The following is a 112,143-nucleotide window of genomic DNA, read 5'->3' as shown; positions in this document are numbered from 1 at the left end:
GCGCAGGTGCCGATTGGCGCCGGCTTGGGCTTTGCGCACAAGTATCTGGGCGATGGTGGCCTGAACGCCTGCTACATGGGCGACGGCGCCATCAATCAGGGCCAAGTGTACGAGACGTTCAATATGGCCGCACTATGGAAGCTGCCGACCTTGTTCGTCATCGAGAATAACAAGTACGCCATGGGTACCGCCCAGGCCCGTGCGTCCGCCGGCGAGCTGTTTGAGCGCGGCAGCGCCTATGGCATTCCGGGATATCAGGTCAACGGCATGGACGTGCTGGAGGTGAAGGCGGCGGCTGACAAGGCCATCGCCCATATTCGCGCCGGCAACGGCCCGGTGATCCTGGAAATGAAGACCTACCGCTATCGCGGCCATTCCATGTCCGATCCGGCTAAGTACCGGACGAAGGAAGAGGTCAACAAGATGCGGTCGGAAAGCGATCCGATCGACAATCTGAAGAAGCTGCTGCTGGACCAGGGCATCACCGACGAGGAAGCCTTAAAGGTGATCGACCGCGAGGTGAAAGATATCGTCACCGACGCGGCCGAATTCGCCACCACCAGCCCCGAGCCCGATCCGTCCGAATTGTGGACGGACGTTCTGGTCGAAGCCTGATCAGGCCGCAGCGGAGGATTTGAGAGATGGTACAGGTTCTGATGCCGGCTCTGTCGCCGACCATGACGGAAGGCAAGCTGGCCAAGTGGCTGAAGAAGGTTGGCGACACCGTGAAGAGCGGTGAAGTGCTGGCCGAGATTGAAACCGACAAGGCCACCATGGAAGTGGAAGCCGTCGATGAGGGTACGCTGACCGAGATCCTGGTGCCCGAGGGTACCGAGAATGTCGCCGTGAACACCCCCATCGCCAGCATCCGTGGCGAGGATGAGGCGGCGGCCCCGGCGGCTGCACCCGCGCCCGTCGCCGCTGCACCGGCTCCGGCCCCCGTGGCCGCCGCCCCGGTTGCGGCTGCGCCGGCCCCGAAGGCGGCCCCTGCCGCGTCGGACGAGGATCACTGGTACAAGTCGACGCAGACCATGACGGTCCGCGAGGCCCTGCGTGAGGGCATGGCTGCCGAAATGCGCCGCGACGAGACCGTGTTGCTGATGGGTGAAGAGGTCGCCGAGTATCAGGGCGCCTACAAGATCTCCCAGGGCCTTTTGCAGGAGTTTGGCGAGAAGCGCATTATCGACACGCCAATCACCGAACATGGCTTTGCCGGTCTGGCCGTGGGTGCAGCCTTCGGCGGTCTGAAGCCCATCGTTGAGTTCATGACCATGAACTTCTCGATGCAGGCCATCGACCACATCATCAATTCCGCTGCCAAGACGCTGTATATGTCCGGCGGTCAGATGGGCTGCCCCATCGTGTTCCGTGGCCCCAACGGTGCCGCCGCCCGCGTGGCTGCCCAGCATAGCCAGTGCTACGCCTCCTGGTACGCGCATGTGCCGGGTCTGAAGGTTCTGGCCCCGTACAGTGCTGCGGATGCCAAGGGCCTGATGCGCGCCGCCATCCGTGACCCGAACCCGGTCGTGTTCCTGGAGAATGAGATTCTCTATGGTCACAGCTTTGAGGTTCCGACCGATCCCGACTTCATCCTGCCCATCGGCAAGGCGAAGATCGAACGGGCGGGCACCGACGTGACCATCGTCGCCTATTCCATCTGCGTCGGCCATGCCCTGGCGGCGGCGGAAAAGCTGGCGGCGGAAGGGATCAGTGCCGAGGTCATCAACCTGCGCTCCATCCGTCCGCTGGACGTCGATACCATCGTGGAGAGCGTGAAGAAGACCAACCGTCTGGTTTCGGTCGAGGAAAGCTGGCCGTTCGCGGGCATCGGTTCCGAAATGGCCGCGGTGATGATGGAACACGCCTTCGACTATCTGGATGCGCCGGTGGTCCGCGTCTGCGCCAAGGATGTGCCGCTGCCCTACGCGGCCAACCTGGAAAAGCTGGCCCTGCCGCAGCCCGACGATGTCGTGGCCGCCGTCAAGTCCGTCACCTACCGCAAATAAGGCAAAGGGAGGCTCTTAAGATGCCCGTTGATATCCTGATGCCCGCGCTGTCGCCGACTATGACGGAAGGCAAGCTGGCGAAGTGGGTGAAAAAGGAAGGCGACAAGGTCAAGTCTGGCGACGTGCTGGCCGAGATCGAAACCGACAAGGCCACCATGGAAGTGGAGGCCGTTGACGAAGGTACGCTGGGCAAGATCCTGGTGGCCGAAGGGACCGAGGGCGTCGCGGTGAATACCCGCATCGCCATCATCCTGGAGGAGGGGGAGGATGCTTCGGCTCTCTCCGCCGCTCCGAAGGCTGCTGCGACCCCAGCACCCGCCGCTGCCCCGGCTGCGGCTGCCGCTCCGGCGGTTGCAACGGCCCCGGTCGCGGCTCCCGCTGCCGCTTCCCATGGTGACCGCGTGTTCGCCAGCCCGCTGGCCCGCCGCATGGCGGCGCAAAGCGGTCTCGACCTGTCCGGCATTGCCGGTACCGGCCCGCATGGCCGCGTGGTGAAGGCCGATGTGGAAGCGGCTCTGAAGGGTAGCGCGCCGAAGGCCGCCGCTCCGGTCGCTACCGCTTCTGCGCCGGTCGCTGCGGCCCCCGCGGCCGCTCCGGCCCCGGTTGCTGCTGCCGCACCGAAGGGTGTGGACGCCAAGGCCTTGGCCGACAAGCTGGGCATGAAGTACAAGGTCCTGCCCAACAGCGGCATGCGCAAGACCATCGCCAAGCGCCTGACCGAAGCCTGGCAGACCATCCCGCACTTTGGTCTGGCTGTTGATTGCGAGATCGACAACCTGCTGAAGCTGCGGGCCGAACTGAACGCGAAGTCGGGGGAGAAGATCTCCGTCAATGATTTCGTGGTCAAGGCGGTGGCGATTGCCCTGGCCAAGTACCCGGCGGCCAACGTGTCCTGGCACGAGGATGGCATTCTTCAGTATGAGAATGTCGATGTGTCCGTCGCCGTCTCCACCGATGGCGGTCTGATCACCCCCATCGTGAAGAATGCCGACCGCAAGGGCCTCGCCACCATTTCGGCCGAGGTCAAGGAACTGGCGAAGAAGGCCAAGGAAGGCAAGCTGAAGCCGGAAGAGTTCCAGGGCGGCACCTTCTCTGTGTCCAACCTGGGCATGTTCGGCATCAAGAGCTTCACCTCCATCATCAACCCGCCGCAGAGCTGCATTCTGTCGGTCGGTGCGGGTGAAAAGCGCCCCGTGGTCAAGGGTGACGCGCTGGCCATCGCCACCGTGATGTCCCTGACCCTGACCGTCGATCACCGTTCGGTGGACGGCGCGGTGGGTGCGGAGTTCCTGAAGCTGCTTAAGGGCCTGATCGAAGATCCGATCACCCTGATGCTCTAACGTCACCAGAACATTGCCGCAGGCCGTCTTCAGATCGGTCTGCGGCAGTTTCACCGTGGATGCAGTGGTGGCCGGGACATGAAGGCTGTTCTCAACTACCTTCACTATATCCAGATACCGCTGGCGTGCCTGTTGTTCCTTGTGCTCGGCTCCATCGCCCTGATGCTGTTGTTTGACACGGTCCAGTTGGCCCTTCCGTTGACCGTGACCTTTGTGGGTGTAGGCCATTTTTGTCTTTGGATGATTATGGATATGCTCGTGCCGGTGGTCATGAACGCTGTTCGTGATGCTTGGCGGGGCGGCGGCTGGACGGCCCCATTTCGTGTCTGGGACGCATTTATGGGTGATAACGGGCTGAAAATATCATTAATCGTGGCTTTCTGTGCGCTGTTCGGTCTCGCCCTGCTTTTTGGCCTGACGATCGAGAATGTGAGTAGCGCAGATGGTTTTCCCTATCGTTACCTATTCTTCATTCTACTGCTGATGGTTGGCATTCTGTTGACCCATGAGGGGCTGCATGTCCTGCGGTACAAGGCGGCTAAGCAGTCCGTGGAGAATGGGTAGCCATGAAGGCCTTGATCCGTGATGCAACGCCAGCCGACCTATCGACCATATTCCGCTTCGTCCGGGAACTGGCCGAGTACGAGAAGCTGGCTGATCAGGTAGTGGCGACTGAGGCCGATTTTGCCAAGGCGTTGTTCGGACTGAATCCCCGGGCTTTAGCCTTGATCATGGAAGTGGACGGGGACCCCGCAGGCTTTGCCCTCTGGTTCTACAATTTCTCCACCTTCTTGGGCAGGCACGGCATCTGGATCGAGGATGTCTACGTTGCTCCGGAATTCCGGGGCCATGGTTTGGGCGGCATGGTGTTTCGCCATCTGGCCCAACGGGCCGTTGCCGAAGGGCTGGGCCGTCTGGAATGGTGGGTACTGGATTGGAACAAGCCGGCCATCGATTTCTATCAGGGAATCGGGGCTGTGCCGATGGATGAATGGACGGTGCAGCGGGTAACGGGCGAAGCCTTGCTTCGTCTGGCCGAGCAGGCACCACAGACAAAGGAAAGCTGACAAACATGGCCGAGAATTTCGACCTCATCGTCATCGGTGCCGGCCCCGGCGGTTACGTGGCTGCCATCCGCGCGGCCCAGCTGGGCATGAAGACCGCCGTGGTGGAGCGGGAGCATCTGGGCGGCATCTGCCTGAACTGGGGCTGCATCCCGACCAAGGCACTGCTGCGCTCCGCCGAGATCGCGCATTACATCCAGCATTCCCAGGCTTACGGCATCAAGGTCGAGGGCAAGGTGACGCTGGATGTGGAAGCCATCGTCAAGCGCTCGCGCGGTGTCGCCAACCAGCTCTCCGCCGGCGTCAAGGGCCTGCTGAAGAAGAACAAGGTCACCATCCTGGACGGGTCGGCCAAGCTGCTGGGCGGCGGTAAGGTCGCCATCACCGCCAAGGATGGCAAGGTCACCGATGCGGCGGCCAAGCACATCATCATCGCTACCGGTGCCCGTGCCCGCGTGCTGCCGGGTCTGGAGCCCGATGGCAAGCTGGTCTGGACCTATAAGGAAGCCATGGTGCCGACGGCCACGCCGAAGAGCATGCTGGTCATCGGCACCGGCGCCATTGGCGTGGAATTTGCCTGCTTCTACAAGGCGATGGGCGTGGACGTGACCCTGGTGGAGGTCGTGGACCGCATCCTGCCGGTGGAAGACGAGGAAATCAGCGCCTTTGCCGCCAAGGCCTTCACCAAGCAGGGCATCAAGATCAAGACCGGCGCCAAGGTCGTGAAGCTGGATCGCCATGCCGACAGCGTGACGGCCCATATTGATGTGGGCGGCAAGGTCGAGACGATCACCGTAGACCGCATCATCTCTGCTGTCGGCATCGTCGCCAATACCGAGGGGCTGGGCCTGGAGAATACCAAGGTCAAGCTGGACCGGGGCCACATCGTCAATGACGGCTATGGCCGCACGGACGAACCCGGCGTCTATGCCATCGGTGACGTGGCCGGTGCCCCCTGGCTGGCGCACAAGGCCAGCCATGAAGGCATCATCTGCGTGGAGAAGATCGCAGGCCTGCCGCATGTCCACACCATGGACAAGTCGAACATCCCCGGCTGCACCTACTCCTTCCCGCAGGTGGCCAGCGTCGGCCTGACGGAAGCCAAGGCCAAGGCCGCAGGCTATGAAGTCAAAGTCGGCCGCTTCCCCTTCATCGGCAATGGCAAGGCCATCGCCTTGGGCGAGCCGGAAGGTCTGGTCAAGACTGTGTTCGACGCCAAGACCGGCGAGCTGCTGGGGGCCCACATGATCGGTGCGGAAGTCACCGAGCTGATCCAGGGTTACACCATCGGCAAGACGGCGGAACTGACCGAGGCGGAGTTCATGCATACGGTCTTCCCGCACCCGACCCTGTCGGAAATGATGCATGAGGCCGTGCTGGCTGCCTATGGCCGTGCTATCCACTATTGATCATGTGGCATTGCTGAAAAGCACAAAAGCCCCGCCGGCGATCCGGCGGGGCTTTTGCTTTCCCGGCTTGAGGGGTGGGGCTTATTAACCCCAGAAGCCGGTATCGATGGCCCCGGTGGACGGCGGAATGGCCGAATCCAGACCGTGGGAGGTAACGGAAGCGAAGGCATCGACGAGGTTGAAGGTGCCCTCGCTGGTGGTAGAAAGAGTTACGGCATTGCCGGGCAGGACGTTCAGCACGCTGTCCACCTGACCGTCGCCATCCAGGTCGATCTCCACATTGGTGCCGAAATTGTTGCCGGACACGCGGCCGTCATCCTGGGTCAGGGTGATGTTCTCCCCACCGCTGACCACGGTTACCACCCAGTTGACGGTCTGGAAGGAAAGGCGGTCGCCGCCTGCAACGGTGAAGTCCAGAATCTGGTTGCTTAGATTGATGCTGTTGCCCAACTGGACCGACGCCACCCAATTGGTGATGACGCTGTCCGTCATGACGAAATTATCGGCACCGGGACCGCCGATGGCGATGTCGTCTGCATCGATGATCAGGGTGTCGTCACCGGCACCACCCACCAGCGTGTCATGACCGGCGCCGCCGATCAGGGTGTCATTGCCGGCCCCGCCATCCAGCCGGTCATCGCCATCGCCACCCAGCAGCAGATCGTGGCCGTTGCCACCCTGAAGAACATCGTCGTCATCACCGCCAATTAAGGTCTGTGCCTGTTCTGGTCCGGTGAGTGTGACGGGGGCCGGGATGGTGATTTCAACGGACCGATGGGAAGACAGCACGGTCAGGGTTACCGGCTCGACGGGCTTGATGTCGCCGCGCGGGTTGCTATCCTCCGGTCCGGGAAGACGGAATGCCAGCGGTATCGCCGCCGCATGCGACCGGTCATTCTCACCATCGGTTGGCATCGCATGACTTTCCGGCGTACCGCTGCCGATCTCCGGCAAGAGGGCCAGCGCGGGCAGGGCAGTCAGCACTGAATCGCTATCAGGCGCGGGTTCGGCGGCACTTGCATCGGTGGAAAGGTAGAAATCGACGACAAGCGCCAAGGCCGCCAGAATGACGACATTCTGCGCTTGACCATACATTTCCTCCCCCCGACCGGTGGCGCGGTTCAGAAGACGGCGCAGGTCATCGCCTTCGACCAGCATATCGCTCGACATTTCATGCACGACGAACTTGCCGGCGATGCGCGCCACATGCACCAGCACATCGCCGGTGACCGCGTGATAGATCACAAACCATGGGTCACCGGCATCGCTGACGCCGGATGCGGTTTCGATCTCCACATTCTCTGCGGACAACGCGTCAGTCAGGCGAAACAGTTCCGCCTTTTCCTGGTTCGTCCACTGGCCGGTCCGCACCACAGCGCGGATGAAATTCAGCACATCCCCCAAGGGTTCCTCCCCAACAGGCCCTTTTGCTCGTTCCTCAGGCTTCGGCGGTCAATTCGCCGGGAAACAGTAGGCGGAAAACGTCCGGCTCATAGAATCGCAGCAGCATCTTGGCGAACTCGTGATGCGGGATGCCGATGCAGTCCGCCCATTGCTGAAAATGCTCCGACGGCACGCGACCATGGCCACCCTCTACCTGACTGACGAACGTGTAGTAGCGGTAGCCCACCTGCTCGGCCAATTGCGCCTGGGTGATGCCCGCCGCTTCACGGCGTCCGGACAGCCACTTGCCGGCCTGCTTGCGCATCTCTTTGGTCAGCTTGGCTTTTGGATTGTCCGCCGCGCGGGTTTTGGTCCGCTGCTCCGGTTCCGTGATCATCACCGCCTCCACACTCTGATGCCGGCAACGCTGGCACAGGCTCGCCATATGCGCAAGATTGAATTTCATATGGCATAGTTTCAAAAATGCTTGACTGTAAAATCAAGTTTCAAGATTACTGTACATCGCAACGGCCGCCGACGGGGATGTCCCGTGTCAGACGGTCCGTCGCATTCCTCAGGAGAAATAAGAGATGTTTGTATCTGATGGTGCGGGCTTGCCGCCCGCTGGTGAACTGACTATCACCTCTCTGCCGGTCATCGGTGGTGAGATCAAGATCCTCCCGACAACCGGCGTTGGGGATGAAGGTTTGATCACCTTCCTGCCGATCGATGGTGAAGTGTCGATCCTGCCGTTCCCGCTGCCCACGGATGACGGTGTCTTCACGATCCTGCCGTTCCCGATGCCGGGCGATGGCCCCATCAACTTCCTGCCGGTTGATTTCGACTTCAGTGCGGTGAGCTCCATCGCCCTGGAGGAATTCAACTTCGGCGCCCTGGACTGGAACGCCCTGCTGCCCGAAGAACTGGTGCAGGTCGCCAGCTTCGGCTTCAAGTCCTTCACTGTTCAGGATGGGCTCATCAGCTTGACGCTGCTGGACGGCACGGTGTTTGAAGTGTCGCTGGGCGCCTCGGAGCCGGTGTCCATCGACGTGGGCCGCCTGATGGTCGATCCCTCGACCCTCACCGGTTCCCTGCTCGACGGGTTCAATGCCGGTTGGATCTGATCCTATGGTGCGGGTGATTCTGTGCCCCGCGCCATGGAAAGAGTCCGGCCGTCACGACGTCTGATCCACGGATGACGGCCGGGCGGCGGGCCAGGTATCAACGACCCATTGGTCAGAATGGGACGAACCCGGCTCGCCGCAACCGGTTGTCACCTTCACATCGGCTCCCCGCCCGGTATCAGCCCCAGAAGCCCGTATCCGCGGGCGCGGGCGTAATCCCGGTCAAAGACAGCGCATCATCAACCGCAGCATCCGCGCGCTGTGTCGGCTCCGTATTTGGATAGACGGTCAGGATCATATCGATGACGCCATCGCCGTCAGTATCCAGTTCGATCTGCGTTCCGCCGCCGCCGATGCCGCCGGGCACCAATCCGGTCGTCGGCGGAAGCAGGCTTGTATGCCCCTCATCACCGCCCGACGAAATCCCGAAATCGCCGCCGCCGTCATCCTTGCCGTCATCATCGGTCTTGCCGGTCAGACCCGTATCGATCATGCGGTCGCCGTCACCGCCATCCTGATCGCCACCATTGCTCTTGTCGGCACCATTTCCCCTGTCTTCCGGGGTCGGCGTGGTGATGGTGGGCGGCGTGGGAGGGGTAGGGCGGGGCATCACAATCTGCACCGACACCTGCCAGTTGCCATTGGCAAAGTTCAAGCTGTCACCATCGGCCAGCTTGAAATCCTGGATGCTGGACGTGAAAGCTACAGCCTGACCTGTCTGCTTCAACGCGACCCATTGACCGAGAAGGCTGTCGGTGATCACAAACTGATCGGCACCGGCACCACCTTCCGCGACATCCTGATCATCGACAGACAGTGTATCATCGCCATCGCCGCCGCGCAGGGTGTCATGGCCGGCACCGCCGACCAGCGTGTCATTGCCGGGGCCACCCAGCAGAAGATCATCGCCACGACCGCCGAACAGCAGATCGTTGCCAGCCCCACCGGAAATCGTGTCGTTTCCGGCCCCGCCCGTCAGCATTTCATCGGCTGCCGTGCCGTTCAGCAGCAACGTCGTGGTGCTGGGCGATGGAAACGGGGTGGACAGGATCGTCGGCCCGCTGCCACCGCCACTGGGTGCGGCTGCAAGGGCGGCAGGTGCGGGGGTCGGCAAATGCCGCTCCACCACATTGCCGATCATGCTTTCGCCAACGACGGGCAGGGCAGACCATTGGCCCTGGCTGTGCGAGCGGTCGCCGCTGGCCTTCTCGCCCGATACCGTGTCAGGCGGCGGCAGATCGCCATCGGCATGCAGAATAGTCGTGACGGCGGCAAAGGCCAGCGGCAGGTCGGCTTCTTCCGCCGGTGCGGCCTGCGCCTTCTCCGTATTCAGGAAGAAATCGACGACCAGCGCCAGGGCGGCCAGCACGACGACATTGTTATAGTTGCCATTGGCAATCTCGGCGGCGTCGGTGCCCGACGCGCGGCTCACCAGCCGGCGCAGGTCGTCCCCTTCGATCAGAAGGTCGCCCGACATGTCATGCACGACGAATTTGCCGCCAATGCGGGCGACATGCACGAGAACGTCACCGGTCGCCGCCTCATAGACGATGAACCACGGGTCGCCATTATCGCTGATACCGGAAGCCGTTTCGATTCCCGAACCCTGAGCAGCGGTCTCCTCCGCCAGACGGAAAAGCTCCGCCTTCTCCTGATTGGTCCAGTAGCCGGATTGCGTCACGGCCCGTATGAACCGCAGCACGTCGCCCAAATGTGCCCCCCTTGATCAAGGATGCCGCCCCATATTCCGGCACCCGCCTCAAGCTCTTAACGGTTACTCATTCAACGCCCGGAAACAGCAGGCGATAGATTTCAGGTTCGTAGAAACCCAGCAGCTTTTTTGCAAAGGCCTGCGGGTCAACACGGATTGCCTGTGCCCACAGCTCGAAATGTTCGGACGGCACACGGCCATGACCGCCTTCGACCTGACTGACGAAGGTGTAATAGCGATAGCCGACATGATCGGCAACCTGCGCCTGGGTCACCCCTGCCTTCTCGCGCTGTGCGCTGAGCCAGCGACCGGCGTCCCGGCGCATCTGCCGGGTGAGTTTGGTCTTTTCACTTTCTTCGCCACGCGGTTTGGCGCGCGGGGTCGCAGCGGCGGCCATAAACAGACACTCCAGACTATCTTACAAGAAAGGTCGCATTTCCGGGCTGAACGGGCAAGCGACAAAATTTCAAACTCGCTCATTACAAAATCGCTTGACATAAACTCGCTGTTTCAGGATTACTGGACTTGTTCGTGGCCGGAGCGTCGCCCCTGTCTTCGGTCCCGGACAAAGCACCCAGGGGGCGGCGCCCTGCCGCCCCCTGGGTCCTGCTGAACCCGATACCGTTGATGCAGTGCCCCATCCAGCATCGACGGCTAAGGCGCCAGCGGTCCGGCTGCCCCAAAAACCGGATACGCTGGGTGACGGGCCGGCCGGGAGACCTATCGCCCCTTGGTCTCCTTGCCGACCCGTCACATTGCCTTTCCCGGTGTTCCCGCGCCCCCCTCTCTGTCGATATATCTGCCGGCCTATCAGTGGTCCGCATGGGGATATGCAATCCGGGCATGACAGGTTTCATTTTTGTTTCCGGACTGGCAAAATCCGAAAAGCTCGTTCTGCAGGGCAAAATACCCATTGTTTCAATTGTAACCGCCACCCGGTGCGGCATTTTCTGCTGAAATGCCCATTGTTTGGGCATTTGTAATTTTCGTACCGCAACGCCGTAAGATAACTTCTTTGCTATCTCAAAGGCTTAGGTTTCCGTAAGGGAAGGGCACGTTAATTGCTTTTTGTCATGCGGAATGTTAGCGCACGACAAGGGCAGACCCCATGGATAACAGCCTGATCGACCTCACCCGCAATGTGCTGGACGTGGCGAGCCAGAAGGTTTCCGCAATTGAGGATATTAACCGCACCACCAAGATGCTGGCCTTTAATGCCCTGATCGAGGCGGGGCGTGCGGGCGACGCCGGCCGGGGATTCGCGGTTGTTGCCAATGAAGTAAACTCCATCTCCCGTCAGGTCAGCGTGGTTGCCAGCGAACTGCGCACAGAAATTGGGCAGTTGGTCGATCGTATGGCGACAGTGGGAGAGGATCTGATGGTCCGCTTCCGCGGGCAGCGTCTGGCCGATCTCGCCCTGAACATGATCGAGATCATCGACCGCAATCTTTATGAACGATCCTGCGATGTGCGCTGGTGGGCCACCGACAGGGCTGTGGTCGATTGTCTGGCGACACCGTCGGCGGATGCGACGGCCTTTGCTTCATCCCGCCTGGGCGTTATTCTTGACAGCTATACGGTCTATCTTGATCTGTGGGTGGCGGATCGCAATGGGCGGGTCATCGCCACGGGCCGCCCCCGTCGCTTCCCACAGGCCATCGGGACCAATGTCGCCAACGAGCCCTGGTTCCGTCAGGCGTTGAATACCCGTGACGGGTCGGATTTCGCCGTGGTGGATGTCACGACCAACAGCGCGTTGGATGGCCGCACAGTTGCCACCTATTCCACCGCTGTGCGCCGTGATGGGGCCGTCGACGGTGAGGTGATCGGTGCCATGGGCATTTTCTTTGATTGGGAGCCGCAGGCCCGCGCCGTGACGACCGGCGTTCGCCTGGACCGGGGGGAAGAGGCGACCACCCGCTGCCTTCTGGTCGATGCAGCGGGCCGCATCATCGCTTCCTCCGATGGTCGTGGGCAACTGACGGAGAGCTTCCCGCTGGAAACGCAGGGACGCCCCATGGGCCATTATGTGGACAGGTTTGGGCGGCTGGTCGGGTTTGCCCTGACGCCGGGGTACGAAACCTATCGTGGCCTGGGTTGGTACGGCGTCATCGTCCAGACCAGCGGTGAGACCGCGCATTGATGAAGCGGAGAATCGGTTGAGGTAGGGGCGTCGGCCATTGGCCGGCGCCCTTTCACTTTCTGCGTCTGACACTGAATGGAACGGACAACCGGCTGTATGTATCGGTGTTACAAGTCGTTCTAATAGGCAACCAATTCCGTTGCCCGCATGGCGTTCAATCGGTCCAAAAAATGGGCCAATCGTGCCTTTTTAATCTGAATAGCGGTTCGTGTTGCGATGCAGCAGGATTCGACTTTGGTAGGGTGCCCGGTAAGCCCCTGTTTCCCTTGGTCGCGCTAGAACCTGTCCGCATGGCCCTTGTCTGATTTTGCACTTGCACAATGGATTTGAGGCGCGCATAGTCTGTCTTGCGACACGGCCCTATGCCCTCTGTCGTAACGCACTTCTTGGGCGTTTCCTCCCTAAACTCAGGCCGTGGCAATGCCACGGCCTTTTTTTCTGTCCAGAAGGTAGTGAAATTACCTGTATGGTAGACTGAAATGGAAGCCGCCTAACATGTGTTGGCGGCTTTACCGGATCAGGCGCTGGCCTTCGCGTATTTCACCCCACAGCCATAGGCGCGCGTCGTGGCATTGCTGACGGGCTTGCCCGCCGCAATCTCGGCCAGGGCGGTGCGCACATAATTCTTCGAACCGGGGATGTCGGCCTTTTCCGCCGTCGGCTTGTCATCAATGGCACCGTCGTAGAGCAAGGTGCCATCGGTGCCGATGATGAACATGTGCGGCGTGGTCTTGGCGGCATAGGCGCGACCGATGGTGCCGCTGGGGTCCAGGATGGTCGTGCTGGCGGCCCATTTCTCCGATGCGGCGCGGGCCTTGGCGTCAGCGGGGCTGACATGGCCCTGTTCGCCGGGGGCGGAGCTGATGATGGTCAACCACACGGCACCGGCCTTGGTGGCCTCAGCCTGGATGGCCTGCATATTGCCCGAATCATAATGTTTGCGGACGAAGGGGCAGCCATGGTTGGTCCATTCCAGGATCACCAGCTTGCCCTTGTAATCGGCCAGGGAGACGGTCTTGCCATCGACATCGGTGCCCGTGAAGCCGGGTGCGGCCTGCCCCACGGAGGGGGCGGCAAAGGCCGGCAGCGACAGAAGCGGGGCGACGATTCCGGCCCCTGCCAATGCGGCGGTGCTGTTCAGGATTGTGCGGCGGGTAAGATGAAGCGACATGGCAGACCTCCCGTTCATGCAGGTCGCTTTGATCTGGTGTCGCACCAGGAAAAGATCAAACCCCATTCGCCCGGAAATCGCATGATTTTCCGGGCGAATGGAGGTTTCCTCAAATCACCTTGCGCAGGGCTGTCAGGAAATCGCCCATGGCCTGGCCCAGCTGTTCGGACCGGTGCGCCAGACGTTCTGCCGAACCCAGCACCTGGGTGGAGGCGGCACCGGTTTCAGAGGCGGCGCGTGTCACCTGTGCGATGCGTTCCGATACTGACCGCGTGCCCACCGCCGCCTGTTCCACGTTGCGGGCGATCTCCGCCGTCGCCGCTCCCTGTTCATCGACGGCACCGGCGATGTTCACCGTCGTGCCGTTCACATCGGCGATGACCTGGGTGATCTCGTTGATGCTGTCCACGGCGGATTGGGTGGCGGCCTGGATATCGGCGACCTGAGTCTGAATATCCTCGGTCGCGCGGGCCGTTTGTCCGGCCAGGTTCTTCACCTCCGATGCCACGACGGCAAAGCCCTTGCCGGCCTCTCCCGCCCTTGCCGCCTCAATTGTGGCGTTAAGGGCCAGCAGATTGGTCTGCGCTGCAATCTCCTGGATCAGCCCTACCACCTCACCAATACGGATGGCAGCGGCGGACAGGGTGGCGACGCGGTCATTGGCGGCGCGCGCCCGTCCCACGGCGGCATTGGTGATATCGCGCGAACGGTCCACCTGTTCGGTGATGGACCTTATGGCCGCCGTCAGCTCCTCGGCGGCGGCGGCGACGGTCTGCACATTCGAACTGGCCTGTTCGGCGGCGCTGGCCACCGCCATGCTTTCATGGTTGGTGCCTTCTGCTGCATGGGTCATGGTGTTGGCCGCACCCTGCATTTCATGGGCCGAGGCTGACAGATCGTCGGCGACGGATTTCACGGTATTTTCAAATGCATCGGCGATGCGGCGGAAACCCGTGACCTTTTCGGTCATGGCGTTGTTGGCCTGATTGATGGCGCGGCTACCCACCAGGAACGTGCCCAGCATCCCCTTCTCGACCACGCGGCGGTGATAGTTCTGGTTGGTGATGGCCTGAAGGGAGGCCGTGGCCTCCCGCACAAAGGCGTCGGCCCGGTCGGTGACATCATTGATCCGATGCAGCAGCTCGCCCAGTGGCCCCCCCTCCTTGATGCCGATGACCCGTGCTTCGTAATCGCCTTGTGCCAGCCGGTCCAGCACCCGGCCCGCGCCGTCCAGCACCCGGTCCACGCGGGCCAGATAGTAAAAGCTGGCCAGGGCCGCAAGCAGGGTGATGACCCCGCCGCCCATGGCGATAATGTGCCAGCCCAGCGCATTGCCAGCCAGATCGATGACTGACCCGACCAGAACCGCGACACCCGTCAGCCGGGCCTTAAAGAGAGAAGATGAGTTGCTCATAGCTCACACCCCGGTCGCGCAGAAGACCCGTCAACATTGCTTCACTGGCCGCCATGCCTTCCCGGACGCGGCCATGCTTGGCCTCTTCGGCCAGAAGCTGTTTGTAGAGGGGGCTGATAATGTCGTTGACGATGCGCTTGTCGGCGGTCCGGCGGCTGGAATGAAAGCCGATGATGTTGCCGCCGGTATCGCGCGACGGGGTGACATGGGCGAAGACCCAGTAATGGTCGCCATTCACCGCGCGGTTCAGTACATAGGCGAAGATCTCGTTCCCCGCGCCCAGCGTATCCCACAGCAGCTTGAACACGACGCGCGGCATGTCGGGATGGCGGATCAGGTTGTGGGGCTTGCCCAGGGCCTGATCCTCCGTCAGGGCCGCAACGCGCAGGAAGGTGCGGTTGGCATAGGTAATGCGCCCGCCCTTATCGGTCTTGGTGACGATGATTTCGTCATCCTGGAACGGGCGTTCAATGCCCGTCAGGGGCGGGCGGGTGCGTCCCGGGCCTGTGTCGGCGTCTATCATAGCGTTTCCATCCCTTTCCATGCGACGGAATGCGTTTCCTGGCCCTTACATGCCTGAATGGTTGGTTGGCCGCATTGATCCAGATCAGGTCTCGTATCCCATATAGACAATCGGAAGGTCAGCTTGACCCGTTCGTGGAACAGGCGAACATGGATGTCATGGACATCATGTCCGGGCGGGGTGCCGGCCAATGCGCAAATTCATGGCGTCAATCTTCAAGGGTCTGTTTGGCAGCGGTGGTCAAGACGCCGCCGGTGTCGCTGGCATGGCGCCATATCCGCGCCCGCGTTATAATCGCCCGCGCCCTTCCATGCCCCTTACGCCGCCGGTCCCGGCAGAGGAGAGCCTACCCCCGCCGCCACCAGACATGGCCGATGGCCATGATCCCGACCTGTCGGCCAAGCTGCGCCGTATTTTTGACCGTCGTGACCCGACGCAGGCCGGCAGCATCCATCTGCTGGGCCTGGGCGGGCTGCATGAACAGCTGGGGTCCCGGTGGCCGGCAGTGGCGGCGCGGGTGTATCAGTTGACGGCCAAGCTCCTTGATCAGCATCTGACGCCGCACGATGTCTGGTTCCGGCATGGGGAGGAGGCCTATGTCGTCGTCTTCGCCCAACTGGGTGCCGAACAGGCCCGCCTGATCTGTGCCAAGGTGATGGAGGAATTGCAGGTCGTCCTGCTGGGCCATGCCGATACGGAAAGCATCCGTGTCCACACCGCCACGCGGGAGATCGGGTCGGATGTGCTGCTGGTGCCAACCAGCCTGAAGGACATGCTGTCCGCAGTGCGGACCCAGGCCGCCGCCGACGTGGCGCTGGCCGGTCCTATCACGGTGCGGCCAGAGGGGTTCCGGGCCCCCCTGATGGCGCGGGCAGGCCCGCCACAGGTGCGCTACCGCCCAGTATGGGACGTGCAGAAGCAGGTCTTGTCGCTCTACATGGCGCGCTGTTGCCGGGAACGGGCGGGGCGCGCGCCGATCTGGGGTTACGACTGCCTGGATGATACGGAGGATATGGCCGGCATCCTGGCGCTGGACCTGCATGTGGCGCGGGAGGCGATTGAGACGGCCCTGGAACTGTATGAGAACCGTTTCCGCTTCTTCCTGTCCTTGCCCCTGCATTTCGAAAGTCTTGCTGTCACGTCCCGCCGGCAGGAGGTAATGGCGGTCCTGCGCAGCATCCCCCGTAACCTGCTGCCCTTCATGACCTATCATCTGTGGGCGGTGCCCGATGGGGTGCCGACGGGCCGGCTGTCGGAGCTGGTTTCCGCGCTGAAGCCTTTCGGTCGCACCGTGATGATGGAGGTGGCCAGCCCCACGGCGGACCTGTCGGCGGCAGAGGCCGCAGGTATCCGTGTCGTCAACCTGACCCTGCCGCCCGGCGCGTCAGTAGACCGCTGGGCACCGGAGGTTCTGCGCTTCGCAACCCAGGCCCTGCGGCATCGCCTGATGCCGGCGGTGGAGGGCGTGGACAGCCTTGCCATGGAAGACCAGTGCGAGGCAGCGGGCGTGCGGTTCCTGTCAGGGGACCTGATCGGCGGCTGGGTGGATGTGCCCGAACATGTCGTTCGCCGCTCCCGCACCGATTTCGTGCGCCAGGGGGTCAATCTGCGTGGTGGTTCGCCCGACTGAAAAGTTTGCTCTATAACCCTTTGCGTTTCCCGCTGGCAACAAGCCGGGTGTAGGATCAGCAAATCCTCACATACGGAAAGGCGGCTCCCCATGCTCAGGCTGGTCGGGAGGGTGTTGGCTTCTATTCGTGGCGAAGGCGCTGAACGCGCCCCGGCCCGTACCAATGGGTCCGCGCGCAAGGTTTCCTCTTGTAAACAACAGGAAGATGCCGGACCTCCCCTGGCCGACGCGAACGCCGCCGATGCGCTGCGCCGCATTTTCTCACGCCGCGACCCGGCCCAGGCAGGCAGCATCCATCTGATGGGGCTGGAAAGCCTGCGCGATCGTCTGGGTGGGCGCTGGGCGCCTGTGGCTGATCGGGTGCATGTGGTCACGTCGAAACTACTGGACCAGTATCTGTCCCCCCATGACACTTGGTTCCGCCATGGCGGGGAAGCCTATGTTGTGGTCTTTGCCCAACTGGGTCCCGAACAGGCCCGCCTGATCTGCGCCAAGGTCGTGGAGGAGTTGCAGATATTGCTGCTGGGGGAGGCGGATACTGCTTCCATCACGGTGCGCACCGCCGTGCATGAGATCGGGTCGGATGTGATGTTGGTGCCGGCCAGCCTTAAAGAAATGCTGGAAGATGCCGCCGGACAGCTGGCGCAGGCCGATATTCTCGGCAATGCTGCCTATGACCGGGTTGCTGGCGCTCTGCCATCTCAGAAGGAAAAGCTGGGGCCGCTGGAGGTACGCTACCGTCCCGTCTGGGACGTTAAGCAGCAGGTCGTCTCCACCTTCATCGCGCGCACCTGCCGTTCCCGTCCGGGCCGCAGCCCCCTCTGGGCCTATGATTGCCTGGAAGACCCGGAGGATCCGCAACAGATTCTGGCCCTGGACCTGCATCTGATCCAGGAAGCAGTGGGCACCGCCCTGGAACTCTATGAGAACCGTTTCCGCTTCTTCCTGTCCGTGCCCATCCATTTCGAAAGCTTGGCGGTGCTGGGCCGCCGGCGGGAAGTAGTGGCGGTGCTGCAGTCCATTCCCGCCCATATGCGGCCTTTCATGACCTATCATCTCTACGGCGTCCCGGCGGGCGTTCCCACCGGGCGGCTGTCGGAATTGGTAGGGGCTGTGCGTCCCTATGGCCGCACAACCATGGTTGTTGTTGAAACGGTCAGCAACGACCTGCCAACCCTGGCTGCCGCCGGTGCCCGCGTGGCGGCAGCTTACCTGCCGTCCGGTCTTTCCGTGGACCGTGCCCGCACCGACCTTCTGCGCTTCGGTGCCGTCGCCGCCAAGAACCGGCTATCGACCTCGGTGGAGGGTGTGGATAGTCTCGCCATGGAACGGCTGTGCGAGGAGGCGGGGATCAATTTCCTGTCTGGCGACCTGATCGGCGACTGGGTGGAAGTACCCGAACATGCCGCCCGCCGTTCGCTGGCCGATTTCCGGCGCTAAGGGCCTATACCCCGGCCTCGGCTGCGGTCAACTGTTCGGCCATCTGCCTTCCCCTGGCAATCGCCGCCGAACAGAGGGCGGGCAGCGTGGCGGTCAGACGCGTGACCTCGGCCTTATCGCCCGCATCGGCGGCAATCATCAAGGCGCGGCAATGCAGTGACAGCGGCATGAAGCCCAGATTGCCAGCAGCGGATACCAGCGAATGCGCTTCACGCTCGATCCGGTGCAGATCGTCACCTGCCGCCATGATCATGTCCACCCGCGCGCAGAAGGATGTCAGCGCATCGTTCAGAAGCTGCGCCCCGATCTCCTCCCCCACCACCAGCAGCAGGTTATCCAGGATATCCTGATCCAGTGGCGGTGCCGTCTCCTCCGGCGCTGTCACCGGTTCGGTCTGGTGGGCGGTTTCCATGGCTGTCGGGCGGAAGCCGGCAATGTCGGCAATGGCCTGGTTAAGGGCCTGCGGCGTCACCGGCTTGGCGATATGGCCATTCATTCCGGCGTCCAGACAGGCGTCACGCTCCTCACGCAGGACATTGGCGGTCAGCGCCAGGATGGGCAGGGTGTGCCCCGCTTGCCGGATGCGGCGCGTCGCTTCCATCCCGTCCAGGATCGGCATCTGCACATCCATCAGCACCAGATCGTAAACGGTATCTCCGCGCGTGACGTCCTGCACCGCCTCCGCCCCGTTCTCCACCACCGTTACCCGGTGTCCGGCCTTCTCCAGGATGGCGCGGACCAGCATCTGGTTGGCGAACACATCCTCGGCCAGCAGGATCGACAAGGGCCGGTAGGAGGGCAGGGCGGCGATTACCGCCGCTGGCTCCGGCTCCAGGGGGGGGGCGGCGGCGATGGCCAGCGGCAGGGTGACCTCGAACCGGCTGCCGATATCGGGCTGGCTTTGCACATCGATGCGGCCTTCCATGGCCTCCACCAGACGCTTGGTGATCGCCAGACCCAGGCCCGTGCCGCCGAAGCGGCGTGTCACCGACGCGTCCAGTTGTGTGAAGGGCATGAACAGATGCTTCAACCGATCAGCGGGAATGCCCATGCCGGTATCGGTGACCGTGAATCGCATCTGCACACCGGTTCGGGTGACGGATAGGACCACCTCTCCGTCCGACGTGAACTTCACAGCGTTGGATAGCAGGTTCAGCAGCACTTGCCGCAACCGAGCGGCATCACCCAGCACCCATTTCGGCAGATCGTCGGAAATCTCCGCCCGGATCGACAGGCCCTTGTCAGCGGCGCGCGGGCTCAGCAGGGCCACGCAGCTTTCGGCCAGCCCCGCGGGGGCAAGCGGCCCCATCTCCAGCTCCAGCCGCCCCGCCTCGATTTTCGACAGGTCCAGGATGTCATCGACAATGGCGACCAGGGCGCGCGACGCCTCCATCTGCAGGGAAAGCCATTTCTCCCGCTCCGCCACCGGTGCCCGTTCGTCGCGCAACAGATCGGCGAACCCGATGATGGCATTCAAGGGCGTGCGGATTTCATGGCTCATATTGGCCAGAAAGGCGCTTTTGGCACGTTCGGCGACTTCGGCCTGTACCTTGGCGACGGACAGCGCCTCCACCTTGCCGGCAATGTCGGCGTAAAGGGTCTGCAGCTGTTCGGCCATATGGTTGACGCCTGACGACAGCACCGCGAACTCGTCCTTGCCCGTCACATCCAGACGGTGGTCAAGTCGTCCCTGGCCGATGGTGGCCATGCCGTCGGCGATGCGGTTCAGGCCCCTGATCACGCGCTGGCTGGCGGCCATGGCGGCGGCGACCGTGATGGCCAGCAGCAGCAGCGGCAGCACCTGCAACACCAGCAGCAGGCGACCGCGTGCATACACCCGCTCATTGGCCTGCGCCGCCAGACGGTCTGCATCCGACGCCATCACGTTATAGCGCAGTTGCAACGTATCCTGAGCGATGCGGGCCGCATCCGGGTTCAGTCGCGCCTGCGCCAGCCGTGTCATGCCGTCTTGCATCAGCAGATTATCGGCCGACAGTCGGCGCAGCAGCGCCTGATCGGCCGGATCGGTCAATTCGACTTGCAACCGTGCCAGCTCGGCGGTCAGGCGGTCATGCTGGCGGTGCCATTGGAACAGGGCGCGCTCGCTACCCTTGTCTCCAAAATCGTGGACCAGCAGGCTCAATTCGAAGACGCTGCGCACCACCGACTGCGCCTCGGTCACCCGCGCCGTGTAGATGCCCATCCATTTCCACGACCAGATGGCCGACGCCGTGGAAACGCTGACGGCCAGCGCCGCGAAGACCAGGGTCGTGGTGATCCGCCGCCGGATGCTCATCCTGTCAGTCCAGCACCGTGACCCGCGTGGGGTCCACCGCCCTCAGGATGTCGCTTTGCAGATGTCCCAGCATTTCCGGTCCCGGATTGCCGCCGGCCCGGCGGACATGGCCTTCGATGGACAGCAGTAATGCCTGATCCAGCCGTAAGGTGAAACCATAGCTTTCCCAATGCCGCCGGACCAGCGTCTCATCAATGCCGGTGGCGGCGGCCACGATGGGTATCGCCTTCTCCCGGTCGCGCAGGATGGACCATTCTGCCGCCAGCAGGGCGCGCACGAACCGCACCAGCGCATCATGCTTGGCATCCACCACATCCTTGCGCGCCGAAAGGACCCAGCTGCCGGTATAGAGGCCCGGTGCCGTCAGCACGTCGATCCCTTGCGGAAACAGGGCAGCGGCCCCGACACGCACAGTGGTCCAGACCGAGGCGGCATCGATATCGCCCCGGGCCATGGCCGCCATGATTTCCCCGCTTTCAAACGGCAGCAGCGTGACCTCGTCCCGCAGGCCGGCCTGGAGCAGCATCAGGTCCAGGAAATATTGGGAATTGGTGTCGGGCGTGTAACCGATTCGCTTGCCTGCTAGCGCTTCCGGTCGGGTCAGCCCGCTGCCCGACGGCGACGCGATAACGACGTCGCGATCCGACGTCTGGACCGTGGAGATGATGCGGATCGGCTTCCCGGCGATCATGGCGTTGGAAGCGGGGACATCGGAAGACAGGGACAGATCTGTCTTGCCCCCCAGCAGCGTTTCCATCGCCACCTTGCCATTGGCGACGGGGACCAGTTCTACTGTCAGGCCTTCATCGGCGAAATAGCCCTCCGCCTCTGCCACAAAGATCAGGGCCGACATCATCTGCCGGCTTTCCGCCACGCTGAGATGCTGGCGCGGCGCGGTTCCACGGAACTGGACCCACAGGCCGGCGGTCAGCCCGATGGCCAGTGCCGCCAGCACCCAACGTAGCCATGTACGTTTGTCACCCATGCCGCACAGGTTCCCCTTCGTGCCGGTCGCCATTGCGCCGGTCCTCGCCGGAATACAACCTATCAGGCATGCGGGCGTGTGACCGCCATCGTCGACCTATCCTTTTGGTCAGAACAGAAACGGGGATCGGGAAACCGGCGCGTTACAGCGGAAGTGGCAATCCCGGATGGTCATTGGGGCCCGGCGGCGGTGCATCCGGGTCGCCCAGCGGGCGCACCATCATGACCCAATCCAGCCAGCGCCCGTGCTTCACGCCCAGGCCGGGAATGCTGCCGGCCTGCTCGAAGCCCAGCGCCCGGTGCAGCCCGACCGATCCTTCATTGCTGCCATCGCCGATCACGGCCACCATGCGGCGATATCCGGCGCGTGTGCATTGATCAATCAGCGCCTTCAGCAGGGCGCGGCCCACCCCGGCCCCCTGCGCTTCCGGTGCCACATAGATGGAATTCTCCACCGTGAAGCGATAGCCGGGTCGGGATCGGAACGGGCTGCCATAGGCATAGCCAAGAATCTGACCGGTCCGCTCAGCCACCAGATAGGGGAAGCCCTGGGCCTGGATTGCTGCCATGCGCATCGCCATCTCGCCCGCGTCCGGCGGTACACTTTCATAACTGGCCGTGCCCTCACTGACGTGCGGGGCATAGATGGCGGCGATGGCAGCGGCGTCGGCCGCCGTGGCGGTGCGGATATTCATCCCTGTCACTCCCCGTTCAGATCACCGCGCGCGGGGGCGAAGCTTGTCGGCGGGAACGGTCGCCAGACGGGCCACCAGCTGGCGCATATGATCCGCCAGGGTCGGGAGATAAAAACGGCGTGCCAAGGCGACCTCATCCATGTAGAGGGAGCGGTTCAATTCGATCTGCAGCGCATGCACCCCGTCGCCGGGCCGGCCATAATGGCGCGTCGTATACCCGCCCGCATAGGGCGCGTTGCGGCCAACAATATAGCCAAGGTCGGTCAACGCATCCTCCGCCGCCCCCGTCACAGCGGCATGGCAGGCGCTGCCAAAACAATCGCCCAGCACCATGTCCAGCGACCCGCTGGCCGCAGCTTCCGGCGGCAACCCGATGGAGGGCATGGAATGGCAATCGATCAGGATGCAATAGCCAAACGCGGCCCGTGTCTGATCGATCAAACCGCGCAGGGCGGCGTGATAGGGGTAGTAGCAGCGGTCGACCCGGTCCACCGCTTCTGCGAATCGCAGCCGCCGGTCATAAATCTCCTCGCCGCTGGCGACCACGCGCGGAATGGTGCCCAACCCCGCCGCTACGCGCGGGCTGCGGCTGTTCACATAAGAGGGTAGGGCACCCTCGAACATGGTGGGGTCGAATTCGAACGGTTCCCGATTGGGGTCCAGATAGGCACGCGGAAACAGCGCCAGCAGCAATGGCACGCCCAGATCGACGGCGGGTGCAAAAATCTCGTCGACGAAGCAATCCTCCGACCGGCGCAGCGTCGTGCCGTCCAGGCGGGAATGCGCCACGAAGCTTTCGGGATAATCGCGGCCGCTGTGCGGAGAGGCCAGCACGATGGGCAGTTCCACCCGTGCCGGCCGCCGCACACAGAACACATTACCCCCGATTCCGGCATCCAGGGGGCGACCGGCCGGCTTCATGCTGCTCAGGGAGGGGGTGGTGCTGCTCATGACTGAAAGATGTATCGAATTGTGAGATGCCCCGCCACCCGAACAGGCCGGGATCGAAAAAAAACGGCATTTTTCTGAAAAGAGGGTGTTGCAATGCCCGGATCAGGTGGTTATAAGCACGCCCACCCCGACGGCGCTGCCGACGACGGCGACGGAAACGAAGCCGAAGACGACGCAAAGAAAGGGTAAGGACGGATGGGCGCGTAGCTCAGCGGGAGAGCACTACCTTGACATGGTAGGGGTCACAGGTTCAATCCCTGTCGCGCCCACCATCCGTTCCAAACCAAAAGGGCCGGCACCCATCAGGGGCCGGCCCTTTGGCTTTTCCGGTTTCGTTCATCGCAACGCCAGCCGTTCGCGGACGCGCGCGGCCAGACGGGCGGTGTCGTCCAGCGGCTCGTATGTCCAGCTTTCAAGGTGGCCCTGGAAGGGCCGCGTGATGCCGTCGGCCTGCAAGGCATCATGGAATTGGGTGAATTTCGGCGCATTGCCAGGCAGGTCGATAACATGCACGGGCGTGCCCGTGCTGGCCGCCTCCGATACCATCGCCACACTGTCAGATGTGACGATCAATGCGTCGGCCAGGGCCAGCATCCCAAAATAGGGATTGGGGCCACTCCCGTCCCACAGGAAGACCGGCAGGCCCGCCAGTGATTGTTTGAGAATCGCTTCATTCTCCGCCCCTGTGCGGCGCGATGTGGTGATCAGCATCCCCACCCCCTGGTCCCGCACCAGCGCCGCCAGCTGTGCTGCCACGCCCGCCATCATCTGCGGCGTCAATTGGCAGAAGCGGTTGGAACCGCCGATCATCACGCTGACCAGCGGACGGGCCCGTCCTTCCGCCAGATGGCCCCATTCAAGAGCGGCAGCCGACAGCTTCGCCGCCGTCACGCGATGGATGGCGCCGATACTTTCCACCAGATTATCGCCTCTCTTGCCGTCATGACGGGGCAGGGACACCAGATCGAAGCGATCAAACGGCACGCCCGGATTCTGGATATGCACTCGCACCGTGCCCGGCGACCGCCGGCCCACCACCATGGACAGGGCCACCGCCTGCCGCCCCGAACTGATCAGAAGGTCGGGCCAGGGCGGGTCCAGCCGGTCTGATGCCGGGGCCAGCGGCAGGTTGAGGCCGGGCAGGGGCAGATAGGGTGTGGTTTGCCGCCACGGGTTACGCAGCCGGACCCGCTTCACGACAGGGGTGAGGTTCAGTGCCTCCGCCAGACCTAGACAGGGGTTCTCGATTCCGGCCCGCCCGTCTGAAACGACCCAGCAGGTTGGGGTTTGGTTGTTCGCATACGTATGCGAAGACTTGTCCCCAGGAAATTTTGTGTCGCAAATCGGGTCGCCCTTGCAGGTTGAGCCGTCCCGTGTAATATCCTTGCTCAAATCAAGAACTCCTGGAGTTAAAAAATCACCATGCGGCGGGTCAAACTCGACCGAATTGATCGGCGCATCCTGCGCGACCTGCAGGCGGACGGCCGGATGACCAATGTGGAATTGGCCCGGCGTGCTGGCATTTCGGCTCCCCCCTGCCTGCGGCGCGTGCGCGCGCTGGAAGAGGCAGGCTATATCCGGGGCTACCATGCCGACATCAATCCGGAATCCATGGGCTTCCATGTCACGGTTTTCGCACAGGTCGGCCTGTCGTCCCAGGCGGAAAGCGATCTGAAGCGCTTCGAATCGCTGGTCAATTCCTGGCCTGAGGTGCGGGAGTGCAACATGCTGGCCGGTGAGACAGACTTCCTGTTGAAGGTGGTCGCCGTCGATTGGGACAGCTATCAGCGCTTCCTGACCACAAAGCTGACGGCGGCGCCCAATGTCAGCCACGTGAAATCGGCCCTGGCCATCCGCCAGTCCAAATACGCCCCTGGCGTGCCGATTGATGTGGATGTCGGGCCGGAGTCGAAGGACGACGACGAAGATTTCGAGGACTGATCCTCGGCACGAAAGGGCGCCCGTCGGGTGCCCTTTTTGTTTCAGCTGACAGCCATCCGCAGCAACCCGAACGCCGCTCCCGCCAACACCAACCAATGCACCGCCAGCTTGAAGCGCAGCATGGCGACCAGGGCGATGGTGGCGACCAGCAGGGCAACCCAATCCAGCCGGCCTGAGGGCAGCAGCACCGTCTCCCCCAGAACCACGCCCAGGTTCAGGATGACGCCGACCACCGCCGCCGTGATGGCGGCCAGCGCCCCGGCTGCCGCCCGGTTGTGGATCAACGCCTCCACATAGGGCGCGCCAGCGAAGATGAAAAAGAAGCAGGGCAGGAACGTGACATAGGTGGTCAGGGCGGCACCCGTGATGCCCGCCGCCAGCGGTGATAGTCCACCCGGATGGTTCCAGCCGGCGAAGAAGCCCACATATTGCGTGACCAGGATCAGCGGCCCCGGTGTGCTTTCCGCCAGTGCCAGGCCGTTCACCATGTCGGCAGGCGTCAGCCACTGGTAATTCTCCACCGCGCGTTCGGCGATGAAGGGCAGCACCGCATAGGCCCCGCCAAAGGTGACAAAGGCTGCCGTTGTGAACAGGTCGGCAATGTCGGCCCAGGGATTGGTGCCCAGCAGCAGCACGGTGGCGACCACAGGTACCAGCAGCAGGCCCGCGAAAAGGACAGCCATACGGAGAAGACGGTTCGCACTCCGATCCATTGGCTGATCGTCGGGGACGAAATCGTCACCCATCCCATGGCCTGCCGGCGCGAAATATGTGCGTCCCGCCTTGGCTGACAGGTATCCGGTCAGCGCCGCCACCGCAATCACCGCCGGGAATGGCACTTGCCCCAGATAGAGGCCCAGAAAGGCGGCGAGCGCCAGCAGCAGCGGTGCCGGTCCCTTCAATGTCCGTCGTCCCAGCCGCCAGACGGACGCGGCGATGATGGCGATGACCACGGGCTTTACCCCGTTGAACAGGGCCGCTACCCAGGCCAGATCCCCATGGTCCGCCGCCAGCCAGGACAGGCCAAGCAGCACCAGGGCACCGGGCAGCACGAACAGCCCCCCGGCCATCAGTCCGCCCCACACCCCATGCAGACGCCAGCCGATATAAGTAGCCAACTGCTGCGCCTCCGGCCCTGGCAACAGCATGGCGAAGTTAAGCCCGTGCAGGAACCGCGTACTGTCGATCCAGCGCCGCTTATCCACCAATTCCTGCTGCATCAGCGCGATCTGCCCCGCCGGCCCGCCAAAGCTGACACAGCCCAACCAGAACCAGAACCGCAATGCCTCCCCGAAACCGGGCATCCTCATCTCCCTGTACGTATGTCGATGAATGCTGCGGGTGCGGCGGCCCGGATGCAACCTTGTCCTTGTGACAAGACAATGAATGCGCGCGATCGGCACTTGCGTCAGGAAAAGGGGGTAGAGAACCGTGGATAGGCCCGATGTACACGCCTGCGCATTTCAAAATGGAAGAGAGCGATACGCTCGACCTGCTGGAAACCCTGTCCTTCGCCACGCTGGTCAGCCTCGGCGAGGGCGGATTGCTGTCCACCCCGCTGCCCCTGCTGCTGGATCGTTCGAACGGGGGCATCCGCCTGATCGGCCATGTTGCCCGCGCCAACCCGCATTGGAAGCGGTTTGATCCCGCCGTTCCGTCACTGGCCATCTTCCAAGGCGGTGACGCCTATGTCACGCCGTCCTGGTATGTGGAGAAACAGAAGACGGGCAAGGTTGTGCCCACCTGGAACTATGTCAGCATCCATGTTCATGGACGGCTGGAAGCGGTGGAAGACCCGGTTGCCCTGCTGGAGATCGTCACCCGCCTGACCAACCGGCATGAGGCGGGACGGGAGCGGCCCTGGCAGGTCAGTGATGCGCCCGCCGACTATATCGCCGCCATGCTGCGCGGCATTGTCGGCGTCGTCCTGCATGTGGAGAAGCTGGAGGGTAAGGCCAAGCTGTCCCAGAACAAAGCCGCGGAAGACCGCGCCGCCATCCGCGCCGGGATGGCGGGGGTCCTGACCATTCCCTAAACCCGGCTCATCAATCCCAACCGGACGGCCAGCCCCAGGAACACGGTGCCGGACAGCCAGTTCAGCACCTTTGCCGCCACCGGGTTGCGGGCCAGATGCCGGCCCAGGCCGCCCGCACCCGCACCCACGGCGGCATTCACGATGGTGCCGGAAATATTCATCATCGTGCCCAGGACCAGAGCCTGTACCACGACGCTGCCGCGCGCGGGGTCGATGAATTGCGGCAGGAAGGCCAGGAAGAAGATGGCCACCTTGGGGTTCAGCATATTGGTAACGGCCCCGCGCAGAAAGATACGACTGATATCCCGCTGCGTGACCTTCGTACCATCGGCGACCGGCGGTGCGGCGCGGAACGTGTTCCAGGCCAGCCAGACCAGATAGGCGGCCCCTGTCCAGCGCACGATCTCAAACAGCAGGGGAGAGGCCATCAGCAGTCCGGCCAGTCCGAAGGCCGCCGCTGCTGTATGGACCATGGCCCCGCAGGCTACGCCCAGCGAGGCGGCAATGCCTGCCTTCGGCCCGCGATGCGCCCCGCTGCCCAGGCAGAACAGCATGTCAGGACCCGGCGTCAGGTTCAGCGCCAGGGCGGCGGCCATGAACAGCAGCAATGTTTCGAGGGGGAAGGCAGGCATGGGCGGGGCACTCCATCCAGGAAATCTCCGCCGCCCATGCTGCCGCCGGCGTCGGCCTTACGCCACCACGATTTCTTCAGCCCTGTATCCCTGAATATAGAGAAGGGCGGTCAGGTCGCCATGGTCGATACGCGCGCGCGCCTGGGCCGCTACGCTGGGCTTGGCGTGATAGGCCACACCCATGCCGGCGGCCATCAGCATAGGCAGGTCATTGGCACCGTCGCCAACGGTGATGCTGGCCGCCACGGGCACGCGGTGGGCCGAGGTGATGCGGATCAGGGCCTGGTGCTTGGCATCCTTGTCCAGGATCGGCTCAAACACCGTTCCGGCCAGCCTGCCCCCCTCGACAATCAGGTCATTGGCCTGATCCTCGTCAAAGCCCAGGGTTTCGCGCACATGTGCGGTGAAGGTCTTGAACCCGCCCGATACCAGAGCGCAATAGACCCCGTGCTTCTTCAAGGTGGCGATCAGGGTGGCGGCCCCTGGCATATAGGTAATGCGACCGATCATGTCCGTCAGCACGCCGGCATCCAAGCCGGCCAGCAGCGCCACACGTTCGCGCAGTGCGCCCTTGAAATCGATCTCGCCGTTCATGGCGCGGTGGGTGATGGCGGCAATGCGGTCACGGGCACCGACCAGATCCCCCAACTCATCCAGCATTTCCTGCTGAATGATGGTCGATTCCATATCGGCGACCAGCACGGATTTGCGCCGACCCTCCACGGGCTGGGCCACGATATCCACCGGCTTGCCCGCCAGCGCCTTGGCCACCGCGGCCTGTGCCTGGTCATCGTTCAGACCGTTGAAACCGATATCGCAGGCAATGCCCGGCACCAGCCAGTCCGCCGGTGCCGTCTCCGCCCCCAGATCGGACAGCGCGGCGCGCGCATTCTTGGCGACGGCATCATCCAGCGTGAAGACAGCCGGATCGGCGATCAGGGTCAAGACTTGGCGCAGCATCGGATATCCCGTCCAATTGGGGTGGTCGATTGCGGCCCTTATCGCCGCTGCGGGGCGGGAGCGCAATGGGGCGCGGCGGGAGGCGGGGATGCTTGAACAGGCAGCGCCGCTCTGCGTGCTGCTGGTATTGTCTCACTTGTCATGATCCCGATTGGGCATTACCACCTCAACCTATGAAAACCGACTCCCACCTACCGACGGGTAGGGCGCCAGCACGCCCCGTCCTCGTGATCGGCGGCCCCACTGCCTCGGGCAAGTCCGGATTGGCGCTGGCCTGGGCGAAGCGTGCCGGTGGCGTGGTGATCAATGCTGATAGCATGCAGGTCTATGCCGATCTGCGCGTCGTCACCGCCCGCCCGTCGGCGGTGGACGAGGTGGAGGCACCGCACACACTATATGGTGTCGTGCCGGCGTCGGTGCGGATGAGTGCGGCGCGTTGGCGCGAACTGGCGCTGGCGGAGGTCGACAGAGCGCATGCCGGCGGGCACCTGCCCATCGTGGTGGGCGGCACCGGGCTTTATCTGCGCTCCCTGATGCAGGGACTGTCCGACATTCCCGACATTCCCGCCGATGTCCGTCAGGCCGCCATGGATTTGCAGGCGGAGGTCGGCAGCCCCGCCCTGCATGCCCGGCTGGCAGCGTTGGACCCCGCCACCGCCGCGCGCCTGCACCCGACCGACAGCCAGCGCCTGATACGCGCATGGGAGGTGATCCAGGCGACAGGTCGTTCAATTAGCGACTGGCAGGCCGCCCCGCCCACCGATGTCCCCACGCACCTGTCCTTCACCACGCTGGTCGTGGAACCGCCGCGTCCGCGTCTTTACGCACAATGTGACCAGCGGTTCCTGACCATGCTGGCGCAGGGGGCGGAAGCGGAGGTGGCGGCCCTGATGGCTCAGGGTCTGGATCCGGCGCTTCCTGCCATGAAGGCGCTGGGCGTGCCCGAAATCGCTGCCATCCTGTCCGGTGCCCTGGACCGGGAAACTGCGATTGCCAAGGCACAGCAACTGACGCGAAATTATGCCAAGCGGCAATTAACATGGTTTCGGAACCAAATGCCTGCCGCAGTGCGATTGGATTCGACGGAACTTGCATCCGAAGGCGCGTTCGCGAAATTTTATGACCAGATCATGACAGGCATGACTAAGATCATTGCCAAAACCGGTTGACCATCTTTCCGGTTCCGTCTAGGGTGCCGCCACGTCGCCTTTCGCCCCTGCGAGATGCGGCGTTTTTCAACCCTGTTGGAACTGTTTGAAAGCGTCTGCCATGTCTTCGGGAACCATCCTCTCCGGCGCGGAAATCGTCATCAAGGCCCTTCGGGACCAAGGTGTAGATACGATCTTCGGGTATCCGGGCGGGGCGGTACTACCCATCTATGATGCGCTGTTCAAACAGAACCAGATCAAGCACATCCTGGTTCGCCACGAACAGGCCGCCGTCCACGCCGCAGAGGGCTATGCTCGTTCGTCCGGCAAGGTCGGCGTCGTGCTGGTCACGTCCGGCCCTGGTGCCACCAATGCCGTCACCGGTCTGGTTGATGCGTTGATGGACAGCATTCCCATCGTCTGCCTGACGGGTCAGGTGCCGACGCATCTGATCGGCAATGACGCATTCCAGGAATGCGACACGACCGGCATCACGCGGCCCGCGACCAAGCACAATTATCTGGTCAAGGACGTGAACAATCTGGCCCGCACGCTGCACGAAGCGTTTTATGTGGCTAAGAATGGCCGTCCCGGCCCCGTCGTCATCGACATCCCTAAGGATGTGCAGTTCGCCGACGGCACCTATCGTACCCCCGGCGAAAGCCAGCCCAAGAGCTACCGCCCGCAGGTGAAGCCCGACCTGAACAAGGTTGAGGAAGCGGTGGAGATGCTGGCCAACGCCAAGCGTCCCATCTTCTATGTCGGCGGCGGTGTCATCAATGCTGGCCCCGTGGCCAGCCAATTGCTGACGCAGCTGGTGCGCATGACTGGCTATCCCTGCACCACCACCCTGATGGGGCTGGGCGCCTATCCCGCCCATGATCAGCAGTGGCTGGGCATGCTGGGCATGCACGGCACCTACGAGGCCAATCTGGCCATGCATGGCTGTGACCTGATGGTCTGCGTCGGCGCCCGTTTCGATGACCGTGTCACCGGCAAGGTCAGCGAATTCAGCCCGAATTCCAAGAAGATCCATATCGATATCGACCCGTCGAACATCAACAAGAATGTCCGGGTCGATCTGCCCATCGTCGGTGACGCGGCCTATGTCCTGGAAGACATGATCCGCATCTGGAAGGCGCGCAACAAGCGCGCTGATCAGGCGGCGCTGAAGGCTTGGTGGGACCAGATTGCGGTCTGGCGGTCTAAGGACTGCCTGAAGTACGACAAGACCGACAGGGTCATCAAGCCGCAGTACGCGCTGGAACGCCTGCGCGCCGCTATCCAGGGCCGCGACGATGTGTTCATCTCCACCGAGGTGGGCCAGCATCAGATGTGGGCGGCGCAGTTCCTGCCCTTCAACAAGCCCAACCGCTGGCTGACCTCGGGCGGCCTTGGCACCATGGGTTATGGCCTGCCGGCCGCCATCGGGGCCCAGATTGCCAATCCTGGCGCGCTGTGTATCGATGTCGCCGGTGAGGCGTCGATCCAGATGAATATCCAGGAAATGTCGACGGCCCTGCAATACCGCCTGCCGGTCAAGGTCTTCATCCTGAACAATCAGTGGATGGGCATGGTCCGGCAGTGGCAGGAATTGCTGCACGGCTCCCGCTATTCCGAAAGCTATTCCGAAGCGCTGCCCGACTTCGTGAAGCTGGCAGATGCCTTCGGCGGCGTGGGCCTGCGCGCCACCAAAGTATCGGAAGTGGACGATGTCATCGCGGAGATGATCGCCATCCCGCGCCCGGTCATCGTCGATATGTGCGTGGATCAGAAGGAAAACTGCTTCCCCATGATCCCCGGCGGCAAGGCCCACAACGAGATGTTGCTGGGCCCCGCGGACAAGGTGTCCGAGGCCACGCCGGAGGAGGGGATGGTGCTGGTGTAAACCAGCCGCCCCAACCCCTTCGCCCGATAAAGACCAGTTTTCCCGGAGCCTCGCCCCGTGACCCAAGATACCAGCATTCGTCGCCACACCATCTCCGTGCTCGTCGATAACGAGCCGGGCGTGCTGGCCCGCGTTATCGGCCTGTTTTCCGGCCGTGGCTATAATATCGAAAGCCTGACCGTGGCCGAGATCGATGCCGGCGACAGCCTGTCGCGCATCACCATCGTCACCTCCGGCACGCCGATGATCATCGAACAGATCAAGGTGCAGCTGGACCGTCTGGTGCCTGTCCACAAGGTCAAGGACCTGACCCTGGAAGGCCCGTTCATCGAGCGGGAGATGGCCCTGGTCAAGGTCGTGGCCAATGGCGAAAAGCGGGTGGAGAGCCTGCGCATCGCCGATGTGTTCAAGGCCCGCGTCGTGGACGCCACCATTTCCAGCTTTGTGTTCGAAATCACCGGCACCGCCGAGGATCTGAACCGCTTCATCGACCTGATGCAGCAGCTGGGTGAGGTCGATATCAGCCGGACGGGTGCTGCCGCCCTGTCGCGCGGCACCGCGACCTTCTAAGATCACCCCTTTCCCCCAATGCCGGGACCCCGCGCCGGGGACCGGACCTGACCACAGCAGAGCAGAACGAAGGAACATTCCCATGCGCGTCTATTACGATCGCGACGCCGACGTCAACCTGGTCAAGGGCAAGAAGGTGGCCATTGTCGGCTATGGCAGCCAGGGCCATGCCCACGCCCAGAATCTGCGCGACAGCGGCGTAACCGACGTGATCATCGCGCTGAAGGCCAATTCGCCGACCCGCGCCAAGGCCGAAGCCGCCGGCTTCAAGTGCGTCACCCCGGCGGAGGCTGCGGCCACCGCCGACGTGATCATGATCCTGACGCCGGACGAGCATCAGGCCGAGCTGTATAACAACGAGATCGGCCCGAACCTGAAGCAGGGTTCCGCCATTGCGTTCGCCCACGGCCTGAACGTCCACTTCCGCCTGATCGAGCCACGCCCCGACACGGACGTGTTCATGATCGCCCCGAAGGGCCCCGGCCACACCGTGCGCGGTGAATATAAGAAGGGCGGCGGCGTTCCCTGCCTGGTCGCCGTTCACCAGAACGCCTCGGGCAATGCCTTCGACGTCGCCCTGTCTTATGCCTCCGCCGTCGGTGGTGGCCGTTCGGGCATCATCGAGACCACCTTCAAGGAAGAGTGCGAAACCGACCTGTTCGGTGAGCAGGCTGTCCTGTGCGGTGGCCTGACCAAGCTGATCCAGGCTGGTTTCGAGACCCTGGTCGAAGCCGGCTACGCCCCGGAAATGGCCTATTTCGAGTGCCTGCACGAAGTGAAGCTGATCGTGGACCTGATCTACGAAGGTGGCATCGCCAACATGCGCTACTCGATCTCCAACACGGCCGAATATGGTGACTATGTCACCGGTCCGCGCATCGTGACGGATGAAACCAAGGCCGAGATGAAGCGTGTGCTGACGGACATCCAGTCCGGCCGTTTCGTGCGCGACTGGATGCTTGAAAACAAGGCCGGCACCCCGTCCTTCAAGGCTACCCGCCGCATTGAGGCCGAGCATCCGATCGAGGAAGTGGGTGCCAAGCTGCGCGCCATGATGCCCTGGATCTCCGCCAACAAGCTGGTGGACAAGTCCAAGAACTAAGCCGTTTCAGGAGCTTAGTGATGCTGATGCCGCCCGGTGGGGAAACCTGCCGGGCGGTTTCCGTTTTGGCACATATCACTAAAGATACAATTTTACTGACTTGCCCGTATCGCGCGAGTGCCTTACCTTTTAGGTGGATCAAAATGATCGCCTTTGGGGGAGCCCATGATCTCGCTAAACGCGAGTCCGCTCTTCAGCGCCACGAATTCTCTGGCGATGAAGTCGGCTATCGACCGCCATGTCGATAAGGCGGTCGAGGAACGATTCAAGAAGACCGACGCCCAGCAATATCAGGGCCGGTCCCAGCAAGACATCTATAAGCGCCTGATGGAAATCGGCGTCACCGGTGGCGGGTTCGAGGAAGCCGCCAAAAGCGCTGCGCGCGTCGAGGAACTGGGCAAATATATGGATCAGGCCCGGTCAGAGATCGACCGCAAGGCCGCCAATGAGAAACTGACCCAGTCCAAGCGCCGTATGGGCGAGCTGGAACAGGAGGCGCGTCAGGCTGCCGCGCGGGGCGATGCCCGCAAGCTGGCGCAGATCGCCCGTGAAGCCAGCGGCATGACCCGCAAGCTGGCCGATGAAGCCAAAGGCTTGGTGGAGGGACGCAATGTCGATCCCGCCGAACGCGCCGCCGCCATCGCGCGCGGCGAACCCGATCCTGCCAAGCCTGTGGAGCCGCAGCCCGGTATGACCGCCGGCGGCGTTCCGGTCTCCTATGCCCGTGCCTATGTGCAGGAGGTCCGCGATTTTGCGGGTCGCGCCCGTACCTTGCTGACCCAGGCCGAAGCCAACAAGGGCAACACCCTGTGGATGAGCGAGGAGGAAAAGCAGAAGTTCGAGGAAACCCTGAAAGCCTCGCGCGATGATCTGGCGGCGGCGGGTGAAACCCTGGAACGGCTGAATGGCACCCTGGAAACCATTGATCCCGGCGGGGCGGCGGATGCAGCCAGCACCACCGCCGGAACGGTGATGGATATGACCTACACCAGCACCTATACCGAGACGCTGACCATCGCGGTGCAGACCACGGAATCCTTCGTATCCATCACGGCCTGATCAGCCGTTGATATAAATCCGGTGATAGCGTGACCCGAGGCGTGTCAACACCTCATACCCGATGGTGCCGGCCTCCCGTGCCACCTGATCGACGTCGCGATGCGGGCCGATAATGTCGGCCCAGTCACCGACCTGAAGCAGATGGTCGGGCACGCCCGTGACATCGGCGGTCAGCAGGTCCATCGATACCCGTCCGATCAGGGGGGCGGCATGGCCTGCGACCATGGCAACACCCTTGCCGGCCAGCGACCAGGGGTAGCCATCGGCATAGCCCATACCCAGGGCCGCCACCTTGCCCGGTGCCGCCACGCGATGCGTCGCGTCATACCCGACCGTGTCGGGCGGGGCAACATCGCGGATTTGCAGGATGCGGGCCAGCAGCTTGGTGACGGGCCGCATCGGGTTGGACGCCCAAGGGGCGGGGTTGGGGCCGTAAAGCCCGATGCCCGGCCGCACCAGATCGAAATGGTAATCCGTCCCGTGGAAGATACCGGCGGAGTTGGACAGGCTGACCGGCGCTTTGGGCAGCCGCGCCAGTGCCGCGCGCACCCGCCGCAACTGTTCCGCCGTAAACGGATTGACCGGATCATCGGCGCAGGCCAAATGGCTCATCCAGGCCTGGAGATCGATGCTATCCAGCATGGATGCTGGATTATTGCATAACCGATCCAATTCAGTGGGCGGCAGTCCCAACCGATTCATTCCGGTATCGAGGTGAATAAAGCCGGGTAGTTTCCGCCCCAACTTGCGGGCATGGGCGCCCCAGCGTTCAATCTCGCACAGGCTGCTCAACACCGGCACCAGACCGCGCGCTGACAGCTCTGCCTCTGTCCCTGCGGGTACGCCATGCAGGACCAGGGTACGGGATTGGGGCAGGGCGGTCTTCACCCGCACCCCAGCCTCGATATCGGCCACGAAGAAGCTGCGCGCACCCGCCTGCCACAGGGCCGTTGCGACGGCGACGTCACCCAACCCATAGCCATTGGCCTTGACCACGGCGGCACATTCCGCCCCCGGCGCGCGGGCCGCCATATCGCGCCAATTCGCAACCAGGGCCGCCAGATCAATGACCAGCACGGCGCCAACGCGCGCCGCCTCGGGGCTGTTCAGCAACCCCGCCAGATCACTCGTCATACGATCCGCCACCATGCTGCGTGTCGAGATCGCCGAAGCGGGTATAATTGCCGTCGAAATACAGGCGCACGGTACCGACCGGGCCGTGACGCTGCTTGCCGATGATCACATCCGCGGTGTTATGGACCTGGGCCAGCCGGTCCTGCCACTGCGCGTAACGGTCGTTGTACTTGTCTTCCGACTCGTCGGGGCGGCGACCCGGCTCCGCGCGTTCCAGATAGTATTGTTCACGGAACACGAACATGACGACGTCGGCGTCCTGCTCAATGGAGCCGGATTCGCGCAGGTCCGACAGCTGCGGCCGCTTATCCTCACGGTTTTCCACCGAACGCGACAGCTGTGACAGGGCGATCACGGGCAGGTCCAGTTCCTTGGCGATCGCCTTCAGGCCGCGCGTGATCTCGGAAATTTCCTGCACACGGTTCTGTTCGCCCCGGTTCGATCCGCCGCCACGCAGCAGCTGCAAATAGTCGACGACGATCAGGCCCAGCCCATGGGTGCGCTTCAACCGGCGCGCGCGGGTACGCACGGCGGTGATGGTCAGGGCCGGCGTGTCGTCCACGAAGAAGGGCACGCGGGCCAGATACTGGCTGGCCTCCACGAACTTCGGAAAATCGGTAGCCGTGATCTCGCCACGGCGGATCTTATCGCCCGACACTTCCGCCTGATCGGCCAGGATACGCAGGGCCAGCTGTTCGGCCGACATTTCCAGCGAGAAGAAACCGACGGGTGCCCCCTCCTTGCCGCCCGACAGCATATAGGCCTTGGCGGCATTGAAGGCGATATTGGTGGCCAGCGCCGTCTTACCCATGGAGGGGCGTCCCGCCAGGATCAACAGATCGCTGGGATGCAGGCCGCCCAGTTTAGCATCCAGATCGCGCAGGCCCGAGGTGACGCCTGTCACATGACTGGACCGGCGGAACGCGGCCTCGGCACTGGCGATGGCGGCGGTAAGCGCCCGATCAAAGGGGATGAAATCGCCCTTGATGTCGCCCGTCGCCGCCAGTTCGAACAGCTTCTTTTCGGCATCCTCGATCTGGTCATTGGCCGCGACATCAATGTCGTGCTTGTAGGCCTGATTGACCATATCCTCGCCGACTTCGATCAACTGCCGGCGCAGATAGGCGTCGTGGATAACCCGCCCGTAATCTTCCAGATTATGGACCGTGACGATGGCGGCGGCCAGCCGTGCCAGATATTCCGGCCCGCCAATTTCCGACAGGTCGCGGTCCTGTTCGAAATAGGCTTTCAGGGTGATGGGGTTCGCCACCTGGCCCCGGTCGATCATCTTCAGGACAGCCTGATAGATCTTCTGGTTGGCCGGGTCGAAGAAATGCTCCGGCCGCAGGAATTCGCCAACCTTTTCAAAGGCCTTGTTATTCACAAGGATGGCGCCCAGCACCGTCTGCTCCGCCTCCTCATTGTGGGGCGGGGTGCGGTATGAAACGGGGGCGGCACCGGCAAAGCCGGACGGGTCGATCAGCTTGGTATCCATGGCGGCGGCATTCTAGCGACCCGCCCCCGTGGCGTCACGCCATCACAAGGGCAGGGGGGTAGAAACGGTGTGGATGAAAGCTGGGGATAAGCTGTGGATAATCCTTCACGCCGCCCGTATTTGCTGCTGCTCCAGCCGCCGTTCATCGCCCAGCATGTAATCGCGGGCCAGCGGCACCGCGTTCACGTCGCGCGCCATCTGTATCTGGAACACCATATGGCCCTGATGGCGGAAGGCACACTCCGCCCCCGCCAGATAGAATTCCCACATCCGGCAGAAACGTTCATCATAGAGCGCCTTTGCCTGTTCCCGCCGCGCCAGGAACCGTTCACGCCAATGGCGCAACGTTTCGGCATAATGCAGGCGCCAGATTTCCATATCGGTCAGCCACAGTCCGGCGCCCTCGATGGCCGGCGTCACCTCCGACAGGGCGGGGGAATAGCCGCCGGGGAAGATATATTTGCGAATCCAGGGATTGGTGGTTCCCGGCCCCTCCGCCCGTCCAATGGCATGCAGCAAGGCCACTCCGTCATCGGCCAACAGGTCGTGCACCCTCGTGAAGAAGGTCGGATATTGCGGCACGCCGACATGTTCGAACATGCCGACACTGACAATCCGGTCGAACCGCCCCGGCAATTCCCGGTAATCACATAGCTCGAACTGCGCCCGGTCCGACAGGCCCGCCGCTTCCGCCCGTTCCCGCGCCACTGCCAGCTGTTCCTTGGAGAGGGTTATGCCGGTAACCTGCACATCGGCCAGCTTCGCCAGCGTCAGGGCCATGCCGCCCCAGCCGCAGCCGATGTCCAGGACGCGAAGGCCGGGTTTCAGCAGAAGCTTGGCCGCGATATGTCGCTTCTTTGCCTCCTGCGCCTGATCCAGGCTCATACCCGGTCGGGGGAAGTAGGCGCAGGAATATTGGCGGTCGGCATCCAGGAACAGATCGTAGAATTGCCGCGACAGATCGTAATGATGGGCCACATTGCGCCGGGACCGATCCAGCGGGTTGCGCTGCTGGATGAAGCGCTGCACACCCACCCCGATCCGTTGCACAAGGGCACCCGCGGGACCCAGATGGCTGAACCCAGCATTGCGAGTCACCAAATCGATGAAGTCATAAAGACTGCCATCAACCATCTGCAGCGTGCCGTCCATGTAGGCCTCGCCGGCATAAAGACCGGGATGCAGGCCCAGCTTCCATTCCAGGGCCGGGTCGGTCAGGCGTATCGTGACGGACCTGACACCGTCTGTTTCTGAACCAAAACGATGGGGCTGGCCGCGTGCGTCGATGACGGTCAGGCTGCCCTGGCGGATAATGGAGCGAAGAAAACGGAACAACAGCATGTCGGTACACCCTCAAGCCGCTGATACGTCTTGAAAAGGTAGTCACGCCGCAGACCGCCGCAAAGATGCCCGAAAGAAAAAGGGCGGCCCCCCGAAAGGAACCGCCCTCTATCGCTACCTGGGTGCCAGATGTTTCCATCCGGCGTCCGTGGCCTTGATCAGGCCTCGGTCTCCTCGGTGGCTTCGGTCTCTTCGACCGTCTCGTCTTCGTCCTCGTCCTGGTCGTTACCGACGACCATGCCACCACGGGCGGCCTGGACAGCGGCTTCTTCGACCGAACGGGCCACGTTCACGGTGACGCTCACGGCCACTTCCGGATGCAGGACGACCTTGACCTTGAACAGGCCCAGGGTCTTGATCGGATCGGCAATGGCGACCTGAGCACGGGCGATCGTGGTGCCGGTGGCGGTCACGGCCTCGGCGATATCGCGCGAGGTGACCGAACCGTACAGCACGCCGGACTCGGCGGCCTGACGAACGACGACGACGGAAACGCCATCGACCTTCTTGGCGACAACCTCGGCTTCCTTCTTCAGTTCCAGATTGCGCGCTTCGATCTGCGCCTTCTGGCCTTCGAAATAGGCGAGGTTTTCCTTGGTTGCACGAAGGGCCTTCTTCTTCGGCAGCAGGAAGTTACGGGCATAGCCCGGCTTCACCTTGACCACCTGACCGAGCTGACCCAGCTTTTCGACGCGTTCCAGCAGAATGACGTCCATTGTCTTTGCTCCTGGTTCGCTTACTTGACGACGTAAGGCAGAAGAGCCAGGAAGCGGGCGCGCTTGATCGCACGGGCCAGCTCACGCTGCTTCTTCGCCGAAACGGCGGTGATACGGGACGGGACGATCTTGCCGCGTTCGGAGATGAACCGGGACAGCAGCTTGATGTCCTTGTAATCGATCGCCGGCGCGTTCGGGCCGGAGAACGGGCAGGTCTTCCGGCGACGGAAGAACGGACGACGGCCACCGCCAGAGCGGGGAGCGCCACCCGTGGGAGCGCCCTGGGGACGTTCGGTGGTCATGCGCGATCTCCTTCACCTTCAACGGCGGCGTCACGACGCGGACCACGGCTGAAGCCGCCCTCGCGCGGACCACGGTCGCCGAATTCACGACGCGGGCCACGGTCGCCGAAGCCACCGCGGGGGCCACGCTCCGCGCGCTCGCCCTTGTTGGCGAGCATGGCGGTCTGGCCTTCTTCGATCTTCTCGACCTTGACGGTCATGACGCGCAGCACGTCTTCGTTGATCGACAGGTTACGCTCCATTTCGGCAACGGCCGCCGCAGAGGCGTCCAGGCCGAGATAGACGTAATGACCCTTGCGGTTCTTCTTGATCCGGTAGGTCAGGGTCTTCAGACCCCACTGCTCGGTCTTGACGACGGAGCCGCCCTGTTCCTTCAGGATGTTGCTGAAGGTCTCGGTCAGGGTTTCAACCTGAGTCGAGGAGATGTCCTGACGGAAAATCAGGATGGTTTCATACAGTGCCATATAACTCCCCATGGCTATTGATGGTCCGCCGCTGTGCCCGGAACAGGTTCCGGATCAGCCGCACGGTCCTAGCCGGCGCCTTGGCAAAGCACCGGCGGGGTTTCGGAAGGCGCGCACTATACAGAATAGGCAGGTACACGCAAGGTCCGGTGCGGCCCTGGCCCGGCATGGGCGGGGTGACCCTGCCGCATGGGCACCTTAAAGGCTGGGTGCCATGCTGGGCAAAAGGTTGCTCAACGCCTCACGGTGAAGCTGCTGCGACGCGCGCGTCTTCAATATGTCGGCGATGCGGGTCACCACCGGTTTCGGCATAGCCTGCGAACAGGCGAACCAGAAACCCAGTTCCGGCAGCTCCGCCACGATGCGCAGGGGCAGTGCCCTGATTTCCGGCGTGTTCATCGATCCACCGATCAACAGGCCGAAGCGCAAGCTGCCATCGGCCACCATATGGGCCAGCCGCCGCTGGTCATCCACGGCGATGTGCCGGATGCTGCGGCTCTCCAGAACGGAGCGATAAATGCCGCTGGGTGCCCCCAGCTTGCCATTGGCCAGTCGCAGGAAGTCCGACAGGTTGCCGCCGAACGGATCATCCTGCCGCCCCACGAACACCATCCGGTCGCGCTTCACCTCCATCAGCCAATGCACTTCCTTTTCACGGGCGGGCAGGCGGGCATAGCCCAGCGAGCATCCGTCGGGCTGCCGCATCACCTCGTCCAGCCGCTGATCATTGGTCAGCGGGCGCAGCGTCATGCGAATGTGCGACTTTTCGGCAATATAGGCCAGCCATCTTCCCAGGGCGGCTCGTGGTGCACCGGAGGCATCCACAGTGGTGGGCGCGATGGAGATCATCAGGGAAACCGGGGGATCATCGGGCGCACCATAAACGGCGATTTCACCCGCCCCTGCACGCAGACAGCCGATCAGCAACAGAATGCCGATGGATAAACGCTGGATCAGGTCGCGAAGGGTCGCCATGCAGCATCCCGATGAACGATATGGCCTTAATATACGTCACCTGCGGTTGCTGGCAAAGGCAGCATGTCGCCGGGGACATGGTTACTGCGTGGGGGGCTCATCATTGTTTAGGGCGGCATCCGGGGGTGGCTGCGCCGCCTCACCCAACGCCACACGGCGCAACGCCTCCGCATCCTTCCCGCGCAGGACAGCGGCCAGACGCAGCGATAGGCTGGGGGGCAATTCACGGCTGCAGGTGAACCAATATTCCAGCGGCTCCATCTCCGCCACCGCGCGCAAGCCCAATGGCTGAATATCGGCTGCCTCCAGCGTACCGGCCAGCACGATGCCGAAACGGATTCGGCCCAACGCCACCATCCGTGCCAGGGCGCGCTGATCATCAATGGGATAATAGCGCACGCCCTGCCGGTCCAGGATGGGGCGGTAAATGCCCGACGGTGCTGCGATCTGGTTATCCGCTTCACGCAGCAGGTTCGCCATACCGCCGGTGAACGGGTCATCGCCCCGTGCGATGAAGATCACCCGGTCGCGGCGGATCACGCTCAACCAGTTTGTCAGCTTCTCCCGCTCCGGCAGGCGGGCCATCCCCAGAATGCAGCTGTTGGGATAACGGGTGGTCTCGGCCAGCCGCCGGTCGAAACTGCCCGGCTGCATCCGAAAACCGATACCGCTTTGTTCGGCGACATACGCCAGCCAGCGGCGCACGGGCGGCAGCAATACCTGATGTTGATCAACCAGCAACGGGGTCAGTGGCACCATCAGCGTGATGCGTGGCATCCCCTCCGGCCCGATTTCCTCTTCCGCGGCTTTCGCGGGCGTCGAGAAACACACCAGGGCCAATGACAGCACCAGCAGGGGCAGCAACAGGACCGGGCGGCGACGCGGGCTTGCCATGGGCGGGCCCCGACTTGTGGTTGGGGAGTAGTATAAACCCGTTGGTCGTTCCCGCAAAGGACGCTTACGGAGTCGAGCGGTACTGCGCCTAAGCGCTGTTCCTCTCCGGTAAGGGGCCGTTGGCGCAGACGGGCAGGGGCTGTGGATGAAGTCCCACGCCATCAGTATTTCCATCGGCTTAGCGTCACCTTCCGTAATCGTCACGAGGTTTTGCCGCTGTTCTGCGGGGCCGGACGGCTTGACAGGGCCATTTGCCGCTGTATCAAGGCCGCACGTGATTTATTGCAGGACCTATCAATGACCCGCGCTTTCGTCTTTCCCGGTCAGGGCAGCCAGGCCGTCGGCATGGGCCGTGAGCTGGCCGAGCGGTTCGCGATCGCCCGCGATACCTTCGCCGAAGTGGATGAGGCTCTGGGCCAGAAACTGTCGGCCCTGATGTTCGACGGCCCCGGTGATGATCTGACCCTGACGGAAAATGCCCAGCCGGCCCTGATGGCCGTGTCGGTCGCCGTGACCCGCGTCCTTCAGGCCGAAAAGGGCCTGGACCTGTCCAAGGCGGCCTTCGTGGCGGGGCACAGCCTGGGTGAATATTCTGCATTGTGCGCCGCCGGCTCCATCAGTCTGGGTGACACGGCCCGCCTGCTGAAATTGCGTGGCCGGTCGATGCAGAAGGCCGTGCCCGTGGGCGTCGGGGCCATGGCCGCCATCCTAGGGGCCGATCTGGACGCTGCCCGTGAAATCGCGGCGGAGGCTGCACAGGGTCAGGTCTGCACCGCCGCCAATGACAATGCCCCCGGTCAGGTGGTCGTGTCGGGCCATAAGGAGGCTGTGGAGCGCGCGATCAAGATCGCGGCAGAACGTGGGTTCAAGCGCGCCATGCTGCTGCCCGTATCCGCCCCCTTCCATTGCCCCCTGATGCAGCCCGCCGCCGATGCCATGGCAGAGGCGCTGGCGGGCACCACCATCGTGTCGCCGGTCGCCCCGCTGGTCGCCAATGTCACCGCGTCGGCCATTACCGACCCGGAGATGATCCGCCGCCTGCTGGTAGAACAGGTCACGGGTGCCGTGCGCTGGCGCGAAAGCGTCCTGTTCATGAAGGAACAGGGCGTCACGGAACTGGTTGAGCTGGGTGCGGGCAAGGTGCTGGCCGGTCTGGTGAAGCGCATCGACAAGGAGTTGGTCGCCAGCTCCGTCGGACTGCCCGCCGATATCGACGCCTTCTCCCTGGCCTGATCCGCTTTTCATCTCTGGAGGTTTTCCATGTTCGACCTGAGCGGCAAGACGGCCCTGGTCACGGGCGCTTCGGGTGGCATTGGTGCTGCCATTGCCCGCACCCTGCATGCCAAGGGCGCCAAGGTCGCCCTGCACGGCACCAAGGTGGAGGCGCTGGAAGCGCTGGCCGCCGAGTTGGGGGGGAATGCTGTTGTGGTGCCCGCCAACCTGTCCGATCCGGCACAGGTGGAGGAGCTGTTTAAGAAGGCCGAGGCCGCATTGGGCGGGACCGTTGATATCCTGGTCAATAATGCCGGCCTGACCCGCGATGGTCTGATCCTGCGCATGAAGGATGAGGACTGGGACAGCGTCATCAATGTGAACCTGACCGCCGGCTTCCGCCTGTCGCGCGCCGCCGTGAAGGGCATGATGAAGCGCCGCTGGGGCCGCATCATCGGCATCACCTCGGTCGTCGGCGTCACCGGCAATCCGGGTCAGGTGAACTATGCCGCCTCCAAGGCTGGCATGATCGGTATGTCCAAGGCGCTTGCCCAGGAGGTCGCGACGCGCGGCATCACGGTCAATACCGTTGCCCCCGGCATGATCGCCACCGCCATGACCGATGTCCTGAACGATGCCCAGAAGGAAGCGATGAACAGCCGTATTCCGGCTGGCCGCCTGGGCACGCCTGACGATATCGCCGCCGCCGTGCTGTATCTGGCCTCCAACGAGGCGGCCTATGTCACCGGCCAGACGCTGCATGTGAATGGCGGCATGGCGATGATCTGATGCAGTATGGTGCCGTGGGGGCTTTCGCAAGGCCTCTGCCGGTACCACCTGCTGCGAATGCTGGTCAGGGGCCGCCGTTCATGATAAGTGACGGCACTTTCCTGACCGGCGTCGCGGGCCGGGCAAGGAATATGCTTGTTCGTCTCCCGCGATGACCCTCACAACCGGCTCCGGCCGGTCCCACCGGAAGATCCTGAAAGGTCAAATAAATGAGCGATGTTGCTGAACGCGTGAAGAAGATCGTTGTCGAGCACCTGGGCGTGGATGAGGCCAAGGTCACCGACGAAGCCAGCTTCATCGACGATCTGGGCGCCGACAGCCTGGACACGGTCGAACTGGTCATGGCCTTCGAGGAAGAGTTCGGCATCGAGATTCCGGACGACGCCGCGGAGAAGATTCTGACGGTCAAGAACGCCATCGAGTTCATCAGCTCCAAGCAGGGCTGATCCCGAACGGTGGGACGGACGGGGCTGGCTTTTATGCTGGCCCCGGTCCTGGCAATCCCGCCCGGGCGTGACTATGTGTTTTCCGGGTCTGTCCTGACGGTCTGGACCCGCTTTCGTCTTCACTTATTAAGGTCGGATACATGCGCCGCGTCGTCATCACCGGTATGGGTCTCGTGACTCCGCTCGGGGTCGGGGTGCAAACCAACTGGGATCGGCTGATCAAGGGTCAGTCGGGCATTCGCACCATCCAGGGCTTTGATGTCTCCGATCTACCCTGTCGCATCGCGGGCCAGGTGCCGCGCGGTGACGGCAGCGACGGCACCCTGAACCTCGATCTCTTCATTCCGCCCAAGGAACAGAAGAAGATGGATGACTTCATCATGTTCGCCATCGCGGCGGCAGAGGAAGCCATCAAGGACAGCGGTTGGAAGCCGTCGAACGATGAGGAATTTGAACGCACGGGCGTGTCCGTGGGCTCCGGCATCGGTGGCCTGCCCGGCATTTACGAGACGTCGCTGGTGCTGGCCGAAAAGGGGCCGCGCCGCGTATCGCCCTTCTTCATCCCATCCTGCCTGATCAATCTGGCCTCGGGCCATATCTCGATCAACCATGGCTACAAGGGACCGAACCACGCGGTGGTGACGGCCTGTTCCACGGGCGCCCATTCCATCGGTGATGCTGCGCGCATGATCGCGCTGGATGATGCCGATGTCATGGTGGCCGGCGGGGCGGAAGGTGCCTGTTCGCGTTTGGGCATTGCCGGCTTTGCCGCCGCCCGCGCGCTGTCCACGGGCTTCAACGACACGCCTGAACGCGGCAGCCGCCCCTATGACAAGGACCGTGACGGTTTCGTCATGGGCGAGGGGGCTGGCGTGGTGGTTCTGGAAGAACTGGAGCATGCCAAGGCGCGTGGGGCCAAGATTTACGCCGAAGTGGTGGGTTATGGCCTGTCGGGCGACGCCTATCACATCACCTCGCCGTCGGAAGATGGCAATGGCGGCTTCCGGTCCATGCGCATGGCCATGAAGCGCGCCGGTCTGAACCCCGGCGATATCGATTATATCAACGCGCACGGCACCTCCACGCCGCTGGGCGACATGATCGAACTGGGGGCTGTCAAGCGCCTGTTCGGTAATGATCTGGCCGGTGCTTCCATGTCCTCGACCAAGTCCGCCATCGGTCACCTGCTGGGTGCCGCCGGCGCGGTCGAGGCCATCTATTCCGTCCTGTCCATCCGCGATCAGATCGTTCCGCCGACCCTTAACCTGGAAAACCCGGACGAGGGGACGGAGGGTGCCGATCTGGTGCCGAAGGTAGCGAAGGAGCGCAAAGTCCGCGCTGCCCTGTCCAACAGCTTCGGCTTTGGCGGCACCAACGCCTCGCTCGTGTTCAAGGCCGTGTCCTGATCACCAGCGTGAGCGGGACAGCGGAAAAGCAGACGAAACCGCGCCGCCGTTGGCTTCTGCCTACGGCGGCGTCGCTTTTTGTCTTGGGCACAGTCGCTGCCGGTGGTGCCTGGGTCGGCTGGCAGCGCTATGTCGGGCCGGGGCCGCTCGCCGCCGACACAGCGCTGGTCATACCGCGCGGCGCTGGCGTGCAGGGGATTGCCCAGCGTCTGGTGGATGCCGGCGTGGTCGGCCATCCTCTTGAACTCGTCATCGCCTCACGCCTGCGGGGCGATGGGGCGAAGCTGCGGGCCGGGGAATATCTGTTCCCTGCGGGTATCAGCGTGAAGGGCGCGCTGGACCTGATCATCTTCGGCAAGGTCATCGTCCACCGCGTGACGGTGCCGGAGGGGCTGACCAGCTGGCAGATCGTGGAGCGGCTGCGCACGGAGCAGGCCCTGTCCGGCGATGTCGCCGACATTCCTGCTGACGGCACCCTGCTACCTGAGACCTATCAATATCTGCGCGATGATGCCCGCGCCGATATCCTGTCGCGCATGTCCGCCGACATGGAAAAGGCGCTGGACCGGCTCTGGGTTGACCGTGCCCCCAACCTGCCCCTTAAATCCAAGCAGGAGGCCGTCATCCTGGCCTCCATCGTGGAGAAGGAGACGGGCGTGGCGTCGGAACGGCCGCGTGTGGCCGGCGTGTTTGTGAACCGCCTGCGCATCGGGATGCGCCTGCAATCCGACCCGACAATCATCTACGCCCTGTCGGATCGGCGCGGACAGATCGACCGTGACCTGACCCGCGCCGACTGGAAGCTGGAAAGCCCCTACAACACTTATATTTTCGCGGGCCTTCCCCCCGGTCCCATCGCCAATCCCGGCCTGCTGTCGCTACAGGCTGTGCTGAAGCCAGAAGCCCACAAGTATCTCTACTTCGTGGCCGATGGCACCGGCGGTCATGCCTTTGCCGAGACGCTGGAGGAGCATAACCGCAACGTCGTGAACTGGCGGCGGGTGCGGGACGGCGAGTGATCAGGCGGCCTGCCGGACCTGATCCCACCACCAGGCATGGTCAGGATAGAACCGCGCCGCCATGCGTTGTACATAGGGCATGAAGGCACCGTGCGCTTCGACCGCGCTGCGCAGTCGCGTGTCGAACAGCGGTGCCAGGGCGCCGGCCAGCACGGCGAAGGCAAATGCATCCACGCCCGTGGGCCGGTCACCCATCAGGAAGGGTTTGTCGCCCAGCAGGGCCGCCAGCGCCGACAATGACCGGCTGGCCAGTTCCAGCCGTTCGGCATCGCTGTGCCGGCCAATGCCATGGGCGTACATGTTGGTGGCCACCCGTGCCCGCACATCCTTGATGATGGCGTCCCGCAGATGCTCGGGGGCGGCTTGGAAGAACTGCGCCGGACCCTTCTGGAAATTGCTGTCATCCATCCAGCGCTCATGCACCAGCGCCCAGCAGAAATGATCCTCCAGCATGCGCTCAATGGCCCAGGCCTCCGCCCGCTGCCGCACCGTCAGACCATCATCCAGGTCAATGCCGCGCGTGCGCTCAATATGGGCGCGGATGAAGGTGCTGTCGGCCACGATCACGCCCTCATCCTCGATGATGGGCAGCTTGTGCTTTGGCGTCTTCTCCAGATCGCCTTTCACCTTTTCAAAGGCCAGCCCCGCCATGCGCAGATGCACCTCCGTCTTGGTGACATAGGGGCTGGGCTCGGGAAGGCCGAAGGCGGGGCCGAAAGCGTGCAGCTTGATCATCGGGTGCGCTCCATCATCGTGTTGCTTGCTGTGATGGGGATGGTTTACTGCACCCCTGCTGCCACCCTACTGTCAGCATCATCATAAACGAGGTGAGGGAGGGGGCACATGCGGCGGGCCGACCGGCTTTTTCAGATCATCCAGATCCTGCGCCGGGACCCGCGTCCGATCACGGCGGATGCCATAGCGGCGGAGTTGGAAACCTCCAAGCGCTCCATCTATCGCGACATCGCCACCCTGATTGGGCAGCGTGTGCCGATCAGGGGAGAGGCCGGCGTCGGCTATATGCTTGAGGGCGGATTCGATATGCCGCCCCTGATGTTGACACCGGACGAGATTGAGGTGGCGATGCTGGGGGCGCAATGGGTGTCGCGTCATGGCGATCCTGTTCTGGCCCGCGCCGCCGCCGATCTGATGGCTAAGATTGAGGCGGCGGTGCCTGAGGATCTGCGCCCGGTGGTGCAGCGCCCGGCCAGCGTCGCCCCGCCGCGCCCCCGCGCCGTGGCGGACAGTATCGACATGGTGGCCTTGCGCGCCGCCATCCATGCTGGGCACCGCGTTCATGTGACCTATCGCGATGAACAGGGGCAGGAGACGCAGCGTGCCGTCTGGCCCGTGCTGATCGCCTATTTCGACAATGCCCGCACACTGGCCGCCTGGTGCGAGATGCGGGGCGATTTCCGACATTTCCGCACCGACCGCGTGGTGCGTGCGGAGTTCAAGGGCGAACGCTATCCAGAGCGCCCCGCCGCCCTGCGGGCACGCTGGCGCAAAAGCTTGCAACGCGATGAAAGGTGCTGATCCCGCTTACGGGAACAGGTCGTCCACGGCCGATTGGGACAGGGCAGGGCCATTGGCTGCCGGCTCTTCCTCCACCACCTTCGCGACCGGTTTGGCGGCAGGGGGAGGCGGTGGCGGGGGCGGTGCTACGGGGGCGGACACCGGTTGCGGTGCCAGCGGATCAGCGCCTGCGGCACGGGCCGCGGCAGCACCTGTCAGCAGCATATCGACCGCATCCTGATTGATGGCACCCTTCAGCGGCGGGCCATTCATCAGATGCGCGTCGGGACGTGTATCCTTGGGTTCATCGGCCAGGGCCGCCGCCATTTCGTCGGCGTCCAGATTCTCCAGACCCCAGATCTGGATCATGGCATGCACGCGCCGCTCGATATAGCGTAGCGTGTTCACCACCTTGGTCATGCGCTGGCCCGTAATGTCCTGGAAGGAACAGGCCGTCATGATCTCCGTGACTTCATTGTCCAATGTCTGGGCAAGGTCAGGGCGATCCTTGCGCAACCGGTCGGCAACCGACTGGATACGCTCCGATCCATTCAGGATCTCGGTCGTCGCATGCTCTGTCGATTGCAGAATGGCGTCCAACTCCTCCGTCGCGCGCATGATGCGGTCGGCGGACGGGTCGTCGGGCTTCAAGGCGGCGATTTCGCGCCGCGTCTCCGCAATATGCGAAGAAAGGTCCTGCAGCTCGCGCCGCAGAACCTTGATATGCGACTTGGGATCGACTTCGGGATGGTCACGCTGATCGCGGATCAGGCGGCGGACATCGTCCACCGCCACCACCCGGTTACGCCGGTCACGGGCGCGCAAAAAAGCGCGACCGCGCGGACTCGACATCAACGCGTCCTCGATCTCGTCATAATCCTGATCGGACAGATCAAAGATCGGTTCGGACACGGCCGATCAGCCCAGAGCGCCCAGGACGCTTTCGATCTTTTTCTTCAGCGTATCGGCGTTGAAGGGCTTCACAATGTAATTGTTCACGCCGGCTTCCTTGGCCGCGATGACGTTTTCCGTCTTCGATTCGGCGGTCACCATGATGAAGGGCGTAGCCTTCAGACGCACGTCGGCGCGCACTTCCTTCAGAAGCTGCAGGCCGGTCATCGGCTCCATGTTCCAGTCGGAAATCACCAGACCGAAGGGCGCGGAACGCAGCTTGGACAGAGCTTCGGCCCCGTCGGCGGCCTCATCGATCTTCGTGAACCCGATCTGGGTGAGCAGGTTCCTGATGATACGCCGCATCGTCGCGTAATCGTCGACAACCAGCACCTGAATGTTCAAGGACACTGCGGAACCCCCACCTGAACGTGTTGCACCAAAGGAAATCTACCGAATATTTGCCCGGCGTCCATAACGGCCGCCGACTACCCTTTCAGGTTAACCGATCCGGCCGGACAAGCCAATCAAGTTCACCCCGTTCCGGGTCACGAGCGCGCACTTTGGTAGGCAGTCCTTGGCTTGTCAAGCCATCACCCCCGCCAATCTATGCTTATGAACCACGAACCAGCGACAGAAGACCGCTAGTGATGGGATAACGGCGGTCGCGGCCGAAGCTGCGCGAGGTGATTTTGACACCCGGCGGGGCCTGACGGCGCTTATATTCGGCTCGGTCCAGCATACGCCAGACTCGGTTTACCGTCTCCGCGTCGTGCCCGCGTGCCACGATATCGTGCAACGAAAGGTCGCGCTCCACCAGGCATTCCAGAATATCGTCCAGCACCGGATATTCGGGCAGCGTGTCCTGGTCCTTCTGATCGGGCTTCAGTTCGGCCGTGGGCGCCTTGGTGATGATCCGTTCGGGAATCACCCGGCCTGTGGGGCCCATCGCGCTCTCGGGCCGGTTCTGATTGCGCCAGCGCGACAGCTTGTACACGGTGGTCTTGTAGACATCCTTCAGGACATTGTAGCCGCCGCACATATCGCCATAGAGCGTGGCATAGCCGACCGACATTTCCGACTTGTTGCCCGTGGATAGGACCATGCTGCCGAACTTGTTCGACAGCGCCATCAGGGTCAGACCGCGGGACCGGCTTTGCAGATTCTCCTCCGTGATGTCGGGCTTGGTCCCGGCAAAGGAGGGGGCCAGCATTTCCGCAAACGCGTCCATGGCCGGTCGGATGGAAATGGTGTCGATGCGACAGCCCAACAGGCCGGCGCATTCGGCGGCATCATCCAGGCTGTCCTGGCTGGTGTAGGGGCTGGGCATCATCACGCAATGCACCTTGTCGGGACCCAGCGCGTCTACCGCAACGGCGGCGGAAATGGCCGAATCGATACCGCCCGACATGCCCAGGATCACCCCCGGAAACCGGTTTTTGCCCACATAATCGCGCAGGCCCAGCACCATGGCACCGTAAAGTGCCCCCAGCGCGTCGGGTGGGGCCACCATCTCATCTGATGTACCGGTCCAGCCATCGGTGCCACGTACCCAGCGCGTGATGGCGACGCGGCTGGCAAAGGCCGGCAACTGTGCCACCAGCGACCGGTCGCGGTTCAGCACAAAAGATGCCCCATCGAACACCAGCTCATCCTGACCCCCCACCTGATTCAAATAGATCAGGGGCAGCCCCGTCTCCACCACGCGCGACACGGCCAGTTCCAGGCGGCGGTCGGCCTTGTCGATCTCAAACGGGCTGCCATTGGGCACCACCAGCAGTTCTGCCCCGGTTTCTGCAAGGGTTTCGGCCACATCGGGCTTCCACATATCTTCACAGATCAGCACACCCAGCCGCACGCCCCGGAAATTCATGGGGCCGGGCAGGGGACCGGCGACGAACACTCGCTTTTCATCGAACGGGCCGTAATTGGGCAGGTCATGTTTCAACCGCACCGCAGCGATGGCACCACCATCCAGCAGCAGGGTAGCGTTAGAGCGCTGACCATCCACACGCCAGGGCGCGCCGACCAGCAGGGCAGGGCCGCCATCGGCTGTCTCTGCCGCCAGGGCGCGCACCGCGTCCTCGACCTTGTCCAGAAAGAAGGGCTTCAGCACCAGATCTTCGGGCGGATAACCGCAGATGGACAGTTCGGGATAGATGACAAGGTCGGCACCGGCTGCGGCGGCGTCGGCGCGTGCGGCGCGGATCAGGGCGGCATTGTGGTCCAGCGACCCCACGGTGGGGTTGATCTGGGCCAGCGCGATGGTCAGTTGATCGGTCATGATACCTTGTCCTGCCGGAACTTCTGCCTGGATGCGGCCCGGCCCGCCCTTCATATGCTCTTTCTGAGTATAAGGGGTCAAGCTGCCCGCCACGGGATGCCGGGGCATGGCCGCCTTGCTTATCCTTGCTTGCGGCGGCGTTCCGGCATCCGTAACGTGCCGCCAGCTATTCCATGGGGAGCCTGATGATGGCCCTGAACCGTTCCGCCCTGCTGTTGGGCTTCGGCCTGCTGTTTGGCACCCTTCCGGCCTGGGCTGAAAAGCTGCCGGCCCCGGCCGCCGCTTTCTCCGCGTCGCAGAATTTGACGGTCGATGGCGTGGCCCTGTCAGCCCGTATCTTTCACGACAAGGGATTGGAACGGCGGGAAAGCCGGGTCGATGGCCTGAACAACCTGTTGATCATCCGGCCCGATCAGGGAGAAGCACTGGTGGTGCAGCCGGAAAGCAATATAGGCATGAAGCTGCCCCTGACCGACCCCGAGGTTGGAATGGTTGCCAGCAGCTTGGCACAGCTGTCGGGCACGCCAGAAGGGACCGAGACCCTGTCTGGTGAGGCCGTGACCCGTTATCGGGTACAGGACATCACGCCTGACGGCGCTGGATTCGATGGCCGCGTTTGGGCCACGCCTGACGGCATCTATGTGAAGCTGGAGGGACGGACTGGCGGGACGGGGGCGGCCAGCATCGCCATGACCCTCAGCGATATCCGGCGCGGTCCCCAGGAGCCGGCCCTGTTCACGCTGCCCACCGGCCTGTCGATCATGACGCTGGACCCGATGGAAGGCCGTATCCCGCCTGCCTTCCAGGCGGATAAGGAAAAGGCCGCGAAGGAGGGCACCAGGAAATGAGACGCCGCGATCTGCTGTTAACCGCCCTGGCGGCCCCGCTTCTGTCTGTGACCACTGCCCAGGCGCAGGCCCCGACCGCTGCCGAGCAGGCGTTCCTGGACAAGCTGGGGACCGACTGGCGGACCGTGACCAACGGTCCCACCCGCTACCGTATCGTGAAATCCGGTCCGGCCACGGGACCGCTGGTGCCGCTCGTCTCCACCGCCACCCTGCATTATCAGGGGCGGTTGGAAAACGGGAAGGTGTTTGAGGATACGCGCGACATGGGCCAGCCGGCACAGCTGATGCTGACCCGGGCCATTCCCGGCTGGAAGCAGGTATTGCCGTTGATGCGGCAGGGCGACGTTTGGGAATTGGCCATTCCGGCCAGTGCGGCCTATGGTTCCACCGGCTCGGCCAGCGGTAAGGTGCCGCCCAATGCCAACCTGTTCTTCACGATTGAGGTGCTTGGCTTTGTGAAACCCAAGCTCAGCAGCGGATTCTAGAGTGAACAGGGGCACGCACCGCGTGACCTGCCGACCGATCCATGGTAACCCGCTGTCTTCCCGTGATCCTGTGCAATGCGGAGCGCTGATATGAACGGCCGCCTGACGAAAGCCGCCTCCCTGATCGCCCTGACCCTGGCGCTGGTCGCCCCGTCCGGTGCGCAGCAGGCACCGGCCGCCCCGGCACCGGGCGGCGTCAATGACGTTCTGTCCATGCCCCGCGTCGATCCGCAATTGCAGTATCTGGTGGAAAACCAGAAGAAGCCCGGCTGGCAGGTGACACCGTCCGGCCTGCAATATCGCGTGGTCCGCCGTGTGGCCGGCAATCCGCCGCGCCCGCTTCTGTCGGACGAGGTGACGGTGAATTACCGGGGCGTGCTGATCGACGGCAAGGAATTCGACAGTTCCTACAGCCGTGGCCGGCCTGCGACCTTCCCTGTGAACAAGCTTGTGCGCGGCTGGCAGGAGGCGCTGGTGATGATGCGCGTCGGCGAACAGTGGGAACTGGCCGTCCCCGGCAATCTCGGCTATGGCCTGCGCGGGCAGCCCGATGGCGGCATTCCGCCCAATGCCACCTTGTTGTTCACCGTTGAACTGCTGGGCATCCGCAAGCCGGATACGACCAACCTCCTGGCCAAGCCCGGCACAATTCGCTGACCAACCCACGTTTACGAAAATTGCGTGCCCCACAGTGCGCGCGATTTGTGGTATGGATGCGCCGGGCGTTGGAGCGCCTGGGACAAGGTGTGCGACGCGGAACCCGATGACCGATCAGCTCGTTTTGAAAGAAAAGCTCGCGGCTCTGAAGACGGAGCATCGCGACATGGATGATGTCATCCAGCGGCTGACGGAGCAGTTCCCCGTGGACCAGCTTCAGATTCAGCGTCTGAAGAAGCGCAAGCTTCTGCTGAAGGATATGATTGCCCGTCTGGAGAGCCAGCTGGTGCCCGACATCATCGCCTGATGACGCCTGGGCGGCGCTCAACGCCATAGAAAAAGGCCGCAGCGGACAACCGTTGCGGCCTTTGTTATTCGAGGAAGGGCGCGAACTTACTCGCCCTGTTCCGGATGGTGGTCCGGCTGCACCTGATGATCGTCAGTGCCGGAATGCTCATGCGCTACCGGCTGCTGATACCGGTTGGAATGGCTGCGCTGGATGCTATTCGCGAGATCCTGCAATTCCAGGAAATTGTCGGCCTGACGGCGCAATTCGTCGGCGACCATCGGTGGGGTGGACCGCACCGTGCTGATCACTGTGACGCGCACGCCCTTGCGCTGCACTGCCTCCACCAGACGGCGGAAATCGCCGTCACCGGAGAACAGCAGGATATGGTCAACATGGTCCGCCATCTCCATCACGTCGATGGCGAGTTCGATATCCATGTTGCCTTTGATCTTGCGCCGGCCCGACGCGTCGGTGAATTCCTTGGTCGGCTTGGTGACCATGGTGTAGCCGTTATAGTCCAGCCAGTCGACCAGCGGACGGATCGGCGAATATTCCTGATCTTCAACCAGGGCGGTATAGTAGAAGGCGCGGATCAGCCGGCCTTCCGCCGCGAACAGTTCCAGCAATCGCTTGTAATCGATGTCGAAACCGAGGGATCGCGCTGCTGCATACAGGTTGGCGCCATCAATGAACATAGCCAGCCGCTCTTGCTGGTAAAATATTTTGCGTGCCATTTCTTCCTCTAATCACGTTGTCAAAAATGGTTTACCCCGGAATATTTACCCCGACCTCCCCACCGGGAAGGGTGGGTCGGGTGCCGTGCCGCCATTGCACCGATCAGAGGGTGCCAAAAGCACACGGCAGGTGACGGATGATTTCCGGCACGGTATGCCATCACATGGTTGGCAGCAAGCGCCGTAACACTCCATGGGGTGAGATAAGGTGCGGCACTTGCGATTTCCAGGAAAACACCCGTGATTTTTATTGCCATCGGCTCCAATCTTTCCGTCCCCGGTCTGGGCAAACCCCTGGAAATCTGCCAAAAGGCCTTGGCCCGGCTCGACTCCATGGGAATCGCGGTCGCGGCCCTGTCGCGTTTCTATGAAACCGCACCAGTGCCCATATCTGACCAGCCCTGGTTCGTGAATGCTATCGCGCGGGTGGAATGTGACTTGGATGCCGCTACCCTTCTGGACCGCCTGCATCAGGTGGAGCAGGAGTTCGGGCGCGTGCGTCGCGACCGGAACGAAGCGCGGGTGCTGGACCTCGATTTGATCGATTACAAGGGTATGGTTGATGCCGGTCCGCCCATCCTGCCGCACCCGCGCATGGTGGATCGCGCTTTTGTCCTTCTACCGCTGGGTGACGTGGCGCCCGGCTGGGTGCATCCTGTAACGGGTCGCGCCATTGCCGATCTGATCGCGGCGCTGCCGCCGGATCAGGCTATCCGCCCCCTGTCAGGGCTGGAATGATTGCCGCGAAGGGCGGGCGTCCTTGCAATGCGGAATGTAGCCCCCTATAAATCAAAGCTTATCCGTCGCTGGAGAGTATCTGGATATGGCCCGCGTTACCGTTGAAGATTGCGTCCTTAAGATTCCGAACCGTTTCGAACTGGTGATGATGGCTGCCCAGCGCGCCCGTGACATCGCCTCCGGTTCGCCCCTGTCGATCGACCGGGACAATGACAAGAACCCCGTTGTCGCCCTGCGCGAAATTGCGGACGAAACCGTGGTTCTGGAGCACCTGAAGAACAGCCTGATCAAGGGCCATCAGCGCGTGCCGGAACAGGACGAGCCTGAGGAAGAGATCGTCGAGCTGATGGCCGGCGAGACCGCCTGGGGGGCCGATGCCGCCCGGGCCGAGGCCGAGGATGAGCTGGGCGGGGAGATGGACTTCTCCGAAGGCGATGTCGGCGGTGCCGACTTGGCCGACGAGGATATCTGAGCCGACGGAACCATGCAGATGGAAGGCCCGTGTTGGCGCGATAATGCCCGGAAAGGCGGCCTGAAATGAGCCGCCAGACCAAGATCATCCGCCAGTACGAGCTGGTTGAGCGCGTGATGGGGTACGACCCCAATGCCGATGAGGACGCGCTCAACCGTGCCTACGTCTTCACGATGAAGGCGCATGGCTCGCAAACGCGGGCCAGTGGCGATCCTTACTATGTCCACCCGATCTGGGTGGCTTGGCTGTTGACGGAGCTGAAGCTCGATGCCAACAGCATCATTACCGCCCTGCTGCATGACACGGTCGAAGACACCCTGACGACGCTGGAGGAAATCCAGCGTCTGTTCGGGCCGGAAGTGGCGCGTCTGGTCGATGGCGTGACCAAGCTTTCGCGCATTGAGCTGCAGAATATCGGTGAGCAGAGCGAAAGCACCAAGCAGGCGGAGAATTTCCGCAAGCTGGTGCTGGCCATGTCGGAGGATATCCGTGTCCTCCTGGTGAAGCTGGCCGACCGCCTGCACAATATGGGCACGATCCAGTTCCTGAAGCCGGAAAAGCGCCGCCGGATCGCGCGCGAGACGCTGGAGATTTATGTCCCGCTGGCCGAACGTATCGGTATCCAGCGCTGGAAGGACGAGCTGGAGGATCTGGCGTTCAAGGAGTTGAACCCGGATGCCTATGAAAGCATTCGAATCCGGCTGGATGATCTGCAATCCGCCGGCAAGGCCCGGGTTGATCGCATCATTGAGGAATTGGACAAAACCGTCCGCTTCAATAACGAATCGGCCGTCGCCAATGCCGAGATTTATGGCCGCCTGAAATCGCCCTATTCGATCTGGCGGAAGATGCACGCCAAGAATGTGGCGTTCGAACAGCTGTCCGATGTGATGGCCTTCCGCATCGTGGTCGATACGCTGGGCGAATGTTATCAGGCGCTGGGTATCATCCATGCCCGCTATCCCGTCGTACCGGGGCGGTTCAAAGACTACATCTCCACACCCAAGCCCAACGGCTATCAGTCGATCCACACCACGGTCATCGGCCCGGAAAAGCAGCGCATTGAGGTGCAGATCCGCACCCGCGACATGCATGAAGTGGCTGATATGGGTGTGGCTGCCCACTGGTCATACAAGCAGGGTGCGCCCGAGGCGGCACAGCCCAAGACCGAGGGGCGGCAATATCGCTGGCTGCGCGAACTGCTTGATATCCTTGAGCATGCGACGCGACCGGAAGAGTTCCTGGAACATACCAAGCTGGAACTGTTCCAGGATCAGGTCTTCTGCTTCACGCCCAAGGGCGACCTGATTGCCCTGCCGCGCGGGGCCACGCCAGTCGATTTCGCCTATGCCGTCCACAGCCAGGTGGGCGACACCTGCGTCGGTGCCAAGATTAATGGCCGCATGCAGCCGCTGCGCAGCCATTTGCAGAATGGCGACCAGGTAGAGGTGCTGACCTCGAAGAACTCCTCGCCCTCGCCGGATTGGGAAAACTTCGTCATCACCGGCAAGGCGCGCGCGCGCATCCGCCGCTTCATCCGCACCCAGCAGCGGGGCGAGCATATCAAGCTCGGTCGCGGCTTGATGGAGCGGCTGTTCAAGCAGGAAGGCTATGAATATTCAGAAAAGGCCTTTGAAGGCGTTCTGAAGATTTATCAGCAGCCCAGTGTGGATGATCTGCTGGCCGCCATTGGCGCCGGTACCGAGGGCCAGCGCGACGTTTTCAACTCCATCTTCCCCGGACACCGCAACGTCAATCCCGTTGTGGCGGACGAGAAGGTGGTGGCCATCGCCACCAAGCCGAAGCCGGCGACGAAGGGCAAGGGCACGACGCCGCTGGCCATCCGGGGCCTGATCCCCGGCATGGCGGTGCATTATGCCCGCTGCTGTCACCCGATCGTGGGGGACCGCATCGTTGGTATCGTCACCACGGGCAAGGGCGTGACCATCCACACGATTGATTGTGAGACGCTGGAAAGCTTCCATGACAGTCCGGAACGCTGGATCGACGTGTCCTGGGACCCGGATGCCGACACGCCCAACGATCTGGTGGGGCGCCTGTCGGTGGTGGTGGCGAATGAGACGGGGGCGTTGGGCACGCTGTCCACGGTCATCGGCAAAAATGGCGGCAACATCACGAACCTGAAGATCACCAACCGCACGAACGATTATTTCGAGATGCTGATCGATGTGGACGTGAAGGACGTCAAGCATCTGACCAACATCATGGCGGCGCTGCGGGCCACCCCGGTGATCCATTCGGTCGAACGTGGGCGCTGACGGTCCAGCAAGGGACCGGGAAGGAACCATAAGGCATCATGTTCAGGCGGCGTGAACCGTTGACCCCGGCGGGGCGCTTGCGGCGGCTGCTCTGGCCCTCCATGGGGCTGGTGCGGTCCGGGCGCTATGTTGCCTATCGGATTGCGCGGATTCAGGGTTCGCCTCATGCCATCGCGTTGGGCATCGCCTGGGGCGTGGCGCTGTCCATGACGCCGCTGCTGGGCCTGCATTTCCCTATCGCCTTTCTGCTGGCCTGGGCCACCCGCGCCTCCATCATGGGGGCCATGGTCGGCACCGTCACGGCCAACCCCTGGACCTTTCCGGCAATCTGGTATTCCAGCTACCGGCTGGGCTGTTCGCTGCTGGGCATGGCGCCGGGGCATGAGGATCAGGCGCGCCTGACCCTGGCCTTCCTGATCGACCATCCCTGGCAGGTGTTCGCACCCATGCTAGCCGGTGGTTCGCTGATGGGGGTGGCGGCCGGCATCATCGCTTACGTGATTGCCAAGCCCCTGATCCGGTTCTATCAGGAAAAGCGGCGTGAACGGCGTCGGGCTGGTCGCGTGCTTGTGGGCAAGGGGGTATGATGGGTGCCAAGCCGTTGCGTCTCGGCGTGAATATCGACCATGTCGCCACCGTGCGGAATGCGCGCGGCGGGGATAATCCCTGCCCGGTACGCGCGGCGCTGCTGGCGGTCCATGCCGGTGCCGATGGCATCACCGCCCATCTGCGCGAGGATCGCCGCCACATCAGGGACGAGGATATCGACCGGCTGATGGCCGAACTGCATAAGCCGCTGAACCTGGAAATGGCCGCGACGGAGGAGATGCTGGCCATCGCCCTGCGCCACCGCCCGCACGCTGTCTGCCTGGTGCCCGAGAAACGGCAGGAACGCACGACAGAGGGCGGGCTGGACGTCATCGGCAACCGTGCGCATCTGAAGCCCTATGTCGCGCGTCTGGCCGATGCGGGTATCCGCGTTTCCATCTTCATCGGGGCGGACGCGGATCAACTGGACGCCGCCCGCGATCTGGGCGCGCCCGTGGTCGAACTGCATACCGGTGCCTATGCCGACGCCGCCAAGGGCCCGGCCCGCGATGCGGAGCTGGCGCGCCTGGTGAAGGGGGCAGCCCATGCCGCCGCCATCGGTCTGGAATGCCATGCCGGCCACGGCCTGACCTTCGACAATGTCGGCCCCGTCGCTGCCATTCAGTCCATTGTGGAACTGAATATCGGGCATTTCATGATGGGGGAGGCGATGTTCATCGGCCTGCCCGCCACCATCGCCGAAATGCGCGCCCGCATGGATATTGGCCGCCGGGCGGGGGCCGCATGATATTGGGCATCGGCAGCGATCTGGTCGATATCCGCCGCATCCAGGCCAGCCTGGATCGTTTCGGCGACCGTTTTGCTGCCCGTGTTTTCACTGAGGCTGAGCGCGCCCGGGCCGATGCGGCGGGTAGTGCCTCCGTCCGCGCCGCCACCTATGCCAAGCGCTTCGCCGCCAAGGAGGCGGCGACCAAGGCGCTGGGCACGGGGTACGCCGACGGTGTGCATTTCAAGGATATCGAGGTGCGGTCCGACGGCAAGGCCCGCCCGACCCTGCATCTGACAGGTGGCGCGCTGGACCGGCTGCACGCCATGGTGCCTGCCGGCATGGCACCCCGCATCGACCTGTCGATGACCGATGAACTGCCCTACGCCCAGGCCTTCGTGGTCATTTCGGCCCAGCCGGCGGGGACGTGAGGCATGAACCCCCGCCCTCAGCCGCCACCGCCCCGTCCTGTCCCCGACCCACTGCCCCCGCTGGTGGAAACCCACCCGCATCACATCAGCAGCGGCTGGGCCGAGACGCTGCGCATCATCCTGGTCACCATCCTGGTGGTGGTCGGTGTGCGGACCCTGACATTCGAGGCATTCAACATCCCCAGCGGATCGATGGTGCCTACCCTGCTGGTGGGTGACTATCTGTTCGTGAACAAGGCGTCTTACGGATACAGCCGCTATTCGCTGCCGGGCTTCCTGCGCTTTGGCGATGCCGCCCCGCCCGTGACCAAGGATTGCAAGGCAGCGCCGGGCCGCCTGTTCGGCAGCCTGCCCGAACGCGGCGACGTGGCTGTGTTCAAGCTGCCTAAGGATACCAGCGTCGACTATATCAAGCGCATCGTAGGCCTGCCCTGTGACCGGCTGCAGATGATTGGCGGTGCCCTTTATGTGAACGGGGAGATGGCGGCCCGCATCCGGGTGCCGGATTTCGTCCTGCATGAAGGGTTTGGTGGCGCCTTCACGGCCCCGCAATATATCGAGACGCTGCCCGGCGGGCGTCAGCATCCGGTGATTGAAATGTCGGGCGATCAGGGCCTGCTGGATGACACGCCGGTCTTCACGGTCCCGCCCGGCTATGTGTTCGGCATGGGCGACAGTCGCGATAATTCGCAGGACAGCCGCGTGCCGGAGGTGGTGGGCTTCATCCCCGTCGAGAATCTGGTGGGCCGGGCCACCAACATCTTCCTGTCGGTGAAGGAGGAGGAGAGCCTCTGGCGCTTCTGGCGCTGGGGTTCGGCCATCCGCACCGAACGGTTCTGGGAAAGGGTTGAATGATGGAACTGGATCGTTTGCAGGATATCCTGGGCCATCGCTTCACGGATATTGCCCGCCTGAACGAGGCCTTGACCCACCCGTCGGTGGGCGGGGTCAACCGGGCCAAGGTGGGCAAGGGCTATGAACGGCTGGAATTCCTGGGCGACCGCGTCCTGGGCCTGATTGTCGCCGAATGGCTGCTGGAACGGTTCCCCAAGGAACAGGAAGGGGCATTGGCCCGCCGCCTGACGGCCCTGGTCCGGGCCGAGGCCCTGGTGGTTGTGGCGGATCGTATCGGGTTGGGCCAGTATCTGCGGCTGGCACCGGGTGAACAGGCGGGCGATGTGAAGCCCGCCATCCTGGCGGATGCCTGCGAGGCGGTGATCGGCGCCCTCTATCTGGATGGCGGTCTGCCGGCGGCGGCTGGCTTCATCCGCCGGCATTGGGATGCCGCATTGGAGGGGGCGAAGGCGGCACCCCCGCAGGACCCGAAGACCGGCCTTCAGGAATGGGCGCTGGCGCGCGGGCGCAAACTGCCGCTTTATACGGATATTGGCCGCACCGGCCCGGACCATGCCCCCGTTTTCCAGGTCAGTGTGACCGTGGAGGGGTATGAACCGGCGGTGGCAACCGGCCCTTCCAAGCGCGCGGCGGAAAAGACCGCCGCCGAAGCACTGCTTTCCCGGATCAGGACTCTATGAGCGACAGCGACGATATCGTTTCCCGTTTTCTTTCAGGCCAGGATACCGGCGGCGACGCCCCGGCCCGGCCGGCACCCACACATCCGCGCTGCGGCTTCGTGGCCCTGGTGGGGGCACCCAATGCGGGCAAGTCCACCCTGCTGAACGCGCTTGTCGGGTCCAAGATTTCCATCGTCAGCCCCAAGGTACAGACCACGCGGTCCCGCGTGCTGGGCATCGGCATGGCCGGCGACAGCCAGATCCTTTATGTCGACACACCCGGCATCTTCACGCCCAAGAAGCGTCTGGAACGGGCCATGGTCGCCGCCGCCTGGCAGGGGGCGACCGATGCCGATCAGGTCGCCGTCCTGTTCGACGCCGCGCAGAAGCGTATCGATGACGATACGCGCGGCATCGTGGAACGGCTGAAGGAAGCGGGCCGCAAGGCCGTGCTGGTCCTGAACAAGATCGACCTGATCAAGCGCGAACGCCTGCTGGCGCTTGCCGCCGAATTCGCCGAATTCGGCGTCTTCACCGAGACCTTCATGGTTTCCGCCCTGACCGGCGACGGCCTGGAAGGCTTGCTGAAATTCTTCGCGGCCTCGGTGCCGGAAGGCCCCTGGCTTTATCCGCCTGATCAGCTGTCGGACATGCCCGAACGGTTGCTGGCCGCCGAAATCACGCGTGAGAAGCTGTTCCTGCAACTGCATCAGGAAGTGCCCTACGCGACATCGGTGGAGACGGAGACCTGGGAGGAGTTTGAGAACGGCTCCGTCCGTATCGGTCAGGTCATCTATGTCCAGCGCGACACGCAGAAGGCCATCATCCTGGGCAAGGGCGGTGCCCGCATCAAGCAGATCAGCACCGCCGCGCGGGTGGAGATGGCCGAATTCCTGGGCCGGCCCGTGCATCTGATGCTGTTCGTGAAGCTGCGTGAGAACTGGGCCGAGGAACGCGACCAGTACGAACCCTGGGGTCTGGACTACAACGCCTGACCGGGCGGGCAGGGGCGGCAAGCCCTGGCCCAACAACCGGCACCCGCCCTTATCCCCTGCATCCCGCCCAGGTCCGGGTCGCGTCCACGCAACATAGTGAAACATGCCGCGCGGCGATGTTTCATTGGGCGTGGCCGGATCATCCCGGTGCCGGACCCCGCCATCACCGCCCCCCTGTGAAACATGACGCACCATGGCGACGGGGACGGTTGCACAGGCCCTGATACGGGGCAGGGGCCGTCCTGCGCAACCCTGTGAAACATCCGCGTTGTGCGTGTTGCACAGGCCATGACCGGGTAAATCCGTGGTTTTCCAGGGATTTTCCGGGGATGTGAAACAGTGTGCAACAGAAATACGTGTCGCGTTGCGTGGGTGCGGCGGGCAGGGGAAGGGTGCCGCGCAGGCGGAGGCCGCGCGGTTCTGCGCAACGCTGTGAAACATGCCGACGCGCGATGTTCCGCGGGCGATGGGGCCGTGAGGGCGTCCGGGGGCAAGGCGTGGCTGTGGCGGTGAGGCGTGCAGGATAGCACGGTGGGCGGGAAAAGTCAGCAGTTGGGGTGGGGCGGTCGCTGTCAATGCGACCTTGAAAAGGCGCGGTCACCACTCTAATATTGATATCAATGATATCGCGATGGTGACGACATGGTTAAGGCTCTCGCCTTGCGGGGCATCGACGATGACGTTCATGAGGCACTGCGTCTCCGCGCGGCGCGGGCCGGAAGGAGCATTGAGGCTGAAGCACGGGCCATTATCGCGGAAGCGTGCCTGCCGATGCGGCCCGCCAACTGGGCAGACGGCCTGAGAATGCGGGCCAAGGCACGCACGGGGTCGGTCCCCCAGACGGACAGCACCGATCTGTTGCGCGAGGCGCGGGATGGCCGTTGCTGACCTCCCCCAGACCGTAGTGGTGGATGCCAGCATTGGGGTGAAATGGGTCGTTGATGAAGCGGAGTCCGATGCCGCCGTTGCCTTAATTGCGGGACGGCGGTTGATCGTCCCCACCCTGTTCTGGATAGAAACGGCCAATGTGCTGGCCATGAAGGCCAAGCGCCGTGAAATTTCCCGCGCTGCCGTTGCCGACGCCTGGAGAGACCTGAACGACGCCCCTCTGGAACTGTTGAATATCACCCCGGAGACAGTCTTATCGGCGCTGACGTTGGCACAGGACCTACAACATACCGTCTATGACTGCGCCTATTTGGCTGTGGCACTCGGCGTGGGCTGCCCCGTCGTGACAGCGGATCGACGATTTGCCGCCATCGCAGCGGGGCACCCCACCCTGGCGGGCCGGGTGTTGTTGCTGAACGAGTTCCGTTGATCAGAAGGCGCGGCGCTTGTCAAGGATGGCGCCCAAGTCATTACCGTCGCCTTGTCAGCCGTCGCGGCCTGCCTGATTGCCGTGGCAATGACAATGATGACCACCCCACCTCAATCCCTTGAATAGGGATAGCGGACACGGACAGGTCCGCCGGATCGGTTCCGCCGCCCCAGGCGATCAATCCGGCATTGGCCCGGTTTGTCTGTGATTGGAGACGCCCTTTTTCATCATCCCGGCCTTCACCGGGATGACGACGATGGGGATAAGGAGAGCAGGCCTCGTCGGACCCACCCAGCTCGTCAGCCCAGCCGCCAGGGATTCAGGACCGTTACGTGCATCGGTTGCGGGTGACCAAGTTCAGCCGATGCACCAGGGCCGTGGCGGTGATCAAACTGTCATTCTTCGGTTGCCGATCGGCGACATGCCGTAGCAGCGGATCATCCATCCCAACGTCTGCTCGACCAGTTAGTGGCAGGGCGGGACCCTGAGGCTCATCGGATGAACCAACGAAATTGTAACATTTTGGATATAAAAGTAAATTAAATCAATCAATGGGTGCATTTTTTTGAGGAATTGTTAAAACTCTATAACTTTTAGCCAAGCCATTCGTTCTGTGGCTATTCCTAAGGGTATAGGTCTTTGGCTTTAGGTCGGTGGGAACTCTGATAGTCTCTGCAAATGGATGACGAACACAGACGTATGTGGGGAGGACGCGATGATGTTTGGCTCTCTTACCCAACGTAGTGACAGTGAGCAGGTGCTCAGCGCTCTCAACCTTTCACAGGCGGTCATTGCGTTCCAACCAGACGGGACGATCCTGGATGCGAACCAGAATTTTCTGACCGTCATGGGGTATTCGCTAGCAGAAGTGCGCGGCAAGCATCACAGCATGTTTGTTGAGCCGGTGGAGTATAATCACCCGGACTATGCAGCATTCTGGCAAGCGCTGCGTAATGGTGAATTCCAGGCGCGTCAGTTCAAGCGTCTAGGAAAAGGAGGAAAAGTCGTCTGGATTGAGGCATCTTACAATCCGATATTGGGCCCAAATGGACGTGTGGTAAAAGTCGTCAAATATGCCACTGATATTACACAGAAGGCGATGGAGCACGCTGATCTATCGGGTCAAGTTGATGCGATCCGAAAATCGCAGGCAGTGATCGAGTTCACGCTTGAAGGCTCTATCATCTGGGCTAATGAGAACTTCTTAAGGACCATGGGTTACACCCTGAACGAGATCAAGGGCTGTCACCACAGCATGTTTGTCGAACCAGCAGAACGGACCAGCGGCGACTATAAGGCGTTCTGGCAGGCGCTTCGTGGGGGTGAGTTCCAAGCCCGTCAGTTCAAACGTATTGGCAAGGGTGGTAAGCCAATCTGGATTGAAGCGTCGTACAACCCGATCCTTGACCCCAGTGGTCAGCCTGTAAAAGTCGTCAAATATGCCACCGATATCAGCGCCCAGATGCAGATGTTGGGGGATCTGAAGGTTCTGATTGATCGGAATTTCGGTGAAATCGATCGAGCTGTTGATCTCTCTACCCGTGAAGCCAGCAGTGCCAGCTCTGCCGCTAACCAGACATCTGCTGCTGTACAGATGATGGCGTCGAGTGCCGAGGAATTGGCGGCCTCCATCGGCGAGATTTCCCAGAGTATGGCACAATCGCGAGGCGCCACGGACAGCGCTGTCGAAGTGACGGGGCGGGCGGATCAAGCGGCCCATCGCCTGGATGACGTGGCGCGGTCGATGGAGGGTGTTGTCGACGTTATCCGAACGATTGCTGGTCAGATCAACCTATTGGCCTTGAATGCCACCATTGAGGCCGCGCGAGCGGGCGACGCGGGACGTGGGTTCGCTGTGGTTGCCACGGAGGTGAAGAACCTTGCCAACCAGTCTGCGAATGCAACCAAAAAAATCTCCGAGGAGATCGCCGGCATTCAGAACCTGTCCAGCGACATGGTTGCAGCGCTTAAAGATATCCGCGCCGCCGTCGGGAAAGTCCGGGAATATGTAACGGCCACTGCGAGTGCTGTGGAGGAGCAAAGCGCGGTTACCCGTGACATATCCTCCAACATGCAGACGACAGCATCCGCTGTTGAGACGGTTACACGCAATCTTACGGCCATTAACGACTCTATAGGAAGGGTAACGGGTGCCGTGTCAACGACCAAAGACGCTGCACGCATCCTGGCTCGTTAACCAGTACAGGTGACGACTGCCGTTCAATAATAATGAGAGACACGCCCTCACGGGCGTGCCCTCTACCCCACACATCACCTCTTCAAATACCGCTGTTCCAGCGCCCGCGCCCTGGTCTGCAACGATTGCTCCGTCCCGTTCACGAACACCTTTTCCGCCAGGACCGTGGGCTCCAGCGGGTCGCCGGCCCACAGCACGAGGTCGGCGGGTTTGCCGACGCTGATCACGCCGGCATCCTTCACCCCGAACAGGGCGGCGGGGCGGCTGGTGATGGCGGCCAGGGCCTTGTCGCGGGGCATGCCGTAGGCGACGGCGGTGCCGGCCTCGAAACGCACCTGATTGGCGTAATGGCCGTCGGCGGTGGTGGTCAGGATGACGTTGACGCCGGCCTTTTCAAGCAGGGCGGCGTTTTCCAGGCGCGCGCGCTGTATCTCAAACCGGTTGGGGATGTTGGTGGTGGGCTTGATGATCACGGGCACGCCGGCGGACGCGATCTCACCCGCCACCATCCAGCCTTCCTCCACGCCCAGCAGGACCAGCCGCAGCTTTTCCTCCTTTGCCAGACGCAGGGCCAGACGGATGTCGGCGGCGCGGGAGACGGCCAGGAACAGGGGTGCCTCGCCACGGGCGACCGGCAGCAGCGCCTCCAGATCGGCGCGGGACAGGCTGTAGTCGCGCGTGCCGCCCTGGTTGAAGGCGGACTTGTTGGCGGCGTAGTGGCGGGCGTCTTCCAGCGCCTCCTTCAGGATGGCGACGGACAGGCTGCGGCTGCCGCCGGCATTCTTGGCGGCGTTTTCGCCCAGGGGCAGGGCCACGCCGATGCGGCTGCGCACCAGGATGTCGGCGGCGGCACCGGTATGGATGATGGCCGGCTGTCCATGGAACAGCGGCTCCTCCGCATGGCCGGCGGTATCCGCCTCATGCGCATGCGCCCCGTCACCGAAGGCGGCGGCGGGCATGATCACGGCGCGGGTGACGCCACCCAGACGGGCCAGTGGCAGCAGGGTGCTGGCCGGGTTGACCGAATAGGAGGGGTCGTAGGCGACGGCGAAGTCCTTGTTCTCGGCCTTGCTGTCGTTGGTCTGCTCAACCGCGCTCACCTCCTCAATGCCGATATCGCTGCTGGAGACGAACAGGCCGGGGGTGACGGTCTTGCCGGTGCCGTCGATCAGCGTGGCACCGGCGGGCACGGCGGCCCCGGCACCGGCGGCGGTGACGATGCCATTCTGAATGACGATGGTGGCACCGGGCAGGGAGGCACCGGTGCCGGTGACCAGGGTCGCCCCCTGGATGGCAATGGTCTGCGCCTGCGCTGCCGCGCCCAGGGCGAGGGCGGCGAAGACGCTGCCCAACAGGGCCTTTTTCAGGTTGTTCATCACTTCACCCCCGCCTTGAAGATATCGGCCCCGGACTGCCCCAGCTCAAAATCGGAGCGGGGTTCAGCCGGCGGACGGGCGCGGTCATGCATCAGCACGCCGTCGATATAGACCAGATCGGCCAAGGTATAGATGGAGAAGGGGTTGCCGTTCCAGACCACGACATCGGCCATCTTGCCGGGTTCCAGGGTGCCGGTCTTGTCCAGCACGCCAATGGCCTTGGCGGGATTGGCGGTGATCCAGGCGATCGCCTCCTCATCCTTGATGTCCAGGCCCAGATAACGACCCTCCGCCAGGGACTGTGCGGCTTCCTTGTTCAGATGCTGGATCAGCGTCTCGTCATCGGAATGGATGACGGCGCAGGCCCCGGCGGCATGGACCATGGCGGCATTGGCGGGCACGCCATCATAGCTTTCCATCTTGAAGCCCCACCAATGGGCCCAGGTGGCGACACAGGTGTCGCCGGCCTTCAACAGGTCGGGGATCTTGTACGCCTCTGTCGCGTGGTGGAAGGCCTTGATGGAGTAGCCGAACTCCTTGGCGATATCGAGCATCACCGACATTTCATCGGCGCGGTAGCAATGGTTCTGCACCAGGATATCACCGCGCAGGACGCCGGCCAGCGTGTCCAGCTGCAGGTCGCGCTTGGGCGGGTCGCCCGGCCCCTTGTCGCCGTCGCCGCCCTTCTTCGCCTTGTCGTAATAGGCGTCCCATTTGCGGCGGTACTCGGCGGCCTCAATCCAGGCCTTGCGGTAGCCGGCCACGTTGGACATGCGGCTGGCGGGGGCGCGGCCCTTGCCGCCATAGACGCGCTTGGGATTCTCGCCGCAGGCCATTTTCAGGCCATAGGGTGCGCCGGGGAACTTCATCTCCTGCACATTGCGGGCGGGCACATTCTTCAAGGTCACGCTGCGCCCGCCGAACAGGTTGGCGGAACCGGGCAGAATCTGAAGCGTAGTGACGCCGCCGCGAAGCGCCCGTTCGAATCCGGGGTCCTGCGGCCAGACGGAATGTTCGGACCAGACCTGGGCCGTGTTGGGGTCCGTCGCGTCATTGCCGTCGGAATGCGCCTGCACCGCCGGGGCGGCATAGACACCCAGGTGGGAATGCATGTCGATGACGCCGGGCGTGACGAAGCGGCCCGTGGCATCCACGATGGTCGCCCCGGCAGGCACGGGCAGGGAAGCGCCCACCGCCTCAATCTTGCCGTCGCGGATGATGACGGTGCCATTGTCGATCCGCTGGCCCGTGCCGGTCAGCACGGTCGCCCCGGTCAGGGCCACCACGCCGCTGGCCGCCGGCTTATACCGGCTGGGGAAGGGGTCGCGGTTGGCGGCGGGGTCCAGGCCCTGGGCCAGCCCCGCCTTGTCATCGCCCTTGTTCTTGTCCTTGGATTGGTTGGCCGCCTGTCCCGTGGCACATCCAGCCAGCACCAAGGCCAGCCCCGCCACCATCCAGCGACCGGTCCGCGACCGCGCCATTGCCCCCACTCCATTGTTGCCATTGAAACAAAGGCGTTGAGTGTGGGGACGGTTCGCCTGTCAAGTCAACGGCTTGGGGTGTAACGGGATTGTAACGGAGTGTGCCGGTGTTTGCCGTGACCAAACGAAAACGGCGCCGGTGGGGACCGACGCCGTTTTTGGTTTGCACCCGTGGAGGGATTACACAAACAGGCTGGACACCGAGCGCTCGTTGCTGATGCGGTCGATGGCGTCGGCCATCAGGCGGGCGATGGAGCGCTGGCGGATGTTGGTGGCCTGCTTCACGGCGTCGGTCGCCACGATGCTGTCGGTGATCACCAGTTCATCGAGCGGGGAGGCGCTGACGCGGGCCACTGCACCGCCGGACAGCACGCCATGGGTGACATAGGCGCGCACCGAGGTGGCACCACGGGCCTTTAACGCCTCCGCGGCGTTGCATAGCGTGCCGGCGCTGTCCACGATATCGTCGATCAGGATGCAATCACGGCCCGACACGTCACCGATGACATTCATCACCTCCGACACGCCGGCGCGTTCACGCCGCTTGTCGATGATGGCCAGGTCAGCCTCCAGACGGCTGGCGATGGCGCGGGCGCGGACCACGCCGCCGACGTCGGGCGACACAACCATCAGCTTGCCGGTGCCGATCTTTTCCTGGATGTCCTTGGTGAACTCACCACCGGCCACCAGATTATCGACGGGGATGTCGAAGAAGCCCTGAATCTGACCTGCATGCAGGTCCATGGTCAGGACGCGGTTGGCACCGGCGGTCGTCAGCAGGTTGGCCACCAGCTTGGCCGAAATCGGCGTGCGGGGGCCAGTCTTGCGATCCTGACGGGCATAGCCGTAATAGGGGATCACGGCGGTGATGCGGCGGGCGGAGCCGCGGCGCAGCGCGTCGATGATGACCAGCAATTCCATCAGATGGTCATTGGCCGGCTTCGACGTCGACTGGATCACGAACACATCCTCGCCGCGGACATTCTCGTTGATCTCAACGAAAATCTCATTATCGGCGAAGCGGCGGATCGATGCCTTGGTCAGGGGGACCTCAAGGCAGGTCGAAATGGCTTCAGCCAGCGGCTGATTGCTGTTACCCGCGATCAGCTTCATGGTGGTGCTGCCCGTCTTTGGTGGAAAAACTGGGTGAGCGGCGACGCCCCAGGGGACGACACCGAACCTTCACAAAGGCGGGCGCACCATAACCCCGGCCCCCCCAACTGTAAACGCCGCGACCGTTGCAGCCTACAACGGTGTGACAGGCGGCCACGGCATGGGCGAAGGGGGGCCGGGACAGGATAAGACGGGGAGGGAAGGGGCGTCAGCGGGTGGCGTCGCGCACCGCATCCTTCAGATGGCCCTTCACCTGCTGGGCCTTGCCCTTGGCCTGATCGGCGCGGCCTTCCAGTTCCAGGCCCGGATCGTCGGTCGCCTTGCCGACGCCCTTCTTCACGGCACCCTTGGCTTCGTTCAGCTTGCCCTTGATGGTATCGGTGTTCATGGAATTCTCCTTGATCTTTCCGGGCCGCGCGAACCGGCGGCTCCGACGGAAGGAACAGCGGGGAAGGGGGTTGGTTGCGGGTGGGCTGGAAAAGGTCACAGGCGGGTGGTGGTGCGAACGTTGTTCAAAATGCCACGGCTTTGCCCTTGTTCCGCCATGCCCCCCTGATTTAACAGTAAGGGGCCGTGGTTCGGGGCCTGATCTGTTCGCCGGACCTATATAAGGTGGTTTCGATGTGCCGTTGGCTGGCCTATGCCGGTATTCCCATCGCGATGGACACGCTGCTGTTCCAGCCCTGCAACTCGCTGATCCGGCAGTCGCTGTCGGCGCAGCGCAGCGTGGCCCCCACCAATGGCGACGGGTTCGGCCTGGGCTGGTATGGGGATATCGCCAAGCCGGGGCTTTACCGTGACACGATGCCGGCCTGGTCGGATGCCAATCTGCGATCGCTGGCCGAACAAATCCGCTCGCCCTTGTTCTTCGCGCATGTGCGGGCATCGACGGGGACGGCGACGTCGCGGCTGAATTGCCATCCGTTCCGCTATGGCGACTGGCTGTTCATGCATAATGGGCAGATCGGCGGCTGGCCCCTGGTGCGCCAAGATGTGGAGGGCATGATCCGCAAGGACCTGTACCGCCACCGCGAGGGATCGACCGACAGCGAGGCGTTTTTCTATCTGGCGCTGGGCAATGGCCTGATGGAAGACCCGGCCAGCGCCTTTGCCCTGACGGTGGCGCAGATCGTGGGCAAGATGCGGCGCGAGGGTGTGACGGAACCGTTCCGCATGACGGCGGCCTGTACCGACGGCAAGCGGCTTTATGCGGTGCGCTGGTCCTGCGATGGCCGCTCGCCCAGCCTGTTCTGGACCCAGGGCCATGTCGACGGCTGCCGTGACGGGCGCGTCTGTCTGGAGGATGGCACCGACTCCGTCATGGTCCTGTCCGAACCGCTGGACGAGGATGCCAGCCACTGGAACGAGGTGGCGGAAGGGTCCTTCCTGGTGGCTGAAGGTAGCCGCGTCACCGTCAGTTCGTTCCAACCGCTGGGTAGAGGTCCCTTACCATGCGCCTGTTCCTGACCACCGCCCTGGCTTTGTCGCTGGCCGTACCGACGGCATGGAGCGCTGTCGGTACGCATACGGCGCCGTACAAGCAATTCCATGACGAGATGGTCAAGTTCTATGGTCACGGGCATGATCATCTGGCACTGCGCCTGTCGGTGCAGCCGACCAATGACAAGCAGCCGCTGGACGCCCCCGTCACCCTGGTGGTGACAGCGCCGGAGGGGCGGGTGGACCTGCCCGTCGATGCCGACAATGCCGTGGATATCCCGTTCCGTCCCGATTGGGTGCAGGCGGGGGCCATGGTCACCGTCAATCAGGCGGCCGGCACCTATAAGATGAAGGCGCAGATTGGCATGAAGGTGACGCCAGGCACCACCCGCATCGCCTATGCCGATGTGAAGGCGGCCTTTGATCAGTTCGACACGCTGATCGACAAGGAGGCGGGGGCGGTGTCGTTCCTGGCCCCATCGGCGAAGACGCTGCGCCTTGTCTGTGGCAAGGATTGCACGGTGACGCTGGAGGGCACCAAGGGGCCGCGCGTGCTGAAGGCCGATCAGAAGGGCCGGGTGAATGTGCCCAACGACAAGGGGCTGGTGAAGGAGAACCCGGTGCTGGTGGCCAGCCGGCCTGTCGCCTATACAGTGTTGACCACGAAGGAGTAGGGGCGCTTAAGAGGCTGGCCCCTTCACATAAACCCGCCAGACATAATCCCACGGCACGACGGCGATGACGATCACCACCATGCCGGTGGCGACTATGTTGGCGGCGATGCCCTCATTGATCGTGTCGTTCTGCCAAGCCGGAAAGGCCACACGGGACAGCCAGATCAGTTTCCAGGCGATTTCCCAGAACATCAGCGGCAGCATGCGCAGCGGATGGCGCAGGCCCAGCAGGGCCAAGGCCGACATGGCGGCCAGCATGGTGACCACCACGCCCTCCATCAGCGCCCAGTTGCGGGCCGGATCGATGATCTGTGACCAGTTCAGGTAACCGGCACCCAGCGCCATGATCAGGTAAACCGCCCGCAGCAGGTGCAGGCGCCATGTAGCGATACCGTCCATCATTCATTCCACCTGTTTCAGGATTTTTTCGACATTGGCCAGCGTGGTGCGGGCGGCGGTCAGGTCGGCGCGCAGGGCATTGATGGTGCCCGTCTGTTCCTCAAGCGCCGCCACAGCACGTTCGGCCAGGGCGCGATAGGCACCGTCATCGGCCATTTTGGCCTTTGCCTGCATGACATTGGTGACCATGCGCATGGCAAAGATCGATACGATCGCCACCACAAACCAGAAAATCGAATAGAGATAGGTATCGTCAGCCATCATTCTTCCCCGTTAGTCCCCTGTGGTGCCCGGTGCCAGCAAGTTTTCCGTGACCAGACGGACGCTGTCGGCCGTCAGGTCCAGGTGAAAAGATGCCAGTTGCAGATAGTTCAAGGCCTTGCCGTCGTCCGACAGTTCCAGCTGTGATGTCACCAGCCCGGCCTCCAGCAGCTTCTGCACATGCAGATGCAGGAGGGGGCGGCTGATCCCCAGATCGCGGGCCAACTGGCTGATATAATGCCGGTCGCCCCCCGCCAGCCGCGCCACGATGCGCAGCCGGTGGGGATTGGCCAGCGCCGACAGGGCCGTCAGGACCTGTTCCCCATCGCACGCCGTTCCGGCTATCTGAAGTTCGTGTTTCATATGTAAGGTATTTCTTACAGGTGACAGAAAGAGTCAATAGGTATTTATGGTCCGCCGATTGTCGTGTGCGGTCCGGGTCAGACAGGGGGCAGCCTTGCGGAGGTGCCTGTTGTCGGGAGAGGCTTGGTTGGTTAGGTTGCGGCGCATTCTCCGCCCCTGACCCGCAGGAAAATGCGCCATGGCCGCCGCCGCTTCCACCGCACCCGCCGCCCATCCCGACCGTGTCCTGATCCTGGATTTCGGATCGCAGGTGACGCAGCTGATCGCCCGCCGTGTGCGCGAGGCCGGCATTTACTGCGAAATCATCCCCTATAGCGCGGATGAGACCCGCATTCGCGCCTTTGCGCCCAAGGCCATCATACTGTCGGGCGGCCCCGCCAGCGTGACCGAAGAGGGTGCCCCTCTTGCCAATGACGTGGTCTGGACCCTGGGCGTTCCAGTGTTCGGCATCTGCTATGGCCAGCAGATCATGTGCGAACAGTTGGGCGGCAAGGTGGAGCCGGGCGAGACCCGTGAATTTGGCCGCGCCTTTGTCGATGTGAAGGATGATTGCGCCCTGTTCGAAGGCGTGTGGAGCATCGGCGCGCATGAACAGGTGTGGATGAGCCATGGTGACCGTGTCACCAAGCTGCCCGACGGCTTCCGCATCGTCGCCACGTCGGAGGGCGCCCCCTATGCCATTATCGCCGATGATGCCCGCCGCTTCTATGCGGTACAGTTCCACCCCGAAGTGGTGCACACGCCGCATGGCGACGCCCTGATCCGCAATTTCCTGTTCAAGGTGGCGGGCCTGAAGGGCGATTGGACCATGGCAGCCTTCCGCGCCGAGGCCGTGGCCCGCATTCGCGAGCAGGTGGGTTCGGCCAAGGTGATCTGCGGCCTGTCGGGCGGGGTGGACAGCTCCGTCGCCGCCGTCCTGATCCATGAGGCCATCGGCGCGCAGCTGACCTGTATCTTTGTGGATACCGGCCTGATGCGGTCGGGCGAGGCCGAACAGGTGGTGACCCTGTTCCGCGACCATTACAATATCCCGCTGGTGCATGTGGACGCCGCCGACCTGTTCTTAGGGCAATTGGAGGGCGTGTCCGACCCCGAACAGAAGCGCAAGATCATCGGTCGCCTGTTCATTGAAGTGTTCGATGGCGAGGCCGCGAAGATCGGCGGGGCGGAGTTCCTGGCCCAGGGCACGCTGTATCCCGATGTCATCGAGAGTGTGTCCTTCACGGGCGGCCCCAGCGTCACCATCAAGTCGCACCATAATGTCGGCGGCCTGCCCGATCGGATGAAGTTGAAGCTGGTGGAGCCGCTGCGCGAACTGTTCAAGGATGAGGTGCGGGCGCTGGGCCGCGAGCTGGGCCTGCCGCACAGCTTTGTCGGCCGTCACCCGTTCCCCGGTCCGGGTCTGGCCATCCGCGTGCCGGGTGAGATCACGCGTGAAAAGCTGGACATCCTGCGCAAGGCCGACGCCGTTTATCTGGACGCAATTCGCAAGGCAGGCCTCTATGATGAAATCTGGCAGGCCTTTGCCGTGCTGCTGCCGGTGCGCACCGTCGGCGTGATGGGCGATGGCCGCACCTATGATTACGCCTGCGCGCTTCGCGCCGTGACCTCGGTTGATGGCATGACGGCGGATTATTATCCGTTCGAACACAGCTTCCTGGGCCATGTCGCCACCCGCATCATCAACGAGGTGCGGGGCATCAACCGCGTGACCTACGACATCACGTCGAAGCCGCCGGGCACGATTGAGTGGGAGTGATCTCGGGGTTTAAGGGAATAGGTGCAGAGGCCCCGCCGGTAACCGGCGGGGCCTTTTTCTTGGGGTCCAGCATTATTGACAGGCGGCAGGGTAGGGCGATAGGATTGTAGGAATAAATACCAATCATGTGCCCGGCCGCTATCGCGTGCCGGGCATTTTTGTTTCTACCCCCCCCCCCGCCGCTGCCATGCCGGATCAACCGATCCGAACCCTGGTGCCTGCCCGTATGGAGATGCCCGATGTCCAACCCTTTCAGCTTCACCAACTCTCTTCAGTCCCTGGTTGACGGTGTCAGCGATTGGTTTGGTGATGATGAGGAGGATGAAGCAGAACGTAAGCGCCGGCGTGCTGCGGCGGCTGTAGTGCCAGAACCGGAAGTGGAGTTTCGCAGCCTGTTCAATGAACAGCCGGCGGTGGAAACCGTCACAAGCACGGGCCCGCGTGGCGTGGCCGAAGTGATCCGCCAGCCCAGCCTGGTGGATGATGCCAGTGACCCAAGGTTCCCGGCCTTTCAGAAAGCTTGGCGGGACGGCAAGCCGGTGGAGGACCTGTTGGGCGATACGCCCTTTGGCCTGAAATCCAAGATCGCTGGCAATGGTGGCGACAATCGCCGCCCCGATGTGGCCAAGGTCCAGGTATTGCTGAACAAGGCCGGCTTTCACGAGATACCGGAGGCAGAAGGGCCGAACGGGTATCACAGCACCATCCTGGATCAGGATATCCGTCGCTTTCAGCGCGCGAAAAAGTTGAAAGTGGATGGTGCCCTTTCGCCCGGCGGCGAAACGATCCGTGCCTTGGAACGAACCTTGTCGGCCAAGACAATGTCCGTTGCCCCAGCACCCGATATGCCAAAGCGGGATGCAGAAACGAAGCGGGGCGGTGTTACTGCGCAAACCGCCGCACCCGCCTTTTCCCCACCCAGCGATGGCACTGCCCCGCCGCCGGTGCTGCATCCAATTGGTCAAGAGCCGCGCTGGGCCGCCGATTGGGAAAGCGAAGCACGTTTTGAAACGCTGATGAAGCCCATCTTCAAGGATGAGGGTGGTTATGTAAATGATCCGGTTGATAAAGGTGGTGAAACCAATTTTGGCGTCACTGCGGAGACCCTAAAAAGGTATCAGGCGCTTTATGGCAGAAATTTCGGCGAGAACAATCAGCCCATTTCGCCGAAAGAATTGACGAAGGAGCAAGGCAAGGAGATTTACAGAAATGAGTTCTTCTATGGCCAGCGCCTGCATCAGATCAAGAGCCCGGCCATCGCAACGGTGATGTTAGATGCCGGCGTTCTGCACGGGCCTTCTCGATCATGGGAGTTTATGCAGAAGGCGCTAAATTCAATTGACGGAAAGAATGCACTAATAGTAGATGGGGTGGTTGGTAGTAGAACAATTAACAAAATCAATAAATTTCCGTCCGGCAGAATAAGGGATCTTATAGAAGACTATACGAGATTAAGGAGAGATGAAATCAATGCATTCATCAGAAGATACCCATCTCAAACGCGATTCGATAAAGTTTGGGGAAAAAGGTTGGATAGAGTCATGGAAAGGGCGTTGGGCTACTCTGATGAGTAGTCGGCTGCTTAGGTTAGCGACCGTTGCAGTGACCCTTGTGTTACTTCCAACAACATCATCGGCACGCGACTGTGACGAGTTTGCCGTTTACGATGCAAACAACATCCTGTCCGGACTCGTAAAGAATGTAGCCGGGCAGCGCTTATACTTTCAACGTTCGGCGGCCCAATGTCCCGGCGAGGCGGATTGTAAAGCCACAGCCTATCTGGTGCCGGGTGACCGTGTATTTCTGGCCGATGATAAGGGGCCCTATGTCTGTGCAATGTTTCGCGGCAAGAAGCGTGAGACGGCAGGTTGGCTGCCGCGCGCTGGACTGGATATCGATGCCACGCCCGCGCCACCGACCCGCGAAGATTGGTTGGGTCGGTGGCGCACTGGTGAGAATCTGATCCTGGTAGAGCCTAAGGACGGTGGAAAGCTGTTCTTTGAAGGTTGGGCCGTTGCGCCCCCTTATTACTTGTCGAGTTTTGATACAGAGACCGTGCCAAAGGGCAATCAGGTCATTTATAAGTTCGCTAGATGTACCATCAAGCTGCGCTGGTTGGCGGGGTTCATCCTGGCCACCAATACTTTGGGCTGTACCGGTTCCGGCAACAGCTTCACCGGCATCTATGTCCGCCGTGCCCTGACCACCGATCCGGAGGATGAGCCGCCAGAGCTGCGCGATAAGCGTTGAACCGGGGTGAACGGAGCCAGGGTGTCAGGGGGATTGGCGCTTCGTCCCCGCCTCTGCTAGCTTGGCCGCCGGCTGGGTTGAAGCGCAGGGCAGTGGGTATGGCGGCACCGATCAAGATGGCGGACATTGCCCGGATGGCGGGCGTGTCGGTTTCCACGGTTTCCCGCGCGCTGGCCGGCAGTACCCTGGTGCCGCAGGCCAAGCGCGAGGAGATCCTGGCGCTGGCGCAGGCGCAGGGCTATGTCATCAATGAACAGGCCCGCAACCTGCGCCTGAAGAAGACCCGCACCATCGGCGTTGTCATCCCGCTGGGCCATGAGGTGGGGCAGCTTATCTCTGACCCGTTCTTTATCGAGCTGCTGGGACGGCTGGCCGACGAGATCACGGCGCGCGATTATAATGTGCTGCTGACCAAGGTGGCGCGGCCGGAACCGGGCTGGCAGGACCGGTTGATCCAGTCGCAGAAGGCCGACGGCCTGATCGTCATTGGGCAGAGCGACCAGCATGAGGCGTTGAACGCGGTGGCCCGCACCTATCTGCCGCTGGTGGTCTGGGGTGCGCATCTGCCCAGCCAGCTTTATTGTTCGGTCGGGTCGGACAATATCGGCGGGGCGCGGCTGGCGGTGGAGCATCTGGTGCAGAAGGGACGGCGGCGGATCGCCTTTCTGGGTGTGCCATCCCTGCCGGAGGTGGGGTTGCGCTATGATGGATACCGCCGCGCCCTGGCCGCCGCCGGCATTGCAGAGGACCCGGCCCTGCTGGCGCCCGCGCATTTCACGGTCGATACCGCCTATGACACGGTGCGCGGGTTGATCGACAGCAAGGTGCCGTTCGATGCCATTTTTGCCGTGTCGGACGTGATCGCCATTGCCGCCATCAAGGCGCTGAACGCCGCCGGGTTGCGCGTGCCGGACGATGTGGCGGTCGTCGGGTTCGACGATATCACCATTGCCGCCTATGTGAACCCGCCGCTGACCAGTGTGCGCCAGGACCTGGCGCGCGGGGCCAAGGTGATGATCGACCTGTTGTTCCGCCGGATGGAGGGGGAGAACACGCCCTCCGCCACCATGCCGGCGGAACTGGTCATCAGGAAGTCGTGCGGGAGTTAGGTCAGCGAAACACCCAGACAATCACCGCCGTCAGGGCCAGCAGGGCCACGGCCTGTACGCGGTAGTTCTGCCACAGGGGTTGACCCGCCAGGGACCTTGTTTCGGCGTCGAAATCGGCGCGGGTCCACATCAGGGTTTCGGTCTTGTCCGCCGCCGGCGGGGCGGTCAACAGGCTGGCGATCACGACGGCGGCCAGCGACAGGGCGAACAGCAGGGTGGCGGCCAGCAGGAAATGCAGATGGATGCTGCCCGACACCTGCACCCCATAGAACAGGTAACCACCGGCCAGCAGACCCACCAGAACGCCGGCGCGCGCCCCGGCCACATTGGCGCGGCGCCAGAAGATGCCGGCCAGGAACAGGGCCACCACGGGCGGCACGGCATAGGCCAGAACGGCCTGTAGATATTGCCACAGCGTATCGGTCAGGCTTTCCACCACGGGCACCCAGGCGACCGACAGCACCATGAAGCACAGCGTGGTGAGGCGGCCGATGCGGACCAGCGCGGCCTGGGACACGTCGGGCCGGAAGCGGCGCACGAAATCCATGGTGACGAGCGTGGAGGCGGAATTAAAGGTGCTGGCAATCGACGACATGATGGCCGCCAGGAACCCCGCCACGACAATACCGATGACGCCCACGGGCAACAGGTCGAAGATCAAGGTGGGATAGACAAGGTCCGGGCGTTCCAGATTGGGATACATCAGGATGGCCGCCGAACCGGGCAGCACCATGAGGAACAGCACCGGCAGCTTCAACAGCCCGGCAAACAGGCTGCCCCAGCGGCCATGGTTCAGGTCCTTGGCCGACAGAACCCGCTGCACCATGAACTGATTGGTACACCAGAAATACAGGCCGATCAGGGGCACGCCGGTGATCAACCCGGTCCAGGGCAGGGACGGGTCGTCGGCGGGGCGGATCAGGCTCATCTTCTGGGCCTCCACCCCGGCCATCACGGCATCCCAGCCGCCGGCCTTGTCAAAGGCGAAGACGGCCACGAACACCGACGCGCCACACAGGATCACGGCCTGAACCACTTCGGTGACCAGCACGGCCTTCAACCCGCCCGCCGCCGTATAGGCACCGGCGGCCAGCGCCAGCAGGCCCGCGATCTGCCACAGCGGCACGCCGGGGAAGATCAGCTTGAACATCAAGGCCCCGCCAAACAGCGTGCCCGCCGTATCCACCACGATGTTCAGGAAGATGGTCAGGCCGGAAAAATACAGCCGGATGGAGCCGTCGAACCGGCGTTCCAGGAATTCCGGCATCGTATAAACCTGACTGCGCAGGATGACGGGCAGCAGGAACAGGCAGAAAAACACCAGCACGATACTGGCCATCCATTCATAATTATAGACGGCGATGCCGGTGGCATAGGCCGCCCCCGCCAACCCGATCAGGGTGGTGGAGGAAATGTTGGACGCCAGCAGCGCCAGCCCGATGGTGGGCCAGGTCGAACTGCGCGCCGCAAGGAAATAATCCGTCGCCGTCGTGGATTGCCGCGAGGCATAGAGCCCCAGCACCACAATGGCCACCAGATACAGCCCGATAATGGCCGCATCCAGCCCCGAGAGCTGCCCAAACCCGTCACTCATGCCCGTATCCTCCCCGGATCGACTTATAGGGGCGGTTTCGCCCGATGTTGAGGGGATCATACGCCGGGTTTTGGGGTTTTGCAAACGATTGCATAAGGGTGTGGCAATTGACTTTTACGTAGGGGAGGGATGCTGTTGAGCGCTCCTTTTAGGTGGTTCACACCAACCGCTTTAATTCCTGAAACCAGTCGGTCTACTGTTCGCGTGGTCAAAGCATGTAGGCGACCAATCGTTTTAAAAGCCCGCGATAGTTGTTGCCTAACGCGGAGTTCGCAACTTTTCTGCTTGAATTCGTTGGTCATTAAATGCATATTTGCTCGCCAAGGGAGGCGTTATTCATGAAGATAGTATATCTGGGACGACAAAGTCAGCGCAACACACCTGAACCAAAGCTTAAAGGCAACGTGCTTGAGCTACTTGCAAACAATTGGGATGATTACGGCAATAGAACTACCTTCGCTACGACCTGTCGGATAGCAGGAAAAATAGTTAATCTCGGTTATCTGAAGTTGATGATCGAGGGCGTCTCGGTCAGCGAAACACACCTCGACGGTCTCTTGAAAAAGGGCTGGGACGGTGTCTTTCCAATTCCAAATGCGAATTATCTCTCACTTCCGAGCGAAATCGCCTTTTATGAACAATTGCGTGATCGGCTGAACCTAGACGCCGCTCGGGATGCCGCCATCGCACTGCGTGACGCCAGCTACGTCATGCATTTTCTGCAAGACCCCGTAGCTCGTCGCCTGATTGACAGTCAACCATTCCAGAAGTCGCTCCTACGTGAACGAAGTGAGACCAAATCCTATCTCGACGGCTGGAAATTGTTTTCGACCGAAACTATGTCGGTCCTAGATCTAGGGTTTCAGTTTGAAGACGTATTCGGTGACATATCTACACTAAGCCTAAAATTCAAACAGACCAGCATTCTCCCCCACGACGTCAACGTCTTGATTGGTCCCAATGGCGTTGGAAAATCCCAGATTCTGCACCAAATGGTTCGAGATTGGCTCGAAACTACGCCTGAAAAGCGCAAGCGTAGTACTGGCTTTGTCGAGAAACCCAATCTCAGCCAGATGGTAGTCGTTTCCTACAGCCCGTTCGAACGTTTCCCCGTTGACCTCGAAGCTCACGACCTGCAAGACAAGGATGTATATCGGTACTTCGGGTTCCGCGGTCGGTCCGTCAGTCGGAAGCCTGGGCGGTTGGCAGGAATTTCTCTTTCCCATCAGTTCCCCAAAAAAAACGCGGCAGCGTCGCTGCTCGACTGTATGATTGATGATATCCGCTACCAGGGGCTTCTGAGTTGGGCGAACAAGTTGGCGACTGTCGAGCGCGTGCTCGGAACCGCATTCGCCTTCGACTATGCTACGATTAACGTCGGCGATGTAACTGGCCCTGCCAAACGCTTCTATACCAATACCGACTTCATCGATGATCTCTCTTTCGACATTGATGACACGCGCTATATCCCGATCAGCTCCGACCGTATTGCCAAGCTAGATGTCGATAAAGTCCGCAACGCCCTCAATGCTGCCGACGGCGTGACTTTTTTCCGCAACGGTGAAATCGTTAAGCTAAGTTCGGGGCAACGGTTATTTTCGTTCATTGTCATCAATATACTCGGCGCGATCCGCCGCGAAAGCTTGATCCTCATCGACGAGCCTGAACTATTCCTACACCCGACCCTAGAAATTCAGTTCATCGACATGCTAAAGACTATCCTTGATAGCTTCAACTCGAAGGCCCTTCTCGCGACGCACTCTCTTGTTACGGTACGGGAAGTGCCGACCAATTGCGTCCACGTCCTGTCACGAACCAAGGACGGTCTTTCGATCCGGACGCCGCCGTTTCAGACCTTCGGCGGGGACATGCAGCGCATAAGCTCGTATGTCTTCGGCGATAGCGAAGCTTCCAAACCGTTCGAACGCTGGATAGAAGACAAGCTCAAGGAAATCGGTTCGGCCAAAGCGCTAATCGAGGCACTCGGCGACGACATCAACGAAGAACTCGCGATTCAGATTCAGGGCATGGAGCGCGAAGGATGGTGATGCCCTTGCCCCTACCGATGACCGCCATCGATCACCTTAATCTGATCGACAAAATCGTGAAGGAACGCACCCGAGAGCCGAATAAGACCTTTTTCGAGTCCATCGCCGATGAGTGGAAGCTGCGCGTTGACGACTATTTGGCCCACGGCGGATCGCCAATGCATGTCCCCGAATGGCCGGCGATCATGGGGAAAGCACAATCGTTCAAGACCCTCTACAGCCACCCCGCCGATGGATCGGCGCAGGCAGTGGTGCTACAGGAACTGCGAGATCACCATCTGGACATTTGTCCGTCCTGCGGCAGTCCTGCGGTGACGGAAACCCTCGACCACTATCTGCCGCAGGGGAAATTTCCCCATTTCGCGGTTACTCCTGCCAACCTGACGCCGATGTGCGATCCGTGCCAACGCCGCAAAGGAGAGGACACAGGCAACACGACGACGCCGCGTTTTTTCATTCATCCCTATTTCGATACGTTCTCACTTAAACAGATTGTCCAACTCACCATCAACCCGCCACTCACCGCTCCGACCTTCACGCTTGCTCCTCACCCCGGTTTGCAAGCGGCGGAAGCGCAATTGGTCACAACGCATTTGCAGCAACTCCAAATCGCCCGCCGTTACATCCGCTTTTTTCGTAACGAACATCGCCGTCTGCTCCGCAACGTGACGAAATTGCGCGACAAGGGATTGAATGTCGTCGAAAACATTGAGGCTTGGCAGGATGGCCATGCCGATCCGACACCGAACAGTTGGCAACATCTATTCTACGACGCTGTTATAAGAAATAAGGACTATCTCGCCTATATCTGCAGTGGACAGTTACCAATATTGCCATAGCTTAGAATAATTGAGCATTGTGAGTTCGCACGGCAGCGCCGTCTACGTAGTACCCTGTGGCCAGATCGAGAAGTACACGGTCGTTTTTACCGACCGCAGCAGCACCTTAACAAAGGCTAGCTATCTGCTTCGTGAAAATGAAATCCGCCGATCGTCTGGCAGCCACTAAACATACCACTCACAAGCTAATTCAATACCACCCCTCATATCCCCACCACCCATCCCCCATTGCCCAAGTCCCTCGTTCATGCAATTCTGCGGCGAAATCAGGCCCGTTTGGGCCGCGCATGCGACGGGGGAAGAGCATGGGGAAGCGTAGGGGGCTGTTGACGGCGTTGCCGTTGGTGGCGGTGGGGTTGGTGCTGGCGGGGTGTGGGGCCGATAAGGGCTATGTGCAGGTGGGGAGTAACCCTGCCGGAAAGCTGCCCGTGCCGCAATGGACCTCCGTGCCGGATACGGGCAAGGTGGCGGAGCTGGCGCCCGGCTGGGAAGGCTGGCCGGCATGGTGGGGGGTGGATCAGGGATGGTCGGCGGCGCAGCGCCGGGCCTTCTGGTTCACGCCGCAAGGGTCCTGGATGGTGCCCTATGGCTGGCTGGTCGTGGTGGAACAGGCCAATAGCCAGGATCGGTTCATTGCACCGGCCAATATGGAACGGCTGGGCTATATCCCCGCGCAGAAGGATGTGTGGAACCCGGAGGCGCTGCCCATCGGGTTCACGGTGACGCCGGGGATGAAGGGGGCGGATGGCACGCCGGGCATGGCCTGGGCCGGGCCGAACTGTGCCGCGTGCCACACCAACAAGCTGGATTACCAGGGCAAGTCGCTGATCATTGATGGTGCGCCGTCGCTGGGCGATTTCTACCGCTTCAATGCGGAACTGCTGGACGCGCTGCTGGTCACCTCTGAAACGCCGGAGAAGTTTGACCGGTTCGTGGCGGCCCTGGTGTCCAAGGGCTTCATCCCCGCCGATACGAAGGAGGCGCGCAACATCCTGCAAGGGCAGATGGCCGAACATCAGATGTGGCTGGCCGAATATCTGCGCCGGAACCTATGCGGCAGCCATAACAGCAAGGAATGCCCCGTCGATGAACGGCCGGGCACCGACACCTATGGCGCCTATCAGGCCAAGAACGAGAATTTGAAGGCGGGTCTGCGCACCCTTTCGCCCGAGGCGCGGGCGCAGGCCGATGCGGTGATCCGCGAGAAATATGTGCCGCTGCCCGGCAATGGCCGCATCGATGCCATCGGCGCGATTTTCAATCAGGTCTCCGGCTTTAACATTGCCGTCGATCAGGCCAATTACTCGCCGTCCAACGCCCCCGTCAGCTATCCGTTCCTGTGGGGGGCGCCGCAGTCGGACGTGGTGCAGTGGAACGGCTTTGCGCCCAACAAATCGGTGCTGGGCCTGGGCGTCGGCCCGCTGGCCCGCAATGTGGGGGAGGTGCTGGGCGTTTATGGCCGCATCCGGGTGACGGCCAAGGACCCGTCGAAATGGACCAGTCCCGATGGCACCTTTGGCACTGTGCCGGGCAAGGACCCGCGCTTTGGCTATGCCTCCACCGTGCTGACCGACAATCTGGGCCATATTGAGAACTGGCTGTCCACCCTTCGCTCCCCCGCCTGGCCGGAAAGCATTCTGCCGGCGATTGACAAGGAGCTGGCGGCCAAGGGTGGCAAGATCTATCGCGGGGAAACGCAGGATGGCGTGAACTGCGTCCTGTGCCATCAGGTCATTGCGCGCGACAAGCAGGGCGATGATTATCAGGCGACCCTGATCCAGACATCGGTGATCGGCACCGACCCCGGCATGGCCGACAATTTCCTGCTGCGCATGAACAAGGCCACGGGCCTCTCCTGGGAAAGCGGCAAGCTGGAAGGGCAGAAGCCGATCAGCCCGCTGCTGTTCTGGCAGAAACCCTATGGCGCGACGCTGGGCAACCGGGGTGATGCGCTGACCACCCAGGTGGTGGGGGTGCTGACGTCGGATTTCAGCGAGACCATCGCCGCCGGCCGGCTGTCCAAGACCTATACCGGCCCGATCAGCGACACGGCCGACCAGCGGTCCTACAAGGCGCGGCCCCTGACGGGCATCTGGGCCACCGCACCCTATCTGCATAATGGGTCGGTGCCGAACCTTGCGTCCCTGCTGATGGATGAGGCCAAGCGGCCCACCAAGTTCCATGTTGGCAGCCGGGAGTTTGACCCCGTGCATGTCGGCTATCAGACAGGGCCGGACCCTTATCGCCCGACCTATGAGTTTGACACGGGCTTCCCCGGCAACCTGAATTCCGGCCATTCCGGCAAGCTTTATGGCACGGAACTGTCGGATGCGGACAAGTTGGCGCTGATCGAATTCCTGAAGACGCTGTAAGGCCGGGAGAGATGATGAACAAGCGGTTGAAGGAAGGGCTTTGCCTGGCCGGGGCAGGGGTTGCCCTGCTGTCGGGGTGCGCCGAGCGGGGCGATGCCTATTACCGGCCCATCGATCCGGCGACATATCCGGTTGCCGACGGGCCGGGGGAGAAGCTGGCCCCCGGAGAGGTGGATGCAGCCGCCCGTGTGGCGGCCATCATCTATGCCCATCTGGAGCGGATGTATGCCAATGTGCCGGTGCGCCGCGACGCGCACCCCAAGCCGCATGGCTGCGTCGCCGCCACCTTTACGGTGGGCGAGGGGGTGCCGGCTTCGCTGCGCCATGGGCTGTTCGCGAACCCCGGTGCCTATCGCGCCATCATCCGCTATTCCAATTCCAACGAGAATCCCAACCGCCCCGATTATGACAAGGATGGGCGCGGCATGGCGGTGAAGGTGTTGGGCAGCAGCGAACGACCGCTGCCCGGCACACCCCTGACGGTGGCACCGGGGGCGGAGCCGTCGCAGGATTTCATCATGATCAATTTCCCCACCTTCCTGGTGGCGGAACCGAAGGATTATGAAAAGCTGGTCGGCTATACCGACAGTCCCAGCAAAATCACGCAATGGCTGCAGCCCCTGCTGGTGCCGCTGTCCATCGGGCTGAAAGGCACGATCAATGCCGTGGATGCCACCAGTTCGCGGATCGATAACCCGCTGAATACCCGCTACTGGTCCATGGTGCCGTACCAGCTGGGCAGCGGGGCGGACGCGGTGGCGGTCAAATATTCCGCCATGCCGTGCGAGCCGAAGCCCGTGGTCATCCCGAAGACCACGGACCCCAACTATCTGCGCGCCGCCATGGTGGAGACCCTGAAGACAGGCGGGGCCTGCATGCGCTTCATGGTGCAGGTGCGGACCGGCGACATGAGCGTGGAGGACCCGCGCTATGAATGGCTGGAGAGTGAAGCGCCGTTCCAGGAGGTGGCGCGGATCGACATCCCGCAGCAGGATTTCAACACCGAGCCGCAGAATGCCGCCTGTGAGGCCAGTTCCTACAACCCCTGGCACGCGCTGCCGGACCATAAGCCGCTGGGGGCCGTGAACCGCATGCGTAAGGCGATTTATGAGCGGATTTTCGAGCTGCGGCGGGAGACGGCGGGGCGGTAGGTCGGTGGCGCTGCGTTCATTGCGCGTTTGGCGGTTCTGTCCTAATCTGGCCCTGTCAGGAGGGCGTCCAGGATGACCGCCAGCAGCAAGAAACAGCGTACACCCAGTCGGAAGGCGACGCTTCGTGTGGACGCAGCCGCCCATAAGGGTGGGGGGCTTGACCAGGAGTGGGGGCCGGCCCGTTCCCCTCGCCACGAGGGGCGACCGGTTATGCCGTTTCGGGTCGATCCGGATATGGGGGTGCGGGCGGAGCCGACCGGCCCCGTGATCATCGGCGCACGCCGTCACCTTGGCCTGACCATCGACGGATAGGCCTGCATGACGCGTCTGCTGCTGGACACGCATGTGCTGTTCTGGCTGATCTATGATCCCGATTGTCTGAGCGCGGAAGCCGTGGCGGCACTGCGCGATCCGGGGAACCGTGTCTACGCAACCTTGCTGTCCGCGCAGGATATTGCGACGAAAATCTCTTCCGGGCGCTGGGAAGGTGCCTTGGAACTCCTGGAGAATTTCGAGGAGTTGGTGCGGGCGAGTGGGCTTGGCCTGATCGTGCCAGTGGCAGTCGATTACGCCAACTCCATACACCTGCCGGGTGGAGGCGACCCGGTTGACCGTCTGATCTTCGCGCAGGCCAAGGGCAGAGCCATGACGCTGGTATCCTCCGATGCCAACGCCAAGGCCGTTCTGGGGGCGGACTACCCTATCCTGCATGGCGGCACACGGTCAGCGCCCCGAGAGCCAAAATCCGTTATTCGCCCACGCCGTGCCTTTCGGTCGGTCCCCTGAGGTGATCGCCGTGGCGGTAGGTCTGCTGCGCTGCAAACGATTGTAGCTTTGCTGCTACAGGTCTGGCCGGCGGGTTTGCAGTCAAGGCTTTGAGATCAAGGGGTTTCCAGCGGAGCGCACAATCAGCCGGACCAAGATCAGGCTGATTGTGCAAAATCAGACTTGCAAACGATTGCAGATGACTTATTCTCACCCTCGAAGCAAAAGGGGGCCGGGTAACGGCACCCGATTTCTGGCCAAACTGGTCCCAGAGGGAGAGAACCCAAATGAAGTGCATTCTGATGCGTGCGTCCGCCATGGGCGCGGCGCTGGCGGCGTTCAGCCTGTCGATGGCCCATGCCCAGGACACCCAGGTCGCGCAAGCCGCGGCCCAGGCCGAAGCGCCGGCGCAGAGCGACGATCTGCAGATGGAAGAGATCGTGGTGACCGCCGTGGTCAGCCAGACCTCCAAGATGCGCAGCTCCGTCTCTGTCTCCGCCCTGTCGGCGGAAGACCTGATGCAGTCCGCCCCGCGCAGCACGGCGGAGATTTTCCGCAATATCCCCGGCGTGCGGTCGGAATCCACGGGCGGCGAGGGCAATGCCAATATCGCGGTGCGCGGCCTGCCGGTGGCGGCCGGCGGTGCCAAGTTCCTGCAACTGCACGAAGACGGTTTGCCCGTCATGGAATTCGGCGATATCGCCTTTGGCAATGCCGACATCTTCCTGCGCGCCGACAGCAATGTGGCGCGGGTGGAGGCCATCCGCGGCGGTTCGGCCAGCACGCTGGCCAGCAATTCGCCGGGCGGCGTCATCAACTTCATCTCGAAGACCGGCGACAAGGAAGGCGGCAGCTTTGCCGTGACGCGTGGTCTGGATTACGACACGACGCGCGGTGATTTTGAATTTGGCGGGTCCATCGGCGACAATTGGACGGCCCATATCGGCGGCTTCTACCGCGAGGGCGAGGGCGTGCGGAACGCCGATTACAACGCGGAGAGCGGCGGCCAGATCAAGGCCAACCTGACCCGCAAGTTCGAGAACGGCTATGCGCGGGTCTATTTCAAATATCTGAATGACCGGGCCATCGGCTATCTGCCGCAGCCGGTGCTGGTCAGCGGCACGAACAGCGATCCCAAGATCCTGTCTGTCAATAATTTCAGCCTGCTGACCGACAGCCTGCACACGCCGAACTTCCTGACCAATGTCGGGCTGGATGGCGACAATAATGTCCGCACCAGCAGCCTGAAGGACGGGATGCATCCGGTGTCCACGGCGGTGGGCGGTGAGTTCAAGTTCGATCTGGCCGATGGTTGGGCGGTCGCCAATAAGCTGCGCGTGGCGGATACGTCGGGCCGTTTCGTCAGCCCGTTCCCGCAGGAAGTGATGGGGGCGCAGGCGCTGGCGGTGGCCATCGGCGGAACGGGGGCCACGTTGCGCAATACGGACGGGTCGTCCATTGGGACGCCGTCGGCGCTGAACGGCAACGGGCTGGCGACGCGCGTGGCGCTGTTCGATGTGGAGATCAATGATTTCTCCAACCTGGCCAACGACTTCAAGCTGACCAAATCCATCGTCAGTGGCGACAACACCATCGACCTGACGGCCGGTTACTATAAGGCCCGCCAGAATATTGAGATGGACTGGCTGTGGAACACCTATGTCATGGACGTCAATGGCCGGGATGGGCGGCTGCTGGATGTCTATAACGCAGCGGGGCAGAAGCTGACCAGCAATGGTCTGCTGGCCTATGGTGTGCCGCTCTGGGGCAATTGCTGCACCCGACGCTATGACGCGCAATATACGATCGACGCGCCCTATGTGTCGGCGGCGTGGGAGATGGGGCAGTGGAACCTGGACGCCTCCCTGCGCCGGGATGAGGGCGAAGCGCGGGGCCATTACATCGCCAGCCGTCAGGCCCAGGTCGATGTGAACCGCGACGGCACCATCAATGTGCCGGAACGGTCGGTATCAGTGATCGACAGCGCCAACCCGCAGAAGATCAATTACGACTGGGGCTATTGGTCCTGGTCGGTCGGTGCCAACTATATGATCGATCCCGATCTGGCCGCCTTTGCCCGCGTCAGCCAGGGTGGCCGCGCCAATGCCGACCGTCTGCTGTTCGGTCGTCTGCGCGCCGATGGGTCGGTCGCCAAGCAGGACGCGGTCGATATGGTCGACCAGTATGAGGCGGGCGTGAAGTGGCGCGGCGAGGATGTCAGCGTCTTTGCCACCGCCTTCTATGCCGAGACCCAGGAGCAGAATTTCGAGGCGACCAGCCAGCGCTTCTTTGACCGCACCTACACGGCCAAGGGGATCGAGTTGGAGGCGACATACCGCTATGAAGGGTTCTTGCTGAGCGGTGGGGCGACCTGGACCGATGCGGAGATTTCCAAGGATGCGCTGACCCCCGCGGTCAAGGGCAATACGCCCCGTCGTCAGGCCAAGTTTGTCTATCAGCTGACACCGTCCTACAGCTTTGAGGGCTATACGCTGGGTGCCAACATCATCGGCACCACCAAATCCTATGCCCAGGACAGCAACGAGCTGGTGATGCCCGGCTATGCCCAAGTGAACCTGTTCGCCGATGCCGCCATCACCGATGGCCTGTCGCTGTCGATCAATGTCAACAATCTGTTCAATGCCAAGGGTTTGACGGAAGCCGAAGAAGGCTCCATCACCAGCGGCATCGATAACATCATCCGCGCCCGTTCCATCAACGGGCGTTCCAGCACTGCCACGCTGAAATACAGCTTCTGACGTGGCGCACCCCGGCCGGGGAACCTCCCCCTCCTTCCATTCGGAACCCCGGCCGGGCTTTCTTTTTTGTGATTGTCATTGTGCAATTTAAGAAACAGGTTCGTTCCATGTCCGTCTTTCCCCTGGCCCTTCCTGACGATGCTGAACTGTCTGCCCGCTTGTCCGCACGGATCGGGCAGCATTGGCATCGGTTGCTGGCGGCCCTGCGCCCGCTTTACGGCGAAGGGGCGTGGGAGGGGGAACTGGCGGCACGGCTGCTGGCCGCCGCCATTGCCCGCCCGGCGGACCTGCGGGCGTTGGACCGGGTGCGTGAAGCGTCGCCAGACTGGTTTCAGAAGCCGGAGATGGTGGGGTACTGCACCTATATCGACCGGTTCGGGGGCACCCTGGCCGGGACGCGGGCCAGGCTGGATGAACTGTCGGGCCTGGGCGTGCGTTATTTCCATCCGCTGCCGTTGCTGAAGCCGCGTGAAGGGGACAGTGACGGCGGTTTCGCCGTGGCTGATTTCCGGCAGGTCGATCCCAAGCTGGGCAGCATTGATGATCTGCGCGCGCTGGCGTCGGACCTGCGGGCGCGGGGGATCAGCCTTTGTCTGGATATCGTCTGCAACCATACGGCAGACACCCATGACTGGGCGCTGGCCGCCAAGGCGGGCGACGCGAAATACCGCGATTTCTATCATGTGGTGGAGAGTGCGAAGCAGGTGGCCGCACTGGAGGCGCATCTGGGGCAGGTGTTTCCGCAGACGGCACCGGGAAACTTCACCTTTGTGCCGGAAATGGGCGGCCATGTCTGGACCACCTTTTATCCGTTCCAATGGGATTTGAACTATGCCAACCCGGCGGTGTTCATCGAGATGATGGATGTGCTGCTGTATCTGGCGAACCAGGGGGCGGAGGTATTCCGCCTGGACAGCGCGCCATTCCTGTGGAAGCGGGCGGGCAGCGATTGCCGCGGGCTGCCGGAGACGCATCAGGTGGTGCGGGCCTGGCGCGCGGCCCTGGCTATTGTCGCCCCGGCGGTGGCGTTGAAGGCAGAGGCGATTGTCGGTCTGGCGGAGGTTCTGCCGTTCCTGGGCGAGCCGGAGCAGCCGGAATGTCATCTGGCCTATAACAACACCGCCATGACCGCGCTGTGGGCCGCACTGGCGACTGGCGACACGCGCCCCTTGGCGACCTGCCTGACCCAGGCGCTGGCCAAGCCGGCGGGGGCGGGGTGGCTGACCTATGTCCGCTGTCATGACGACATCATCTGGGGCGCGCTGAAGGGCGTGATCCCCGATGAGACTCTGGCCTGGATTTCGGATTTCTATGCCGGGGTCGTTCCCGGCTCCTTTGCCGATGGGCAGGCGTTTCAGGCGGAGCCGGGGGCTGTGCGTTCCACCAATGGCATGGCGGCCTCGCTGGCCGGTGTGCGCGACGGGGGCGACAACACAGCGGCACTGGCGCGGCTGCGGCTGCTGTATGGGGTGACCTTCGCGCTGGACGGTATTCCCGCGATTTATATGGGCGATGAACGCGCCCTGACCAATGATCCCGATTATGCGGCGGAACCCGACCATGATGATGGCCGCTGGCTGCATCGGCCCCGCATGGACTGGACCCGCGATGGCGAGCCGACCCGCGCGGCCATTGCGCGGTTTGCACAATTGCGCCAGGGCCGGGCCTGTCTGCACGCGGGCAATCCGGCGCGTCCGTTGCTGAGCGTTGATCCTGCGCTGCTGGTGTTTGAGCGGGCGGATAAGGGTGGGGAGCGGCTGATCTGCCTGGGTTGGTTCAAGGACGACGCCACGATCACCGATCTGTCGGGCCTGCTGGGGTCTGGTTGCTGGCATGACCTGCTGGACGGCACGGATGTCAACGCGCAGTCTGTGGCGATGGCCCCGTGGGGCCTGCGCTGGCTGGTAGTCAAGAACGGTTAAGGGAAGGACGCGTCATGCGGGTCGCGGGCATCGAACTGGGTGGAACCAAGGTGGTGGTCGGGGCCGGCACGGGGCCGGACGATCTGTCGCCGACCATCCGCATTCCCACCACCGACCCGGTCACCACTATGGCCGCCGTCATCGCGGCATTGGACAGCCTGAAGCCGTTTGATGCCATCGGTATCGCCAGCTTTGGTCCGCTGTGCCTGGACCCCGCCGATCCGGGCGGGTTGCGCATCACCAACACGCCCAAGCCCGGCTGGTCGCAGACGCAGTTGGTGGCCCCGCTGGTGGAACGCTTCGGGGTGCCGGTGCGCCTGGATACCGATGTGAACGGGGCGGCCCTGGGTGAGGGACGGTGGGGTGCGGCCCGGGGCCTGCGCGACTTTGCCTATATCACGGTGGGCACGGGGGTAGGTGTCGGGCTGGTGGTTAATGGCGCACCGGTGCATGGATTGCTGCACCCGGAGGCGGGGCACCTGCTGGTCCGCCGTGACCCGGTGCGTGACCCCTATACGGGCCATTGCCCGTTCCATGGTGATTGCCTGGAAGGGTTGGCCTGCGGTCCCGCCATCGCGGCGCGGGTGGGGGCGCCGGCGGAAACGCTGGGCGATCATCACCCGGTCTGGCCGCTGGTGGGCGATTATATCGGGCAGCTCTGCGCCAGCCTGCTGCTGATCACGGCACCGCGTCGCATCATCCTGGGTGGTGGCGTGGGGCAGCGGCCCGGCGTGCGTGCGGCGGCAGAAGCGGCGATGCGCACGCATCTGGCCGGATATGTACAAAGTCCTGCCTTCGCGCAGGACATCATCGTGCCGCCGGGGCTGGACAGCCTGTCGGGGGTGCTGGGCGCGATTGTGGTGGGTAGCGCGGATTAGCGAAGCGTAATCCGCGGAAAGCCCGGAACCGTGTGCCCGCGGATTACGGCTGGCGCCTAATCCGCGCTACAAACTGATCCGCGTTACAAGCGCACTCGCAACCCGGCCAGCCATTGCTGTCCCGGGCCGACATTGGTCAGGCCGTCGCTGCGCCGACCGGTTTCGACGCGGGCACCGGTGATGTTTTCCGCCGTGGCATAGAATTCCAGCGTCTCATCCACGCGCCAGCCGGCATAAAGATCGCCGACGGTGTAGCTGTCGAGCGTGCCCAGGTTGCGGCTGTCCTCGAACTGTTTGCCCGCCGCGCGGACCTGAGTGCGCAGGGTCAGGGCCGGGATGGGGTTCCAGGTGATATCCAGTGTGCCGGAATGGCGCGGCGACTGGCCCAGCTGGTTGCCCTTCAGCGCCCGCATCGACCCTGGATCGGTGATTTCGCTGGCGCTGAACAGGTAGGCGGCGGAGAGGCGTAGGGTGTCGCTGACCTGCCAAGCAATGTCGGCCTCAAGCCCCTTCACATTCACCCGGTCCAGGCCCCGGCGCTGCGCCAGACTGCCGCCCGCCGGGACGAACACACCCAGTTCGGCATTGGTGCCGGTGGTCGTTTGGATCACGACATTATCGACGGCGTTTTTCAGGCGCACATGGAACAGGCTGGCGTTCAAGGTGACGCCAGAACCGGGCGTCAGGCGCAAGCCCGCCTCACCCCCGCGCATGCGTTCGGGAGCCAGGGCGGGGTTCGCCTCCGTAATGTCGTTGCCGACGCGGAAGGGGCGGTACAGTTCGTTCAAGGTGGGCAGGCGGAAGCCGGTATAGGCGGCGGCGCGCAGCGCGATGCTGTCGTCGGCCTGCCAGTCGATGCCGGCGCGGCCATTGGCGACAGTGCCGTCGCGCGTTGCATAGCGATCATTGCGCAGGATGGCGCCGGTGGCGATGTCGCTTTCCAGTCGGTGGCCGTCGCTGTTCTTCCAGGCATCCAGGCGACCACCGGCGGAGACGGTCAGGCCCGGCACGCCGGTCCAGGACTGTTCCAGGAACAGGCCCGCCACCGATTGCGTGCCGCCGGCATCGCGCATGCGGGTGTAGCGACCGGCACTGTAGGTCATCCGTTCCTTGGTCTTGCCGTCGGTTTCACGTAGGTCGGCGCCGATATCGGTTTCAAAACCGTCGGCGGGGGTGAAACCGATCTGCATGATCGCACCCTTGGCCGTGGCCGGCACGTCATACTGGTCCAGCGACGGGGTTTCGGCGGTGCGGGTGGCGTTCACGCCGGAAAAGGTGCTGGCGAAGGACCAGTCGCGCCAATAGGCCACGGCCTCCCAATCGACCTTTTCCCCGTCACCGACCAGACGCAGACTGCCTTCGACCGCGTCGGTGGCATTGTTGGTATAAGGCGTGCCGTTGCCCCGGCTTTCCTTGAAACCCGACAGTTTGGCGGTGGCCGAGACATTGCCGACGCGGGTGGACAGAACGCCATCGACGGCATAGGCGTCGCTGTCGGCCTTGATATCGATGGGGCCGCGCCGGGCGGGTTCCACCAGCTTCACGCCATCGGTGCGAAAGGCGCTGCCCGACAGGCCCATGTGCCAGCCGTTGGCACTGCCGCCCACCGACGCCTGCGACAGCAGCGTACCATCGCTGCCGCCGGCCAGTTCCATGTCCAGCCCGTCACGCTGTTTCGTGTCGATGCGGATGGTGCCGGCGAGCGCCGAGTTGCCCCAGGGACCAGCCCCGCCGCCGCGCGTGATCGCCACGCTGTCCACCGATGATGTGGGCAGGCGCGACCAGTAGACCCAGCCGCCGAACGGGTCGTTCACCGGCACGCCATCAACCAGCACCAGGGTGCGGCCCGCCCCGTTGGGGCCGATACCGCGCAGTGACACGCCCTGCGCCGTGGGGTTGGCGGTGCGCGATCCCGACCGCCGGAACAGGCCGAAGCCGGGCACGGCGCGCAACGCCTCGTCCAACCGCCGCTGCGGTGCGGTGGCCAGCGTGGCCGCGTCGATGATGGTGGGGGCGTAAGCGCGTTCATAGGTGGGCACCCCGTCGCGCCGGCCCGTCACCACAATTTCCGCCACCTGATTGTCATCGGCAGCCAGCGCCGGCAGGCCCGCGAACAGGGCCAGGGCGGCGCAGAGGGGGCGGGACAGGCGGGCGGGCAGGGGACGCTGCGTCATGTCAAAACCTTTTCCGGCGGGGGCGGGTTGGGGGCCGCCGCTGCTTCATCGGGGATATAGTCGAAGATTGGGCGGCCTGGATATGCCGGATCGTCGCGGCCACCTGTTCGGTATGCCGCTGACCACGGGGGCCGGGCGGGTGGATGCGGGCCACCACGCGGGCCGGATGACCCGCCAGGACCAGGATAGTGTCGGCCATCGCCGCCGCCTCCGTCAGGTCATGAGTGACCAGCAGCATGGCGAGACCGTGGCGTTCCACCATCCGGCGCAGCAGCAGGACGCGCAGCCGGTTGGCCAGAGCCGCGTCCAGCGATACCAGCGGTTCATCCAGCAGCAGCAGGTCGCCATCGGCGGCCAGGGTACGGGCAAGCGCGGCGCGGCGCTGCATGCCCACGCTGACCTGTGATGGGAATTGCCCATGGCTGTCGCGCGGCAGTTCCACGGAGTCCAGCCAGCGCCGGGCCTGCCCCCGCCCTCGTTCCGCCGGTGGCAGGGCCATGTCGACATTGTCGGACAGGCTGCGCCAGGGCAGCAGGCTGGGTTCCTGGAAATGGGGGACAATGCGGATGCCGGGGGCGGGGGTGAAGGTGCCGTCGAAATCCCGGTCCAGGCCGGCGGCCAGCATCAGGGCGGTACTTTTGCCACAGCCGCTGGGCCCCACCAGCGCCAGCAGCTCGCCAGGGGCGATATCAAGGTTCAGCCCGGCCAGAACGGGCGTGCCGGCAAAGCGCTTCTCACCCACCGTCAGGCGCAGCAGCGGTTCAGCCATGGGCACCCCGCCAGCGGCCCGCGCGCCGTTCCAGGGGCGCCATCAGCGCCATTTCAATCACTTGCGCCACCAGCACAAAAGCCAGGGCATAGGCCAGCAGGGTGGCGACATCGAACATCTGAAAGGCCAGATGGATCTTGAACCCCACGCCATTGCCGCGCCCCAGCAGTTCCACCACCAGCACGATCTTCCAGACCAGCGACAGGCCGTTGCGCGCCGCCGCGAACAGGTAGGGGGACAGGTGCGGCAGCAGCAGATGGCGCAGCCGGTCACTGCGGGTGAAGCGATAGGCGGCGGCCATGCGCGATAAGGCGGGGTCCAGTGCGCGGGCACCGGCCCGCACCTGCACCACCACATTCGGCACCTTGTTGACGGCCACGGCGGCGATGGCCGCCGTCTCCGTCAATCCGAACCAGAGATAGGAAAGCACAATCACCACCAGGGCCGGGACGTTCAGGGCCAGGGTCAGCCAGGGCCCCAGCAGACCATCCAGCAGCGGCGAACGGCCCATGGCGATGCCGATGGCGGTGCCGATGGACAGGGCCAGGGTGAAGGCGGCGGCGACACGGGCCAGGGTGACGCCCAGATGCAGCCAGAGCTGACCCGATGCCGCTTCCCGCAGCATCGCCGCCGCGACCATGGCGGGGCCGGGCAGGGTGGGGCCGGCGACGGCCAATGCCGCCCCCTGCCAGACCAGCAGGATCAGAAGGATGGAAAGGCCCGCCCGCGCCACGCCCATTACCCCCACGACACCGGCCAGAAGGTGCCGTCGGGAATGGCCCGTGCATCGCCCACCAAATCCCGCCCGCCCAGGCCCGCCAGCAGCGCGAACAGCCGCGCGGCGTCGGCGCGTTCCGCCTCTGTCCAGCGCTGGGGGATGCCCTGTCGGAAGCGATCGCGCAGGTGCCGGGCGATGGTGTCGTCATCGGCAGCCAGCAGGGGGCGGATGGCGGTCCAGGCATCGTCGTCGCGGGCCAGGATATCCTTGGCCTGCCGCGTCATCGTTGTAAAGGCGGACAGGGTGGCCTGGTTGCGGGCGGCCCAATCGGCGCGGAAGACATAGCCCAGGGTCGGCACTTCGGTCGCCAGCCCCAGGTCGCGCGCCAGATCGGCCACGCCGGCCAGTTGGCGCATTCCCGCCGCCTCCAGCCGGGCTGCGTAATGCCAGTAGGTGAGGACGGCATCCAGACGGCCGGATTGAAGCTGCTGCGACAGAAGCGGCGGGGCCGCGAAGATCGGGGTGGAGGCCTCTGCCAGATCGATGCCGTGGCGCTGTGCGGCCTGGGCGCGCAGCAGCAGCCAGCCCTTGTCCACCGGGCCGCCGGCCACGCCGATGCGTTTGCCGGCCAGATCGGCGGTGGTCCGGATGGCGCTGCCCGGCGGCACGATGATGGCGCCCACGGCGCAGGAATAGGGGATGAAGGACAGGTCGATGCCCGCCGCCCGCTGCCGCGCGACCCACAGCCAGTCGGAGGCGATAATGTCGACGCCGCCGCCCAGCAGGGCCACCTGCGTCGCCTGCGTGCCGGCCAGTTCCTGAACCGAAAGGGACAGGCCGGCGGTGCGGTCCAGCCCGTGGGCGCTGGCCGTCGCCATTTCCCATTGCACCGTGCCGAAGGGCAGCAGGCCCAGACGTACCGGCGATGCCGGGGCCGCGCCTGCGGGCAAGACCGCCAGTGACGCGGCAGCCGCCAGGAAGGTCCGGCGGCAGACATTGATGGCCATCGCTTCCTCCCGGGGAAGTCCTTGTCGTTGGCCCCATGCTACGGCCCCGGTCCGGATAGCCATATTAGACCAAGGAAGGATGGGGCGTTTCCTGGCCCTAAAGTTCAATGAACCAACGTCCAATATCGGGCTGTTCCCCCGCCCCCTACAGTGACGGTGCGAAATCTTCGCCAAATCAACTGGGTTTTTGAACGTGCCGGAAATATTCGCGGCGCGAAGTCCAAGTCCTTGTCCGCCACGGCGGTCTAATCATCATGTGGGAGGGAGAAATGCGTCTGCGCAATGTTCTGCGGCTGGGGGCGTGCGGCCTGGCGATTGGTCTGGGTCTGGTGGGATCGGCGTCTGCCGATACAACGGATGAGCTGCTGAAACAGCTGAAGGCCAAGGGCATCCTGACGGAACAGGAATTCCAGGCCCTGTCCACCCGCCGCGCGGAGGAGGTGAAGGCCGCCCCCGCAGCAGCCAGCGGCAAGGTGCTGGAAGCCGCCGATACGGGCGTGGGCTTCAAGGTCGGGGCCGTGAATGTGCAAATCTCCGGCTCGGTCAACGGCTTCTATGTCAGTGACAATGCCGACAAGCCGGGGGCGACCAGGAATGTGGTCGGCGGTCTGGCCAGCGTCGGCGGCAATGACACCAGCTCTGTACGCAATGGCTTGCTGCCCGGCTTCCTGAAATTCGATGTGACGACGCAGCAGGCGGGTTGGGACGTGGGCGCCCATTTCGGCATGTATCCCGGCATCAACAGCGTCAGCTGGGCCGGTGGTGCCAATTCCGGCGGCTCGCCGACGGCGCTGTCCACATCGGGCATTGATTTCCGCCAGACCTTCCTGACCTTCGGCAAGAAGGGTTTTGGCGAGATCAAGATCGGCCGTGATATCGGGCTGTTCGGGGCGGATGCCATCCTGTCGGATGTCACGCTTCTGGGCGTGGGCACGGCGGCGGGCAATGCCACCCCGTCCAATACCTCGCTGGGCCGTATCGGGCTGGGTTACATCTATACCGATTTCCAGCCGCAGATCACCTACACCACGCCGGACATGAACGGCTTCAAGCTGTCGGCGGGCATCTTCCAGCCTTTGGCCACCGCCGGCCAGAGTGAGCTGAATGACACGCCCGGTTTCCAGGCCAAGGCGTCGTATGAGGGCAAGGCGGGTGCCGTGACCACCAAACTGTGGGCGGGCCTGCTGACCCAGGATCACGACCCTGCGGTTGCCGGCGGGCCGGATTACAAGGGCACCGGCTATGATGTCGGGGCCAAGGTCGGGTTCGGGAATGCCAGCCTGGTAGGCTACTACTATACCGGGGAAGGGATCGGGACCACGGGCCTGTTCATCCTGTCCGCCGATGCGCGCGGCAACAAGCGGGACAGCGACGGCTTCTATATCCAGGGCAGCTATGTCATCGACAAGCTGACGCTTGCCGCATCCTATGGCGAAAGCCATCTGGATCTGGCCAAGGGTGAGGTCAACCCGACCCTGCTGGACACCAACAAGTCCTGGGTGGGCACGGTCCATTACGGTTTGACCGACTGGGTAACCTTGGTGGGTGAATATATCAACACCACGGCGGAGGCCCAGGGCCCCAACAAGGCCTCCTCCGACACGATCGCGCTGGGCGCCATCCTGTTCTTCTGATCCTCCCGTGGGGAGCTTCGGCTCCCCCGTTCCTTGCGGCCGCCCGGTGAATGCCGGGTGGCCGTATTGTTTTGGGGATCAGCCCTCGCCACCCCCGGCCTTGCGCGGCATCAGGCCACGGGCGGGGTTGTAGGCCCAAAAGGAGAGGGTGAGGAAGACCATTGTCGCCCCCGCCACCCATCCCGCCGCCGCCCAATCCACCTGTCCATAAAGCGCGAAGCGGATCAGTTCGACGGCATGGGTGAAGGGGTTGAAACGGGCCAGCAGATATAGCCACTCGTTGCCCTCCCGCAGTTTCCACAGGGGATAGAGGGCGGATGACAGGAAGAAGGCGGGGAAGATGACGAAATTCATCACACCGGCGAAGTTCTCCAGCTGCCGGATGGTACTGGACAGCAGCATGCCGACGGCACCCAGCATCAGGCCCGCCAGCAGCAGGGCCGGGATGACGGTGATATAGCCCATCGCGGGCACCACCAGCCCCGTCAGGGCCGCGATGGCCAGGAAGGCCGCGACCTGTGCCAGCCCGACCACCGCGCCGGCCAGCAGCTTCGCCGTCAGCAGGAATTCGCGTGGCAGGGGTGCCGTCAGCAGCAGGCGCATGCTGCCCATTTCCCGGTCATAGACCATGGACAGGCTGCTTTGCATGCCGTTGAACAGCAGGACCATGGCGGCAAGGCCGGGCAGTACATAGGTTTCATACGTGATGTAGGTGTCGTAGGGCGGCTGTACCGAAATGCCGAGCGCGGCCCGGAAGCCGGCAGCGAAGATGAACAGCCAGACCAGGGGGCGGACGAGGGCGGAGATGAACCGTTCGCGTTGATGCAGGAAACGCAGCATCTCCCGCCAGATCACGGCCTTCAGGGCGCGCAGGTAAGCCATCATGGCGTTCCCTCCGGTCTGGTCAAGGTCCCGAACGCTTCCCCCAGCGTGCCGGCACCGGTGCGGGACAGAAGGTCGGGGACACTGCCCGTTGCTCGCACCTGGCCGCGATGCAGCAGCACGACATCGTCGCCGGCCCGCACCTCGTCAAACAGATGCGTGGCCCAGAGGGCGGCGACGCCATCGTCGGTGCACAGCCGGTGTACATGATCCACCAGATCGCGGCGCGAGGGGGCGTCCAGACCCACGGTCGGTTCATCCAGGATCAGCAGGGGCGGGCGGTGCAGCAGGGCGCGTGCCAGTTCCACCCGCCGGCGGTGGCCGCCATTCAGCAGCCGCACCTTGTCACCCGCCCGATCGGACAGCGCGAACCGGTCCAGCAGTTCGGTGATGCGTGGTGCCGTCTGCCGCGCCGACAAGCCGCGCAGGCCGGCGGCATAGGTCAGGTTCTGGCGCACCGTCAGGTCCAGATCCAGGGTCGGCTGCTGAAACACCACACCCATGGCGGCGAGCGCCGCGCCCGGCCGATGGTGCAGGTCATGGCCGCCAATATGGATGGCGCCCGTGTCCGGCGTGAACAGCCGGGTCAGAAGGCCCATCAAGGTGGATTTGCCGGCCCCGTTGGCACCCAGCAGCGCCGTGAAGCGGCCCGGTTCAACGGCAAAGGCGACCCCGCTTAACGCGAAGCCGCCCTTGCCATAGCTGAAACCCAGTTGATCAACTGTCAGTGCCGCCCTCATGGCACCACCACAGCACCCCAGGGGTAGCGGCCGACGGGAATGGATTTCACCACCTTCAGCCCCTCCACATCGATGACGGAGACATCGTTGGAGACACCGTTGGTGGTGAACAAAGTCTTGCCGTCGGGCGACAGGGCCATATGCCAGACACGGCGGCCCACCAGCAGATAGGCCTTCACCTGATAGGTGGCCGTGTCCACCACCGCCACATGGTTGGCGGGGCCGAGTGCGATGAAGGCCAGTTTGCCATCCCTGGACAGTTTGATGCCCACGGGCTGCACCTTGTCGGCCTGCACGCCTTTCACGGCGAAGGCAATGGTCTGTTTCACCTGACGGCTGGCGACGTCGATGACCTTTACGGTGCCGCCGATTTCGGCGGAGACCCACAGCGATTTGCCATCGGCGGTGAATTCGGCGTGGCGGGGGCGGGCATCGACCTGGGTATTGTCCACCAGCTGCCGGGTGCTGGTGTCGATCCAATGCACCATGTTGGTGGTTTCGGACGTATTGACGGCCCATCTACCATCCGGGCTTACGGCCATGCCCTCCGGCTCTACCCCGACATCGATCTGATAGGCGACGGAACGGGTGGGGACATCGACCACGGTGACGACATTGTCATCCTCGTTCGCGATGAACAGATGCGTGCCGTCGGGGGCCAGCGCGAATTGTTCGGGATCATCGCCCGATGGCAGATTGTGCAGGATCTTGCCCGTTGCGATATCCAGGACCTGCACCGTGTCATCGTCGCTGGCGCAGATGTAAAGCTGCTTGCCATCGGCGGACAGGGTGATGCCACGCGGGCGGGCACCGACCTTGATCGTGGATTTGACCGTCAAAGTATCGGTATCGATCAGGGTCAAGCTGTTGTCGCGTTCGTTGGAGACATACAGCGTTCCGGCGCCCGCCGGTCCCACCATGCCCAGGGCCAGCAGCGCCAGCAGCAAACATGTCCGCATTCTTCATCCTCCCGGTGGCGGCGGACCTTGGCGGCCCTTGACCGGCAACCCTATCCCGCCCCCTGTCGGTGCGGCCATTAGACCATGGGACAAGGGTGTTAGCGGGCCGTGGAAACGGGCGTGGCACCAAAGTCCAATTAGGGCAGGGCAGGGAAATCGTTACGCTGGCGACCATTCGAAACGCCCTGTTTCCAACGCTTTCCTGAGGATGTTGCCCATGCCGTCGCCCGTCCGCCTCGCCGCCGGCCTGATTGCCGCCGCCCTGTTCACCGCCCCCGCCGCCCTGCCGGTGCTGGCGCATGGCGATGTGACGCCGCAGCCGGTGAATATCGACGGGCTGGAGAAGCTGGGGCCGGACTGGCGGGCCAGCAATCCCTATCGCGGGAACAAGCGCGCCATTGAGATCGGGTCCTCGGCCTATAACCAGAATTGCGCACGTTGCCACGGGCTGGGTGCGATTTCGGGGGGCATCGCGCCGGATCTGCGCTTCCTGGAAGCCGGTGATACTGGCGATGAGTGGTTCTCCGAACGGTTCCGCAAGGGGGCCGCGCGCGATGGCAAGGTCTATATGCCGGCCTTTGGCGAGGTGCTGGGACAGGAGGCCGGATGGGCCATCCGCGCCTGGCTGGAAACCGTGCCGCAGTGAGGACATCCATCATGAACCGTCGCCAATTGCTGGCCATGGTCGCGACCCTGCCGCTTGCGGCGGGGTTTTCGCGTTTTGCTGCCGCTGCCCCGCTGGACAAGGTGATGCAGAAGGGCACGCTGCGCATCGCCGTCTATCGTGATAATCCGCCCTGGTCCTGGCGGCAGGAAGGCAAGCTGGTCGGCATTGATGTCGATCTGGGCCGGGCGATGGCGGAAAAGCTGGGTGTGAAGCCGGAATTCATGGAGCTGACCGCCGACGAGAATATGGATGACGACCTGCGCAATGCCGTCTGGAAAGGCTCCATCCTGGGTGAGCCGGTGGCCGATGTGATGATGCATGTGCCCTATGACCGGGAATTCGGCCTGCGCAATGACATGGCGGTGCTGACGGGGCCGTATCACCGGGAAAGTTTCGCGCTGGCCTGCGACCCGGCGCGCACCGATTGCCGGGGATCCATGGCTGATATGGCAGGCAGCGCGATTGCCGTGGAGACGGACAGTGTGCCCGATTTCTATCTGACCGGGGCGTTCGGCGGGCGGCTGCGCGGTGATGTCGTGCATCATCTGTCGGCGGCGGCGGCCATGGCCGACCTGATCACGGGACAGGCGGGGGCCGCCATGGCAACGCTGGCCCAGGTAGAGCTGGGTCAGAGGGCATCGGGCCGCAAACTGGTCGTTCGGCGCGGGCCATTTCCGGGCCTGGCCAAACAGGGCTGGGATATCGGCATTGCGGTAAAGACCGACAGCCGCGACCTTGGCTACAGGCTGGAGGATGTGATCGCCGGCCTGATGGCGGATGGCGCCATCGCCGTTATCTTCGCCGCCTATGGCATCACGCACGCGCCGCCGGGTGGCTGAGGCAAAATCTCCCTATTCGGCGCGTTCGACCCGGTCACGGCCACCATTCTTGGCCTGATACAGGGCGGCGTCGGCACGTTGGATCAGACTGTGGGCGCTTTCCCCTGGACGCCATTGCGCCACACCCGCGCTGACGGTGTGGTGCCAGCCGGTCACAAAGGCATGGCCGCGCGTGGCACCGCCGATCCGTTCCGCGACGGAAAGGGCCTGTCCGGCATCGGCATCCGGACACAGGACCAGAAATTCCTCTCCGCCCCAGCGGCCGACAATATCCAGCTTGCGGGTTGCGCGGCTCAGGATGCCAGCTGTTTCAGTCAGGACCCGGTCGCCCTTCAGGTGGCCCAGCTGGTCGTTCACCTTCTTGAAATGGTCAAGGTCGAGCATGATGACCGACAGCGGCGTGCCATGCCGCTGGGCGCGTTCCAGCTCGGTCTCCAGATGTTCATCCAGGCCGGCCCGGTTCCACAGGCCGGTCAAGCCATCATGGCGGGACATATGCTGAAGCTGCCGGTTCACCTTGCGCAGCTTCATGGCCCAGAGCAGGTTGGACAGCAGAATGACCAGGAAAACGGCGACGATGGTGCCGATCAGCCGGTAATCCACTGCCGTCTGCACATTGATCGCGACATGCCGGTTGGCAATGGCGTTGCGTTCCTGCGGCGTGATGCTGAGGATGCCGGGGTTCAGGATGTCGACCAGATCCGCCCGGTCCTTGCGGATGCCGATGCGCAACTTGTTCTCGTAACCCGGCACCAGACCGGAAACCTTCAGATTGAACCAGCCCTGTTTCTTGATGGTGTCCACGGCCACCATCATGGAGCGGATGGTCAGGTCGGCCTTGCGGTTTGACACCATCTCAAAGGCTTCGGCCTCGCTATTGGTGGTGACGATAGTGAGGTTGGGGAAGTCGTGGCGCACCCGCTCCTCAATCGCCGTACCCTTGGGCAGCACGATGATCTTGTCCGACAGCGCCGCGGGATCGGCGATGAAGGATTGTTCCTCTCGCGTGATGATCACGTTGGGATCGATGAACAGCGGTTCGGTGAAGACCAGCCATTCATCACGGTTGGGCGTCTGGTTCAGGAAATCCAGGAACAGGCAGTCGCCGCGTTTGACCGCCGCCATGCTGTCGTCCCAGTCGCGGGTCGGCACCAACGTCAGTTCCAGGCCCACGCGGCTGGCCGCCAGGGCCAGCAGGTCTGCGGCGATGCCCTGATGCATGCCGGCGGGATTGATGATCTCGTAGGGCGGCCAGTCGGGATCGACGCAATAAGGGACGGGGGCGGCACCGGCCTGTGCCGTGACGGCAAGTATCCAGAGCAGCAGCGACCCGAGCAGCCGTCGAGCCAAGCCCGCATGATTCCGACAATTCCGCAAGATCACCAATCCACTACCTGACATCTTGTCGCTGACCGGCATATTAGAGGCAGCGAATGCTGTTTGGAAACGGCCATAAGGTTATCGGGCCGGGTGCGCCCGTCATTGCTGATACCAAGGTTCAATTTTTTCCCCTGGCTGCGGGCGTTACCCTGGCACCGTCGTTGAAACCAGTCCGCATCCCAACCCATTGAAAATCCGCTCACGCGCGGTCGCTTCCCCGACCGCGGCGGCCGGAGGTTTGTGCGGATTTCGCCGGAAGCCGGGCGGAGCATCGTGCCATCGCCCCGGCCCTTTACAGGGAGACAAGACGCCATGAAGCGCATTCTGCTGGCAACCTGCGCCGTGCTGGGCCTGGCCGCCGCCACGCCGACCTTCGCCGCCGGACCTACCGACGCCGATCTGATGAACGACGCCGCCACCACCGGCGACGTGCTGACCTATGGCATGGGCCCCCAGGCGCAGCGCTACAGCCCGCTGAAGACGCTGAATACCGAGAACGTGTCCAAGCTGGTGCCCGCCTTCTCCTTCTCCTTTGGTGGGGAGAAGCAGCGCGGGCAGGAGGCACAGCCCATCGTCCATGACGGCACCATCTATATCACCGGCTCCTACAGCCGCCTCTGGGCCGTCGATGCCCGCACGGGCGAGGAGAAGTGGCAGTATGATGCCCGCCTGCCCGAAGGCATCATGCCCTGCTGCGACGTGGTGAACCGGGGTGCCGCCATCTATGGCGACATGGTCTATTTCGGGACCCTGGACGCCAAGTTGGTGGCGCTGAACAAAGACACGGGCAAGGTCATCTGGTCCAAGAAGATGGCCGACTACGAGGCGGGTTATTCCTACACCGCCGCCCCCATGATCGTGGATGGCAAGATCATCACCGGCAATTCCGGCGGTGAATTCGGTATCATCGGCAAGGTGGAGGCGCGCGACGCCAAGACGGGTGAACTGGTCTGGTCCCGCCCCACCATCGAAGGCCATATGGGCCAGATGAACGGCAAGGACAGCACCGTCACCGGAAAGCAGAACGCCACCTGGTCTGGTGATATGTGGAAGCAGGGCGGCGGGGCCACCTGGCTGGGCGGTACCTATGATCCGGAAACCAAGCTGATCTATATGGGCACCGGCAACCCGGCCCCGTGGAACAGCCATCTGCGTCCGGGCGACAATCTCTATACCTCCTCCACCCTGGCCATCGACCCGAATACAGGCGAGATCAAGTGGCATTTCCAGACCACGCCGCATGATGGCTGGGACTTTGACGGGGTGAACGAGTTCATTCCCTTCGACCTGAAGAAGGATGGCAAGACCATCAAGGCCGGTGCCAAGGCCGACCGCAACGGCTTCTTCTTCGTGCTGGATCGCACCAACGGCAAGTTCATCTCCGCCACGCCGTTCGTATCGAAGATCACCTGGGCCAAGGGTTTCGACAAAAAGGGCCGCCCGATCTACGATCCCGCCAATCGTCCCGGCAACCCGATGGAGGCGGCACAGGGCGAGACGAAGGGCAAGTCGGTCTTCGCGGCCCCCTCCTTCCTGGGCGGCAAGAACTGGATGCCCATGGCCTATAGCCAGGATACGGGCCTGTTCTATGTGCCCGCCAATGAATGGGGCATGGATATCTGGAACGAGGGCATCAATTACAAGAAGGGTGCCGCCTATCTGGGTGCCGGCTTCAACATCAAGCCGCTGTATGATGACCATATCGGCGTGCTGCGCGCCATCGACCCGGCCACGGGTGAGACCAAGTGGGAATATAAGAACAAGGCCCCGCTTTGGGGTGGCGTTCTGACCACTGCCGGCAATCTGGTCTTAACCGGCACGCCCGAAGGCTATCTGAAGGCTTTCGATGCGCAGACCGGCAAGGAGGTCTGGAAGTTCAATACCGGTTCCGGCGTGGTGGGCAGCCCCGTCACCTGGGAACAGGATGGCGAACAGTATGTGGCCGTCCTGTCCGGTTGGGGCGGTGCCGTGCCGCTCTGGGGTGGTGAAGTGGCGAAGTCCATCCAGCATATCAACCAAGGTGGCTCGCTCTGGGTGTTCAAGCTGCCGAAGGTGTGAGGGTTGGATTTCCAAGTGCAGGGGGCCGCTTCCGAAAGGGAGCGGCCCCTTTGTTTTGGTCGTGTGAGGGGCATCTTATACTAAAGAACCGTACCCCGCCGGGGTTCCCACGATTGTCCACCTTCGCCCGCGCGAGTAGGCTGCTGATGCCCGGAAAAACAATCAAATCGGCGCGGCCAATAAGGCGACGGGGAGGATCAAGGGCATGGGCAAGGTTCTGATCGCGGATGATCATCCGCTGGTGCGGGACGGGTTGCGCACCGTCGTCGCGGTGGCACTGGACCGGTGCGAGCTGTTCGAGGCGTCCGACCTGGACGAGGTGATCCGCATCATCGACCGGGAGGGCGATTTCGATCTGGTCCTTCTCGACCTGAACATGCCGGGCAATAACGGGTTTGCTGGACTGGCTTCCTTGCGCGCCCGCTATCCGTCGCTGCCCGTGGTCATGGTGTCGGCGGCCTGTGACCGGCAGGTGGTGAACGAGGCGCTGCGCCATGGAGCGGCGGGGTTCGTGCCGAAATCACTGGCGCGCGGCATGATCGCCAAGGCCCTGCATCAGGTGCTGGGCGGCGATGTCTATGTGCCCGAAGGTCTGGAGGATGCGCCGGCCCCGGCGCCGTCGGGCGAGGATCAGGAGATCATCCGCCGTATCGACACGCTGACGCCCCAGCAGCGCAAGGTGCTGGAACTGGTGGTCGCCGGGCGCCTGAACAAGGAAATCGCCTATGAGCTGGACGTGACGGAGACGACCGTGAAGGCCCATGTCTCCGCCATCCTGCAAAAGATGCGGGTATTCAGCCGCACCCAGGCCGTGATCCTGGCCAATAAGGTCAGCTTTGCGCCAGCCCCCAGTACGCCGCAGGTATCGGCACGGGCGGCGGCGCAGTAGGGGAAGGGGGCAGTTGCCCCCGCCCGCTCTTCAGGCTTATCCGCGCAGCTTTGCCATCAGGCCCAGCAGCAAGTCCTTGGCCTTGCCTGGATGGTTCACGGCCTTCGCCTGTTCGACATTCACCGGATCGCCCACGACGATGACGCCGACCATGCCCATGGCGTAATGCGGCTTGCATTTGAAGCCGTAAAGGCCGGGCTGTTCAAAGGTCACCGTGATCTCTTCGTTCATCTTGCCGGTAAAGGGTTCCACACCCTCGGGCAACATGCCCTTGATGGCCTCGGCATTATGGCTTTTGTCGGTGGGGATGAAGCGTACCGTGTCGCCCGGCGCGATGGTCAGCATGGCGGGTTCGAACACCATGGTGGCCCCACCCGGCCCCTGGTTCAGCATCTTCACCTCATGCGTCGCGGCCTCTGCCGTAGCGGCGATCAGGACCTGTGCGGCCAGGGCGGCGGCCAGAATGTACGGGCGCGTCATCATTGTCGGAACACCTTGGTTTTGCGGGTGAATTTCGCCTCAACAAAGCCAAGGCAAATCCCTTTGCGCAATTGCACCAAGGTGTCGGGGCAACCCGTCCGGGACGGGTTTCTTCACACAAAGTCTAATTTACCAGCACCGCCGCCGGGCGCACCGTTGGCATCGATCCCGAGCCCCATGACAGGGGTTCATGACATCCCCAAGGGAGACGCCCCCATGTTGCACCAGGCCATCGAAAAGCTGAAATCCAGCGTCGCCATCCGCGCCAGCTATGACAATTTCATCGGTGGCGAATGGGTCGCCCCCGTGCGCGGCCAGTATTTCGACAATATCTCCCCCGTCACCGGCGGTGTGTTCTGCAAGATCGCGCGGTCCACGGCGGAGGATATCGAGCTGGCGCTGGATGCCGCGCACAAGGCCAAGGACAAGTGGGCCCGCACCTCCGTTGCTGAACGCGCCGCCGTTCTGAACCGTATCGCCGACCGCATGGAACAGCGCCTGGACCTGCTGGCCCTGGCCGAGACCATCGACAATGGCAAGCCGATCCGCGAGACCACCGCCGCCGATATTCCGCTGGCCATCGACCATTTCCGCTATTTCGCGGCCTGTGTGCGTTCGCAAGAGGGCAGCCTGGCCGAGATCGACCATGACACGGTCGCCTATCATTTCCATGAGCCGCTGGGCGTGGTGGGCCAGATCATCCCCTGGAATTTCCCCATCCTGATGGCCGCGTGGAAGCTGGCCCCGGCGCTGGCCGCCGGCAATTGCGTGGTGCTGAAGCCCGCCGAACAGACGCCGATGTCGATCATGGTGCTGATGGATATTGTCGGTGACCTGATCCCGCCCGGCGTCCTGAACGTCGTGAACGGTTTCGGGATCGAGGCGGGCAAGCCGCTGGCCACCAACAAGCGCATTTCCAAGATCGCGTTCACGGGTGAGACCACGACCGGCCGTCTGATCATGCAGTACGCGTCGGAGAACCTGATCCCCGTCACCCTGGAACTGGGCGGCAAGTCGCCGAACATCTTCTTCGCCGACGTAATGGCCGAGGATGACGACTTCCTGGACAAGGCGCTGGAAGGCTTCGCCATGTTCGGCCTGAACCAGGGGGAGGTCTGTACCTGCCCGTCGCGCGCCCTGGTCGATGAACGTATCTATGACCGGTTCATGGAAAAGGCCATCGCGCGGGTCCAGAAGATCAAGCAGGGGTCGCCGCTGGACGCCAGCACCATGATCGGGGCCCAGGCGTCCAACGATCAGCTGGAAAAAATCCTGTCCTATATCGATATCGGCCGGGGCGAGGGTGCCAGGGTCCTGACCGGGGGCGGGCGTGCCGATCTGGGGGGCGATCTGTCCGGTGGTTACTATGTCACGCCGACGGTGCTGGAAGGCCACAACAAGATGCGGGTGTTCCAAGAGGAAATCTTCGGCCCCGTCCTGGCCGTCACGAAGTTCCGGGGCGAGGAAGAGGCGCTCGCCATCGCCAACGACACGCTGTACGGGCTGGGCGCTGGCGTCTGGAGCCGCGACGGCAGCCGCGCATACCGCTTTGGCCGCAATATCCAGGCGGGCCGCGTCTGGACCAACTGCTACCACCTGTACCCGGCCCATGCGGCCTTTGGCGGTTATAAGCAGTCGGGCATCGGGCGTGAAACGCACAAGATGATGCTGGACCATTACCAGCAGACCAAGAACCTGCTGGTCAGCTACAGCCCCAAGGCCCTTGGGTTCTTCTGAGCAGAGTATGGGTTTCAGGTGACTGGCAGCGGGTGGCGTCCACAGGCGTCACCCGCCTTCTTTGTTTATGGCCTGAGGAGGTGTCTATGGTTCCCCGCGTTCTGTCCACGCCCACCGCCGATGTGTTGATCGACCGGCTGCGCGCTGTCCACGGGCCGGTGATGTTTCATCAATCTGGCGGATGCTGTGACGGGTCGGCACCGATGTGTTACCCGGTCGGGGAGTTCAAGGTGGGCAGCCGCGACGTCTATCTGGGTGATATCCATGGCGCATCGGTGTTCATCGGCGCCGCCCAGTTCGAATATTGGGAACATACGCAACTGATCATCGATGCTGTGCCAGGCCGGGGGGCCGGTTTTTCCCTGGAAGGGCCGGAGGGCATGCGTTTTCTGACCCGGTCCCGTGTGTTCACGGATGAAGAGGCGACGGCGCTGCTGGCCGAAGGCCCGCCGCCGCGCGGGGATCAGATCGAGTAGGAAGCGCCCCGGTTCGCGCTTCCTACCCGATCAACTGTGTCACCAGGGCCCGCAATTGTGCGGGCTTTACGGGTTTGGTCAGCAGGGCATAGCCGTCGCGCTGCACCCGTTCATGGATATCCGCCGTCCGGTTGGCGGTGATGACCATGGCCGGGATGTCATGGCCGCGTGCCTGGATGATGCGGGCGATGGCATCGACGCCGATAGCGCCGTTTTCCAGATGATAATCGGCGATGATCACATCGGGCCAGCCGCCCAGGGCGGGCAGGGCATCCATGGCGCTGCCGGCGCAGGGTGCCACCTGCACCTGACAGCCCCAGCCGCGCAACAGGGCACCCATCCCGTCCAGAATGGCCTGCTCATTGTCGATGACCAGGATGCGCGCACCGGTCAGGGGGCTGGCGGGTGTTGTGCTGCGCGTGGCATTGGGCAGGGTCGACCGCTTCTTGCTGCCCAGCGGCACGGTAACGGTGAAGGCCGATCCCTTGCCGATGCGCGACCGCAGGCCGATGGGCGTGTTCAGCATGCGGCCCGCCCGCTGTACGATGGCAAGGCCAAGCCCCATGCCCCGGTCGCGGCCGGCGGGGCGGTCGGCACCTTCCAGACGGCGGAATTCCTCAAACACTTCGTCCAGCTTGTCCGCCGGGATGCCGGGACCGGTGTCCAGCACCTCAATCCGCACCCCATCCGCTACCCGTCGGCAACCAACCAGGACACGGCCCCTGCGGGTGTAACGCAGGGCGTTGGAGACGAAGTTCTGCAGGACGCGGCGCAGCAGGCGCATGTCGGTATGGACGATGGCCTTGCATGGCAGGACACGCAGATCCAGTCCGCGCTCCTTCGCCACCGGCGCATATTCCGCCTGCATCGATGACAGCAGCATGGCCAGCGGGAAATCATCCAACTGAGGTTGCACCACGCCGGCATCCAGCTTGGAAATATCCAGCAGTGCTTCCAGCAGGTCTTCGACCGACAGCAGGGCCGCATCGGTCTTTTCCACCAGCATGCGGGTGCCAGCCTCATGTTCCCCCTCGGTCAGGGCCGACACGAACAGGCGGGCAGCGTTCAGAGGCTGCAGCAGGTCATGGCTGGCGGCGGCCAGGAACTTGGTCTTGGACAGGTTGGCCTGTTCGGCGGCGGTCTTCGCCTCGCGCAGCTTGGCCTCGATCTGCTGACGCTCGGCGATCTCCTGCTTCAGGGCGGCGGTGCGTTCGGCCACACGGCGTTCCAGGCCTTCATTGGCTTCGCGCAGATCCTCCGCCGCGCGCCGGCGCTCGGTCACGTCCTGGATCAGGGAGAAGAAGCCCAGCACCGCGCCATCGGGTGCGAAATGTGGGACATAGGTCGCCTGGGAATAGCGCTTGCCGGACCGTGTGTCGAATTCCAGGTCGAACTGTGTTTCCTGTCCCGCCATGACGGTGCCGATATGCGGGCGGCGGCGGCGATATTCATCATCCCCCAGCAGTTCGCGCATGGTCGATCCTACGATCTCATGCCGGGGGCGGCGGAACATCTCACCATAGCGGCGGTTCACGAACCGGTAGGTCTCATCCGCATCGACATAGGCGATCAGGGCCGGCATGGCATCGGTGATCAGGCGGATACGTTCCTGGCCGTCGCGGGCGTCGCGTTCCTTCACATCGGTGATGTCGGTATAGATGCCGACAATGCCGCCATCGCGGGTGCGCCGCTCATTGATCTGAATCCAGCGCCCGTCGGCCAGGGCGTGGACATGGGTGCCGTCGGCCCCCGCATGCTGCGCCACCCGTTCGCGGACCCAGCGGTCGGGGCCGGCGGTATCCGGCACCACCGACCCGCGCGACACCGCCATCTGTGCGATCTCGCCAAAGCTGATGCCCGGCCGGATCAGGTCGGCGATGGCGGGCCAGAGAGACAGGTAGGTCTGGTTGCATAGGACCAGACGGTCATCAGCATCGAACAGGGCAAAGCCCTCATTCACGCTTTCAATGGCCTCCGCCAGCCGCGTCTGCGCGGTTTCCGCCGCTTCCTTGGCGCGGGCCAGTTCCCCGTTGGACGCTTCCAGCTCCCGCAGGGTTTCTTCCACCTGCTGGGTCCGTTCGCGCACCCGGCTTTCCAGGACGATGGCCGTCTGGAACAGGGAGAAGGCGCTGCCATGATAGTCCATGGACCGTTCGACCCGGTCCATCAGCGCCTTGTTGATGCGCTTAAGCTTCCAGTTCTCCCGCTCCAGAAGCGCGATACGCTCCTGCTCCGGCGTGGGCAGGTCGTTGGCGGGATCGGGCAGGGCGCTCATCGCGCACCTATGGCCAGACCGGTGAAGGTCTGGTTCACATGCATGGCGTTATATTGTTCGCCATAGGTACAGAAGCCCACGACGTTCTGGCTGGCCAGCACCTTGGATGCCGCCTGCTTCAACTGCTTCTGC

Annotated in this window: 108 protein-coding genes and 1 tRNA gene (2 of these 109 only partly in view); 62 read left to right on the top strand and 47 right to left on the bottom strand. The window is 63.1% G+C overall.

The genetic code is table 11. The annotated features are described in order from the left end of the window. The 6 genes from pdhA to lpdA form a co-directional block, all read left to right on the top strand. A protein-coding gene (pdhA, locus tag ABC729_RS07605; RefSeq protein ID WP_054169650.1) for a pyruvate dehydrogenase (acetyl-transferring) E1 component subunit alpha crosses the window boundary here: on the top strand, positions 1–615 show its 3' portion. 402 nt of this gene lie to the left of the window's left edge; 615 of the gene's 1,017 nt are visible here — the last part of the coding sequence; its start codon lies off the left edge, out of view; the stop codon is at positions 613–615. A gap of 26 nt (positions 616–641) precedes the next feature. Next, positions 642–2,006 (top strand): pyruvate dehydrogenase complex E1 component subunit beta, encoded by a 1,365-nt coding sequence (locus tag ABC729_RS07600; RefSeq protein ID WP_495607023.1) that lies wholly within the window; start codon positions 642–644, stop codon positions 2,004–2,006. 20 nt (positions 2,007–2,026) lie between these two features. Then, the gene (locus tag ABC729_RS07595; protein WP_495607022.1) at positions 2,027–3,346 is read left to right on the top strand and encodes a pyruvate dehydrogenase complex dihydrolipoamide acetyltransferase; all 1,320 of its coding nucleotides are present in this window, start codon (positions 2,027–2,029) and stop codon (positions 3,344–3,346) included. Positions 3,347–3,424: 78 nt separating this feature from the next. Continuing rightward, complete coding sequence (locus ABC729_RS07590) at positions 3,425–3,910, top strand: hypothetical protein (RefSeq protein WP_495607021.1); 486 nt, start codon at positions 3,425–3,427, stop codon at positions 3,908–3,910. Positions 3,911–3,912: 2 nt separating this feature from the next. Continuing rightward, the gene (locus ABC729_RS07585; protein ID WP_495607020.1) at positions 3,913–4,413 is read left to right on the top strand and encodes a GNAT family N-acetyltransferase; all 501 of its coding nucleotides are present in this window, start codon (positions 3,913–3,915) and stop codon (positions 4,411–4,413) included. A gap of 5 nt (positions 4,414–4,418) precedes the next feature. Next, a complete protein-coding gene (gene lpdA, locus ABC729_RS07580) occupies positions 4,419–5,819 on the top strand; it encodes a dihydrolipoyl dehydrogenase (protein WP_495607019.1) in 1,401 nt (466 codons plus the stop codon). An 84-nt stretch (positions 5,820–5,903) separates the two neighbouring features. Here the strand turns inward: lpdA and ABC729_RS07575 are convergent, their stop codons facing one another. Continuing rightward, positions 5,904–7,214 carry a calcium-binding protein gene (locus ABC729_RS07575; protein ID WP_495608657.1) on the bottom strand — a complete coding sequence of 437 codons (1,311 nt, stop codon included), beginning with the start codon at positions 7,212–7,214 and terminating at the stop codon, positions 5,904–5,906. 43 nt (positions 7,215–7,257) lie between these two features. Then, on the bottom strand, positions 7,258–7,599 hold the full coding sequence (locus ABC729_RS07570; protein ID WP_495607018.1) for a helix-turn-helix domain-containing protein: 342 nt from the start codon (positions 7,597–7,599) through the stop codon (positions 7,258–7,260). A gap of 193 nt (positions 7,600–7,792) precedes the next feature. Between ABC729_RS07570 and ABC729_RS07565 the strand changes: the two genes are divergently transcribed. Further along, a complete protein-coding gene (locus tag ABC729_RS07565) occupies positions 7,793–8,326 on the top strand; it encodes a hypothetical protein (protein WP_495607017.1) in 534 nt (177 codons plus the stop codon). A 178-nt stretch (positions 8,327–8,504) separates the two neighbouring features. Here ABC729_RS07565 and ABC729_RS07560 read toward each other — a convergent pair whose 3' ends face one another. Both ABC729_RS07560 and ABC729_RS07555 read right to left on the bottom strand, forming a co-directional pair. Further along, a complete protein-coding gene (locus ABC729_RS07560) occupies positions 8,505–10,028 on the bottom strand; it encodes a calcium-binding protein (RefSeq protein ID WP_495608656.1) in 1,524 nt (507 codons plus the stop codon). A gap of 76 nt (positions 10,029–10,104) precedes the next feature. Next, entirely contained in the window at positions 10,105–10,434 is a 330-nt protein-coding gene (locus ABC729_RS07555) for a helix-turn-helix domain-containing protein (RefSeq protein WP_495607016.1), read from the bottom strand. A 711-nt stretch (positions 10,435–11,145) separates the two neighbouring features. Between ABC729_RS07555 and ABC729_RS07550 the strand changes: the two genes are divergently transcribed. Continuing rightward, positions 11,146–12,180 (top strand): methyl-accepting chemotaxis protein, encoded by a 1,035-nt coding sequence (locus tag ABC729_RS07550; protein ID WP_495607015.1) that lies wholly within the window; start codon positions 11,146–11,148, stop codon positions 12,178–12,180. Between the two features lie 517 nt (positions 12,181–12,697). Here the strand turns inward: ABC729_RS07550 and ABC729_RS07545 are convergent. From ABC729_RS07545 to ABC729_RS07535, 3 genes are all read right to left on the bottom strand, one after another. After that, entirely contained in the window at positions 12,698–13,351 is a 654-nt protein-coding gene (locus tag ABC729_RS07545; RefSeq protein WP_495607014.1) for a thioredoxin family protein, read from the bottom strand. Positions 13,352–13,460: 109 nt separating this feature from the next. Further along, on the bottom strand, positions 13,461–14,765 hold the full coding sequence (locus tag ABC729_RS07540) for a methyl-accepting chemotaxis protein (RefSeq protein WP_495607013.1): 1,305 nt from the start codon (positions 14,763–14,765) through the stop codon (positions 13,461–13,463). Beyond that, positions 14,740–15,288 carry a PAS domain-containing protein gene (locus ABC729_RS07535; RefSeq protein WP_495607012.1) on the bottom strand — a complete coding sequence of 183 codons (549 nt, stop codon included), beginning with the start codon at positions 15,286–15,288 and terminating at the stop codon, positions 14,740–14,742. The genes ABC729_RS07540 and ABC729_RS07535 overlap by 26 nt, the downstream gene beginning before the upstream one ends. Before the next feature lie 310 nt (positions 15,289–15,598). Between ABC729_RS07535 and ABC729_RS07530 the strand changes: the two genes are divergently transcribed. Next, positions 15,599–16,918 carry a hypothetical protein gene (locus ABC729_RS07530; RefSeq protein WP_495607011.1) on the top strand — a complete coding sequence of 440 codons (1,320 nt, stop codon included), beginning with the start codon at positions 15,599–15,601 and terminating at the stop codon, positions 16,916–16,918. Between the two features lie 114 nt (positions 16,919–17,032). After that, positions 17,033–18,358 carry a nucleotidyl cyclase domain-containing protein gene (locus tag ABC729_RS07525; protein WP_495607010.1) on the top strand — a complete coding sequence of 442 codons (1,326 nt, stop codon included), beginning with the start codon at positions 17,033–17,035 and terminating at the stop codon, positions 18,356–18,358. 4 nt (positions 18,359–18,362) lie between these two features. Here the strand turns inward: ABC729_RS07525 and ABC729_RS07520 are convergent, their stop codons facing one another. From ABC729_RS07520 to ABC729_RS07505, 4 genes are all read right to left on the bottom strand, one after another. After that, positions 18,363–20,654 carry an ATP-binding protein gene (locus tag ABC729_RS07520; protein WP_495607009.1) on the bottom strand — a complete coding sequence of 764 codons (2,292 nt, stop codon included), beginning with the start codon at positions 20,652–20,654 and terminating at the stop codon, positions 18,363–18,365. A 4-nt stretch (positions 20,655–20,658) separates the two neighbouring features. After that, positions 20,659–21,639, bottom strand: coding sequence for an ABC transporter substrate-binding protein (locus ABC729_RS07515; RefSeq protein WP_495607008.1), 981 nt, complete (start codon positions 21,637–21,639; stop codon positions 20,659–20,661). 142 nt (positions 21,640–21,781) lie between these two features. Beyond that, positions 21,782–22,333, bottom strand: coding sequence for a GNAT family N-acetyltransferase (locus tag ABC729_RS07510; RefSeq protein WP_495607007.1), 552 nt, complete (start codon positions 22,331–22,333; stop codon positions 21,782–21,784). A gap of 21 nt (positions 22,334–22,354) precedes the next feature. Then, a complete protein-coding gene (locus ABC729_RS07505; protein WP_495607006.1) occupies positions 22,355–23,284 on the bottom strand; it encodes an N-formylglutamate amidohydrolase in 930 nt (309 codons plus the stop codon). 197 nt (positions 23,285–23,481) lie between these two features. Here ABC729_RS07505 and ABC729_RS07500 point away from each other — a divergent pair. After that, positions 23,482–23,556: transfer RNA gene (locus ABC729_RS07500), tRNA-Val, on the top strand. A 64-nt stretch (positions 23,557–23,620) separates the two neighbouring features. On the opposite strand, the gene ABC729_RS07495 is transcribed toward ABC729_RS07500, so the two are convergent. Then, on the bottom strand, positions 23,621–24,532 hold the full coding sequence (locus ABC729_RS07495; RefSeq protein WP_495608655.1) for a mitochondrial fission ELM1 family protein: 912 nt from the start codon (positions 24,530–24,532) through the stop codon (positions 23,621–23,623). 174 nt (positions 24,533–24,706) lie between these two features. Between ABC729_RS07495 and ABC729_RS07490 the strand changes: the two genes are divergently transcribed. Then, the gene (locus tag ABC729_RS07490; RefSeq protein WP_495607005.1) at positions 24,707–25,225 is read left to right on the top strand and encodes an Lrp/AsnC family transcriptional regulator; all 519 of its coding nucleotides are present in this window, start codon (positions 24,707–24,709) and stop codon (positions 25,223–25,225) included. Positions 25,226–25,266: 41 nt separating this feature from the next. Here ABC729_RS07490 and chrA read toward each other — a convergent pair whose 3' ends face one another. Next, positions 25,267–26,529, bottom strand: coding sequence for a chromate efflux transporter (chrA, locus tag ABC729_RS07485; RefSeq protein WP_495607004.1), 1,263 nt, complete (start codon positions 26,527–26,529; stop codon positions 25,267–25,269). A 140-nt stretch (positions 26,530–26,669) separates the two neighbouring features. Here chrA and ABC729_RS07480 point away from each other — a divergent pair, with 140 nt between their 5' ends. After that, a complete protein-coding gene (locus tag ABC729_RS07480) occupies positions 26,670–27,260 on the top strand; it encodes an FMN-binding negative transcriptional regulator (protein WP_495607003.1) in 591 nt (196 codons plus the stop codon). On the opposite strand, the gene ABC729_RS07475 is transcribed toward ABC729_RS07480, so the two are convergent. Together ABC729_RS07475 and serB are read right to left on the bottom strand one after the other, a co-directional pair. After that, positions 27,257–27,892 carry a LysE family translocator gene (locus ABC729_RS07475; RefSeq protein WP_495607002.1) on the bottom strand — a complete coding sequence of 212 codons (636 nt, stop codon included), beginning with the start codon at positions 27,890–27,892 and terminating at the stop codon, positions 27,257–27,259. The genes ABC729_RS07480 and ABC729_RS07475 overlap by 4 nt on opposite strands. A 57-nt stretch (positions 27,893–27,949) precedes the next feature. Next, positions 27,950–28,849 (bottom strand): phosphoserine phosphatase SerB, encoded by a 900-nt coding sequence (serB, locus tag ABC729_RS07470; protein ID WP_495608654.1) that lies wholly within the window; start codon positions 28,847–28,849, stop codon positions 27,950–27,952. 230 nt (positions 28,850–29,079) lie between these two features. Between serB and miaA the strand changes: the two genes are divergently transcribed. From miaA to ABC729_RS07445, 5 genes are all read left to right on the top strand, one after another. Further along, positions 29,080–30,021, top strand: coding sequence for a tRNA (adenosine(37)-N6)-dimethylallyltransferase MiaA (gene miaA / locus ABC729_RS07465; protein ID WP_495607001.1), 942 nt, complete (start codon positions 29,080–29,082; stop codon positions 30,019–30,021). A gap of 100 nt (positions 30,022–30,121) precedes the next feature. Next, complete coding sequence (locus ABC729_RS07460) at positions 30,122–31,888, top strand: acetolactate synthase 3 large subunit (RefSeq protein WP_495607000.1); 1,767 nt, start codon at positions 30,122–30,124, stop codon at positions 31,886–31,888. A gap of 57 nt (positions 31,889–31,945) precedes the next feature. Next, positions 31,946–32,458, top strand: a complete 513-nt coding sequence (gene ilvN / locus ABC729_RS07455; protein ID WP_495606999.1) for an acetolactate synthase small subunit — start codon at positions 31,946–31,948, stop codon at positions 32,456–32,458. 82 nt (positions 32,459–32,540) lie between these two features. Further along, complete coding sequence (gene ilvC / locus ABC729_RS07450; RefSeq protein WP_495606998.1) at positions 32,541–33,560, top strand: ketol-acid reductoisomerase; 1,020 nt, start codon at positions 32,541–32,543, stop codon at positions 33,558–33,560. 216 nt (positions 33,561–33,776) lie between these two features. Next, the gene (locus ABC729_RS07445; RefSeq protein ID WP_495606997.1) at positions 33,777–34,619 is read left to right on the top strand and encodes a hypothetical protein; all 843 of its coding nucleotides are present in this window, start codon (positions 33,777–33,779) and stop codon (positions 34,617–34,619) included. Here the strand turns inward: ABC729_RS07445 and alr are convergent, their stop codons facing one another. The 8 genes from alr to ABC729_RS07405 all read right to left on the bottom strand — a co-directional run bounded on the left by alr (position 34,620) and on the right by ABC729_RS07405 (position 41,940). After that, positions 34,620–35,753, bottom strand: coding sequence for an alanine racemase (gene alr, locus ABC729_RS07440; RefSeq protein WP_495606996.1), 1,134 nt, complete (start codon positions 35,751–35,753; stop codon positions 34,620–34,622). It lies immediately after the preceding gene. After that, the gene (locus ABC729_RS07435) at positions 35,743–37,248 is read right to left on the bottom strand and encodes a replicative DNA helicase (protein WP_495606995.1); all 1,506 of its coding nucleotides are present in this window, start codon (positions 37,246–37,248) and stop codon (positions 35,743–35,745) included. The genes alr and ABC729_RS07435 overlap by 11 nt, the downstream gene beginning before the upstream one ends. Before the next feature lie 105 nt (positions 37,249–37,353). After that, entirely contained in the window at positions 37,354–38,589 is a 1,236-nt protein-coding gene (locus ABC729_RS07430; RefSeq protein ID WP_495606994.1) for a cyclopropane fatty acid synthase, read from the bottom strand. 158 nt (positions 38,590–38,747) lie between these two features. After that, a complete protein-coding gene (gene rplI, locus ABC729_RS07425) occupies positions 38,748–39,305 on the bottom strand; it encodes a 50S ribosomal protein L9 (protein ID WP_495606993.1) in 558 nt (185 codons plus the stop codon). A 20-nt stretch (positions 39,306–39,325) separates the two neighbouring features. Beyond that, positions 39,326–39,607: a 30S ribosomal protein S18 gene (rpsR, locus tag ABC729_RS07420; RefSeq protein WP_102111034.1), complete on the bottom strand. Its 282-nt coding sequence runs from the start codon at positions 39,605–39,607 to the stop codon at positions 39,326–39,328. Beyond that, entirely contained in the window at positions 39,604–40,071 is a 468-nt protein-coding gene (gene rpsF / locus ABC729_RS07415; RefSeq protein ID WP_054169615.1) for a 30S ribosomal protein S6, read from the bottom strand. The genes rpsR and rpsF overlap by 4 nt, the downstream gene beginning before the upstream one ends. Before the next feature lie 198 nt (positions 40,072–40,269). Further along, positions 40,270–41,046 (bottom strand): type 2 periplasmic-binding domain-containing protein, encoded by a 777-nt coding sequence (locus ABC729_RS07410; RefSeq protein WP_495606992.1) that lies wholly within the window; start codon positions 41,044–41,046, stop codon positions 40,270–40,272. Positions 41,047–41,127: 81 nt separating this feature from the next. Then, the gene (locus tag ABC729_RS07405; protein WP_495606991.1) at positions 41,128–41,940 is read right to left on the bottom strand and encodes a hypothetical protein; all 813 of its coding nucleotides are present in this window, start codon (positions 41,938–41,940) and stop codon (positions 41,128–41,130) included. Positions 41,941–42,237: 297 nt separating this feature from the next. Here ABC729_RS07405 and fabD point away from each other — a divergent pair, with 297 nt between their 5' ends. From fabD to mltG, 5 genes are all read left to right on the top strand, one after another. Then, a complete protein-coding gene (gene fabD, locus ABC729_RS07400; RefSeq protein ID WP_495606990.1) occupies positions 42,238–43,173 on the top strand; it encodes an ACP S-malonyltransferase in 936 nt (311 codons plus the stop codon). Between the two features lie 27 nt (positions 43,174–43,200). Next, complete coding sequence (fabG, locus tag ABC729_RS07395) at positions 43,201–43,941, top strand: 3-oxoacyl-[acyl-carrier-protein] reductase (RefSeq protein WP_495606989.1); 741 nt, start codon at positions 43,201–43,203, stop codon at positions 43,939–43,941. 209 nt (positions 43,942–44,150) lie between these two features. Then, entirely contained in the window at positions 44,151–44,387 is a 237-nt protein-coding gene (locus tag ABC729_RS07390; protein WP_495606988.1) for an acyl carrier protein, read from the top strand. Between the two features lie 140 nt (positions 44,388–44,527). Then, on the top strand, positions 44,528–45,793 hold the full coding sequence (gene fabF / locus ABC729_RS07385; RefSeq protein WP_495606987.1) for a beta-ketoacyl-ACP synthase II: 1,266 nt from the start codon (positions 44,528–44,530) through the stop codon (positions 45,791–45,793). 8 nt (positions 45,794–45,801) lie between these two features. Continuing rightward, positions 45,802–46,812, top strand: a complete 1,011-nt coding sequence (gene mltG / locus ABC729_RS07380; protein WP_495606986.1) for an endolytic transglycosylase MltG — start codon at positions 45,802–45,804, stop codon at positions 46,810–46,812. Here mltG and ABC729_RS07375 read toward each other — a convergent pair whose 3' ends face one another. After that, positions 46,813–47,547 carry a glutathione S-transferase family protein gene (locus tag ABC729_RS07375; RefSeq protein WP_495606985.1) on the bottom strand — a complete coding sequence of 245 codons (735 nt, stop codon included), beginning with the start codon at positions 47,545–47,547 and terminating at the stop codon, positions 46,813–46,815. It lies immediately after the preceding gene. A gap of 108 nt (positions 47,548–47,655) precedes the next feature. Here ABC729_RS07375 and ABC729_RS07370 point away from each other — a divergent pair, with 108 nt between their 5' ends. Then, positions 47,656–48,348 (top strand): helix-turn-helix transcriptional regulator, encoded by a 693-nt coding sequence (locus ABC729_RS07370; RefSeq protein ID WP_495606984.1) that lies wholly within the window; start codon positions 47,656–47,658, stop codon positions 48,346–48,348. Between the two features lie 6 nt (positions 48,349–48,354). Here ABC729_RS07370 and ABC729_RS07365 read toward each other — a convergent pair whose 3' ends face one another. The 3 genes from ABC729_RS07365 to ABC729_RS07355 form a co-directional block, all read right to left on the bottom strand. Further along, complete coding sequence (locus tag ABC729_RS07365) at positions 48,355–49,239, bottom strand: protein phosphatase CheZ (protein WP_495606983.1); 885 nt, start codon at positions 49,237–49,239, stop codon at positions 48,355–48,357. 6 nt (positions 49,240–49,245) lie between these two features. Then, on the bottom strand, positions 49,246–49,629 hold the full coding sequence (locus ABC729_RS07360) for a chemotaxis response regulator CheY (protein WP_495606982.1): 384 nt from the start codon (positions 49,627–49,629) through the stop codon (positions 49,246–49,248). 202 nt (positions 49,630–49,831) lie between these two features. Beyond that, the gene (locus ABC729_RS07355) at positions 49,832–51,502 is read right to left on the bottom strand and encodes an NAD+ synthase (RefSeq protein ID WP_495606981.1); all 1,671 of its coding nucleotides are present in this window, start codon (positions 51,500–51,502) and stop codon (positions 49,832–49,834) included. Positions 51,503–51,687: 185 nt separating this feature from the next. On the opposite strand from ABC729_RS07355, the gene ABC729_RS07350 reads away from it, so the two are divergent. The 4 genes from ABC729_RS07350 to ABC729_RS07335 all read left to right on the top strand — a co-directional run bounded on the left by ABC729_RS07350 (position 51,688) and on the right by ABC729_RS07335 (position 53,799). Then, positions 51,688–52,350: a LolA-like protein gene (locus ABC729_RS07350; RefSeq protein WP_495606980.1), complete on the top strand. Its 663-nt coding sequence runs from the start codon at positions 51,688–51,690 to the stop codon at positions 52,348–52,350. Further along, the gene (locus ABC729_RS07345; protein ID WP_495606979.1) at positions 52,347–52,835 is read left to right on the top strand and encodes an FKBP-type peptidyl-prolyl cis-trans isomerase; all 489 of its coding nucleotides are present in this window, start codon (positions 52,347–52,349) and stop codon (positions 52,833–52,835) included. Before ABC729_RS07350 ends, ABC729_RS07345 begins: the two co-directional genes overlap by 4 nt. Before the next feature lie 90 nt (positions 52,836–52,925). Further along, the gene (locus ABC729_RS07340) at positions 52,926–53,492 is read left to right on the top strand and encodes an FKBP-type peptidyl-prolyl cis-trans isomerase (protein WP_495606978.1); all 567 of its coding nucleotides are present in this window, start codon (positions 52,926–52,928) and stop codon (positions 53,490–53,492) included. Between the two features lie 106 nt (positions 53,493–53,598). Further along, complete coding sequence (locus ABC729_RS07335; RefSeq protein WP_416573783.1) at positions 53,599–53,799, top strand: YdcH family protein; 201 nt, start codon at positions 53,599–53,601, stop codon at positions 53,797–53,799. An 86-nt stretch (positions 53,800–53,885) separates the two neighbouring features. Here ABC729_RS07335 and ABC729_RS07330 read toward each other — a convergent pair whose 3' ends face one another. After that, entirely contained in the window at positions 53,886–54,476 is a 591-nt protein-coding gene (locus tag ABC729_RS07330; protein WP_495606977.1) for a LabA-like NYN domain-containing protein, read from the bottom strand. Positions 54,477–54,755: 279 nt separating this feature from the next. On the opposite strand from ABC729_RS07330, the gene folK reads away from it, so the two are divergent. The 12 genes from folK to ABC729_RS07270 all read left to right on the top strand — a co-directional run bounded on the left by folK (position 54,756) and on the right by ABC729_RS07270 (position 65,774). Continuing rightward, positions 54,756–55,253: a 2-amino-4-hydroxy-6-hydroxymethyldihydropteridine diphosphokinase gene (gene folK / locus ABC729_RS07325; RefSeq protein ID WP_495606976.1), complete on the top strand. Its 498-nt coding sequence runs from the start codon at positions 54,756–54,758 to the stop codon at positions 55,251–55,253. A gap of 85 nt (positions 55,254–55,338) precedes the next feature. After that, positions 55,339–55,725 carry a DNA-directed RNA polymerase subunit omega gene (gene rpoZ, locus ABC729_RS07320; protein ID WP_495606975.1) on the top strand — a complete coding sequence of 129 codons (387 nt, stop codon included), beginning with the start codon at positions 55,339–55,341 and terminating at the stop codon, positions 55,723–55,725. A gap of 83 nt (positions 55,726–55,808) precedes the next feature. Next, complete coding sequence (locus ABC729_RS07315; protein WP_495608653.1) at positions 55,809–58,004, top strand: RelA/SpoT family protein; 2,196 nt, start codon at positions 55,809–55,811, stop codon at positions 58,002–58,004. Positions 58,005–58,042: 38 nt separating this feature from the next. Beyond that, entirely contained in the window at positions 58,043–58,591 is a 549-nt protein-coding gene (locus ABC729_RS07310) for a DUF2062 domain-containing protein (protein ID WP_495606974.1), read from the top strand. After that, positions 58,591–59,340: a pyridoxine 5'-phosphate synthase gene (locus tag ABC729_RS07305; RefSeq protein ID WP_495608652.1), complete on the top strand. Its 750-nt coding sequence runs from the start codon at positions 58,591–58,593 to the stop codon at positions 59,338–59,340. The genes ABC729_RS07310 and ABC729_RS07305 overlap by 1 nt, the downstream gene beginning before the upstream one ends. Beyond that, positions 59,337–59,750, top strand: coding sequence for a holo-ACP synthase (gene acpS, locus ABC729_RS07300; protein WP_495606973.1), 414 nt, complete (start codon positions 59,337–59,339; stop codon positions 59,748–59,750). The genes ABC729_RS07305 and acpS overlap by 4 nt, the downstream gene beginning before the upstream one ends. A 3-nt stretch (positions 59,751–59,753) precedes the next feature. Further along, positions 59,754–60,605 (top strand): signal peptidase I, encoded by an 852-nt coding sequence (gene lepB / locus ABC729_RS07295; protein ID WP_495606972.1) that lies wholly within the window; start codon positions 59,754–59,756, stop codon positions 60,603–60,605. Next, positions 60,602–61,285, top strand: a complete 684-nt coding sequence (rnc, locus tag ABC729_RS07290) for a ribonuclease III (protein ID WP_495606971.1) — start codon at positions 60,602–60,604, stop codon at positions 61,283–61,285. The genes lepB and rnc overlap by 4 nt, the downstream gene beginning before the upstream one ends. Then, a complete protein-coding gene (era, locus tag ABC729_RS07285) occupies positions 61,282–62,259 on the top strand; it encodes a GTPase Era (protein WP_495606970.1) in 978 nt (325 codons plus the stop codon). The genes rnc and era overlap by 4 nt, the downstream gene beginning before the upstream one ends. Positions 62,260–62,901: 642 nt before the next feature. Further along, positions 62,902–63,147 carry a FitA-like ribbon-helix-helix domain-containing protein gene (locus ABC729_RS07280; RefSeq protein ID WP_495606969.1) on the top strand — a complete coding sequence of 82 codons (246 nt, stop codon included), beginning with the start codon at positions 62,902–62,904 and terminating at the stop codon, positions 63,145–63,147. Beyond that, entirely contained in the window at positions 63,134–63,577 is a 444-nt protein-coding gene (locus tag ABC729_RS07275) for a type II toxin-antitoxin system VapC family toxin (protein WP_495606968.1), read from the top strand. The genes ABC729_RS07280 and ABC729_RS07275 overlap by 14 nt, the downstream gene beginning before the upstream one ends. Before the next feature lie 715 nt (positions 63,578–64,292). After that, entirely contained in the window at positions 64,293–65,774 is a 1,482-nt protein-coding gene (locus tag ABC729_RS07270) for a methyl-accepting chemotaxis protein (protein ID WP_495606967.1), read from the top strand. Positions 65,775–65,848: 74 nt separating this feature from the next. Here ABC729_RS07270 and ABC729_RS07265 read toward each other — a convergent pair whose 3' ends face one another. The 4 genes from ABC729_RS07265 to ABC729_RS07250 form a co-directional block, all read right to left on the bottom strand. Beyond that, positions 65,849–67,150 (bottom strand): amidohydrolase family protein, encoded by a 1,302-nt coding sequence (locus ABC729_RS07265; protein WP_495606966.1) that lies wholly within the window; start codon positions 67,148–67,150, stop codon positions 65,849–65,851. Next, a complete protein-coding gene (locus tag ABC729_RS07260) occupies positions 67,150–68,631 on the bottom strand; it encodes an amidohydrolase family protein (RefSeq protein ID WP_495606965.1) in 1,482 nt (493 codons plus the stop codon). The genes ABC729_RS07265 and ABC729_RS07260 overlap by 1 nt, the downstream gene beginning before the upstream one ends. A 180-nt stretch (positions 68,632–68,811) precedes the next feature. Further along, positions 68,812–69,744 carry a ribose-phosphate pyrophosphokinase gene (locus tag ABC729_RS07255; protein ID WP_495606964.1) on the bottom strand — a complete coding sequence of 311 codons (933 nt, stop codon included), beginning with the start codon at positions 69,742–69,744 and terminating at the stop codon, positions 68,812–68,814. Between the two features lie 208 nt (positions 69,745–69,952). After that, positions 69,953–70,132, bottom strand: coding sequence for a CsbD family protein (locus tag ABC729_RS07250; RefSeq protein WP_495606963.1), 180 nt, complete (start codon positions 70,130–70,132; stop codon positions 69,953–69,955). 233 nt (positions 70,133–70,365) lie between these two features. Here ABC729_RS07250 and ABC729_RS07245 point away from each other — a divergent pair, with 233 nt between their 5' ends. Next, positions 70,366–71,211: a class II glutamine amidotransferase gene (locus tag ABC729_RS07245; protein WP_495606962.1), complete on the top strand. Its 846-nt coding sequence runs from the start codon at positions 70,366–70,368 to the stop codon at positions 71,209–71,211. Next, positions 71,196–71,858: a DUF2987 domain-containing protein gene (locus tag ABC729_RS07240; RefSeq protein ID WP_495606961.1), complete on the top strand. Its 663-nt coding sequence runs from the start codon at positions 71,196–71,198 to the stop codon at positions 71,856–71,858. Before ABC729_RS07245 ends, ABC729_RS07240 begins: the two co-directional genes overlap by 16 nt. A 6-nt stretch (positions 71,859–71,864) precedes the next feature. Here the strand turns inward: ABC729_RS07240 and ABC729_RS07235 are convergent, their stop codons facing one another. Genes ABC729_RS07235 through ABC729_RS07225 form a run of 3 tightly spaced genes read right to left on the bottom strand, consistent with a single transcriptional unit; the run spans position 71,865 to position 72,881 of the window. Beyond that, entirely contained in the window at positions 71,865–72,260 is a 396-nt protein-coding gene (locus tag ABC729_RS07235; protein ID WP_495606960.1) for a hypothetical protein, read from the bottom strand. Beyond that, the gene (locus ABC729_RS07230; protein WP_495606959.1) at positions 72,261–72,521 is read right to left on the bottom strand and encodes a hypothetical protein; all 261 of its coding nucleotides are present in this window, start codon (positions 72,519–72,521) and stop codon (positions 72,261–72,263) included. It lies immediately after the preceding gene. A 9-nt stretch (positions 72,522–72,530) separates the two neighbouring features. Beyond that, complete coding sequence (locus tag ABC729_RS07225) at positions 72,531–72,881, bottom strand: ArsR/SmtB family transcription factor (RefSeq protein WP_495606958.1); 351 nt, start codon at positions 72,879–72,881, stop codon at positions 72,531–72,533. Between the two features lie 178 nt (positions 72,882–73,059). Here ABC729_RS07225 and guaA point away from each other — a divergent pair, with 178 nt between their 5' ends. The 4 genes from guaA to ABC729_RS07205 all read left to right on the top strand — a co-directional run bounded on the left by guaA (position 73,060) and on the right by ABC729_RS07205 (position 77,999). Next, positions 73,060–74,640, top strand: a complete 1,581-nt coding sequence (gene guaA / locus ABC729_RS07220; protein WP_495606957.1) for a glutamine-hydrolyzing GMP synthase — start codon at positions 73,060–73,062, stop codon at positions 74,638–74,640. A gap of 239 nt (positions 74,641–74,879) precedes the next feature. Beyond that, a complete protein-coding gene (locus ABC729_RS07215; protein WP_495606956.1) occupies positions 74,880–76,214 on the top strand; it encodes a glycosyl hydrolase 108 family protein in 1,335 nt (444 codons plus the stop codon). Beyond that, positions 76,207–76,890, top strand: a complete 684-nt coding sequence (locus tag ABC729_RS07210) for a hypothetical protein (RefSeq protein ID WP_495606955.1) — start codon at positions 76,207–76,209, stop codon at positions 76,888–76,890. The genes ABC729_RS07215 and ABC729_RS07210 overlap by 8 nt, the downstream gene beginning before the upstream one ends. A 98-nt stretch (positions 76,891–76,988) precedes the next feature. After that, positions 76,989–77,999 (top strand): LacI family DNA-binding transcriptional regulator, encoded by a 1,011-nt coding sequence (locus ABC729_RS07205; RefSeq protein ID WP_495606954.1) that lies wholly within the window; start codon positions 76,989–76,991, stop codon positions 77,997–77,999. Position 78,000: 1 nt separating this feature from the next. Here ABC729_RS07205 and ABC729_RS07200 read toward each other — a convergent pair whose 3' ends face one another. Continuing rightward, entirely contained in the window at positions 78,001–79,593 is a 1,593-nt protein-coding gene (locus tag ABC729_RS07200; RefSeq protein WP_495606953.1) for a sodium:solute symporter, read from the bottom strand. A 338-nt stretch (positions 79,594–79,931) separates the two neighbouring features. Between ABC729_RS07200 and ABC729_RS07195 the strand changes: the two genes are divergently transcribed. From ABC729_RS07195 to ABC729_RS07155, 9 genes are all read left to right on the top strand, one after another. Beyond that, entirely contained in the window at positions 79,932–81,641 is a 1,710-nt protein-coding gene (locus ABC729_RS07195) for an ATP-binding protein (protein WP_495606952.1), read from the top strand. Then, the gene (locus ABC729_RS07190; RefSeq protein ID WP_495606951.1) at positions 81,635–82,480 is read left to right on the top strand and encodes a hypothetical protein; all 846 of its coding nucleotides are present in this window, start codon (positions 81,635–81,637) and stop codon (positions 82,478–82,480) included. Before ABC729_RS07195 ends, ABC729_RS07190 begins: the two co-directional genes overlap by 7 nt. A 305-nt stretch (positions 82,481–82,785) precedes the next feature. Next, positions 82,786–84,852 carry a di-heme-cytochrome C peroxidase gene (locus ABC729_RS07185; protein WP_495606950.1) on the top strand — a complete coding sequence of 689 codons (2,067 nt, stop codon included), beginning with the start codon at positions 82,786–82,788 and terminating at the stop codon, positions 84,850–84,852. Positions 84,853–84,863: 11 nt separating this feature from the next. Next, positions 84,864–86,003, top strand: a complete 1,140-nt coding sequence (locus ABC729_RS07180) for a catalase family protein (protein WP_495606949.1) — start codon at positions 84,864–84,866, stop codon at positions 86,001–86,003. Between the two features lie 72 nt (positions 86,004–86,075). After that, positions 86,076–86,315: a hypothetical protein gene (locus ABC729_RS07175; RefSeq protein WP_495606948.1), complete on the top strand. Its 240-nt coding sequence runs from the start codon at positions 86,076–86,078 to the stop codon at positions 86,313–86,315. 6 nt (positions 86,316–86,321) lie between these two features. Beyond that, entirely contained in the window at positions 86,322–86,789 is a 468-nt protein-coding gene (locus tag ABC729_RS07170) for a type II toxin-antitoxin system VapC family toxin (RefSeq protein WP_495606947.1), read from the top strand. A 266-nt stretch (positions 86,790–87,055) separates the two neighbouring features. Continuing rightward, on the top strand, positions 87,056–89,527 hold the full coding sequence (locus tag ABC729_RS07165; RefSeq protein WP_495606946.1) for a TonB-dependent receptor domain-containing protein: 2,472 nt from the start codon (positions 87,056–87,058) through the stop codon (positions 89,525–89,527). Between the two features lie 107 nt (positions 89,528–89,634). Beyond that, entirely contained in the window at positions 89,635–91,449 is a 1,815-nt protein-coding gene (locus ABC729_RS07160) for an alpha-amylase family glycosyl hydrolase (protein ID WP_495606945.1), read from the top strand. A gap of 14 nt (positions 91,450–91,463) precedes the next feature. Further along, entirely contained in the window at positions 91,464–92,327 is an 864-nt protein-coding gene (locus tag ABC729_RS07155; RefSeq protein ID WP_495606944.1) for an ROK family protein, read from the top strand. A gap of 83 nt (positions 92,328–92,410) precedes the next feature. Here the strand turns inward: ABC729_RS07155 and ABC729_RS07150 are convergent, their stop codons facing one another. From ABC729_RS07150 to ABC729_RS07135, 4 genes are read right to left on the bottom strand one after another with little or no spacing between them, the layout of a single operon-like run. Beyond that, complete coding sequence (locus ABC729_RS07150) at positions 92,411–94,501, bottom strand: TonB-dependent receptor (RefSeq protein ID WP_495606943.1); 2,091 nt, start codon at positions 94,499–94,501, stop codon at positions 92,411–92,413. A 1-nt stretch (position 94,502) separates the two neighbouring features. Further along, positions 94,503–95,270 carry an ATP-binding cassette domain-containing protein gene (locus ABC729_RS07145; RefSeq protein WP_495606942.1) on the bottom strand — a complete coding sequence of 256 codons (768 nt, stop codon included), beginning with the start codon at positions 95,268–95,270 and terminating at the stop codon, positions 94,503–94,505. Next, positions 95,263–96,009: an ABC transporter permease gene (locus ABC729_RS07140; protein ID WP_495608651.1), complete on the bottom strand. Its 747-nt coding sequence runs from the start codon at positions 96,007–96,009 to the stop codon at positions 95,263–95,265. The genes ABC729_RS07145 and ABC729_RS07140 overlap by 8 nt, the downstream gene beginning before the upstream one ends. Beyond that, positions 96,009–96,995: an ABC transporter substrate-binding protein gene (locus ABC729_RS07135; RefSeq protein ID WP_495606941.1), complete on the bottom strand. Its 987-nt coding sequence runs from the start codon at positions 96,993–96,995 to the stop codon at positions 96,009–96,011. Before ABC729_RS07135 ends, ABC729_RS07140 begins: the two co-directional genes overlap by 1 nt. Before the next feature lie 269 nt (positions 96,996–97,264). On the opposite strand from ABC729_RS07135, the gene ABC729_RS07130 reads away from it, so the two are divergent. Beyond that, the gene (locus tag ABC729_RS07130; protein WP_495606940.1) at positions 97,265–98,629 is read left to right on the top strand and encodes a hypothetical protein; all 1,365 of its coding nucleotides are present in this window, start codon (positions 97,265–97,267) and stop codon (positions 98,627–98,629) included. A 78-nt stretch (positions 98,630–98,707) separates the two neighbouring features. Here ABC729_RS07130 and ABC729_RS07125 read toward each other — a convergent pair whose 3' ends face one another. Genes ABC729_RS07125 through ABC729_RS07115 form a run of 3 tightly spaced genes read right to left on the bottom strand, consistent with a single transcriptional unit; the run spans position 98,708 to position 101,210 of the window. Then, entirely contained in the window at positions 98,708–99,514 is an 807-nt protein-coding gene (locus tag ABC729_RS07125; RefSeq protein ID WP_495606939.1) for an ABC transporter permease, read from the bottom strand. Then, the gene (locus tag ABC729_RS07120) at positions 99,511–100,251 is read right to left on the bottom strand and encodes an ABC transporter ATP-binding protein (RefSeq protein ID WP_495606938.1); all 741 of its coding nucleotides are present in this window, start codon (positions 100,249–100,251) and stop codon (positions 99,511–99,513) included. The genes ABC729_RS07125 and ABC729_RS07120 overlap by 4 nt, the downstream gene beginning before the upstream one ends. Next, positions 100,248–101,210: a YVTN family beta-propeller repeat protein gene (locus ABC729_RS07115; RefSeq protein ID WP_495606937.1), complete on the bottom strand. Its 963-nt coding sequence runs from the start codon at positions 101,208–101,210 to the stop codon at positions 100,248–100,250. Before ABC729_RS07115 ends, ABC729_RS07120 begins: the two co-directional genes overlap by 4 nt. A 217-nt stretch (positions 101,211–101,427) precedes the next feature. On the opposite strand from ABC729_RS07115, the gene pedF reads away from it, so the two are divergent. Beyond that, on the top strand, positions 101,428–101,856 hold the full coding sequence (gene pedF, locus ABC729_RS07110; RefSeq protein ID WP_495606936.1) for a cytochrome c-550 PedF: 429 nt from the start codon (positions 101,428–101,430) through the stop codon (positions 101,854–101,856). A gap of 11 nt (positions 101,857–101,867) precedes the next feature. Next, the gene (locus tag ABC729_RS07105; protein WP_495606935.1) at positions 101,868–102,716 is read left to right on the top strand and encodes a substrate-binding periplasmic protein; all 849 of its coding nucleotides are present in this window, start codon (positions 101,868–101,870) and stop codon (positions 102,714–102,716) included. A gap of 12 nt (positions 102,717–102,728) precedes the next feature. On the opposite strand, the gene ABC729_RS07100 is transcribed toward ABC729_RS07105, so the two are convergent. Then, entirely contained in the window at positions 102,729–104,066 is a 1,338-nt protein-coding gene (locus ABC729_RS07100) for a diguanylate cyclase (protein WP_495606934.1), read from the bottom strand. 342 nt (positions 104,067–104,408) lie between these two features. Between ABC729_RS07100 and ABC729_RS07095 the strand changes: the two genes are divergently transcribed. Then, positions 104,409–106,154 (top strand): methanol/ethanol family PQQ-dependent dehydrogenase, encoded by a 1,746-nt coding sequence (locus ABC729_RS07095; protein WP_495606933.1) that lies wholly within the window; start codon positions 104,409–104,411, stop codon positions 106,152–106,154. 205 nt (positions 106,155–106,359) lie between these two features. Beyond that, positions 106,360–107,043: a response regulator gene (locus ABC729_RS07090; protein ID WP_495606932.1), complete on the top strand. Its 684-nt coding sequence runs from the start codon at positions 106,360–106,362 to the stop codon at positions 107,041–107,043. 36 nt (positions 107,044–107,079) lie between these two features. On the opposite strand, the gene ABC729_RS07085 is transcribed toward ABC729_RS07090, so the two are convergent. Further along, the gene (locus ABC729_RS07085) at positions 107,080–107,526 is read right to left on the bottom strand and encodes a pseudoazurin (protein ID WP_495606931.1); all 447 of its coding nucleotides are present in this window, start codon (positions 107,524–107,526) and stop codon (positions 107,080–107,082) included. Between the two features lie 213 nt (positions 107,527–107,739). Between ABC729_RS07085 and adh the strand changes: the two genes are divergently transcribed. Then, positions 107,740–109,260 carry an aldehyde dehydrogenase gene (adh, locus tag ABC729_RS07080; protein ID WP_495606930.1) on the top strand — a complete coding sequence of 507 codons (1,521 nt, stop codon included), beginning with the start codon at positions 107,740–107,742 and terminating at the stop codon, positions 109,258–109,260. A gap of 86 nt (positions 109,261–109,346) precedes the next feature. Then, a complete protein-coding gene (locus tag ABC729_RS07075) occupies positions 109,347–109,736 on the top strand; it encodes a DUF779 domain-containing protein (RefSeq protein WP_495606929.1) in 390 nt (129 codons plus the stop codon). Between the two features lie 22 nt (positions 109,737–109,758). On the opposite strand, the gene ABC729_RS07070 is transcribed toward ABC729_RS07075, so the two are convergent. After that, positions 109,759–112,011, bottom strand: a complete 2,253-nt coding sequence (locus ABC729_RS07070; RefSeq protein ID WP_495606928.1) for a PAS domain-containing hybrid sensor histidine kinase/response regulator — start codon at positions 112,009–112,011, stop codon at positions 109,759–109,761. Next, positions 112,008–112,143 carry the end of a nitric oxide-sensing protein NosP gene (gene nosP / locus ABC729_RS07065; RefSeq protein WP_495606927.1) on the bottom strand. It continues 1,004 nt past the right edge of the window, so only the last 136 of its 1,140 coding nucleotides appear in the window; its start codon lies off the right edge, out of view — the gene reads right to left on this strand; the stop codon is at positions 112,008–112,010. The genes ABC729_RS07070 and nosP overlap by 4 nt, the downstream gene beginning before the upstream one ends.

Source organism: Niveispirillum sp. CC-CTL257 (assembly GCF_059489915.1).
This window is presented reverse-complemented; position numbering and strand designations above follow the sequence as displayed.

What these genes read in the sequence shown, in the direction of transcription:
- ABC729_RS07600 (WP_495607023.1), top strand. Translation starts at nt 642, where the DNA reads ATGGTACAGGTTCTGATGCCGGCTCTGTCGCCGACCATGACGGAAGGC.
- ABC729_RS07595 (WP_495607022.1), top strand. Translation starts at nt 2,027, where the DNA reads ATGCCCGTTGATATCCTGATGCCCGCGCTGTCGCCGACTATGACGGAA.
- ABC729_RS07590 (WP_495607021.1), top strand. Translation starts at nt 3,425, where the DNA reads ATGAAGGCTGTTCTCAACTACCTTCACTATATCCAGATACCGCTGGCG.
- ABC729_RS07585 (WP_495607020.1), top strand. Translation starts at nt 3,913, where the DNA reads ATGAAGGCCTTGATCCGTGATGCAACGCCAGCCGACCTATCGACCATA.
- lpdA (WP_495607019.1), top strand. Translation starts at nt 4,419, where the DNA reads ATGGCCGAGAATTTCGACCTCATCGTCATCGGTGCCGGCCCCGGCGGT.
- ABC729_RS07570 (WP_495607018.1), bottom strand. Translation starts at nt 7,599, where the DNA reads ATGATCACGGAACCGGAGCAGCGGACCAAAACCCGCGCGGCGGACAAT.
- ABC729_RS07565 (WP_495607017.1), top strand. Translation starts at nt 7,793, where the DNA reads ATGTTTGTATCTGATGGTGCGGGCTTGCCGCCCGCTGGTGAACTGACT.
- ABC729_RS07555 (WP_495607016.1), bottom strand. Translation starts at nt 10,434, where the DNA reads ATGGCCGCCGCTGCGACCCCGCGCGCCAAACCGCGTGGCGAAGAAAGT.
- ABC729_RS07550 (WP_495607015.1), top strand. Translation starts at nt 11,146, where the DNA reads ATGGATAACAGCCTGATCGACCTCACCCGCAATGTGCTGGACGTGGCG.
- ABC729_RS07545 (WP_495607014.1), bottom strand. Translation starts at nt 13,351, where the DNA reads ATGTCGCTTCATCTTACCCGCCGCACAATCCTGAACAGCACCGCCGCA.
- ABC729_RS07540 (WP_495607013.1), bottom strand. Translation starts at nt 14,765, where the DNA reads ATGAGCAACTCATCTTCTCTCTTTAAGGCCCGGCTGACGGGTGTCGCG.
- ABC729_RS07535 (WP_495607012.1), bottom strand. Translation starts at nt 15,288, where the DNA reads ATGATAGACGCCGACACAGGCCCGGGACGCACCCGCCCGCCCCTGACG.
- ABC729_RS07530 (WP_495607011.1), top strand. Translation starts at nt 15,599, where the DNA reads ATGCCCCTTACGCCGCCGGTCCCGGCAGAGGAGAGCCTACCCCCGCCG.
- ABC729_RS07520 (WP_495607009.1), bottom strand. Translation starts at nt 20,654, where the DNA reads ATGAGCATCCGGCGGCGGATCACCACGACCCTGGTCTTCGCGGCGCTG.
- ABC729_RS07515 (WP_495607008.1), bottom strand. Translation starts at nt 21,639, where the DNA reads ATGGGTGACAAACGTACATGGCTACGTTGGGTGCTGGCGGCACTGGCC.
- ABC729_RS07510 (WP_495607007.1), bottom strand. Translation starts at nt 22,333, where the DNA reads ATGAATATCCGCACCGCCACGGCGGCCGACGCCGCTGCCATCGCCGCC.
- ABC729_RS07505 (WP_495607006.1), bottom strand. Translation starts at nt 23,284, where the DNA reads ATGAGCAGCACCACCCCCTCCCTGAGCAGCATGAAGCCGGCCGGTCGC.
- ABC729_RS07490 (WP_495607005.1), top strand. Translation starts at nt 24,707, where the DNA reads ATGCGGCGGGTCAAACTCGACCGAATTGATCGGCGCATCCTGCGCGAC.
- chrA (WP_495607004.1), bottom strand. Translation starts at nt 26,529, where the DNA reads ATGCCCGGTTTCGGGGAGGCATTGCGGTTCTGGTTCTGGTTGGGCTGT.
- ABC729_RS07480 (WP_495607003.1), top strand. Translation starts at nt 26,670, where the DNA reads ATGTACACGCCTGCGCATTTCAAAATGGAAGAGAGCGATACGCTCGAC.
- ABC729_RS07475 (WP_495607002.1), bottom strand. Translation starts at nt 27,892, where the DNA reads ATGCCTGCCTTCCCCCTCGAAACATTGCTGCTGTTCATGGCCGCCGCC.
- ABC729_RS07460 (WP_495607000.1), top strand. Translation starts at nt 30,122, where the DNA reads ATGTCTTCGGGAACCATCCTCTCCGGCGCGGAAATCGTCATCAAGGCC.
- ilvC (WP_495606998.1), top strand. Translation starts at nt 32,541, where the DNA reads ATGCGCGTCTATTACGATCGCGACGCCGACGTCAACCTGGTCAAGGGC.
- ABC729_RS07445 (WP_495606997.1), top strand. Translation starts at nt 33,777, where the DNA reads ATGAAGTCGGCTATCGACCGCCATGTCGATAAGGCGGTCGAGGAACGA.
- alr (WP_495606996.1), bottom strand. Translation starts at nt 35,753, where the DNA reads ATGACGAGTGATCTGGCGGGGTTGCTGAACAGCCCCGAGGCGGCGCGC.
- ABC729_RS07435 (WP_495606995.1), bottom strand. Translation starts at nt 37,248, where the DNA reads ATGGATACCAAGCTGATCGACCCGTCCGGCTTTGCCGGTGCCGCCCCC.
- ABC729_RS07430 (WP_495606994.1), bottom strand. Translation starts at nt 38,589, where the DNA reads ATGCTGTTGTTCCGTTTTCTTCGCTCCATTATCCGCCAGGGCAGCCTG.
- rplI (WP_495606993.1), bottom strand. Translation starts at nt 39,305, where the DNA reads ATGGACGTCATTCTGCTGGAACGCGTCGAAAAGCTGGGTCAGCTCGGT.
- rpsR (WP_102111034.1), bottom strand. Translation starts at nt 39,607, where the DNA reads ATGACCACCGAACGTCCCCAGGGCGCTCCCACGGGTGGCGCTCCCCGC.
- rpsF (WP_054169615.1), bottom strand. Translation starts at nt 40,071, where the DNA reads ATGGCACTGTATGAAACCATCCTGATTTTCCGTCAGGACATCTCCTCG.
- ABC729_RS07410 (WP_495606992.1), bottom strand. Translation starts at nt 41,046, where the DNA reads ATGGCGACCCTTCGCGACCTGATCCAGCGTTTATCCATCGGCATTCTG.
- ABC729_RS07405 (WP_495606991.1), bottom strand. Translation starts at nt 41,940, where the DNA reads ATGGCAAGCCCGCGTCGCCGCCCGGTCCTGTTGCTGCCCCTGCTGGTG.
- fabD (WP_495606990.1), top strand. Translation starts at nt 42,238, where the DNA reads ATGACCCGCGCTTTCGTCTTTCCCGGTCAGGGCAGCCAGGCCGTCGGC.
- fabG (WP_495606989.1), top strand. Translation starts at nt 43,201, where the DNA reads ATGTTCGACCTGAGCGGCAAGACGGCCCTGGTCACGGGCGCTTCGGGT.
- ABC729_RS07390 (WP_495606988.1), top strand. Translation starts at nt 44,151, where the DNA reads ATGAGCGATGTTGCTGAACGCGTGAAGAAGATCGTTGTCGAGCACCTG.
- fabF (WP_495606987.1), top strand. Translation starts at nt 44,528, where the DNA reads ATGCGCCGCGTCGTCATCACCGGTATGGGTCTCGTGACTCCGCTCGGG.
- ABC729_RS07375 (WP_495606985.1), bottom strand. Translation starts at nt 47,547, where the DNA reads ATGATCAAGCTGCACGCTTTCGGCCCCGCCTTCGGCCTTCCCGAGCCC.
- ABC729_RS07370 (WP_495606984.1), top strand. Translation starts at nt 47,656, where the DNA reads ATGCGGCGGGCCGACCGGCTTTTTCAGATCATCCAGATCCTGCGCCGG.
- ABC729_RS07355 (WP_495606981.1), bottom strand. Translation starts at nt 51,502, where the DNA reads ATGACCGATCAACTGACCATCGCGCTGGCCCAGATCAACCCCACCGTG.
- ABC729_RS07350 (WP_495606980.1), top strand. Translation starts at nt 51,688, where the DNA reads ATGATGGCCCTGAACCGTTCCGCCCTGCTGTTGGGCTTCGGCCTGCTG.
- ABC729_RS07345 (WP_495606979.1), top strand. Translation starts at nt 52,347, where the DNA reads ATGAGACGCCGCGATCTGCTGTTAACCGCCCTGGCGGCCCCGCTTCTG.
- ABC729_RS07340 (WP_495606978.1), top strand. Translation starts at nt 52,926, where the DNA reads ATGAACGGCCGCCTGACGAAAGCCGCCTCCCTGATCGCCCTGACCCTG.
- ABC729_RS07335 (WP_416573783.1), top strand. Translation starts at nt 53,599, where the DNA reads ATGACCGATCAGCTCGTTTTGAAAGAAAAGCTCGCGGCTCTGAAGACG.
- ABC729_RS07330 (WP_495606977.1), bottom strand. Translation starts at nt 54,476, where the DNA reads ATGTTCATTGATGGCGCCAACCTGTATGCAGCAGCGCGATCCCTCGGT.
- rpoZ (WP_495606975.1), top strand. Translation starts at nt 55,339, where the DNA reads ATGGCCCGCGTTACCGTTGAAGATTGCGTCCTTAAGATTCCGAACCGT.
- ABC729_RS07310 (WP_495606974.1), top strand. Translation starts at nt 58,043, where the DNA reads ATGTTCAGGCGGCGTGAACCGTTGACCCCGGCGGGGCGCTTGCGGCGG.
- ABC729_RS07305 (WP_495608652.1), top strand. Translation starts at nt 58,591, where the DNA reads ATGGGTGCCAAGCCGTTGCGTCTCGGCGTGAATATCGACCATGTCGCC.
- acpS (WP_495606973.1), top strand. Translation starts at nt 59,337, where the DNA reads ATGATATTGGGCATCGGCAGCGATCTGGTCGATATCCGCCGCATCCAG.
- lepB (WP_495606972.1), top strand. Translation starts at nt 59,754, where the DNA reads ATGAACCCCCGCCCTCAGCCGCCACCGCCCCGTCCTGTCCCCGACCCA.
- rnc (WP_495606971.1), top strand. Translation starts at nt 60,602, where the DNA reads ATGATGGAACTGGATCGTTTGCAGGATATCCTGGGCCATCGCTTCACG.
- era (WP_495606970.1), top strand. Translation starts at nt 61,282, where the DNA reads ATGAGCGACAGCGACGATATCGTTTCCCGTTTTCTTTCAGGCCAGGAT.
- ABC729_RS07280 (WP_495606969.1), top strand. Translation starts at nt 62,902, where the DNA reads ATGGTTAAGGCTCTCGCCTTGCGGGGCATCGACGATGACGTTCATGAG.
- ABC729_RS07275 (WP_495606968.1), top strand. Translation starts at nt 63,134, where the DNA reads ATGGCCGTTGCTGACCTCCCCCAGACCGTAGTGGTGGATGCCAGCATT.
- ABC729_RS07270 (WP_495606967.1), top strand. Translation starts at nt 64,293, where the DNA reads ATGATGTTTGGCTCTCTTACCCAACGTAGTGACAGTGAGCAGGTGCTC.
- ABC729_RS07265 (WP_495606966.1), bottom strand. Translation starts at nt 67,150, where the DNA reads ATGAACAACCTGAAAAAGGCCCTGTTGGGCAGCGTCTTCGCCGCCCTC.
- ABC729_RS07260 (WP_495606965.1), bottom strand. Translation starts at nt 68,631, where the DNA reads ATGGCGCGGTCGCGGACCGGTCGCTGGATGGTGGCGGGGCTGGCCTTG.
- ABC729_RS07255 (WP_495606964.1), bottom strand. Translation starts at nt 69,744, where the DNA reads ATGAAGCTGATCGCGGGTAACAGCAATCAGCCGCTGGCTGAAGCCATT.
- ABC729_RS07250 (WP_495606963.1), bottom strand. Translation starts at nt 70,132, where the DNA reads ATGAACACCGATACCATCAAGGGCAAGCTGAACGAAGCCAAGGGTGCC.
- ABC729_RS07245 (WP_495606962.1), top strand. Translation starts at nt 70,366, where the DNA reads ATGTGCCGTTGGCTGGCCTATGCCGGTATTCCCATCGCGATGGACACG.
- ABC729_RS07240 (WP_495606961.1), top strand. Translation starts at nt 71,196, where the DNA reads ATGCGCCTGTTCCTGACCACCGCCCTGGCTTTGTCGCTGGCCGTACCG.
- ABC729_RS07235 (WP_495606960.1), bottom strand. Translation starts at nt 72,260, where the DNA reads ATGATGGACGGTATCGCTACATGGCGCCTGCACCTGCTGCGGGCGGTT.
- ABC729_RS07230 (WP_495606959.1), bottom strand. Translation starts at nt 72,521, where the DNA reads ATGATGGCTGACGATACCTATCTCTATTCGATTTTCTGGTTTGTGGTG.
- ABC729_RS07225 (WP_495606958.1), bottom strand. Translation starts at nt 72,881, where the DNA reads ATGAAACACGAACTTCAGATAGCCGGAACGGCGTGCGATGGGGAACAG.
- guaA (WP_495606957.1), top strand. Translation starts at nt 73,060, where the DNA reads ATGGCCGCCGCCGCTTCCACCGCACCCGCCGCCCATCCCGACCGTGTC.
- ABC729_RS07215 (WP_495606956.1), top strand. Translation starts at nt 74,880, where the DNA reads ATGTCCAACCCTTTCAGCTTCACCAACTCTCTTCAGTCCCTGGTTGAC.
- ABC729_RS07210 (WP_495606955.1), top strand. Translation starts at nt 76,207, where the DNA reads ATGAGTAGTCGGCTGCTTAGGTTAGCGACCGTTGCAGTGACCCTTGTG.
- ABC729_RS07205 (WP_495606954.1), top strand. Translation starts at nt 76,989, where the DNA reads ATGGCGGCACCGATCAAGATGGCGGACATTGCCCGGATGGCGGGCGTG.
- ABC729_RS07200 (WP_495606953.1), bottom strand. Translation starts at nt 79,593, where the DNA reads ATGAGTGACGGGTTTGGGCAGCTCTCGGGGCTGGATGCGGCCATTATC.
- ABC729_RS07195 (WP_495606952.1), top strand. Translation starts at nt 79,932, where the DNA reads ATGAAGATAGTATATCTGGGACGACAAAGTCAGCGCAACACACCTGAA.
- ABC729_RS07190 (WP_495606951.1), top strand. Translation starts at nt 81,635, where the DNA reads ATGGTGATGCCCTTGCCCCTACCGATGACCGCCATCGATCACCTTAAT.
- ABC729_RS07185 (WP_495606950.1), top strand. Translation starts at nt 82,786, where the DNA reads ATGGGGAAGCGTAGGGGGCTGTTGACGGCGTTGCCGTTGGTGGCGGTG.
- ABC729_RS07180 (WP_495606949.1), top strand. Translation starts at nt 84,864, where the DNA reads ATGATGAACAAGCGGTTGAAGGAAGGGCTTTGCCTGGCCGGGGCAGGG.
- ABC729_RS07175 (WP_495606948.1), top strand. Translation starts at nt 86,076, where the DNA reads ATGACCGCCAGCAGCAAGAAACAGCGTACACCCAGTCGGAAGGCGACG.
- ABC729_RS07170 (WP_495606947.1), top strand. Translation starts at nt 86,322, where the DNA reads ATGACGCGTCTGCTGCTGGACACGCATGTGCTGTTCTGGCTGATCTAT.
- ABC729_RS07165 (WP_495606946.1), top strand. Translation starts at nt 87,056, where the DNA reads ATGAAGTGCATTCTGATGCGTGCGTCCGCCATGGGCGCGGCGCTGGCG.
- ABC729_RS07160 (WP_495606945.1), top strand. Translation starts at nt 89,635, where the DNA reads ATGTCCGTCTTTCCCCTGGCCCTTCCTGACGATGCTGAACTGTCTGCC.
- ABC729_RS07155 (WP_495606944.1), top strand. Translation starts at nt 91,464, where the DNA reads ATGCGGGTCGCGGGCATCGAACTGGGTGGAACCAAGGTGGTGGTCGGG.
- ABC729_RS07150 (WP_495606943.1), bottom strand. Translation starts at nt 94,501, where the DNA reads ATGACGCAGCGTCCCCTGCCCGCCCGCCTGTCCCGCCCCCTCTGCGCC.
- ABC729_RS07145 (WP_495606942.1), bottom strand. Translation starts at nt 95,270, where the DNA reads ATGGCTGAACCGCTGCTGCGCCTGACGGTGGGTGAGAAGCGCTTTGCC.
- ABC729_RS07140 (WP_495608651.1), bottom strand. Translation starts at nt 96,009, where the DNA reads ATGGGCGTGGCGCGGGCGGGCCTTTCCATCCTTCTGATCCTGCTGGTC.
- ABC729_RS07135 (WP_495606941.1), bottom strand. Translation starts at nt 96,995, where the DNA reads ATGGCCATCAATGTCTGCCGCCGGACCTTCCTGGCGGCTGCCGCGTCA.
- ABC729_RS07130 (WP_495606940.1), top strand. Translation starts at nt 97,265, where the DNA reads ATGCGTCTGCGCAATGTTCTGCGGCTGGGGGCGTGCGGCCTGGCGATT.
- ABC729_RS07125 (WP_495606939.1), bottom strand. Translation starts at nt 99,514, where the DNA reads ATGATGGCTTACCTGCGCGCCCTGAAGGCCGTGATCTGGCGGGAGATG.
- ABC729_RS07120 (WP_495606938.1), bottom strand. Translation starts at nt 100,251, where the DNA reads ATGAGGGCGGCACTGACAGTTGATCAACTGGGTTTCAGCTATGGCAAG.
- ABC729_RS07115 (WP_495606937.1), bottom strand. Translation starts at nt 101,210, where the DNA reads ATGCGGACATGTTTGCTGCTGGCGCTGCTGGCCCTGGGCATGGTGGGA.
- pedF (WP_495606936.1), top strand. Translation starts at nt 101,428, where the DNA reads ATGCCGTCGCCCGTCCGCCTCGCCGCCGGCCTGATTGCCGCCGCCCTG.
- ABC729_RS07105 (WP_495606935.1), top strand. Translation starts at nt 101,868, where the DNA reads ATGAACCGTCGCCAATTGCTGGCCATGGTCGCGACCCTGCCGCTTGCG.
- ABC729_RS07095 (WP_495606933.1), top strand. Translation starts at nt 104,409, where the DNA reads ATGAAGCGCATTCTGCTGGCAACCTGCGCCGTGCTGGGCCTGGCCGCC.
- ABC729_RS07090 (WP_495606932.1), top strand. Translation starts at nt 106,360, where the DNA reads ATGGGCAAGGTTCTGATCGCGGATGATCATCCGCTGGTGCGGGACGGG.
- ABC729_RS07085 (WP_495606931.1), bottom strand. Translation starts at nt 107,526, where the DNA reads ATGATGACGCGCCCGTACATTCTGGCCGCCGCCCTGGCCGCACAGGTC.
- adh (WP_495606930.1), top strand. Translation starts at nt 107,740, where the DNA reads ATGTTGCACCAGGCCATCGAAAAGCTGAAATCCAGCGTCGCCATCCGC.
- ABC729_RS07075 (WP_495606929.1), top strand. Translation starts at nt 109,347, where the DNA reads ATGGTTCCCCGCGTTCTGTCCACGCCCACCGCCGATGTGTTGATCGAC.
- ABC729_RS07070 (WP_495606928.1), bottom strand. Translation starts at nt 112,011, where the DNA reads ATGAGCGCCCTGCCCGATCCCGCCAACGACCTGCCCACGCCGGAGCAG.